The 115,343-nt window shown below is 36.6% G+C and carries 105 protein-coding genes, 3 tRNA genes and 2 pseudogenes (2 of these 110 running past the window's edge); 50 read left to right on the top strand and 60 right to left on the bottom strand.

The features are described 5' to 3' along the window. On the bottom strand, nucleotides 1–1,065 hold the 5' end (the start) of the coding sequence (locus G7Y56_RS04380; protein WP_165041405.1) for a heavy metal translocating P-type ATPase. 1,140 nt of this gene lie to the left of the window's left edge; 1,065 of the gene's 2,205 nt are visible here — the first part of the coding sequence; its start codon is at nucleotides 1,063–1,065; its stop codon lies beyond the left edge, outside the window. A gap of 88 nt (nucleotides 1,066–1,153) precedes the next feature. Further along, complete coding sequence (locus G7Y56_RS04375) at nucleotides 1,154–1,714, bottom strand: AraC family transcriptional regulator (RefSeq protein ID WP_165041403.1); 561 nt, start codon at nucleotides 1,712–1,714, stop codon at nucleotides 1,154–1,156. 299 nt (nucleotides 1,715–2,013) lie between these two features. Between G7Y56_RS04375 and G7Y56_RS04370 the strand changes: the two genes are divergently transcribed. The 10 genes from G7Y56_RS04370 to G7Y56_RS04325 all read left to right on the top strand — a co-directional run bounded on the left by G7Y56_RS04370 (nucleotide 2,014) and on the right by G7Y56_RS04325 (nucleotide 10,557). After that, nucleotides 2,014–2,751, top strand: coding sequence for a GlxA family transcriptional regulator (locus tag G7Y56_RS04370; protein WP_165041401.1), 738 nt, complete (start codon nucleotides 2,014–2,016; stop codon nucleotides 2,749–2,751). Then, complete coding sequence (locus G7Y56_RS18830) at nucleotides 2,681–2,905, top strand: helix-turn-helix domain-containing protein (RefSeq protein WP_165041399.1); 225 nt, start codon at nucleotides 2,681–2,683, stop codon at nucleotides 2,903–2,905. Before G7Y56_RS04370 ends, G7Y56_RS18830 begins: the two co-directional genes overlap by 71 nt. 288 nt (nucleotides 2,906–3,193) lie before the next feature. Further along, nucleotides 3,194–4,099, top strand: coding sequence for an AraC family transcriptional regulator (locus tag G7Y56_RS04360; RefSeq protein ID WP_165041397.1), 906 nt, complete (start codon nucleotides 3,194–3,196; stop codon nucleotides 4,097–4,099). An 82-nt stretch (nucleotides 4,100–4,181) separates the two neighbouring features. After that, nucleotides 4,182–5,165, top strand: coding sequence for an aldo/keto reductase (locus tag G7Y56_RS04355; protein WP_165041395.1), 984 nt, complete (start codon nucleotides 4,182–4,184; stop codon nucleotides 5,163–5,165). A 2-nt stretch (nucleotides 5,166–5,167) separates the two neighbouring features. After that, nucleotides 5,168–5,455, top strand: coding sequence for a putative quinol monooxygenase (locus tag G7Y56_RS04350; protein ID WP_165041393.1), 288 nt, complete (start codon nucleotides 5,168–5,170; stop codon nucleotides 5,453–5,455). A 341-nt stretch (nucleotides 5,456–5,796) separates the two neighbouring features. Continuing rightward, nucleotides 5,797–6,372: a Crp/Fnr family transcriptional regulator gene (locus G7Y56_RS04345; protein WP_165041391.1), complete on the top strand. Its 576-nt coding sequence runs from the start codon at nucleotides 5,797–5,799 to the stop codon at nucleotides 6,370–6,372. 67 nt (nucleotides 6,373–6,439) lie between these two features. Next, nucleotides 6,440–7,456: an NAD-dependent epimerase/dehydratase family protein gene (locus G7Y56_RS04340; RefSeq protein WP_165041389.1), complete on the top strand. Its 1,017-nt coding sequence runs from the start codon at nucleotides 6,440–6,442 to the stop codon at nucleotides 7,454–7,456. A 600-nt stretch (nucleotides 7,457–8,056) separates the two neighbouring features. Then, the gene (locus tag G7Y56_RS04335) at nucleotides 8,057–8,479 is read left to right on the top strand and encodes an Arm DNA-binding domain-containing protein (protein ID WP_165041387.1); all 423 of its coding nucleotides are present in this window, start codon (nucleotides 8,057–8,059) and stop codon (nucleotides 8,477–8,479) included. After that, complete coding sequence (locus G7Y56_RS04330) at nucleotides 8,449–9,336, top strand: site-specific integrase (RefSeq protein WP_165041385.1); 888 nt, start codon at nucleotides 8,449–8,451, stop codon at nucleotides 9,334–9,336. The genes G7Y56_RS04335 and G7Y56_RS04330 overlap by 31 nt, the downstream gene beginning before the upstream one ends. A 288-nt stretch (nucleotides 9,337–9,624) precedes the next feature. Continuing rightward, nucleotides 9,625–10,557: a hypothetical protein gene (locus G7Y56_RS04325; RefSeq protein WP_165041384.1), complete on the top strand. Its 933-nt coding sequence runs from the start codon at nucleotides 9,625–9,627 to the stop codon at nucleotides 10,555–10,557. A gap of 67 nt (nucleotides 10,558–10,624) precedes the next feature. On the opposite strand, the gene G7Y56_RS04320 is transcribed toward G7Y56_RS04325, so the two are convergent. Beyond that, nucleotides 10,625–11,644: a YafY family protein gene (locus G7Y56_RS04320; protein ID WP_165041383.1), complete on the bottom strand. Its 1,020-nt coding sequence runs from the start codon at nucleotides 11,642–11,644 to the stop codon at nucleotides 10,625–10,627. 21 nt (nucleotides 11,645–11,665) lie between these two features. Then, nucleotides 11,666–12,523 (bottom strand): nitroreductase family protein, encoded by an 858-nt coding sequence (locus G7Y56_RS04315; RefSeq protein ID WP_165041429.1) that lies wholly within the window; start codon nucleotides 12,521–12,523, stop codon nucleotides 11,666–11,668. 349 nt (nucleotides 12,524–12,872) lie between these two features. On the opposite strand from G7Y56_RS04315, the gene G7Y56_RS04310 reads away from it, so the two are divergent. The 4 genes and pseudogenes from G7Y56_RS04310 (at nucleotide 12,873) to G7Y56_RS04295 (ending at nucleotide 17,087) form a co-directional block, all read left to right on the top strand. Next, entirely contained in the window at nucleotides 12,873–13,622 is a 750-nt protein-coding gene (locus tag G7Y56_RS04310; RefSeq protein ID WP_165041382.1) for a nucleotidyltransferase domain-containing protein, read from the top strand. After that, on the top strand, nucleotides 13,619–14,677 hold the full coding sequence (locus tag G7Y56_RS04305) for a DNA polymerase beta superfamily protein (protein WP_165041381.1): 1,059 nt from the start codon (nucleotides 13,619–13,621) through the stop codon (nucleotides 14,675–14,677). Before G7Y56_RS04310 ends, G7Y56_RS04305 begins: the two co-directional genes overlap by 4 nt. A gap of 367 nt (nucleotides 14,678–15,044) precedes the next feature. After that, nucleotides 15,045–15,767, top strand: coding sequence for a slipin family protein (locus G7Y56_RS04300; RefSeq protein ID WP_165041380.1), 723 nt, complete (start codon nucleotides 15,045–15,047; stop codon nucleotides 15,765–15,767). Nucleotides 15,768–15,773: 6 nt separating this feature from the next. Continuing rightward, nucleotides 15,774–17,087: pseudogene (locus G7Y56_RS04295) on the top strand (RtcB family protein). 83 nt (nucleotides 17,088–17,170) lie between these two features. On the opposite strand, the pseudogene G7Y56_RS04290 reads toward G7Y56_RS04295, so the two are convergent. Then, a pseudogene (locus G7Y56_RS04290) lies at nucleotides 17,171–17,350 on the bottom strand (tyrosine-type recombinase/integrase); the annotation flags it as partial. A 309-nt stretch (nucleotides 17,351–17,659) separates the two neighbouring features. Between G7Y56_RS04290 and G7Y56_RS04285 the strand changes: the two are divergent. The 4 genes from G7Y56_RS04285 (at nucleotide 17,660) to G7Y56_RS04270 (ending at nucleotide 21,408) form a co-directional block, all read left to right on the top strand. Continuing rightward, on the top strand, nucleotides 17,660–18,886 hold the full coding sequence (locus tag G7Y56_RS04285; protein WP_165041379.1) for a site-specific integrase: 1,227 nt from the start codon (nucleotides 17,660–17,662) through the stop codon (nucleotides 18,884–18,886). 26 nt (nucleotides 18,887–18,912) lie between these two features. Next, on the top strand, nucleotides 18,913–20,130 hold the full coding sequence (locus G7Y56_RS04280) for a site-specific integrase (protein WP_165041378.1): 1,218 nt from the start codon (nucleotides 18,913–18,915) through the stop codon (nucleotides 20,128–20,130). Continuing rightward, complete coding sequence (locus G7Y56_RS04275; RefSeq protein ID WP_165041377.1) at nucleotides 20,127–20,483, top strand: virulence RhuM family protein; 357 nt, start codon at nucleotides 20,127–20,129, stop codon at nucleotides 20,481–20,483. Before G7Y56_RS04280 ends, G7Y56_RS04275 begins: the two co-directional genes overlap by 4 nt. A gap of 118 nt (nucleotides 20,484–20,601) precedes the next feature. Then, nucleotides 20,602–21,408 carry a KilA-N domain-containing protein gene (locus G7Y56_RS04270; protein WP_165041375.1) on the top strand — a complete coding sequence of 269 codons (807 nt, stop codon included), beginning with the start codon at nucleotides 20,602–20,604 and terminating at the stop codon, nucleotides 21,406–21,408. A 248-nt stretch (nucleotides 21,409–21,656) separates the two neighbouring features. Here the strand turns inward: G7Y56_RS04270 and G7Y56_RS04265 are convergent, their stop codons facing one another. Beyond that, nucleotides 21,657–21,938, bottom strand: a complete 282-nt coding sequence (locus G7Y56_RS04265) for a hypothetical protein (RefSeq protein WP_165041373.1) — start codon at nucleotides 21,936–21,938, stop codon at nucleotides 21,657–21,659. A 482-nt stretch (nucleotides 21,939–22,420) separates the two neighbouring features. On the opposite strand from G7Y56_RS04265, the gene G7Y56_RS04260 reads away from it, so the two are divergent. Beyond that, nucleotides 22,421–22,810, top strand: a complete 390-nt coding sequence (locus tag G7Y56_RS04260; RefSeq protein WP_110312742.1) for a helix-turn-helix domain-containing protein — start codon at nucleotides 22,421–22,423, stop codon at nucleotides 22,808–22,810. Nucleotides 22,811–23,082: 272 nt separating this feature from the next. Here G7Y56_RS04260 and G7Y56_RS04255 read toward each other — a convergent pair whose 3' ends face one another. From G7Y56_RS04255 to G7Y56_RS04235, 5 genes are all read right to left on the bottom strand, one after another. Beyond that, on the bottom strand, nucleotides 23,083–23,385 hold the full coding sequence (locus tag G7Y56_RS04255) for a helix-turn-helix domain-containing protein (RefSeq protein WP_165041371.1): 303 nt from the start codon (nucleotides 23,383–23,385) through the stop codon (nucleotides 23,083–23,085). A 7-nt stretch (nucleotides 23,386–23,392) separates the two neighbouring features. Next, on the bottom strand, nucleotides 23,393–23,680 hold the full coding sequence (locus G7Y56_RS04250) for a helix-turn-helix domain-containing protein (protein WP_165041369.1): 288 nt from the start codon (nucleotides 23,678–23,680) through the stop codon (nucleotides 23,393–23,395). Nucleotides 23,681–23,892: 212 nt separating this feature from the next. Continuing rightward, nucleotides 23,893–24,726, bottom strand: coding sequence for a hypothetical protein (locus tag G7Y56_RS04245; protein ID WP_165041366.1), 834 nt, complete (start codon nucleotides 24,724–24,726; stop codon nucleotides 23,893–23,895). Nucleotides 24,727–24,745: 19 nt separating this feature from the next. Then, nucleotides 24,746–25,528: a ParA family protein gene (locus G7Y56_RS04240; protein WP_165041364.1), complete on the bottom strand. Its 783-nt coding sequence runs from the start codon at nucleotides 25,526–25,528 to the stop codon at nucleotides 24,746–24,748. Nucleotides 25,529–25,632: 104 nt separating this feature from the next. Beyond that, on the bottom strand, nucleotides 25,633–26,127 hold the full coding sequence (locus G7Y56_RS04235) for a DUF3408 domain-containing protein (protein ID WP_165041362.1): 495 nt from the start codon (nucleotides 26,125–26,127) through the stop codon (nucleotides 25,633–25,635). A 684-nt stretch (nucleotides 26,128–26,811) separates the two neighbouring features. On the opposite strand from G7Y56_RS04235, the gene G7Y56_RS04230 reads away from it, so the two are divergent. From G7Y56_RS04230 to G7Y56_RS04190, 9 genes are all read left to right on the top strand, one after another. Further along, the gene (locus tag G7Y56_RS04230) at nucleotides 26,812–27,183 is read left to right on the top strand and encodes a hypothetical protein (protein WP_165041360.1); all 372 of its coding nucleotides are present in this window, start codon (nucleotides 26,812–26,814) and stop codon (nucleotides 27,181–27,183) included. Then, nucleotides 27,170–27,523: a plasmid mobilization relaxosome protein MobC gene (mobC, locus tag G7Y56_RS04225; RefSeq protein WP_165041358.1), complete on the top strand. Its 354-nt coding sequence runs from the start codon at nucleotides 27,170–27,172 to the stop codon at nucleotides 27,521–27,523. Before G7Y56_RS04230 ends, mobC begins: the two co-directional genes overlap by 14 nt. Beyond that, nucleotides 27,513–28,961: a relaxase/mobilization nuclease domain-containing protein gene (locus tag G7Y56_RS04220; RefSeq protein WP_165041356.1), complete on the top strand. Its 1,449-nt coding sequence runs from the start codon at nucleotides 27,513–27,515 to the stop codon at nucleotides 28,959–28,961. Before mobC ends, G7Y56_RS04220 begins: the two co-directional genes overlap by 11 nt. Nucleotides 28,962–29,167: 206 nt before the next feature. Further along, a complete protein-coding gene (locus tag G7Y56_RS04215; protein ID WP_165041354.1) occupies nucleotides 29,168–31,771 on the top strand; it encodes an AAA family ATPase in 2,604 nt (867 codons plus the stop codon). A gap of 3 nt (nucleotides 31,772–31,774) precedes the next feature. After that, on the top strand, nucleotides 31,775–32,959 hold the full coding sequence (locus G7Y56_RS04210; RefSeq protein ID WP_165041352.1) for an exonuclease SbcCD subunit D C-terminal domain-containing protein: 1,185 nt from the start codon (nucleotides 31,775–31,777) through the stop codon (nucleotides 32,957–32,959). After that, nucleotides 32,956–36,036 carry an AAA family ATPase gene (locus G7Y56_RS04205; RefSeq protein ID WP_165041350.1) on the top strand — a complete coding sequence of 1,027 codons (3,081 nt, stop codon included), beginning with the start codon at nucleotides 32,956–32,958 and terminating at the stop codon, nucleotides 36,034–36,036. The genes G7Y56_RS04210 and G7Y56_RS04205 overlap by 4 nt, the downstream gene beginning before the upstream one ends. A 63-nt stretch (nucleotides 36,037–36,099) precedes the next feature. Then, on the top strand, nucleotides 36,100–37,086 hold the full coding sequence (locus G7Y56_RS04200; protein WP_165041348.1) for a DUF3644 domain-containing protein: 987 nt from the start codon (nucleotides 36,100–36,102) through the stop codon (nucleotides 37,084–37,086). A 1-nt stretch (nucleotide 37,087) separates the two neighbouring features. After that, the gene (locus G7Y56_RS04195) at nucleotides 37,088–39,154 is read left to right on the top strand and encodes a GNAT family N-acetyltransferase (RefSeq protein WP_165041346.1); all 2,067 of its coding nucleotides are present in this window, start codon (nucleotides 37,088–37,090) and stop codon (nucleotides 39,152–39,154) included. Further along, nucleotides 39,142–39,591 carry an ASCH domain-containing protein gene (locus tag G7Y56_RS04190; RefSeq protein WP_165041344.1) on the top strand — a complete coding sequence of 150 codons (450 nt, stop codon included), beginning with the start codon at nucleotides 39,142–39,144 and terminating at the stop codon, nucleotides 39,589–39,591. The genes G7Y56_RS04195 and G7Y56_RS04190 overlap by 13 nt, the downstream gene beginning before the upstream one ends. A 363-nt stretch (nucleotides 39,592–39,954) precedes the next feature. Here G7Y56_RS04190 and G7Y56_RS04185 read toward each other — a convergent pair whose 3' ends face one another. Further along, nucleotides 39,955–41,058 carry a site-specific integrase gene (locus G7Y56_RS04185; RefSeq protein ID WP_165041342.1) on the bottom strand — a complete coding sequence of 368 codons (1,104 nt, stop codon included), beginning with the start codon at nucleotides 41,056–41,058 and terminating at the stop codon, nucleotides 39,955–39,957. Between the two features lie 543 nt (nucleotides 41,059–41,601). Between G7Y56_RS04185 and G7Y56_RS04180 the strand changes: the two genes are divergently transcribed. Beyond that, on the top strand, nucleotides 41,602–42,861 hold the full coding sequence (locus G7Y56_RS04180; protein WP_255498631.1) for a site-specific integrase: 1,260 nt from the start codon (nucleotides 41,602–41,604) through the stop codon (nucleotides 42,859–42,861). 91 nt (nucleotides 42,862–42,952) lie between these two features. Then, nucleotides 42,953–44,221 carry an ATP-binding protein gene (locus G7Y56_RS04175; RefSeq protein ID WP_165041338.1) on the top strand — a complete coding sequence of 423 codons (1,269 nt, stop codon included), beginning with the start codon at nucleotides 42,953–42,955 and terminating at the stop codon, nucleotides 44,219–44,221. A gap of 176 nt (nucleotides 44,222–44,397) precedes the next feature. On the opposite strand, the gene G7Y56_RS04170 is transcribed toward G7Y56_RS04175, so the two are convergent. After that, nucleotides 44,398–45,840 (bottom strand): M48 family metallopeptidase, encoded by a 1,443-nt coding sequence (locus G7Y56_RS04170; protein ID WP_165041336.1) that lies wholly within the window; start codon nucleotides 45,838–45,840, stop codon nucleotides 44,398–44,400. Between the two features lie 44 nt (nucleotides 45,841–45,884). Next, on the bottom strand, nucleotides 45,885–46,772 hold the full coding sequence (locus G7Y56_RS04165) for a HEPN domain-containing protein (protein WP_165041334.1): 888 nt from the start codon (nucleotides 46,770–46,772) through the stop codon (nucleotides 45,885–45,887). 224 nt (nucleotides 46,773–46,996) lie between these two features. Between G7Y56_RS04165 and G7Y56_RS04160 the strand changes: the two genes are divergently transcribed. Next, complete coding sequence (locus tag G7Y56_RS04160; RefSeq protein WP_165041332.1) at nucleotides 46,997–47,389, top strand: hypothetical protein; 393 nt, start codon at nucleotides 46,997–46,999, stop codon at nucleotides 47,387–47,389. 199 nt (nucleotides 47,390–47,588) lie between these two features. On the opposite strand, the gene G7Y56_RS04155 is transcribed toward G7Y56_RS04160, so the two are convergent. The 9 genes from G7Y56_RS04155 to G7Y56_RS04115 form a co-directional block, all read right to left on the bottom strand. Beyond that, entirely contained in the window at nucleotides 47,589–48,560 is a 972-nt protein-coding gene (locus G7Y56_RS04155; protein WP_165041330.1) for a DUF6624 domain-containing protein, read from the bottom strand. 61 nt (nucleotides 48,561–48,621) lie between these two features. Next, the gene (mobV, locus tag G7Y56_RS04150; RefSeq protein WP_165041328.1) at nucleotides 48,622–50,019 is read right to left on the bottom strand and encodes a MobV family relaxase; all 1,398 of its coding nucleotides are present in this window, start codon (nucleotides 50,017–50,019) and stop codon (nucleotides 48,622–48,624) included. 260 nt (nucleotides 50,020–50,279) lie between these two features. Next, nucleotides 50,280–51,254: a toprim domain-containing protein gene (locus G7Y56_RS04145; protein WP_165041326.1), complete on the bottom strand. Its 975-nt coding sequence runs from the start codon at nucleotides 51,252–51,254 to the stop codon at nucleotides 50,280–50,282. A 256-nt stretch (nucleotides 51,255–51,510) separates the two neighbouring features. Then, nucleotides 51,511–52,725: a VapE domain-containing protein gene (locus tag G7Y56_RS04140; protein WP_165041324.1), complete on the bottom strand. Its 1,215-nt coding sequence runs from the start codon at nucleotides 52,723–52,725 to the stop codon at nucleotides 51,511–51,513. Between the two features lie 5 nt (nucleotides 52,726–52,730). Continuing rightward, the gene (locus G7Y56_RS04135) at nucleotides 52,731–53,015 is read right to left on the bottom strand and encodes a hypothetical protein (RefSeq protein WP_165041322.1); all 285 of its coding nucleotides are present in this window, start codon (nucleotides 53,013–53,015) and stop codon (nucleotides 52,731–52,733) included. Nucleotides 53,016–53,216: 201 nt separating this feature from the next. Further along, nucleotides 53,217–54,092, bottom strand: a complete 876-nt coding sequence (locus G7Y56_RS04130; RefSeq protein WP_165041320.1) for a restriction endonuclease — start codon at nucleotides 54,090–54,092, stop codon at nucleotides 53,217–53,219. A gap of 11 nt (nucleotides 54,093–54,103) precedes the next feature. Continuing rightward, the gene (locus tag G7Y56_RS04125) at nucleotides 54,104–54,868 is read right to left on the bottom strand and encodes a hypothetical protein (protein WP_165041318.1); all 765 of its coding nucleotides are present in this window, start codon (nucleotides 54,866–54,868) and stop codon (nucleotides 54,104–54,106) included. A gap of 295 nt (nucleotides 54,869–55,163) precedes the next feature. Further along, nucleotides 55,164–55,237 (bottom strand) — tRNA-Asp (locus G7Y56_RS04120). 428 nt (nucleotides 55,238–55,665) lie between these two features. Continuing rightward, complete coding sequence (locus G7Y56_RS04115; protein ID WP_165041316.1) at nucleotides 55,666–57,762, bottom strand: S9 family peptidase; 2,097 nt, start codon at nucleotides 57,760–57,762, stop codon at nucleotides 55,666–55,668. Between the two features lie 554 nt (nucleotides 57,763–58,316). Here G7Y56_RS04115 and G7Y56_RS04110 point away from each other — a divergent pair. Beyond that, nucleotides 58,317–58,583, top strand: a complete 267-nt coding sequence (locus G7Y56_RS04110) for a hypothetical protein (RefSeq protein WP_165041314.1) — start codon at nucleotides 58,317–58,319, stop codon at nucleotides 58,581–58,583. A 193-nt stretch (nucleotides 58,584–58,776) separates the two neighbouring features. Here G7Y56_RS04110 and rbr read toward each other — a convergent pair whose 3' ends face one another. Further along, a complete protein-coding gene (rbr, locus tag G7Y56_RS04105) occupies nucleotides 58,777–59,355 on the bottom strand; it encodes a rubrerythrin (RefSeq protein WP_165026036.1) in 579 nt (192 codons plus the stop codon). 259 nt (nucleotides 59,356–59,614) lie between these two features. On the opposite strand from rbr, the gene G7Y56_RS04100 reads away from it, so the two are divergent. Further along, nucleotides 59,615–61,318: a SulP family inorganic anion transporter gene (locus G7Y56_RS04100; protein WP_165041312.1), complete on the top strand. Its 1,704-nt coding sequence runs from the start codon at nucleotides 59,615–59,617 to the stop codon at nucleotides 61,316–61,318. 29 nt (nucleotides 61,319–61,347) lie between these two features. On the opposite strand, the gene G7Y56_RS04095 is transcribed toward G7Y56_RS04100, so the two are convergent. The 9 genes from G7Y56_RS04095 to G7Y56_RS04055 form a co-directional block, all read right to left on the bottom strand. Next, nucleotides 61,348–62,379 (bottom strand): galactofuranosyltransferase, encoded by a 1,032-nt coding sequence (locus G7Y56_RS04095; protein WP_165041310.1) that lies wholly within the window; start codon nucleotides 62,377–62,379, stop codon nucleotides 61,348–61,350. Nucleotides 62,380–62,383: 4 nt separating this feature from the next. Next, nucleotides 62,384–63,511 (bottom strand): UDP-galactopyranose mutase, encoded by a 1,128-nt coding sequence (glf, locus tag G7Y56_RS04090; RefSeq protein ID WP_165026028.1) that lies wholly within the window; start codon nucleotides 63,509–63,511, stop codon nucleotides 62,384–62,386. Between the two features lie 161 nt (nucleotides 63,512–63,672). Continuing rightward, nucleotides 63,673–65,082 carry an efflux transporter outer membrane subunit gene (locus tag G7Y56_RS04085; protein ID WP_165041307.1) on the bottom strand — a complete coding sequence of 470 codons (1,410 nt, stop codon included), beginning with the start codon at nucleotides 65,080–65,082 and terminating at the stop codon, nucleotides 63,673–63,675. A 7-nt stretch (nucleotides 65,083–65,089) separates the two neighbouring features. Further along, entirely contained in the window at nucleotides 65,090–68,263 is a 3,174-nt protein-coding gene (locus G7Y56_RS04080) for an efflux RND transporter permease subunit (RefSeq protein WP_165041305.1), read from the bottom strand. Nucleotides 68,264–68,317: 54 nt separating this feature from the next. Next, nucleotides 68,318–69,424, bottom strand: a complete 1,107-nt coding sequence (locus tag G7Y56_RS04075; RefSeq protein ID WP_165041303.1) for an efflux RND transporter periplasmic adaptor subunit — start codon at nucleotides 69,422–69,424, stop codon at nucleotides 68,318–68,320. Nucleotides 69,425–69,438: 14 nt separating this feature from the next. Further along, nucleotides 69,439–69,903, bottom strand: a complete 465-nt coding sequence (locus G7Y56_RS04070; protein WP_165026017.1) for a MarR family winged helix-turn-helix transcriptional regulator — start codon at nucleotides 69,901–69,903, stop codon at nucleotides 69,439–69,441. Nucleotides 69,904–70,143: 240 nt separating this feature from the next. Beyond that, nucleotides 70,144–71,889 (bottom strand): phospho-sugar mutase, encoded by a 1,746-nt coding sequence (locus tag G7Y56_RS04065; RefSeq protein ID WP_165041301.1) that lies wholly within the window; start codon nucleotides 71,887–71,889, stop codon nucleotides 70,144–70,146. Between the two features lie 94 nt (nucleotides 71,890–71,983). Next, nucleotides 71,984–74,197, bottom strand: a complete 2,214-nt coding sequence (locus tag G7Y56_RS04060) for a lipopolysaccharide assembly protein LapB (RefSeq protein WP_165041298.1) — start codon at nucleotides 74,195–74,197, stop codon at nucleotides 71,984–71,986. A gap of 20 nt (nucleotides 74,198–74,217) precedes the next feature. Then, nucleotides 74,218–76,500, bottom strand: coding sequence for a cation:proton antiporter (locus tag G7Y56_RS04055; protein WP_165041296.1), 2,283 nt, complete (start codon nucleotides 76,498–76,500; stop codon nucleotides 74,218–74,220). 152 nt (nucleotides 76,501–76,652) lie between these two features. Between G7Y56_RS04055 and G7Y56_RS04050 the strand changes: the two genes are divergently transcribed. Both G7Y56_RS04050 and G7Y56_RS04045 read left to right on the top strand, forming a co-directional pair. After that, nucleotides 76,653–77,798 (top strand): AAA family ATPase, encoded by a 1,146-nt coding sequence (locus tag G7Y56_RS04050; RefSeq protein ID WP_165041294.1) that lies wholly within the window; start codon nucleotides 76,653–76,655, stop codon nucleotides 77,796–77,798. Between the two features lie 6 nt (nucleotides 77,799–77,804). Next, nucleotides 77,805–78,518, top strand: a complete 714-nt coding sequence (locus G7Y56_RS04045) for a DUF4276 family protein (protein WP_165041292.1) — start codon at nucleotides 77,805–77,807, stop codon at nucleotides 78,516–78,518. Between the two features lie 75 nt (nucleotides 78,519–78,593). On the opposite strand, the gene G7Y56_RS04040 is transcribed toward G7Y56_RS04045, so the two are convergent. Then, nucleotides 78,594–78,854, bottom strand: coding sequence for a type B 50S ribosomal protein L31 (locus tag G7Y56_RS04040; protein ID WP_165026002.1), 261 nt, complete (start codon nucleotides 78,852–78,854; stop codon nucleotides 78,594–78,596). 164 nt (nucleotides 78,855–79,018) lie between these two features. On the opposite strand from G7Y56_RS04040, the gene G7Y56_RS04035 reads away from it, so the two are divergent. The 10 genes from G7Y56_RS04035 to aroC all read left to right on the top strand — a co-directional run bounded on the left by G7Y56_RS04035 (nucleotide 79,019) and on the right by aroC (nucleotide 87,507). Then, complete coding sequence (locus G7Y56_RS04035; protein WP_165026000.1) at nucleotides 79,019–80,212, top strand: lactonase family protein; 1,194 nt, start codon at nucleotides 79,019–79,021, stop codon at nucleotides 80,210–80,212. Nucleotides 80,213–80,311: 99 nt separating this feature from the next. Next, nucleotides 80,312–81,928, top strand: a complete 1,617-nt coding sequence (locus G7Y56_RS04030; protein ID WP_165041290.1) for an ABC-F family ATP-binding cassette domain-containing protein — start codon at nucleotides 80,312–80,314, stop codon at nucleotides 81,926–81,928. A gap of 182 nt (nucleotides 81,929–82,110) precedes the next feature. After that, nucleotides 82,111–82,947: a hypothetical protein gene (locus G7Y56_RS04025; RefSeq protein WP_165041288.1), complete on the top strand. Its 837-nt coding sequence runs from the start codon at nucleotides 82,111–82,113 to the stop codon at nucleotides 82,945–82,947. Nucleotides 82,948–83,134: 187 nt separating this feature from the next. Next, a complete protein-coding gene (locus G7Y56_RS04020; protein ID WP_165041286.1) occupies nucleotides 83,135–83,620 on the top strand; it encodes a hypothetical protein in 486 nt (161 codons plus the stop codon). A gap of 111 nt (nucleotides 83,621–83,731) precedes the next feature. After that, nucleotides 83,732–84,355 (top strand): recombination mediator RecR, encoded by a 624-nt coding sequence (gene recR, locus G7Y56_RS04015; protein WP_165041284.1) that lies wholly within the window; start codon nucleotides 83,732–83,734, stop codon nucleotides 84,353–84,355. 8 nt (nucleotides 84,356–84,363) lie between these two features. Next, the gene (locus tag G7Y56_RS04010; RefSeq protein WP_165041282.1) at nucleotides 84,364–84,837 is read left to right on the top strand and encodes a hypothetical protein; all 474 of its coding nucleotides are present in this window, start codon (nucleotides 84,364–84,366) and stop codon (nucleotides 84,835–84,837) included. Between the two features lie 3 nt (nucleotides 84,838–84,840). After that, nucleotides 84,841–85,296, top strand: a complete 456-nt coding sequence (locus G7Y56_RS04005) for a BT0820 family HAD-type phosphatase (RefSeq protein WP_165041280.1) — start codon at nucleotides 84,841–84,843, stop codon at nucleotides 85,294–85,296. Nucleotides 85,297–85,299: 3 nt separating this feature from the next. Then, nucleotides 85,300–85,839: a GNAT family N-acetyltransferase gene (locus G7Y56_RS04000; protein WP_165041277.1), complete on the top strand. Its 540-nt coding sequence runs from the start codon at nucleotides 85,300–85,302 to the stop codon at nucleotides 85,837–85,839. Then, nucleotides 85,832–86,395 carry an L-threonylcarbamoyladenylate synthase gene (locus G7Y56_RS03995; RefSeq protein WP_165041275.1) on the top strand — a complete coding sequence of 188 codons (564 nt, stop codon included), beginning with the start codon at nucleotides 85,832–85,834 and terminating at the stop codon, nucleotides 86,393–86,395. Before G7Y56_RS04000 ends, G7Y56_RS03995 begins: the two co-directional genes overlap by 8 nt. Nucleotides 86,396–86,430: 35 nt before the next feature. Next, nucleotides 86,431–87,507 carry a chorismate synthase gene (gene aroC, locus G7Y56_RS03990; protein WP_165041273.1) on the top strand — a complete coding sequence of 359 codons (1,077 nt, stop codon included), beginning with the start codon at nucleotides 86,431–86,433 and terminating at the stop codon, nucleotides 87,505–87,507. Here aroC and G7Y56_RS03985 read toward each other — a convergent pair. From G7Y56_RS03985 to G7Y56_RS03975, 3 genes are read right to left on the bottom strand one after another with little or no spacing between them, the layout of a single operon-like run. Further along, nucleotides 87,500–87,724 carry a nitrous oxide-stimulated promoter family protein gene (locus G7Y56_RS03985; protein ID WP_165041271.1) on the bottom strand — a complete coding sequence of 75 codons (225 nt, stop codon included), beginning with the start codon at nucleotides 87,722–87,724 and terminating at the stop codon, nucleotides 87,500–87,502. The genes aroC and G7Y56_RS03985 overlap by 8 nt on opposite strands. A gap of 57 nt (nucleotides 87,725–87,781) precedes the next feature. Continuing rightward, nucleotides 87,782–88,207: a GNAT family N-acetyltransferase gene (locus G7Y56_RS03980; protein WP_165041269.1), complete on the bottom strand. Its 426-nt coding sequence runs from the start codon at nucleotides 88,205–88,207 to the stop codon at nucleotides 87,782–87,784. A gap of 14 nt (nucleotides 88,208–88,221) precedes the next feature. Beyond that, the gene (locus tag G7Y56_RS03975) at nucleotides 88,222–88,875 is read right to left on the bottom strand and encodes a porin family protein (protein ID WP_165041427.1); all 654 of its coding nucleotides are present in this window, start codon (nucleotides 88,873–88,875) and stop codon (nucleotides 88,222–88,224) included. 338 nt (nucleotides 88,876–89,213) lie between these two features. On the opposite strand from G7Y56_RS03975, the gene G7Y56_RS03970 reads away from it, so the two are divergent. Then, on the top strand, nucleotides 89,214–89,381 hold the full coding sequence (locus tag G7Y56_RS03970) for a DUF362 domain-containing protein (protein ID WP_165025964.1): 168 nt from the start codon (nucleotides 89,214–89,216) through the stop codon (nucleotides 89,379–89,381). Between the two features lie 383 nt (nucleotides 89,382–89,764). Here G7Y56_RS03970 and G7Y56_RS03965 read toward each other — a convergent pair. The 9 genes from G7Y56_RS03965 to ilvD all read right to left on the bottom strand — a co-directional run bounded on the left by G7Y56_RS03965 (nucleotide 89,765) and on the right by ilvD (nucleotide 97,985). Beyond that, nucleotides 89,765–89,840, bottom strand: a tRNA-His gene (locus G7Y56_RS03965). Between the two features lie 139 nt (nucleotides 89,841–89,979). Continuing rightward, complete coding sequence (locus G7Y56_RS03960; protein WP_165041267.1) at nucleotides 89,980–90,591, bottom strand: 30S ribosomal protein S16; 612 nt, start codon at nucleotides 90,589–90,591, stop codon at nucleotides 89,980–89,982. Between the two features lie 173 nt (nucleotides 90,592–90,764). Beyond that, nucleotides 90,765–91,397 carry a hypothetical protein gene (locus tag G7Y56_RS03955; RefSeq protein ID WP_165041265.1) on the bottom strand — a complete coding sequence of 211 codons (633 nt, stop codon included), beginning with the start codon at nucleotides 91,395–91,397 and terminating at the stop codon, nucleotides 90,765–90,767. Between the two features lie 127 nt (nucleotides 91,398–91,524). Continuing rightward, the gene (gene ilvC, locus G7Y56_RS03950) at nucleotides 91,525–92,571 is read right to left on the bottom strand and encodes a ketol-acid reductoisomerase (protein ID WP_165025961.1); all 1,047 of its coding nucleotides are present in this window, start codon (nucleotides 92,569–92,571) and stop codon (nucleotides 91,525–91,527) included. 41 nt (nucleotides 92,572–92,612) lie between these two features. After that, nucleotides 92,613–93,350, bottom strand: a complete 738-nt coding sequence (locus G7Y56_RS03945) for an acyl-[acyl-carrier-protein] thioesterase (RefSeq protein WP_165041263.1) — start codon at nucleotides 93,348–93,350, stop codon at nucleotides 92,613–92,615. Nucleotides 93,351–93,362: 12 nt separating this feature from the next. Further along, nucleotides 93,363–93,911 carry an acetolactate synthase small subunit gene (ilvN, locus tag G7Y56_RS03940; RefSeq protein ID WP_165025958.1) on the bottom strand — a complete coding sequence of 183 codons (549 nt, stop codon included), beginning with the start codon at nucleotides 93,909–93,911 and terminating at the stop codon, nucleotides 93,363–93,365. A 9-nt stretch (nucleotides 93,912–93,920) separates the two neighbouring features. Next, entirely contained in the window at nucleotides 93,921–94,313 is a 393-nt protein-coding gene (locus G7Y56_RS03935) for a VOC family protein (protein ID WP_165041261.1), read from the bottom strand. Then, nucleotides 94,306–96,006: a biosynthetic-type acetolactate synthase large subunit gene (gene ilvB / locus G7Y56_RS03930; protein ID WP_165041259.1), complete on the bottom strand. Its 1,701-nt coding sequence runs from the start codon at nucleotides 96,004–96,006 to the stop codon at nucleotides 94,306–94,308. Before ilvB ends, G7Y56_RS03935 begins: the two co-directional genes overlap by 8 nt. Nucleotides 96,007–96,155: 149 nt before the next feature. Beyond that, nucleotides 96,156–97,985, bottom strand: a complete 1,830-nt coding sequence (gene ilvD, locus G7Y56_RS03925) for a dihydroxy-acid dehydratase (protein WP_165041256.1) — start codon at nucleotides 97,983–97,985, stop codon at nucleotides 96,156–96,158. A gap of 576 nt (nucleotides 97,986–98,561) precedes the next feature. On the opposite strand from ilvD, the gene G7Y56_RS03920 reads away from it, so the two are divergent. Continuing rightward, the gene (locus G7Y56_RS03920) at nucleotides 98,562–99,653 is read left to right on the top strand and encodes an FISUMP domain-containing protein (RefSeq protein WP_165041254.1); all 1,092 of its coding nucleotides are present in this window, start codon (nucleotides 98,562–98,564) and stop codon (nucleotides 99,651–99,653) included. Nucleotides 99,654–99,666: 13 nt separating this feature from the next. Here G7Y56_RS03920 and G7Y56_RS03915 read toward each other — a convergent pair whose 3' ends face one another. Both G7Y56_RS03915 and pheS read right to left on the bottom strand, forming a co-directional pair. Then, nucleotides 99,667–100,377, bottom strand: coding sequence for a DNA alkylation repair protein (locus G7Y56_RS03915; protein WP_165041252.1), 711 nt, complete (start codon nucleotides 100,375–100,377; stop codon nucleotides 99,667–99,669). Between the two features lie 86 nt (nucleotides 100,378–100,463). Then, nucleotides 100,464–101,483, bottom strand: a complete 1,020-nt coding sequence (gene pheS, locus G7Y56_RS03910; protein ID WP_165041250.1) for a phenylalanine--tRNA ligase subunit alpha — start codon at nucleotides 101,481–101,483, stop codon at nucleotides 100,464–100,466. A 175-nt stretch (nucleotides 101,484–101,658) separates the two neighbouring features. On the opposite strand from pheS, the gene G7Y56_RS03905 reads away from it, so the two are divergent. Then, nucleotides 101,659–101,988, top strand: a complete 330-nt coding sequence (locus G7Y56_RS03905) for a hypothetical protein (protein ID WP_165041248.1) — start codon at nucleotides 101,659–101,661, stop codon at nucleotides 101,986–101,988. A 7-nt stretch (nucleotides 101,989–101,995) separates the two neighbouring features. On the opposite strand, the gene G7Y56_RS03900 is transcribed toward G7Y56_RS03905, so the two are convergent. The 6 genes from G7Y56_RS03900 to G7Y56_RS03875 all read right to left on the bottom strand — a co-directional run bounded on the left by G7Y56_RS03900 (nucleotide 101,996) and on the right by G7Y56_RS03875 (nucleotide 106,005). Beyond that, the gene (locus tag G7Y56_RS03900) at nucleotides 101,996–102,421 is read right to left on the bottom strand and encodes a hypothetical protein (protein WP_165041246.1); all 426 of its coding nucleotides are present in this window, start codon (nucleotides 102,419–102,421) and stop codon (nucleotides 101,996–101,998) included. Next, nucleotides 102,376–102,789, bottom strand: coding sequence for a hypothetical protein (locus tag G7Y56_RS03895; protein ID WP_165041244.1), 414 nt, complete (start codon nucleotides 102,787–102,789; stop codon nucleotides 102,376–102,378). The genes G7Y56_RS03900 and G7Y56_RS03895 overlap by 46 nt, the downstream gene beginning before the upstream one ends. Nucleotides 102,790–102,815: 26 nt before the next feature. Next, nucleotides 102,816–103,451 carry a viroplasmin family protein gene (locus G7Y56_RS03890; RefSeq protein WP_165041242.1) on the bottom strand — a complete coding sequence of 212 codons (636 nt, stop codon included), beginning with the start codon at nucleotides 103,449–103,451 and terminating at the stop codon, nucleotides 102,816–102,818. Between the two features lie 203 nt (nucleotides 103,452–103,654). Next, nucleotides 103,655–104,425 carry an N-acetyltransferase gene (locus tag G7Y56_RS03885; RefSeq protein WP_165041240.1) on the bottom strand — a complete coding sequence of 257 codons (771 nt, stop codon included), beginning with the start codon at nucleotides 104,423–104,425 and terminating at the stop codon, nucleotides 103,655–103,657. A gap of 114 nt (nucleotides 104,426–104,539) precedes the next feature. Continuing rightward, nucleotides 104,540–105,853, bottom strand: coding sequence for an alpha-L-fucosidase (locus G7Y56_RS03880; RefSeq protein ID WP_165041238.1), 1,314 nt, complete (start codon nucleotides 105,851–105,853; stop codon nucleotides 104,540–104,542). A 78-nt stretch (nucleotides 105,854–105,931) separates the two neighbouring features. Continuing rightward, nucleotides 105,932–106,005, bottom strand: a tRNA-Thr gene (locus tag G7Y56_RS03875). A gap of 248 nt (nucleotides 106,006–106,253) precedes the next feature. On the opposite strand from G7Y56_RS03875, the gene pepT reads away from it, so the two are divergent. Further along, nucleotides 106,254–107,474 carry a peptidase T gene (gene pepT, locus G7Y56_RS03870; RefSeq protein WP_165041236.1) on the top strand — a complete coding sequence of 407 codons (1,221 nt, stop codon included), beginning with the start codon at nucleotides 106,254–106,256 and terminating at the stop codon, nucleotides 107,472–107,474. Nucleotides 107,475–107,688: 214 nt separating this feature from the next. Continuing rightward, nucleotides 107,689–108,783 carry a glycine cleavage system aminomethyltransferase GcvT gene (gcvT, locus tag G7Y56_RS03865; protein ID WP_165041234.1) on the top strand — a complete coding sequence of 365 codons (1,095 nt, stop codon included), beginning with the start codon at nucleotides 107,689–107,691 and terminating at the stop codon, nucleotides 108,781–108,783. A gap of 72 nt (nucleotides 108,784–108,855) precedes the next feature. Here the strand turns inward: gcvT and G7Y56_RS03860 are convergent, their stop codons facing one another. The 6 genes from G7Y56_RS03860 to gyrA form a co-directional block, all read right to left on the bottom strand. Then, the gene (locus G7Y56_RS03860) at nucleotides 108,856–109,038 is read right to left on the bottom strand and encodes a hypothetical protein (RefSeq protein ID WP_165024805.1); all 183 of its coding nucleotides are present in this window, start codon (nucleotides 109,036–109,038) and stop codon (nucleotides 108,856–108,858) included. Nucleotides 109,039–109,174: 136 nt separating this feature from the next. Then, complete coding sequence (locus G7Y56_RS03855) at nucleotides 109,175–110,341, bottom strand: AIR synthase related protein (RefSeq protein WP_165041232.1); 1,167 nt, start codon at nucleotides 110,339–110,341, stop codon at nucleotides 109,175–109,177. 149 nt (nucleotides 110,342–110,490) lie between these two features. Next, nucleotides 110,491–111,453 (bottom strand): ROK family protein, encoded by a 963-nt coding sequence (locus G7Y56_RS03850; protein ID WP_165024800.1) that lies wholly within the window; start codon nucleotides 111,451–111,453, stop codon nucleotides 110,491–110,493. A gap of 117 nt (nucleotides 111,454–111,570) precedes the next feature. Continuing rightward, entirely contained in the window at nucleotides 111,571–112,665 is a 1,095-nt protein-coding gene (meaB, locus tag G7Y56_RS03845; protein ID WP_165041229.1) for a methylmalonyl Co-A mutase-associated GTPase MeaB, read from the bottom strand. A 230-nt stretch (nucleotides 112,666–112,895) separates the two neighbouring features. Further along, nucleotides 112,896–114,179 (bottom strand): lipopolysaccharide assembly protein LapB, encoded by a 1,284-nt coding sequence (locus tag G7Y56_RS03840; protein WP_165041227.1) that lies wholly within the window; start codon nucleotides 114,177–114,179, stop codon nucleotides 112,896–112,898. Between the two features lie 21 nt (nucleotides 114,180–114,200). Further along, nucleotides 114,201–115,343, bottom strand: the final stretch of a protein-coding gene (gyrA, locus tag G7Y56_RS03835; RefSeq protein WP_165041225.1) for a DNA gyrase subunit A. It continues 1,416 nt past the right edge of the window; only the last 1,143 of its 2,559 coding nucleotides appear in the window; its start codon lies off the right edge, out of view; it ends in the stop codon at nucleotides 114,201–114,203.

The raw sequence follows: 115,343 nt of genomic DNA, 5'->3' as shown, positions 1-115,343 counted from the left end.
AAACGACAGCAGAGCAATACCTATTACTATGGGTACAAATATTCCGGCTATTTTATCCACTAATTTTTGTACGGGAGCTTTGCTGCCTTGTGCATCTTGCACCATCTTGATGATCTGTGAAAGCATAGTTTCGGAGCCTACTTTTTCTGCCTCAAACTGAAAACTTCCTTTTTGGTTGATAGTTCCGGCAAATACTTTGGTACCTTTCTCTTTGAGAACGGCAATAGGCTCGCCGCTAAGCATACTTTCGTCGATATAGGATGTGCCGTTGATAACAACTCCATCGACTGCAATTTTTTCTCCGGGTTTCACAAGTATGATATCTCCCTTATTTACTTTTTCGATTGGCATTTGTATCTCAATGCCGTCTTTTTGTATGATGGTAACTGTTTTGGGTTGTAAACCCATCAGTTTTTTGATGGCTGACGATGTATTGCCTTTTGCTTTTTCTTCCAATAATTTACCTATTGATATGAATGCAATAATGACTGCCGCTGCTTCAAAATAGACATGTGCATGAAGCCCTCTTTCGTGCCAGAAATGAGGCAGCAATGTATTAAATACGCTGAACAGATAGGCTACACCGGTACTGAGTGCTACCAGTGTGTCCATATTAGCCGAACCGTGCCGTGCCTGTTTGAAGGCGTTGATAAAAAAATCTTTTCCGAACCAAAAGAGTACAGGAGTTGAAAGTGCCCACATGATGTAATTTGCATAGGGCATATCCATAAATACCATGCCTATCGCCACTATGGGTAGCGATAGAATGACCGCCCAAAGGGTTTTCTTTTTAAGCTCTTTGAATCTGGCATTACGAAGTTTTTCCAGCTGATCGGGATCACTTTCATTTTCATCTGTGATAATATCATACCCTGCATTTTGAACAGCTTTACGAAGTTCTTCTGCATTAGTCTCTGAGCCAAATTCTATAGTTGCATTTGTAGTAGCGAAATTGACGGAAGCATTTACTACGCCACTTTGATTTTTCAATGTATTTTCGATATGTGCAGCACAGGATGCACACGTCATTTTCAACACCGGAAAGGTTTTCTTTGTTGTTTCCATTACAATTGATAATTTATTAATTACAGTGCAAAGTTGACTATAAACAGCCTTTCCTATGTTATATTATTTACTGAATGGTTTATACGATTTATAGCCTGTCCAAGGGTTTACGTTTTTCTGTTCTGATATTTTTAAAGTGGGAAGGGGTCAGGCCGGTTATTTTTTTGAATTGTCCGCTTAAATGTGCTACGCTTGAGTAATTAAGCCTGAAAGCTATTTCACTTAATGTAAGTTCGTCGTATACCAATAGTTCTTTTACCCGTTCTATCTTTTGTGATATGAAGTAATTTTCTATAGTTCGACCTTCTACTTCTGAAAATAAATTGCTGATGTAATTGTAATCGAAAGGGAGTCGGGTGGTGAGATAGTCCGAAAGATTCACTTTCAGTTCGCTATTGTTATGATGAACCAGTTCTATGATAATCCCTTTGATTTGTTCTATCAGGCGGCTTCTTTTGTCATCAATTAAAGAAAAGCCAAGAGACTGAAGTTTACTGTCCAACTGTTTCTTTTGTATCGGGCTTAGTTCTTCTTGCAGTTCGATCTCACCAAGGTCAACAGACAATGGTTGTAGTCTCAGTTTCTCTAATTCTGATTTAACGACCATATTGCAACGCTCACAAACCATGTTCTTTATATAATACTTCATTTTTTTAAGGTTTATATTTTATTTATTTGATCATACAAATCAGTAGTTGGTACTCCAATTTTGTTTAGACTTTAAATTTAATAAACAAGTTTACAGATTTGTCCAAATATATAACATTTATTCATGGCAATCTGTTGTCGGGACTACAAACTCAAATTTCTATGTGGAGTAAGTATTGATATATGTACTGATTATTAACTTCAAGGGCTATTTCGTCCTGTGGTCTACAAACTATCTGTCTTATATATTATATCATTGGAATATCAGCGACTGGTTTGATTTCTTTTTCCAGATTATTGATGTCCCCAATTAGCATTAAACCCGATTTTTGCTATCAACTTCATGTTGTATCTCTTGATGATGATACACACGTATCTACCTCATCGAATCTACCGATTGTTACTGAGGAAATTTATAAATCAATAGACTATCCGATCGATACTCTCATTGTTTCGGGGATATCTTATCTTCCTGATTTTCGGGTTTCTCCTGAGGCTTTACAATGGATTAATGATCAGTCTAAAGTTGTACGCAGAATATGCTCGGTTTGTACGGGGGCATTCCTTCTGGCCGAAGCAGGTATTCTTAATGGAAAGAACGCTACTACACATTGGCAGCTCTGTGAAAAGTTAGCAGAATTATATCCTGAAATAGACGTAGAGATAGCTCCGTATTTCGTCAAAAGCAGTAATATATACACATCAGCAGGGATAAGCTCCGGAATGGATTTGAACCTTGCTTTAATTGAGGAAGATATGGGTAAATCGTTTGCTCTGCAAATTGCAAAATGTATGGTCTTATTTCTAAAACGTTCGGGCAATCAATTACAATATAGTAACTTGTTAGAATATCAAGAGATAACTAATCTGTCTATTCGCAAAGCATGTGAATGGTTGCAGAATCACTTTGACGAATATTTACTAATTGAAAGATTGGCTGAACAAGTTTCTATGAGTCCCCGAAATTTTGCACGGGTATTTTCTTCGCGAATTAAAAATTACTCCTGCAAAATATATCGACCATTTAAGGATAGATAATGCTTGCCGGTATTTAATAGAAACACAGCTATCATTAGATGAAATAGGTGAACGTTGCGGTACCAGAAATGCGGAAAATCTGCGTCGATTGTTTCTCAAAGTACTAGAAACTACGCCTACTCAATATAGAAAGAGTTTTAGCTCCTCTTTTTAAGTAAAAAGGATTTATTGATATTACAATCCATGACCGTGGGCGGTACTATTGCTAAATTACTAAAGGTCGATTGATGTAAGCTTCAATATTATTCTTTGGTCAGCAATTTACCCCAATCGCATAATTCGTTCAGAATAGGGAAATTATAATTTATTTCATTCAGTGATCTAACCTTTTAGAGAATAAGTCTTTTCATCTCGTCAACTTTAAGAGTCGATACTTTCATTTTATCATAGGTCAAATACAATTCAGTTGGATTATTTCATTTGAAATATATAATTTTGTCACATGAAACAGATAGAAACGATACAAGAATTTTATAGTTCACTACCCAAAGACAGGCGACTACTTGCAGCCGCCGAAAATAATGGAGTTGGTCATTTCAATATTTTTCCCCGTTGGCGCTGTTCCGGGATATACCAGCGTCGTGATTTTTACAAAATAGTACTTGTTGTTGGTACAGGTATACTTTATTATGCCGACAAGAAGTTTACAATAGACCGCCCGGCTCTATTTTTTACTAATCCGGCTGTTCCATATTCATGGCAACCCATATCGGAAAAACAAGAAGGTTGGTTATGTCTATTTACCGAAGAATTTATTCAGTCTGCTAACCGTTCTGCTATCGAACAAGACTATCCGATACTGCATCTGAATGAAAACCCTGTAACCTTTTTAGATGAGACTCTGTTTAAAGAAATATCTTCTCTCTTTGAAAAGATGGCAGAAGAAATGTCGTCCGGTTACTTATATAAATACAGCGTGTTAAGCAATTATCTGCAATTGCTTATTCATCAGGTACAAAAACTAAACCCCAGAAGAGAATTAAACAACCAATACCCCAGTGCTGCCCACCGCACTACATTTCAGTTTCTTGAATTGCTTGAACAGCAATTCCCGGTCAACTCGCCCGACACACCTTTAGCGATGAGGACTCCTCAAGATTATGCACAAAGGCTTGCAGTACATGTTAACCACCTGAATCATTCGGTAAAAGAAGCAACAACCAGAACTTCCACAGAAATCATAACCGACAGAATCGTAAGAGAAGCTAAAGCCTTATTGAAAAATACGGACTGGAATATTTCAGAGATAGCCTATGCCCTCGGATTTGAATACCCATCGCACTTCACCAATTTTTTTCACAAAAACTCGGGATTATCACCCAGAGAACAGCGAAATCACAATCTTTGATTTTTATAAGTATTGATTTGAATTGTATAATTCAACAACAACGCCCTGTTCCTACCTTTGTAATATTAAAAAAAGTATGAAAATGAAGTATCGGAAATTAGGGACAACAGGCAAAAACCTATCTGCAATAGGATTAGGTTGCATGGGCATGTCACATGCCTATGGCGAAAGAAATAACGAAGAAAGTATAGCAACATTGCACAAAGCTCTTGACCTGGGAATAAATTTTTGGGACACAGCCGATTTTTATGGAGGTGGAGCAAATGAAGAATTACTGTCGAAAGTTTTGAAAGAAAACAGGGATAAGATATTCCTTGCTACTAAGTTTGGGCTACGTTATAATGAAAGCAATCTTTTGGCAAGTGAAGTAGACGGTTCTCCCCGATGGATGAAACAGGCTGTCGAACTAAGTCTCAAACGCTTGAATGTAGAATATATCGATTTGTATTACCTACATCGGGTAGACCCGAATGTGTCTATTGAAGAAACTGTAGGAGCCATGGCTGAATTGGTGAAAGAAGGGAAGGTGCGTTATTTAGGACTGTCTGAAGCATCAGCCCAGACACTCAAAAAAGCGAATTCCGTACATCCGATCTCAGCTTTACAAAGCGAATATTCACTATTGACAAGAGATGTAGAACAGGGAATTTTGTCAACGGTAAATGAACTGGGTATGTCACTTATTCCTTATTCACCACTAGGTAGAGGTATGTTTACCGAGAGCTTTATAACCAGGCCAGGAGAAAATGATGCCAGACAGTTTCTGCCTCGTTTTCAGGGCGAACATCTTATCAATAATCAAAATTTAATGAAGGAATTGAGTGAATTTGCGCATGGAAAGAATATCAATACTGCTCAACTAGCATTGGCTTGGATTTTAGCAAAAGGTTCAAATATTATCCCCATTCCGGGAACCAAGAAAAGGAAATATCTGGAACTGAATGCACAGGCTGTTGACGTAGAATTAACGGCTGATGAAATCATAGAAGTAGAAAAGATTATAGCAAAATATCCAAATACGGGTGATCGTTATCCGGCATCAGCCTTGAAATTAATAAACAAATAATTATGAGTAATAAAATAGAATCTACAGTCATTCTTAAATGTGCGCCAAACAAAATAGAAGAGTTTAAAATTGCAGTTGCCGAGCTTATCAAAGAGACTGTAAAAGAACCGGGTTGTGAATTATTCAGGATATTTCAAAATAATGAAAAACCGGATGAATTTATCCTTTGGGAAATCTTTACAAATGAGTGGGCAATGCAAGAACATATGAAAAAAGAGCATGAAAAAAAATACTTCGCTCTGGGGCTTTTTGAGCCTTTATCAGCCATTCATCATTCAGAAATAAACTGATAAATAATCTCGAAATGTAAAAAAAGAAATGTATCCTTATGGTGCGATAACTATAGTCTGTTGAGCACAGGGAGTTCCTATATAAACCGGATTCGGATGTTGGAGCATAAGAGTATTCGTACAATTCAGATTTATGCCAAGGTTCTTGATTTGAAAGTGAGTAGTTTTTCTGCTCACTTTTATTCTTAAATTATTCTCGACTTTTAGCCATAGAGTCACATGGGAGTATCCAATGACCGATATATTCTTATATCACAATTTGAGGAAAACAGAATCATAATCATCAAATCTGCTCCTTAAACAGTATCTTTGTTTATAAGCCACTTTCACCAATTAATCGTATGCACCACCAACTACTAAAAGACATATGCACACAAAGCCAGTTATCGGAACTGGACATTGAACTCTGTGAAAAATACTTCGAACCAATTTTGTATCCGAAGAACAAAGTTATCGAAGAAGCAGGCAAAGTACCCCAATACCTCTATTACATAGTATCAGGCTTTATGCGTTTATTTTACTACGATGACAATGGAGATGAAGTTACCATACACATCAACTGCCCTCATGGATTTTTCACCTCCTTTTCCAATTTCTCCAATCAAACACAATCTAATGTCAATACAGAATGTATAACAGACTGTGAACTGCTCAGAATAAACAAGCCCGATTTTGATGCACTTATGCAACAAAGCATTACCTGGAAAAACTATTCCGTCTTTGTATTAGCAGACTCCATGACCTACAACGAAAACAGAGCTAAAGATTTAGCAACCCTTACAGCTGAGCAACGTTACCTCAAACTCATGGAATCACACCCAGAAATAATACAGAATGTACCATTGCAATACATTGCTTCCTTTTTGGGCATGAAACCCGAAAGTTTGAGCCGGATCAGACGCAAAATAATTACTTAACTTTTGTCAAGTGTAGACAAATAACCATTCCCGACCTTTGTTCCATAATTATAAATAAATATTGATTATGACACAAAATAATTTAGTTTTAGTTACAGGTGCAAACGGTCACTTAGGAAATAATCTGGTTCGTCTACTTATTCGTAAAGGCTACAATGTGAGAGCCTCTGTACGTAATATTAAGAACAAAGAACCATTTAGAGATGTAGCCTGCGAAGTGGTACAGGCTGATATGACAGACAAAGCTTCCCTTATAAAAGCCTTGCAGGGAGTAGAAATATTTTATGCGGTAGGTGCTATTTTTAAGCTCTGGGCAAAAGACCCTCAAAAAGAAATCTACGATGCCAATATGGAGGGTTGTAGAAATATGATTGAAGCAGCCTCAGAAGCAGGAGTTAAGCGTATTGTTTATGTAAGCTCGATAGCAGCACTCAATTACTCCAAAGAAGTTATCAATGAAAACTCGGGATACAATCCCGATCGCAGGGATATGTACTACAACTCGAAGAATGATGGCGAAAAGCTGGCATTCGAACTTGCAAAGAAACACAAGATAGAACTGGTCGTTGTGATGCCGAGTGCTATGATAGGAAGTATCATTGCTGACAGACTGAGTAACTCGAATGAAATATTGAGATCGATCTTGAAAAACCAATTGCCTATCGAGACAAAAATTATGCTCAACTGGATAGATGTAAAAGATGTTGCAGAAGGTTGTTATCTTGCTGCTACAAAAGGACGTAATGGTGAACGTTATATTCTGGCAAATGAAAAGGGGATTTCGATTACAGAATCGATTGCAGTTGCGAACGAACTGTTACCTCAACTTAAATTGAAGAAGCCAACGCCTGTACCCAAATTTGTATTATATATGTTTGGTGCGTTATTGGGCTTGAGTGCTAAGATAACAGGTAAAGCTCCGGCTATGATTACAAAGGAGGTGGCTATGTTCTCTGGATTGAAGCAAGACTTTGATATCAGCAAAGCAAGGGTTGAGCTTGGATTTAATCCTAAACCGACCAGACAGGCACTCGAAGAAGCTTTGCTGTATATCTGGGAGAATAAGGAGCGTATCTTGAAGTAAAAAAATGCAATATTACATTCCTTGAAGGATGGGAGATGAAATCTGACGGAGATATAATATAGTTGCAGTTGCTTTCCCTTAACCTCGTGTATACTGCACTGATACAATTAATTACCCTCAATAAGTTAGGACTATACCACATAGCACTGCCTGGGACTATAATATTCGGGGTAAAACAGCCTCAAATATGTCATTTATCTGCTATTTACATAACATATTTATACATTTCTGTTATTCTGATAGCAATATGGTGAAAAACACAGCAAAAGTTAAGTAGCTAAATCGTGAGTCATTTTTTTAAGGTGTGAGATTCACGCTTTCTCGTCGTTTCTCAAACGTGCCTGAATGCATCATATCAATGAATCTGCAACATCAGCGATTTATTGTTTTTTTAGTTTACACTTCGTATTAGTAAATAGCGGAATACCTAAGTCGTACCTATTTGAAAGGATTTTTCAGGTACGATCCGTATAGGGTTTATAACAATGAGGCTTTAGGTTACTTGTTTTCCTGCTACATCGTAAGAATGATTTATAGGTAAACAAATATATTCGAGTTAACTGTAGTGTTTTTAATTACATACCAGATAATAGAATACATATGGCAGTAAACACATTCTGCATCCTGTTTTTTATCAAGAAGAACGAAACTAAGAAATCAGGATTATCTACCATTATGGTCCGGCTGACTATTAACGGTCAGCAGGTCCAGTTCAGCAGCGGGTTGAGTATCGATCCGCTGTTGTGGGATCAAAAGACCAAGCAGACTGTAGGGAATAGTGTAGACAACGTATATTGTAAGGAAATCAACAAGCAACTGGAAGCCCTCAGGAGAAATATAGAAGACCACTATACCCGTTTATCCCAAAACCTCGATTATGTATCCGTACACCGTTTAAAACAAAGCTTCTTAGCTGTAGAAGAAGAAACCTTGCTGACCTATCAGTTTAAAGAGCAGGTAAAGATCTACCGTTCGAAAAGCGGAAGGAATATATGCCCGGCTCCGCTGATATGTATAAACTAACCTTAGAGCGTTTAATTGAGTTTATGAAGCTTACCTATAAAGTACCCGATATACACATCTATCAGATAGGCTTATGGTTTTTAGAGAAGTTCTATCAGTTTCTCCATAAGAAATACAAATGCAGCACCAATACCACCATCAAATACATGAAGCGTTTTGCTTCCATTATGAACTTTGCACAAAAGACAGGATTGATACAAGTAACCCCGTTTAATATCTTCCGCTTTCATACCGAGAAAAAAGAACCTGTCTACCTGACAGAAGAAGAACTCAAGAGAATTATGGACAAAGAGTTTGTTACTGAAAGACTCGCAGTAGTCAGGGATGCTTTTGTGTTCAGCTGCTATACAGGCTTGTCATTCTCCGATATAGCTAACCTGAAGTTCTCTGATATTCAGGAAAGGAATTCGTTATACCGTATTCGGACAGGCAGGAGAAAGACGGATAGTGTATCGTATATTCCGTTGCTGGATATACCGATGAAAATACTGGATAGGTATAGGAGGAAATATAGTGATAAGTGTAAAGAAATAAATAAAATAGAAGTAGAAACAGAAATTAAGCAAGCAGATCGGATAGCAGATGATCGGGTGTTTCCGATACGTAGTAATCAGGTTACGAATGAGTTTTTGAAGGAGATTGCTGATGTGTGTGGTATAGGTAAGAAGGTTTCTTATCATACGGCCAGGCATACGTTCGCAACGCTGGCTCTGAGTAATGGTGTTTCGCTGGAGTCGGTCAGCAAGATGATGGGCCATACGTCGATCCGAACAACGCAGGTGTATGCTCAGATTACTAATCTGAAGGTGAAGGAGGAGATGGAAGTCATGGCGGATAGGTTGAAAGGCAATAAATAGTATTATTTATAGTATTCATTGGTAGATTCAAGATATTAAATTATTGAATCTGATAGTATGAATGATAGTATCAATCATACTATTTTGATAAAGAACATATACCGACATCGGTACTGATATCGGTATAAGGATTGTAATTCATATTTGCATTTAAATAGCATTAAGGACAGCATATTTACTATGATACAGGATAAAATTTTGTTGTATAATCTGATGAAAATACATTATTATATATCTTGTTATCTGGTAATTGTTTATATTTGATGCTATAACTGATAGCATAATAGTATGGAGACAGAATACCAATTAACGACAGCTGATATTGCCTATATAGCATCGATATCGGAAAAAGTGGGTATATTAAAGGGTAAATATGAGATTTATCCCCAGATTGATTTTAAGAAGAATAATCTGATAAAAACACTTCAGGTGATGCTGGAAGATAATAGCCTGCGTCTAAACCCTGATCAAATCGCGGAAGTTATTTTGGATAATAAGAAACTCCAAAACTATATCAGCAAAGATTCTTTGGAGTATAGTATGGTTCAGGGGCTGGTTAATGCTTATTCTTATATGGAGAAATATAAGTTGTACAAACCTGAATCCTTATATAAAGCGTTGAGTTTATTGGATGGAAAAAAAGTGGAAAATATGAACGAGTCAGTATTGACTGTCTTTGAAACTACGTTGAAAAACAGTAACGGGTTTTACCTGCTGCGTCTGACTGAATTTTGCTTTCATCTTTTCAAATCTTTTCCATTGGGTATGTGGAAGGAGGAAATAGCAGAGATATGGTTGATGCTTATGTTTTATGATCAGCATAAGTTGTTACTGTTTATGCCTTTTCAGAAACTCGGATACAAATATTTACATGATCCTAAAACTGAAAATAGTTTGGCAGTATATCTGGAGAGCTATAATCATGACTTTTCTGTTTTTAAGCCGCTCTTTCTTGGTATTGTTGATGAGTGTTTGACTGAATGCCTGGCTTTTCATGATCAGTTATTGAATCCGGGTGACAGGGTTTCGTTTTTCAGAGGGGTAATCAAGGGTAGTGGGTTTACCCGGAAGGTTTATATGGAGTATAATAGAGATATTTCAACTGCTACGGCTAGCAGGGATCTGAGGGTGGCTAGTGAGATGGGAGTATTGAAAAAGTATGGGGATGGCAGGAGGACGTATTATCAGTTTGAGAAGAAGGATAGTATAGGTATAGATTGAGGATATTGTTTAATCTATTCCCAACATTGGTAACAGGGTTGGAGTGGGCAGGAAGTCGTTACTGAATTCAGTCATTATTATACCTTTCTCTCGCCAATCTAAACTTTCGCATCATAAATTCTACCAAAGATTGGGGAGACAGCACTCTGATCGTATCTACAAAACCAAAAAGCTCACGTTGCAGCTCCTGATTGATCACAACTTCTATTTCAAATAACATCGACCCGTCATCTTGTGTCTCTATCAATTGCTGGCTCTTATGAAAAGGCTTTGTAAGCACATAAGGTGCATTCTGCCTATCTACCAGAAAACGAACAATCTCCCCTTTTTGATTTAATGCCTTGGTAACTCCTATTACATCTTCAAAAAACGTTTGAGGATCGAATAACTTATTTTCCCGATAGGGTTCTTTTTCCGCTATCTCAAGACTGTGAATGCGATCCAATGCCAGATTCATTAACATCGGAGTCCCTCGTTTTACTCCGAAAACAAACCATCGGTTACGATATTCTTTGAGCAAATATGGGTAAAATATAAAAGTGGATGCTGAACGAGCCTTGAAGGAACGGTATTTTATTTCCAGTGTCTGTTTATTTACAATAGCATTATAAATGGTATCAAGATAGCTAAGTCCTTTTAAACTCTCATTCTTCTCAAAATCAATTACAGGGATTGTCTTTTGCTTGGCAGAGGTTACATGGTCTTCCAGCCGACTCACAATATCACCCATCTCTGAAAAATAAGAAAAGCCTTTAAATTGGCGAAGCACTTCAACAGCTTCCGACATTACTTTCAAATCACCTTCACTCAGTGGAGTGGCTGTTATGCTATAATCTTCATCTTCGTACTTATAGTATTTATTGTCATAAACTACAATGGGTGCATTATAGCCCAGTTTTTCACTGCGCATCATCTGAATATCCATTTGGACACTACGTTTGCTGATACCTTTATCTATACCTTCATATTCATATAAGGCATCAGAACAGGCATCTATCAGGTCTTCAAGTGTCCATTGTCTATACTTATTTCTCAAACATGTATCTATCGTCTTATAGCGGATGAGAGCGTTACGGTTTACCGGCATAGTTTACTTGGATTTGTATATTTAAAATATTGTAAGGTTTAGTTCTTTGCGGTCTATATATTTAGGGAATTTAAAAGCTGGCATCGACAAAGCCATTCCTGCATGTATGGCACCTTCAATATTTAATAGTCTGGACAATTGCTTTTTCTTATCCAAATCAAATGCAATACATACATATCCCGTATAAAACTGAGATACTCCTAAACTTTCAGCCATAAGAGAAGCATTCTGATATGCGAGATTTGCATCTTGCCTTCCAAAGTTACTGGAGGTTGGTGTATGTATGAATAAAACAGCTTTTGCGTCCCGTAATATAGCATCAGTACCGCTTCTTTGTTTTGCAATAACAGCACTTAATTTTGGGATAGCATCCTTTGCCCCGGGTGATATCAGATTCAAAAAAGGCTTTATCAGAGGATTTGATATTTTTTTCACAGTGGTTTCAAATGTCTCTATTGTAATATCTGATATCTGTTTTAGTAAATCGGGGTTTGTAACAAGGGTAAAACTCACCTCCTGTCCATTGCTGGCTGTAGGTGCCAGATGTGCAGCATTTACAATCTGGCGGAGATATTCTTCCGGAACAGCCGATGATAAGAATGCTCTGTTAGATCTTCTGGATCTACACAACTCCATTACTTGTTCCGGCGTAGGTAGGATATCTCTATTAAGTGTATGTACTTTTTGTTGAGGAAATTCGGAGTGAATAACTGAATCGGTAGGACATACGGCAACACAATGACCACAGGCTATACATGTCTGGATATTTCTTAAGCCTATTTCAGCTTTAGGATTTTCTTGTGTCAAAATGTATGCCGGACATACTTTTACGCATTTACCGCATTTTATACAACTTTCGTTTTCAATGTCTATTGTTATCATTTTCTGCTGCTAGTATTAAGTTGACCTTCTATTATCTATCAAAAATAATAAAAATAAATTCATCTACGCAAAAAAGCTGCGTATCCACGCTTTTACTTTGTATCCTCAAATAAAGAGATCATTAACTTAATGCCCTTGTAGCTTAAAAGGAAAAGCTGCGGAAAAAGATTAGACTGAGCCGTGGAGTGTGCGGATATTCCCGTTTCTGACCATGCGTTGTTGCGGGTAGATTTTGCAGAAGCACCGAAAATATTAATTTATAAGTAGGGAAGCGCATTTAGAGCCGTACTGCTTCGAAAGAAGAATGTGAGTTCTAATCTCATCAGGGGTACAAAAAAGAAAAATTATGAAAACAATCATACAAGATAAACTAAAAGAGATAGAGAAGCAATATGATATAAAAATATTATTTGCTTGCGAATCGGGTAGCCGTGCATGGGGATTTCCTTCACCTGATAGTGATTACGATGTACGATTTATATATGTTCGCCCATTAGAACATTATCTGTCTATACAAAAGAAAGTGGATCACCTGAGTTTTCGAATCGATGAAACATGGGATATATACGGATGGGATCTATCGAAAACATTACAGTTGATAGGCAAATCAAATACAACTCCTTTCGAATGGTTACAATCACCAATGGTATATATGGAAAACGAATCTTTCAGAAAAGAATTATGGAATCTTTGCCAACATTATTTTTGTGCAAGAAGCAATGCACATCATTACTTAGGAATAGCTAAAGGAGCGACGGAAAGTATAGAGAATAAGAATCTAAAAATAAAAAAACTGTTTTATATACTTCGACCTCTGTTATCAGCCCTGTGGTGTGTTGAGAGAAAGAGCATAGCCCCGATGAGCATATTTCCTCTTCTGGATGTGACACCTACTTGTTTAAGGCTGAATATCCTATCTTTAATAGAGAAAAAGCAGACTGTAAATGAAAGCTTTATAATACAAATAGAAGATTCTATGAAATTATGGATAGATGAAACTTTTGAGTATTACATAAAGAAATCAAACGGATTAGACAAAGAGAAATTTGATTCAGACTTACTAGATTCGTTTTTTAGAAAAACAATAATGAAATGACAATACAAGAGATAAAAGATAAAGGCTTGTTACTATTCGAATGTATAAGTGGAAGCAAGGCATATGGGTTAAATACTCCCCAATCAGACACCGATCTGAAGGGGGTATTCTATCTGCCAAAAGATATGTTCTATGGGTTGGAATACATACCTCAAATAAGTAATGAAACGAATGATGAAGTGTATTACGAACTCGGTCGATTTGTAGAACTACTTTGCAAGAATAACCCTAACATATTGGAAATACTAGCTTCACCTGCCGATTGCATATTATATAAACATCCATTAATGGATGAACTGCATATAGATATGTTTCTTTCAAAGCTGTGTAAGGATACTTTTGCAGGATATGCTCATTCTCAGATAAAGAAAGCCAGAGGCTACAAGAAAAAAGTAGTAAATTCAATGGATAAAGAACGGAAAGGTGTGTTGGATTTTTGTTACATTCTTGAAGGATATTCTTCTGTTCCTGTAAAAGAATGGCTGGATAAGGAAAGGTATAAGCAAGAACTATGTGGACTTAGTTCAATAGCCCACAGCAAAGGAATGTATGCATTATTTTATGATAAAGAAGAAAAGTTCAGTTATCATGGTATAGTGAATAGTCTACCAGCGAATGAGGTTTCTCTATCATCCATAATAAAAGGGGAAAAGGAAATAGCTTATCTGAGTTTCAATATAGAGGCTTATTCGATGTATTGCAAAGAATACAAGGAATATTGGGACTGGGTGGCAGAGCGAAATGACAATCGTTATCAGACTAATTTGAGTCATAGCAAAAATTATGATTCTAAGAATATGATGCATACGATACGTTTATTACAAGTAGCGGAGGAGATAATACGGGATGGAACTCTTACTGTAAAACGTCCAAACCGAAAACAATTACTTGATATAAAATCAGGAGATATGAAATATAATGATTTATTGGTTATGGCTGACGAGTTAATGGAAAGCATAGAGAAATATACTAATTTAAGTAGTTTACAAGAGAAGCCTGATATTGTAATGGCTGAAAGGATTTTGGTGAAAATGAGAGAGGAATTGTATAAATAAAATTATCAATTTATAAATCATTTTTTATCTACGCAAAAATACTGCGTATCAATTTATTTCCTTTGTAAGAGAATTAAAAAAAGATAAAACTGCTCTTGTTTTAAGTTAGGAGTTTGTATATAAACAAGGTCTTGCAGACAAACTCCGAGAGGTTCGAATCCTCGATGCTATTGGTAAGCATTACCTTTTGGTTGGCATCAGATTGTAACTCTGACAAAAATAGAAAAACAGAACCTATAGTTCGAATCAGGTTAAAGCCTGAAAATCTAAGGATATCGTAAAGAAAGAGATGACTTACTTAATTAGATTTCCCTTTAACCTGGTGTTTTTCTTTAAAACTAACAACAAGATTATAACAATTATAATTATGAAAAAAACATTTCAAATAAAAGCGAATACTGAAGGATATTTATTCCGGAAAAATGTATTTGAGAAAAAACTTGAAGCGGGAATACACAAATTTTGGGACTGGAAAAACGAGATAGATGTTATAACTCTCCCTTTGATCAGTAAATTATTGAATATTACTAATCAAGAAGTACTTAGTAAAGACAATATTGCTTTTCGTTTTTCATTCTATCTTATTTATAAGATTATTGACGGAGACAAATTTCTGAAACATTTTACTCTCGACCGTGCTACAAGTTTTATTATTTATGAAGCCGAACAACGTATTGGGATAATATCTCAAATACATGTTAAGAATATTATTACAAACTATGATAGTGAGGAATTGAATGATAAACGAGCAGAGTTAAGCGGACTCAAAAAAGAAATACTTAACGAACAGTTATCTGAATACGGAATAGAGATTGAAGAATTGGATGTGAGAGATATGACTTTTCCTAAATCAATACAAGATTTATTCTCGAAACATCTAGAAGCTAAGATTCGAGCTAAATCCGATTTAGAAAATGCACGAACAGCCGTTGCTACCGCCCGTACATTAAAGAATGCTTCGGAACTGATGAAGGATGACGACAATATTCGCTTCTTTCAGATGTTGGAGACAATATCAAAAATTGCCGAAAAGGGAAAACATACTTTCACTATTGGAGATTTGAATCAAATTACGCAAACAAAAAAATAACTAACAATGATAGAATTAAAAGGAAAATATAATCAGAATTGCAAAATATTTCTGGACGAAGCAGAAGATGGTGCAATAGATATGATAGAAAACATCTTGAATCATGAAGTTTCAAAAGGAGTGCAAGTACGTATCATGCCCGATACCCATGTAGGTAAAGGTATTGTTATCGGTTTTACGATGCCAATCACTACGATGGTCAATCCTAATTATATTGGGGTAGATATAGGATGCTCAGTAACCAGCCATAAATTAAATAAGCAAATAGATACAAGTCTGTTCAAAGATATTGATAAGTGAATCAGACGTTCTGTCCCAATGGGAAAAGGCACGTTGAACAAAAAATCATTTAATGATTGGTGGGTGGAATTATATTTCAACGATGTGAATACTAAAATATCAGCGTTTCAGAATGCCTGGGAAGTAAAATTCGGTGAGAATAAAGAGCCTATCGTTATCAATAAAGAAGGAATAGCATCTCTATGTAAAAAATTGGATATGAAAGAAGAATCTTTCTATCATTCAGTTGGTTCATTAGGAGGAGGCAACCACTTCATTGAATTAGGAGAATCTTCAAAAGACGGTTCTCATTACCTCACTATACATTCAGGTTCCAGAAACTTTGGAAATAGAGTTTGCAGATACCATGCAAATAAATTGAAACCAAATAAGGAACTCCCTGAAGTATATCATACTGAATTTAGGTATATCATTGAAAATACATTGCCTACATCTGAAATTCCGAACAAACTAAAAGAGTTGGGAGCAAAGTATATGGTAGGTGTGGATGAGATTCTGCTTCAAGGCGATGAGATGTACGCATATTTAATAGATATGATTATTGCTCAGACTTATGCTGAGTATAACCATAAAGCAATGTCAAAAGCTATTTTTCGTGCTTTGGGTGATGATTATGAAGCTCAGGAATCAATCTATTCTATGCATAACTTTATTGATACTTCTGACTGGATTATCCGAAAAGGAGCAATCAGATCGTATAAGGGTGAAAAAATGATTATTCCATTCAATATGCGTGACGGTATTCTTATCTGTGAAGGAAAGAGTAATGCGGACTGGAATTGTTTAGCTCCACATGGAGCAGGACGAATATTAGCTCGAAATCAGGCTTTCAAGACATTGGATATGGATGAATTCGAGAAGGAAATGGAGGGTATTTATTCCTCATCTATTTGCAAGGCTACGCTTGACGAATCACCGATGGCTTACAAGGATAAGGATATGATTATAGGCGCCATTGCAGATACTGCAACTATTTTGGATTCTGTGAAACCAATTTTAAATATTAAGTCGGTAAATTAAATGAAAGCAATCATATTTCTTTTTTTGAAATATGATTGCTTTGTTTCTTGCTGATTATCAAAACTAAAGAGCAAATATTTATTTTATTTTTCAAACCTAGCTTCCACACTCCCCATATCTCTGAGAATAGAACTATCCAGTACCTTAGCATAATGCTGTGTCATTTTTGTGTTGGAGTGCCCTAAAATCTTGGCTACATTTTCTAAAGAGACATTGTTGGCGAGCATAACAACGGTTGCGCAAGTATGACGGGCTACGTGGATAATTCCACCCAAGCAAGTAAAAACAGAATACAGAAGACAAACAGGTAATATATTTAAAATGAGTTTATTTTCATTAAATAGCAGTTTTATAAAAATCAAATTCCTGTGAAATTATGCAGTATATCCGTTACCAAACCGTTAACCGACAAGTTACCGGATACCGATAGGTAACCAAAAGCATAGTAAAGAACTTAGAACATGCTTTTTATTCACTGATTCACAAAGTTTTGCATACCAAAGAGCACTTATATAACAGGTAACTTTACAGTCGTATTTGCGACTGCAATAAGCCACAAAAAATATAGGTGAATGAAAAAAGAAAAATTCAAGGTATTGCTCTACCTCAAAAAGAGCAGTTTGGACAAATCAGGCAAGGCTCCGATTATGGGACGCATCACGCTTGGTCGGTCTATGGCACAGTTCAGTTGCAAACTCTCCTGCACCCCCTCGCTGTGGAATCCCCGAGAAAGCCGTTTGAACGGCAAGAGCCGGGAGGCGGTAACGACCAACACTAAGTTGGACAAGCTACTGCTTGCTGTTAATGGTGCATACGATGTACTTATTGAACGCAAGCAGTCATTTGATGCTTTGGCTATCAAGGATTTGTTTCAGGGAAGTGTCGATACCCAAATGACTTTGCTCAAACTATTCGACCGCCATATCGAAGAAATAAAAGCACGAATAGGCATCGATGTATCTCATCGCACCCTTCCCAACTACCTCTACACCCGAAAAAGATTAGTCCTGTTTATCAAAAAAAATTCCAACACATCCGACCTTGCATTCAGCCAGCTTAACGAGCAGTTTATCCGTGAGTTTCAGGATTTTCTTGTGCTTGATCAGAGATTGGGTGTAGAGACAGTCAGACACTATTTGGCGATATTGAAAAAGATATGTCGAATAGCCTTTAAGGAGGGACATTCCGATAGACACTACTTTGTCAACTATCCCCTGCTAAAGCAGAAAGAAAATCCCCCAAGAGCCCTTAGTCGTGAAGACTTTGAGAAGATACGAGATTTAGAGATTGAAGAACACCGATGGTCTCATATTACGACTCGTGATATGTTTTTGTTTGCCTGTTACACCGGGACAGCCTATGTGGATGTGGTAGCCATAACAAACGATAATCTGTCTAAAGATGATACAGGCGATTTATGGCTCAAATACCAACGAGGTAAAAACGGCAAACTTTGTAGAGTAAAGTTGTTGCCCGAAGCCATTGACTTAATCGAGAAGTACAAGAACAAGTCAAGGGAAACCTTATTTCCCAAAATGGAATACAATACGCTGAAATGGAACCTTCAAAGCCTACGCCAAATTCTTGGTATTCCCGTGCTAACCTATCATACAGCACGGCACTCATTTTCAAGTTTGATCACACTCGAAGGTGGAGTTCCTATCGAAACCGTTTCTAAGATGCTCGGTCACGCAGATATTAAAACCACACAGATATATGCTCGTGTTACCCCGAAAAAACTATTTGAAGATATGGACAAGTATATTGAAGTGACCAAAGATTTAAAATTAGTTCTGTAATACTAACCCGATTAAACAATACAATTATGCGAAGTACATTCAAGATATTATTCTATATCAACCGAAATAAAGTAAAAGCGGACGGCACAACAGCCGTTTTATGTCGTATCTCTATCGACGGAAAACAAACAGTCCTAACGACAAGCATCTATTGCAATCCTGACGATTGGAACAGTAACAAAGGAGAAATTAAGGAAGAGAGAGCCAATAAAAAACTCATCTCATTTCGCCAACGGATTGAACAAACCTACGAAAAGATCCTCAAAGAACAAGGCGTTATCAGTGCGGAGCTACTCAAAAATACTATTACCGAAGTAAATTCCGTTCCGATGCTATTGTTGGAAGCAGGCGAAGCAGAGAGGGAGCGACTAAGAATACGTGCGTTACAGATTAATTCAACCTCCACCTATCGGCAATCGAAGGTATCTCAAAGTAATTTACATGGGTATCTGCTCACACTGAAGATGAAAGACATTGCATTTACCGCTATTACAGAAGAGTTTGGCGAAGGCTACAAACTTTATTTAAAAAGTAAGGATTATAGTTCCGGACATATTAACCATTGTATGACTTGGTTGAACCGACTTATTTACATTGCAGTTGATCGAGAACTGCTCCGATTTAACCCGATTGCCGATGTTGCATACGAAAAGAAAGCACCGCCTAAGTTACAACACATAAGCAGAAACGAATTGAAACTGATTATGGAGAGACCCATGCCCGACAAACTGCAAGAGCTGACACGCAGAGCCTTTATCTTTTCCGCATTTACTTCTCTAGCTTATGTTGATGTAAAAGGATTATATCCTCGTCACATCAGACGGACAGCCGATGGACAGCGTTATATAAAAATCCATCGGAAAAAGACAGATGTGGAAGCCTTTATTCCTTTGCATCCGATTGCCGAACAAATTTTGTCGTTCTACAACACGACAGATGATACGAAGCCTGTCTTTCCACTACCTAATCGTGATCGGATATGGTATTGCATTAATGAGATAGGCTTTCTTGCCGGAGTCAAGGACAATCTGAGCTATCATCAAAGTCGGCATACTTTCGGAACCCTTTTGTTATCAGCGGGTATTCCGATTGAAAGTATCAGTAAAATGATGGGGCATACAAATATTTCCACAACGCAGGTATATGCCAAAGTAACGGACGACAAAATATCTCAGGATATGGACAGACTGATAGAACGAAGAAAAACAATGAAGAATAGCGCAAATCAAACCGTACAACCATGAAAAGAGAGATAATTACAATTAGTGATAGCGGAATGGTTAGTGTTCCGCAAGAGGTCAGCATGAATATTAATGAGATTGCCAACCTATTGGGTGTATTCTATCAAACGGCAAAGAGTGCTATCCGAAGCATTGAGAAATCGGGTGTTGCTGGTGGCGACTACTCGATGAGTGGCACAGTCGAGGGTTTGAAAGTCTACCCAGACTATTACGGGTTGGAGATGATTATTGCTGTTGTATTTAGGGTGAAGTCGGAAAAGGCGGAGGTATTCCGCAATTGGGTAATGAAGAAGGTAATCAGGCACGACATAACGGAAGTGTTTGTATTGCCTTTACAAAATGCGATGCTGAACTGAAAGTTAGATGGATTTATTTCCATCGAATTCGATGGAAATAAAAGAATACCACTATTTTGAATTAAATTTGCAGAATCTAATTATGGCGAATTCGCTATAATTAAAAACAGAAATAAATATGGCTAAAATAAGGGTACAGGAAACAGACGTAACAGTTGTTCGAATAAAGGATAACGATTATATTTCTTTGACTGATATCGCCAAATACAAGTCAGAAGAACCATCTATCGTAGTGGCAAACTGGATGCGCAATCGCAATACAATCGAATACCTCGGTATTTGGGAAAGTCTTTACAATCCCGATTTTAAACCTATCGAATTCGATAGGTTTAAAAAAGAGGCGGGCTTAAACGCATTTACATTATCCCCTTCAAAATGGATAGATGCAACTAGTGCAATTGGTATTATCACTAAATCAGGAAGATATGGCGGGACATTCGCCCATAAAGATATAGCTTTCAAATTTGCAAGTTGGATTTCGGTTGAATTTGAGCTGTATATTGTTAAAGAATTCCAACGCCTCAAAGAACAGGAACAGGATCAACTTGGTTGGTCTGCAAAACGGGAATTGTCTAAAATCAATTACCATATCCATACCGATGCCGTAAAACACAACCTTATACCTGATGAACTAACACCACAGCAAATATCCATCGTATATGCCAATGAAGCTGACGTATTAAACGTAGCATTGTTTGGTGTAACTGCCAGGCAGTGGCGTGATGCAAATTCCGATTTGAAAGGCAATATCCGGGACTACGCAACTATCAATGAACTGATATGCCTCTCCAATATGGAGAATATCAATGCTGTTTTTATCAATGAGGGTATGATTCAAAAAGACAGATTGTTGAAACTGAATCAGATTGCTATTCAACAGATGAGGATATTACAGGAGGTGGAGAACCGCAAGTTATTGAAATAAGGCTGTCTTGTCTGAGCAAAGGGCTTTATATAAAACTGTCAAGAGCAGCAAGTACATAAACAAAGGGTGTCCCCGTAGTGTGAGGGACACCCTTATAAATCTTACCTGTCGGTTGTTTAACTTTAGCTCTCCTTCTTATAGAACAGGCAAGATTTTGGCTTGGAGCAAATTGATTGAATGAATTGCTTAACTATAAGCAGCCTACTTAGGCTTGGTAAAGAATAAGGTGCTTTTAATAGTATCAGATATTAATTACTTGTATCTTCTATATCATCAGTCTGCAAATAGGCTTCCGTACAAATATCATTCTGAATACGGCATACAAGTGTAGCTTCCGATAAACGCATTTCTATAGTCACATCCTTAGGTTTCTTTTTTTCGGGTTTTACAACATGATGTTTTACATAAAGCTTTAATAATTCATCGAGGGATAATCCGACACATTCTGATATGGTAAATGGAAGAGCTACAGCACGGAAGTAATCTGCTGCTTCGTTCGTCATATTGTGTTTTTCGTTCTTTGTAGACATAGGTATTTCTTTTGTAGCCTGTCTCCCTCGTTTCAGGCATTGTCAGCAAATAAAAAAGCGGAGGAACATTAACATATCCGTAACTTTGGGAGTCCAAGCCCATGCAAACAAAATAGAAAACGTCCTCCACTTGTGGGTGGAGTGACGTTTACACTGATCTTGATTGTTGCAGTTGACTTCTTTTGGACTTTTAAGTTACACCGAAACAGCTAAACGCTCTTTGTATTATTCTGAATAATAAGGATGGTATGCCTTCGCAAACCATCTGATTGATAGCGAGTATCAACATGACAAAGTTACTTGACTGTTTTAAAAAACGGAACTTTTTCCTTCTATAAACAATAGGAATTTTTATTGGTTGGAAATCAATAAAATCAACCTTAAAATAAAGAATCTTGCTATAAGTTATACTGTACATTGAATAATTTATAGTAATTTAGGCGGAACAAAGATTAACGAATAAATGTTTTAGAAACTAAATTATGACAAATACTAACAATGAAACTGGGAATCAAATACATCATGGAGAGAATGTAAGATTTTTTCGTGATGTTATGTTGGGCTGGTCGCAAGAATATTTTGCAACTCAAATGAATATACATCAAAGCGATGTTTCTAAATTAGAAAACCAGGAAGTTATCAGTGAGGATAAGCTAAAACAAATTGCCAAGATATTTGGTATCGATGCAAATGCTTTGCAATACCGCAATCTAAAGAATGAGGCGAAAACATATATTTTCGAGATACAAGGGGATTACAATGTTAGTAAAACATCAGTTATTAATCCGTTAGAAAAAGTGTCAGAATTATATGAGCGGATCGTAAAACTAGAAGTTGAAAATGAACAATTGAAAAATCAACTGAAGAAATAACATTATCTTAGTTACCGTATAATATATTAGTCCTCTTGATTTTTCAAGGGGATTTTTGTTTTAGCTGTTTTTCTTTTTTCATCTGAATACAAAGAAATAGGAAGCCAATAAAACGGCAAGGTCAAAGCCCTTGAGGATTTTATCGGAAATCTGCGTTCTGACGAACAGTATTTCCAGAGAAAAACCTTGCCTTATTTATTCTCTTCATAGAAAGGGTGTTTATCAGCTGTAAAAAGATAAATAATATTCATTGGGGTGTGAGTTGGAGGGGCTTACTGTACCCACGACTTGTTATAATTATCCTCCAACATCTTATACACATCCGATTCTGCAAACAGGATCTTCCCTTCCAACTTGTAAAAGGCAATCCGCCCCTTATCTCTGTAATCCTGAAGACTGCGGGGGCTGATATGCAGTATATCGCAAACCTGTTTATTGTTCAGGTAACGTTCGCCATTCAAACTCGGCTTATTGATTTTGATACTCTGCTCCATATTCTCGGAAATTTCATCTGCCAATATCAGTATTTCTTTGATTTCGGGAGAATTATCTCTCAATACATCTTCATTATCCATAATCGTATTATTTTTTAATTGGTTTTGCGTCTACTCTGGATTTTTGCATTAGTTTTTCCACATCGGACTTTTTGTAGTAACATTTATGACCTGTTTGCGAGTATGCAAGTATGCCTCTGTCCCGATGCGATTGTAATGTTCTGGGCGATATATCCAACAACATACATACCTGCTGATTATCCAGCCACTCACTTTTGGATGATACAGGTATCAGTTGCCTGCTCTTCTCACGCACATCCTTTACCAGTTGTTTTAATTTTTCGAATGCTCTTTCGTCAATAATTCGTATACCCATAGCTGTACTTTTTTAATTTATATTTGGTTCTTTTTTTAGCTTGTTGTTATTCGTTTATACAAATAAAATAAGAATATTCAGTTGTATCAATACTTCTTAAACTCGTGGCGCTAGTTGGCGTTAGTTGGCGTTTATCCTATGTGTCTTTAACAAAAGAAACGGAGCAGATTATTCATCTGCTCCGTTTGTATCATTTCTATTTTCTCATTCCTTCATGCACTTCTATCAGGTAAGAAATCTCTTATACTAAAACCTGTATTCTCATAAAAATATTCCTCCACACCTTCTTTATAATATTTCTTGTTTTGGATTTTCTGATCGACACGATCAATCAATAAACTTAAATGTTGCTTTGCTCCTTTGATCTGCTCTTGTAATTTGTCGAATAAAACTGTATCTTTCATTTTAGCCACAACAATAGCCGAATCCAGATCTGAGGTAGTGCTTTTGCCTTGCATGATGTCTTTCAGGTCAGCTATTTCTTCAACGGTCACACCTTTTGCCTGTATAATTCCATCGGGTTCGACTTCGAGTTCCAGAAAATATTCTCCTTGTCCATGAGATGCCGATAATTCAAACAGATCAGCCTTTTCTTCTTTGGATTGAGATACGATGGCTTGGGCTTGTATTCTATTGTTTACTTTCTTATATGTTTCGATCCTTTTATGGGCTTTACTAAGTTTACAATTCAAGTCAAAGGCTCTTTCTTCGAGCCTGATAGAATTGCTTATCATCTCTGCCCGAAGTTCGGAATATAAATCCAGCTCTCTTCGTAAGGCTTCATTCTCAGCTGTAAGGCGCTTATTTTCTTGCTTCACCTCCTGATGATTGTTTATAAGCATAGTATGTATTCGAGCCTTTTTCAGCTCTTCTGCTTTGTGTTGCCGTTGCTGCCTTATTTCTTTTAGTCTTTTTTTCTTTCGTTGTTGGTAGTGTTTATACCAGCTGGAAAAAACAGTCTGAGTTATCATAGCTGCCAATAATGAAAGTGTGGTAATAAGTATCAATGTGGAGAATATTTCCATAAAAGTAGCTGTTGTTATCATATCGGTGATTATTTAATATTTATTCTGGCTTTTGATTATTTGTGATTTTTGAGCAAAGCTCATCTATCAGTTCATTGATACGGCTACCCTTCTGCAATTGTTTATCGACAGGAAAGATCGTTGAACGGAAGATCGCCTTTTTAGAAGCTGACATCTCTCTCCTGAACCGTTTGGTGTCAGGCAGTCGTGTATTGAGGATGTTTAAGCCAATGCGTTCAATCAGGGCAGTATATTCGTCATAGAGTTCTGTACTCTCACGCAGGTCTACCAGATTCCATAACAAGTAAAGTGCTTTGGTATTGACTTGCCTTGGTTTGATATACATATCGTTGAATGCCTGGGCAAACGATAAGGTACTTTCCAATACCAACCTGTCGGCACTGATGGGTGAAAAGATATAATCCATTTCAGAAATGGTTTCGATAAAGCCCGGTGTATTTAATGTACCCGGCATATCAAAGAAGATAATATCAAAATCGGTATCGTAGCTGTTTATCATAGAATGTGCTGTCGTGATTGCATCTGATACGGTAGCTGTCTCTATGGGATAGATATTCTTGTCTAATTCCGAAAATTGGTTCTCTGCCAGTTTTCCGTAGTAGGGATTGTCTTCTACCTGTTTGATATCCCGTTCCCGCATTTCCTGTACGCTGTATTGGGGATAGTCGCAGTCGATGATTCCTACATTATAATCTCTCAAATAGTGTAAATAGCTTGCAGTGATAACAGTCAATGCTGTTTTGCCGACTCCGCCCTTTTGGGTAGAGAAGGCGATAAATAAGGGTTGGTTATTCTTTTTCATTGGGTTAATTAAATTAAGTCGTGAATAAAATTTATTGCTGTGTTTTACGGATATAACAGTCTTTGGTTGTTATACTTAGTGAAAAATCATAAGGGTCTGAGACCTTAATCAATTGGTTTTCTTAATTTCCCTTCAAAGAGGCTATTGATTTCCTCTTTGTAAATTTCAAAGTGGTGTTTCAAGACGTTTTCGACAAACCCGCTGACTGTCAGACGCGGATCACCGATACTATGAACAATGCGTTTGATGGTGGCGATGGTTTCTTTTTCTACGTGTAATCCCTGACGTGAGTCCAGTTCATAGCGACCCAAAAATAGTTCCGAATAATCGACGGCTGTTGTTCGCTTTTTTCGGCTTGCATCTTTGGTCTTGCTTTCCGAAACTTGTGATACAGGAATAGTTGATGCCGAATTTATCTTTTCTTGTTTTTCGGCATCAGTATTATTGGGGACAGAAGCTCCATTTATTACATCGGTATTGATTGGTACTTCCTCTATCGTTTGCTTTTTAGGTGTCATAAAACTATGGACAGCTTTTCCTCTGGTCGGGGTAGAACTGTCATTGGTTTGATTTGTTGCTCCATTTATATTTTCATTCATATGTAGATGTTAAATTGGATTGATAACTATTTCTGTTTGTATATCTCTCAATAGGTTATTGAACGATTATCTGATTGTGTCTAATAATCCAGACTATTGTATACAGCTACACAGCTCTACACTTCTGTGTACGTGTCTACGGGTGAACGGATCAGTGGATATTTCTTTTTATCTCTCATTTTAGATAGCATTTGATGGATGAATCTATTTTCAACAACCTAAAAATAGGTCTCTATGATTAGAGCTGTTTTCAGCTGTCTCGATACAAAGAAATAGCAATAAATCCATAGATTAATCAGAAAGGTAATTAGCTGTATGACTTTGCTTTATTGTGCATTATTATGATAAAAGAAGGCTTGCCTACCGAAATAAATTACCATAATATTGTAGTCGGGTAAGCCAATAATAATTCAACGGATAATGAATCAGGCTGATCCTGATTTTTTTTGCCAATTCTCGATAAACATGAATCTCATGCCTGAGATTATTCACGACCCTCATTCGGGGCGGATTTTTATTAGCGATTCTCAGACTGGCAAATCCCGGCAATTCAAACCTGACTTTTCGTCCCGGAAATGGCAATATTCAGCAACTCTCAGCATAAGATTCCTGTATGTTTATTATATTGATATTCAACGAATATTATTATTTTATTCGTAGTCTGGATCATTAAAATTACAGACTATGAACAAAGAAAAAATATTACTTACGACGGCTCTGTTAAACCGTATCTTTCATCCCATTTCTCGATTTTCAGTTTTCATGTCTCAAAAAAGCGAATTGCTTCCGCATTCGTTTTTTTTCGATTGCTTTCGGAGCAAGGTAATCTTTCGGGTAACCCAAAATTCGCCTGTCGGCTTTTTTGCGTCCCCTCGAAAACCTTGCTCTGCGAGGCTGTCGACCACACCACTTGCTCCCGATGGTTGCAGTTGGCGGGGTCTCCAACAAGCCTTCCGTTCTGCTTCCGATGGTCGCAGATCTGTCGGCTTGTCCTGTACTTGGAGGTACAGGGAATTATTCCATAACTTGAAATGTATATGTTATGGGAAAAGATAAATTGGAGGCGGAGGCTCTCCGCGGTCGTCCGAAAAAGGATAAGGACAAGTTATCGAAGTCGATAAACCTCAAATTGGCTCCCGAAGATTATACAATCGTACAGCGGAAAGCGTTGAAAGTGGGACTGACTGCTACCCAATATGCGAGAGAAATGACTTTAAACGGAGGTGTAAAATCACGTTTTACACTAGAGGAATTAGACCTGATACGTAAACTTTCGGGCATAGCAAACAATCTGAATCAACTTGCAAAACGAGCAAATCAGGCAGGGTTTTATGAGATAGAAAATGAAGTTATACCTATGTTAAATTGGATAAAGACTATACTCAATGATCGCTAGGAATATAAAGGGGAAAGGTTTCGGTGGCTGTGTTCGCTATGTGTTGAACGATTCACACGAGTTATTGGAAGCAGAGGGCGTATTTGCGGATAATGCCAAGAGTATTATCCGCAGCTTTACTGTACAGCGTTCAGGTAGGAAGGAGATAAAACAGCCTGTCGGACATATTCCGATATCCTTCTCGCCCGAAGACAAAGCAAGAATGACGAATGATTTTATGCTGCAACTGGCAAAAGAGTATATGGAGGAAATGGGGATAAGAAATACACAGTATATTGTAGTTCGGCATCACAATACGGAGAATGAGCATTTGCATATTGTATACAACCGTATTGATGATGACCTGCAACTAATATCTGTCAACAATGATTTTAAGCGGAATATCAAGGTTTGCAAGAAACTAAAGGATAAACACGGTCTCACTTATGGTGAAGGAAAGGAGAAGGTTAAACGAGAGAAACTAAGGAATCCCGATAAGGCGAAATATTATATTTATGATTCCATAAAGGCGGTTTTGCCAGGTTGTAAGAATCCGGCAGACCTGCGGTTTGCTCTTCAGAAATTCGGGATTGATATTGAATATAAGCACAAACGGACAACGAACGGAATTGAAGGGGTATCATTCCGGTATAAGAATATTGCTTTCAAAGGCTCTCAAGTGGATAGAAAATATAGCTTTGGGAATCTGAAAAAGGAATTTCAAAAGAATATCATAGAAGAGAATAAACAAACAGTAAGGGAAGTACAGCAGCAGAAAGTGGTTAAAGAAGTTGAACAATCAACTCCGAATATACCTAAAGAAATGCCTCAGCCAACGATAGATTCTCCAAAAAGAGATGGTTTGCCAACTATCGGAGGGATAAAAATAACGCCTGAGCAGGCAACTATTTTGAAAGAGGGAGGGTATATTTATTTGGAGAATATGACTAACAGCAAGGGGCTGCTGTATTCGGCGTATGTTATTACGGACGACAAGCAACAAAAGGTGTTTATGTTCAAGAATCGCCCTGATGAGTTTGTGAGGTATGGAAAATACGAGATGCGTGCGATGGATAAGCGGTTGATTGAGGCGGGGTGTGTTGTAAAAGCGAAAGTCAAGTGGTGGGGAGGAATAGATTATCAATATCCGTACTTGTGGAAAGAAAATCCAACTGATACTGATTACACGGAATCGTGGAATGATCCACGAGTACCCGAAACTACTTCTATGCAGAAAGCGACAAGCTCTATTGCCGAAGTAGTCTCTAGCACCATTAAAGAAACTGCGTCCAATAATACTATTTCCCCAATTATAACCACCGCAGGCGAAGTAGTTTCTGCAATAGGGGGCTTCTCCGATCTATCAAACTCTAGTGGTAATTCTGCCGAAAGTAATTTCCAATATCAATTGAAGAAAGATGATGTAAGACACAAGAAGAAACGAGGAAGAAGTATATAATTTAGGCATCGCAGTTCGAGAAATGTAAATATTACAAAGTCGTTGTTATTGTTGAGGTTATTCGAGCTATTTTATTACTTTTGTTAACAAATCATTAAGCGTTAAGTATGAGCATCTTTCAGAGCATTATCGCAAAGAGTTATACAAATTGTTAGAGGACGAAATAATGATTGTTGAAAAGTAACCTTAAAATAAAATTATAAAATATGGCTGTTTACAATGAAATAATTAGTTGGTCACAAAGCAGACCAATGTTTATAAGAGATGCAATTAGAAGACTTCTTGCTAATATTACGCTAACCGAAGCAGATATTAGTGAGTTGATATTGATATTAAAAAAAGAAATAGGCTTTCCCGCTATAACGATATCTGGAATTCCGGTAACCGATACTCATATCCCCACATCACCAACTCAAATTAATCCTGTAGCCAAATTAATTTCCATAAAAAAACCAATAAATATTTGTGCTTTATATAATGATGCTGAATTAAATTTTGATACAAACGGTTTAACATTGATTTACGGGAATAACGGTTCAGGAAAATCAAGCTACTCAAAATTACTCAAAAAATTATGTTGGAGTAGAGATAATAATATTCAATTAAAGAAAAATGTAAATACTCAAGATACTACTAATCAATCAGTCACGTTAACTTTTGAAGATCAAGGCGCAGTGGTGCCATTTGACTGGAAGGAAAATAATGCGACTCATTCTGCGTTAAACTCGATTTTTGTTTTTGACAGCAATTGTGCATCAATATATGTTAACGATGAGAACCCATCCGAATACAAACCAATTGGTATTGACATTTTAGATAAGTTAATTGAGCTATGTAAGAATATTGACAACCAGATAAATGCCGAAATTAATCTGCTTACAGCATCAAAACCTAGCTTGGATCAGAAATACGCTCAAACCGATTTATTTCAATGGTATAGCAGTATTGAGACCATCACGCCACTAGATATAAATACAAAACTTGTTTTTCCAGAAAGCATCATCTCCCGTAAAAAAGAACTATCTACATTATTAAACTCTACCAACCCCATTGAGATAAAGCAAATGCTATCTCAAAAAAGGAGCCGATATATAACCTTTGCGGAAAAATTAACTGCAATTGAATACCGATTCTCAGAGGAAAGTATCTGTAAGATTATAGAGTTAAAAAGAGATTATGATGCAAAAAGTAATGCTTACGAAATTGCTAAGGGTAAGTTATCTGGTAATGATCCTCTAAAAGGTGTTGGCTCTCAAACTTGGAGGCAATTATGGAATGCTGCAAAATTATTTGCAATAACCGAAGTACATCCTCAATCTCATAATTACCCAGATTATATTAGTTCCGATATTTGTGAATTATGCCAGCAACCTTTAAGCGATGATGCAAAGAGAAGATTAGAACGTTTTGATTTATTTATTCAAGATCAAACGAGTAAAGACTTTTCCGCTGTTAACGAACGTATTTCTATTGAAATTAATAGAATAGACGAGATTGTGATTGAAAGAACTGATACATGCGATGAACTAGGTGCGGAAATATCATCATTTGATAATGATTTTAAGACTTTCATAGAACAGATAACCGCTGCAAAACAGATAATTATTGATTTTCTTAAATCCAATATAAAAGAAATACCTTTACCCAAGATAATTGAATTATCCTCAACAATCAAATCTCGAATACTTAAGATAGACAGTGAAATTATTCAAAAGGAAGAGTTAATAAAAAACAGAACTTCATTTGAGAGAGAATTTCTTGACATCGAAGTATTAGAAATTTTGACTAGAAATAAGAATGGCATTTTACAATATATTACGGAGTATAAGTCAAAGAATCTTCTAATTCAGTGTAAATCAAAAACTGTTACAACTTCTATCTCAAAGAAAATAGGTGATATTTTAGAATCGGAAGCTATCCAAATTCAACATAATGAATTTATTTCCCATCTTACCTCATTAAGCGGGAATATCTCAAGTAAGGTACAAATAAAGAAAAGTCGTACATCAAGCGGTGTTACTTATCAGAAATGCGGATTTATTTCTATTGGAGACTCATTAAATAGCGTTCTAAGTGAAGGAGAGCAAAAAGTTGTTGCATTGGCAAATTTCCTTTCTGAATGCACTATCGATGGGGCGAAAAATTCCATAATATTTGACGATCCTGTCAATTCTCTTGATCAGGATTTCAGGGAAGCTATAGCAAAGAAGATCGTTGAATTGTCATCTGATAGACAAGTAATTGTTTTGACTCATGATTTGTATTTCTTACGACTATTAATGGATACGAATAAGCAAGTAAAGTTGTCTGACTGTGATATTATTGGATTATCGCAGATTAATGGGATATCGGGTATTCCTTCAGATGAAATTCCATATTTGGTAAAGAACGTACAGCAAAGAATTGATACAATTGACAAGGGATTAAAAGATGTTCAAACGATTTCCATTGAAGACATAAGAAGACGAGAGTCTGAAATAGAAAGTCTACGTCAAAGAATGAGAAAGTTATTAGAGAGAACAATAGAAGATATAATAGTAAACAAAACAATTGAGCGCTTTAGTAAAAACATCAACTTAAAAGCAGGCAACCTCTCGAATGTAGTCGTTACTGAAAAAAATGATGTTGATTTTTTACTTGGTTTATTTGGAAAATATTCCATAAGTGAACATGACGGAGGAATCGAAACTATTCCTCTTATGCCAAATGAAAACGACATAAAGCTAGACTTGGCAGATTACAAAATATGGAAAGATAATTTTAAGGAAAAAGTAAGAGAGTATAAGGTAACTCATAATATACAAAAATAATTTATGATCCTCCTCCACACCGCCGATTGGCACATAGGACAAACCTTTTATGAATATGACCGCTGTGGCGAGCATCTTCAATTCTTGGCATGGTTGAAAAGCCAGCTACAAGAGTTGCAGGTGGATGTCCTGTTAATTGCAGGCGATGTTTTCGATAGCCCCAATCCGTCCGCAGAGTCTCAAAAGATGTATTATCGGTTTTTGCGAGAGATTACGACAGCTAATCCCAATTTACAAGTAATAATTATTGCAGGCAATCACGATTCAGCGGCACGGCTCGAAGCTCCCAACCCACTGTTGGAAGATATGAATATCACCGTTCGTGGTGTGGTTAAACGCACTGCCGATGGCACAATCGATTTCAATCATTTAGTAATTCCACTTAACAAAGGTGGTTATTGTTTGGCTGTGCCCTATCTCCGACAAGGCGATTACCCCAACTCTGATACCTATGCACAAGGCGTTAAAGCAATGTATGAAGCCATATACGAGTGCGTAGGAGACCAAAGTCAACCCATAATTGCAATGGGACACTTACAGGCAACAGGTTCCGAGATTTCGGAAAACGACCGCTCGGAACGTACCGTTATCGGTGGGTTGGAATGTGTGTCGCCCGATTCGTTCGCCAAAGAGATTACCTACACCGCACTCGGACACCTCCATCGTGCACAGCGGGTTTCAGGACGGGAAAATGTACGTTATGCCGGTTCTCCCCTACCTATGTCGTTTGCCGAAAAAAACAACAAGCAAGGTGTTACACTTATCGATATAAAAGAAACCACAACGATAGAACGCATTTTATTTGATGCCCCCATTAAGCTATTGAGCATACCGGCTCAGCCGATGCCGCTTAGTGATGTGTTGGCTGAAATTGCAGCTTTGCCCGATGCTGAAAATACAAATACCGCTCCTTACCTTGAAGTAAAAGTATTGATAACAGAGCCTGAGCCCTCGTTGCGGCATCAAATAGAAGAAGCGTTGAAGACAAAGTCGGTACGCTTGGCTCGTATTGTAGCCATTACACCTAAGCGTGAAACCGATACCAAAACAATCACTTACGAAGAATTGCAAACCATCAACCCGCTGGATATGGCAAGCGATATTTTTAAACGCAGGTATGGAGGTGAAGATATGCCGGAGACGATGAAGAGTTTGTTGCAAGGCGTAATACAGGAGGTGGAACGATGAAGATACTAGCAATAAGAGGAAAGAATCTAGCCTCCTTGGAGGGCGAGTTTGAAGTAGATTTTACTACTGAACCATTGAAGTCGGCAGGAATATTTGCCATAACAGGAAGTACGGGTTCAGGCAAATCGACGTTGCTTGATGCTTTGTGCTTGGCACTGTTTGATGATACACCACGTAATAACAGAACGTCGGAAAACATCTCCATAATTGATGTAAAGGATAAAACCATCAACCAAAAAGACAGTCGCAATATCTTAAGGCGTGGCACCAGTGATGGGTATGCAGAAGTTGATTTTGTATCGCTTGGCGGTGAAACATTCCGCTCTCGCTGGAGTGTTCGCAGGTCACGGGATAAGATTGACGGCTCATTGCAGAACACCGAATTTAGACTTACAAAGCTAAACACAAACAGTGAGGTGCAAGGACGTAAGACGGAATTGTTAGCCAAAGTAGTGGAGCTTATCGGTCTTACTTTCGACCAATTCACACGTGCCGTATTGCTTGCTCAGGGCGATTTTGCTACTTTCCTCAAAGCCACTCAAAAAGAAAAAGCCGAATTGCTGGAAAAGCTGACAGGCACAGATATTTATTCTCGAATTTCTAAAACAGTATTCGAGAAATCGAGAAGTGCAGAACAAGATTTGACCTTTTTACAGGAACGTATTAAAGGCATCGAACTTCTTTCGGATGAAGAATTGGAATCGCTATCTGTTGAAAAGCAAGCAATATTGTTAGAACTCGAATCGTTGAGAATCGAAGTATCACAACTGACTGCAAAAATTAAATGGATTACAGATGAAGAGCTTCTAAACAAGGGTGTAAAGCAAGCAGAACAAATGTTGGCGGATTCCAAAAAAGCAATTGAGGAAGCAAAGCAAAGGTATGACTATCTTACTCAAATCGACAGCGTTCAAGAAATACGAGATAATTACAATGCTCTAAAAAACGCACAGAAACAACTTGTCGACAATCGGTTAAACCTCTCCAAACAAGAGTCCGAACGTAATGCCAATGCCTTATTGTTGAAGCAGGCTAACGAACAACTTACAGCTTGCGAAGAGGAGCAGACACAGCATACTGAAACGATTGCTCAAATAGAGCCACAAATAAAGAAAGCTCGTGAATTGGACGTTCGCCTTGTTGGAGCCAAAACCAATGCTGAAAGTTCAGCGAAGGAGTATCAACAAGTCATTGAATCAAAGGCAAAAATAGAGAAATCCATTTCGTCTACCCAATCGGCGATTGAAACCGCTGAGAAAACAATCGGGAAAATAAATGTTTGGTTTAGCGAACATATACAATATGCGGAGATTGTTTCGAGAGTTGATTTAATAGTCAACCTGCTCAACGATGTTGAAACAGCCAACAAACAAGGAGCGAATAATGCGAAGACATTAGCCGAGTCCAAAGAGATTCTTGTCATTGACGAACAAAAACTAGATGAACTAAAAACGGAAGCTGAAAGATTGAATAACCTGCTTCCTGCCGAGATAGCCATATTAAGAGCAAAGTTACAGAACGGAAACCCTTGCCCGGTATGCGGTAGCTTGCATCATCCGATGGCTGAGGTTCAGGGCGAAAGTTTAGAAGAGGCGAAGCTGAATAAATCAAAAAAAGAGGTAAGTGATAAAATAACATTACTTACCGTTAATATAGAAAAGCGTAGGAGTGAGCATATTCGATTACAATCGGTGATTGACAGTTATGCCACTCAATCCAAAGAAGCAGTTGATAAATTGGATACCTATCTGAACACATTGCCCCTGTGGCAACAACAATTTGAGCAAGGGAAGCTCCAAAATACGCTGATAGAAATTGCCACAGTTTGGAAAAGCTATACTTCGGAGCAGACAACAACCAATGAGCAAATCGGTCAATTCAATATCTCTTTAGAACACGAGAAAAAAAATCTATCAGTAGCCAATGAGGTATTATTGAGCAAAGAAGAGAGACACAAAAACAGTAGTGTTGAATTAGAAAAACTGCAAAGCGAAAGGTTTAAAGTTCTTGACGGAAAATCGGCTGACGATGTTGAAAAAGTATATGTAGACAAGACCAAAAATATTGCCGACAGACTCAAAAAGCTAACTGCTACTAAAGGAGAAGTCGCAGCCAAAAACGAGACATTTGCAGGTATTATCACTCAAATACTAACTGATATTTCTACTCTATCGACACGTTGCGAAGAATTACAAAAAATAGTTGATGCTTGGCTTACTGCCCAAAATGGAGAAATAACAGCAGAACAACTGGCGGAGCTATTATCTAAAAATAGCAATTGGCTTGCCACGGAACGAGAGACATTGAATCGACTGCGGGAGAATAAAACATCGGCTCAGGCAACTCTTACCGAACGAAGAAAAACCTTCGATAAACATTATGAGGCAGAGATAAAACCTGCTGAAGGAGAAGAGAAGGAGTCACTACAAACCGTTTTTACGGAAAGAAGTTCTTATATTGAGCAAAAGACCAAGCGGAATGCCGAAATAGATATGTTGGTTGTCAATCACGAAAAGGGCAAAATCAAAATAAAGGCATTCGAAAACGAGCTTGCCGAAAAGAATGCTTTATCCGAAAACTGGAAAAAGCTAAATGAAATGTTCGGCTCTGCCGATGGGGCTAAATTCAAGGTGTTGGCACAAGGCTACACGCTGGAAGCCTTGCTGACTTATGCTAATAAACATCTGCAAGAGCTATCCAAACGCTATGAATTGCAACGTATTCCTGATACATTGGGTTTGCAAGTCGTCGATTTAGATATGTTGGGCGAGATACGAACAGTACATTCTCTTTCGGGAGGTGAATCATTCCTTATTTCATTAGCTTTGGCGTTAGGCTTATCGTCCTTGTCATCTAACCGTATGAAAGTTGAGTCGCTGTTTATTGACGAAGGTTTTGGTTCGCTCGACATCGATACATTACGTGTTGCCATGGATGCACTGGAGAGCTTACAAACACAAGGACGAAAAATAGGTGTCATATCGCATGTTGCCGAAATGACCGAACGGATTACAACCCAAGTCAGAGTTGTAAAAACCTCAAATGGTAAAAGTAGGATAGAGGTGAGCGGGAGTTGATTGATATGGTGGCAATAGCATGGGGTGATAGAGGAAATAATAACAATTGAGTAATAAGGATAGATGAGTAGAATTAATCAAACATATCGTAGTTTATTAGACAAATCAATAGCATCTATATTATCAGCCATTGAAATATATAATAAACCCAATTTTGGATATAGAGAAGAGTCATTTGCTATCTTGGCTGTTAATGCTTGGGAGTTATTACTTAAAGCATACTTACTACGTCTCAATAATTACAAAATGAATGCAGTTTATGTTCTTGAACCGGTTCTAAAAAAGAATGGTCAGCCATCATCGACTCGTAAACAACCAAAACTTAATAGATGTAATAATCCAAAGTCAATATCTATTTTTGAAACTATCGCTAGGCTCAAAGAGAAACTAGTAGTTTCAAAAAATCTAATAGAGAGTATAGAGTCGTTAATCGAACTCCGGGATAATGCTATACATTTCATAAATTCTAAACCCATCACAAAACAAGTTCAAGAACTAGGGTTTGCCAACATAAAAAATTATATTTCAACCATAAAGAAATGGGAATTAGAGATAGATTTAAGTGAATACAATTTTTATTTGATGCCATTGGCTTATGTCGATGCACGAGTAGACGCTGGCTCTATATTGACTGATGAGACAAAAAACTATCTAAATCTAATTAAATCAAAAATACAAAATCAAGATATTGCTGATCAGGAATTTGATATCGCAATTTCTATTGATATTGATTTCAAGAAAGGAAATTCTTTTGATGAAAAGGCTTTGGGTTTCAAATATGACCCTGATGGTATTGGTATCGCACTATCAGAAGAAGATATTCGAAAAAAATTCCCTTGGACTCATGCAGACTTAATCGACAAATGCAAAGAGCGTTACTCTAACTTCAAGCAAGGTGTTGATTTTAATACGAAAATGAAAGTCATAAAGGCTAATGAAAAATTACATCACAACAGAAAGCTCGATCCAGCGAATAAGAAGTCCCAAGGAAAACCATTTTATAGCAGTAATATATTTAAGGAATTAGACAAACACTTCATAAAAAAATAGAATGCAACTACAATTCATTAATCAGAGTAATAAATTCTTCCAAGATGTTATAACTCTCGGTAAGAGGCATTCTGCTACCTTGGGCTTTATGCCCGACGGTGGATTTGAAGACCATGCCAAGAAAGAGTGCATTATAATTGCTTATGATGATTCTGAATTGTGTGGCTATTTGATGTATCGTGTAGTGAACAGTTCTTCGAGAATAAGCATCGTGCATTTGTGTGTGAATGAAACTCACAGAGGGAAAAATATATCGACCCAACTTCTCGATAAATTGCGTTCAAAATATGAAAAAACATTTGCCGGAATTGCGTTGAGTTGCAGACAGGATTATAAGCAAGCCTCAGCTCTATGGGAGCGATATGGTTTTCATTGTAGACATCAAAAGAGAAGTAGAAGCCTTGCTGAAAATTACCTGAATATTTGGTGGTATGATTTCAATAAACTGGATTTATTCTCGGTAGCTGCTAACTCATCGTTTAAAATTAAAGCTATATTGGACGCTAATATAATTGTTAAGCTAAGAGATATTGATTTGCAATATGATGCACATGAAGACCCTCGAGGGCTTGTAGCTGACTGGTTAGCTGATGAAGTGGATTACTATTTTGCACCTGAAATGTTGAATGAGATCAACAGAGATGCTAACAAGGATCGAGCGAATAAAACAAGGCTGTTCTTGAATAATTTTATAGAAGCAAAACATGATGTTGAAGAGCGTAAAACAGTAGCCGTGCAACTAAAACAGATTATTAAAGGGCAAACAGACAATGATAATTCAGATAGAATTCAATTGGCTACATGTATTGTCTCTAATGTGTCGTATTTTATAACACAAGACATCGGTATATTAGATTGTCGGGATAAAATAGAAGATCAATTCGATATTCAGATATTCTCGCCTCAGGAGTTTATTATTGAGGTAGATCAGCTTCTTAACAAAGAAGAATATTCCCCTATTCGTTTGGCTGGTGTAACCTTTCATACTATATCCAAAGTGTCTACCAATGAGTTAGATGCTTGCATTGATAAATTCCTTGTAAAAGAATCATCGGAGAAAAAAAACTCATTCAAGAGTATTGTATATACTGAAGCATCAAATACAGATGTGGCAAAAATCAAGGTTATTAAATCAAATAATAATCCTATCGCATTTTTCGCATATTCAAATGCTAATTCAGAATTGAATATTCCATTTATTCGCTTGATTGACAGTGAATATAAACAGACTCTATTTATGCAAATCATATCCGATTTAATAAATAAAGCTATAAAGAAAAATATCAATGTTATCATTCTTAAAGAAGATTATTTATCCGATAGTCAGGTTTTGGTTTTATCAAAATTAGGATTTGAACACACAGAAGGTGTATGGCGAAAACATGTTTATAATGAAATAATAGATAGTTCAAATTTAGCGAACCTACAAAATCTATCGGATGGTAAAATTCGAAATATCATATCAGATATAGCGAGTAATAACAAAACAGAACTTATACTATTGGATATTGAGCGAAAGTTATTCCCTCTAAAGATTTCAGACTTAGATATTCCTTGCTATATAATACCTATAAAAGCATTGTGGGCAGGTCAATTATTTGATGCACATATATCTGGAGCAACTCTTTTTGGAGCAATGCCTGATAAATTGTGGAATGTTGAAAATGTATATTACAGACATACCAAACCGATCACAGAAATTGCTCCTGCACGGATACTTTGGTATGTTAGCAATAATAAATATACTGAACGAAGTAAATCTATAGTGGCAACATCCTACCTTGACGAAGTCATCACGGGGAAGCCTAAGGACTTATTTGCGAAAAATAAACATTACGGAGTATATGAGTGGAAACATATATATGAACTATGTGAACAAAATATTAATAGTGATATAAGAGCATTACGATTTAGTGGAACAGAAGTATTTCAACAACCTGTAGCTTTCTCTTCAATAACAAAGGTATTTGAAGAGAATGGGAGAAAACGGAACTCCTTTGCATCACCGGTAAGGGTAGATTTTAATATATTCAATCGAATTTATCAATTAGGAAAGTGGAAAATATAAATAGCATAAAAAAATACTTGTTTATTTCTGTAAAACCAGAATTTGCAAGAAAGATAATTGAGCGAGAAAAGAGCATTGAATTACGGAAAATCAAACCACATGTAAAAGTGGGAGATTATGTAATTATATATGCATCTTCACCAGTCATGTGTGTGATAGGCTTTGGCATCATAAAAAATATTATTGACACATCTCCCCAAGAAATGTGGTCTCAGTATTCTTCATTCTTAGGAATTGACAAAGTTAGATTTGATGATTATTACCAAGGTAAGACGAAGGCGATAGGCATTGAAATTGAATCAATAAAGCAGGTTACTCCTATCAGCCTAAAAAGTTTGAGAATTATAGATCCTAATTTTCATCCACCACAAATATATCGTTATGTCACAAATGAGCAGATTTGTAAGACAATTGCGGAGTTCCTTACGAATCGATAAGTTGGCTGTAAATAAGTATTTAAGAAAAATTGTTGAGTAAAAAGACATTGTATGATGATCATGAAGATATTGATGGTACACAGAAAAACGAAAACTAGAGTCTAAGTAAACGGTGCCAAAACCAAAGACTATTCCAGCTTTCTCTAATAATGCAAAGTATAGGTTCTAATTAGCTTATTAAGCTGAGCATAATCTTCAATAACTTACTTGAACTCGGACAGTAAATATATTGGGAAAATTTGGCAACACTGAGATTATTATGTATTTTTATCCCAAGATAAGTCGCTCTTTATTTTGTGTGAGATGAAGTGAATCAAAGCAGTTCTCTCGTTTCTAAATCATTACCTGTTGATAGAAATCATTTTATAAGTTGCTTGTTTGCAGCGAGAAAGAACGTTTACTGTGTCTTGCAACATGCATTGTCAATCGTTTTGTAATACCACATAAATCAGCAATCTCCTTCAGGTAAGAATTTAGTTTTTGGTTACTCATAACCGGTAATAAGACATGCTTACGTACACACTCGGGATGACCGGCATATTTATCTATTAATCCCTGAGCCGGTTTAATAACAGGTATATTGCACATATTTCCTGTCTTCTGACGGCTCTTGCGAATCCAGAGTACTTCGTTGCTATCTTTTATCAAATGGTCTGGTGTTAATTGCTGTACATCTATAAATGAAAGTCCGGTCATGCAGCAAAATACAAATACATCCCTGACTATTTCCAGCCTCGGTATTGAGAATGCTTTGTTTCTGATAGTCTCCAGTTCTTCATAGGAAAGAAACTCCACATTCGATTCTTCGTGCTTGAATTGGATATTGGCAAAGGGGTCTTTCTTTATCCAGTCATTGGTTAGTGCAATACGGATGACTTTCTTCAGGTTTTTCAGATGCTTGATTGTTGAATTATGCTGCAAGTTTCGTTCTGTCTTCAGGTAAAACTCATAGTTTGTAACAAACTGGTGGTTAATATCGGATAGTAATATATCGTCTTTGTGATATTGATGAATGATATATTCTTTTAAGCCCTTGATGGATGTTTCAAATTTTTCAACCGTTGATTCGGTGTAGTCTTTACCTATAAGTGCATGGCATTTATCATTATGTTCTTTATATACCTCCAGAATGCTTTTATGGTCTTCATCGCGTCCATGGTATATATCCCTTATAAGATCGGAGGTTATATGCTTTCCATCGATTTCCAGTTCCCTGTGAATTTGCAATATCCGTGCTTTGACTGTTTCCAGGTAATGATTTAACTCGAGTGCGATGCGTCCTTTGCTATTACAGGATTCTTTAGCCTGATTCCAATACGCTACAGGAACACTTCTCTTTATTCCGATTTCGGCAATCTGTTTGTTTATTGTTACACGCAGATAGATGGGTGCTTCACCGTTTTTCAACAGTTTAGCCTTCTTGATGATAAACAATAAACTGAATGTATTTCTTTTGTCTGTACTCATAATAAGAATTTTTATAAAATTATTAATTAGAGTTCAGTTGAGACAATGACAAAATCTGACAATTGGATGACAAAATCTGACAGCAAAAAGATAATTTGCTATGGCACTAAATTCGCAAGGATATTTCTGAGATATTTTAGTCCCACGATTTAGGTTTACAGTCCTTAAAAGAAGGAAGCAACTTAAAGCCAATCTCAGGATAATAATACCATTGATTATCAATAGCATATATTCTTATCCGTGGGACTAAATCCGGGTAATAAAAAGTCCCACGAATAAGCCTGTGAAAGATACCTGAAACGGCACCTTTTTGCTTATGTGGGATAAAAGAAAAAGCCCCAAAAGTATTAACTTTCAGGACTTTGCGATGTTTTGCATCTTACTTTGGCGGTATGGACGGGACTAATACATATTTCCTATACTTTTCTTTATTTTTTAATAATTACTGATTATCAAATATTTGCAAAATATTATTTTCCCTAATTTATTGTGTTTTTCAATAGTTTTTATAAATTTGCAACACAAATGCAACACAACTTTTTTATGGCTAAATACTTTGTATACATTAAGAAAGACTATGATTCAAAATCAGGTTTGACTCCACTTTATGTTCGTTATAACTATGATCGGACAAAGCGGACTTTAATATCAACTGGATTCTCTATAAAATATGAGCATTGGGATGATAAAAAGAAGTGTGTGAAAAGGGCTTGTCCCGAGTATGACGAAATAGAAGTAGTCTTGAATAAGATATATATGCGTCTGTCAAATATTTTAGCATTTGCTAATGAGAATGATTTAGACCCCACTATAGATTTCATACTTAAGGAATTGGCTGTAGAGCGAGAGTACGAACAAAAACAAGCTAGAATCAACCTGTTTGACTTACTTGAAAAGTATATTGTAGAAAAAACACCTATGGTATCTGTCGATCAAGTGAAAGACTACAAGACCTTAAGGAAACATTTGACTAACTTTAAAGAATACTCCTCGCAACCCGTTACATTTCGTAACCTGAATATGAAGTTCTATAATGAGTTTATGGACTATCTTTCTAATAAAGCCGTAAAACGTGATGGAACAGTGGGATTATTAACCAACTCGGCAGGAAAGGTTGTTCGATTACTAAAAGGCTTTGTGAACTATCAAGTTGCAAAAAAAGTGATTCCACCTGTTGATCTAAAAGTATTCAAAGTCGTAGAAGAAGAAACGGATGCTATTGCTTTAAATGAAAAAGAACTAGGAACGATATATAATTTAGATTTAAGAGAAGATAAAGAATTGGAAGAAATACGGGATGTATTTATTGTAGGATGCTACACAGGGCTTCGATATAGTGATCTTTCCACTCTCACATCTGATCATATTGATTTGAATATGGAAGTAATCAGCCTTAAGCAACGCAAGGTGCATAAAGCCGTTATTATTCCAATGATTGACTATGTACCCGATATTCTCAAAAAATACAATTATGAACTCCCTCAGATAAGCAGTTATAAATTTAATGAACGGATTAAAGAAATAGGGCAGAAAGCTAAATTGAAGCAAAAAGTAGAAATTGTTCGTAAAAAAGGGAATACTCGTGTAAGTAATATTTATGAAAAATGGCAATTAATATCTTCTCATACGTGCCGCCGTTCGTTTTGTACAAATATGTACCTCTCGGGATTCCCTGCCGAAGAGCTAATGAAAATATCAGGACATAAAAGTCCTGCTGCATTTATGCGATATATCAAGGTCGATAATTTTCAGGCTGCCAATAGACTTAAAGCGTTGAGAAATGGCTTGAATAAGGTAAAATAATCTATTATATAGAATATAATTTTGTTTTAATGCACTGCAATATCTTCGAGTATAAAAGAATATTTGTATATTTGAGCAAATAAATTCAGCCATGGACGATAAATTTGCATCTTTAGAGAAATATAACTTCTGGAACGGAAATGTTCCTGAATTGGGATTTACACGTAAGGATTATACCGATAAGATTTTTGATTATACCGGAAATAAGTTAATCAAGGTATTGGTTGGGCAACGCCGTGCAGGAAAAAGCTATATCCTTCGCCAAATAGCACACAGACTTATTAGTGAAGGTGTTAATCCTAAGAATATTTTTTATATCAATAAAGAGTTCACAGATTTTGATTTTATTGGAAATTATAAAGATCTCGGGACTTTACTCAATCTATACAAAGATAAGTTACAACCTTCGGGTAAGGTATATCTTTTCATTGACGAGATTCAAAATGTAGAGGGATGGGAACATTTTGTCAATTCTCATTCTCAGGATTATGTAGATAGCTATGAAATATTCATAAGTGGGTCTAACTCTAAAATGTTATCGGGAGAACTGGCAACATTATTATCAGGGCGATATGTAAATTTTGAAATATTACCGTTCAGCTTCAATGAATACGTAGGTATAACGAATACAACTGTTTCAAAGCAAAGCTATATTGATTATATGGAAAGTGGAGCTTTGCCGGAATTATTCGTTTTGCCTAATACTGAGACAAAACGCAATTATATATCCGCAATCAAAGACACTGTGCTTTTGCGAGACATTATACAACGTCATAATATCAAAGATCCCAAATTGTTGGAAGATATTTTTGTCTATTTGGTAAACAATGCCGCTAATCTGGTATCAATAACCAATATCGTTAATTTCTTTAAAAGTAATAAACGAAAGACGACTTACGATACGCTTTCTAACTACATAGGTTTCATCGAAGATACATTTTTGGTTCATAAGGTCGAACGATATGACATTAGAGGAAAGGATACCATTTCGGGGAACTGTAAATATTACATTAATGACTTGTCTTTCAAGAATTATCTGTATCCGGGATTTGGCTATGGCATAGGCTATAAATTAGAGAACCTCGTTTATCTGGAACTCCGCCGAGCAGGGTATGAGGTTTATGTTGGTGCAATGAGAGATAAAGAGGTTGATTTTGTTGCTAAAAAAGGAGACCGTGTTATTTATCTTCAAAGTACGTATCTAATGGCTGACGAACAAACCGCCAAACGTGAATATGCACCATTGGAAGCTATACAGGATAATTACGAAAAGTTTGTCGTTTCTTTGGATGATATTTCTCTGCCTTCTAATGAGGGTATAAAGCATATTCAGGCGTGGAACTTGAGTAAGATTTTATAGAGCAGATAAAAAACTTCAGATAGTGGACAGTTCAAATTAGCAGATTTTTCTTCTTTTTAATTTAACATACCATCACATAAAGAATAAACAAATCAATACTTAGAAGATTTTTATCTAAACCGTAAAGGCTTGGTCTTGATGGTTTCTTCTTTGTACAGAAGATGAAAAAGAAAATATTACTCGAGAGCTGTAATTAGGTCTCTTATATATTTTTTTTGAGCATCTGTCAAATGTTTAGTTTTACTGCTACTTCTAATCCATATACTAATTTCAGTATATGACCATTTGCTATATCCCCAATCTTTTGTATTTTTTAATTCCTTTATGTCAGATGGTAAATCTCTATTGTGTCCATCAATAATTGAAAGTAATATTTTTAAAAACTTATTTGCAAAAATATTCTCGACTGTTATTCTCTCTGATAAAGCTAGATAGTTTTTTGCATCATTAGTTTTATTATCCATTATGAGCATTTCTACCATATTTTGTAACGCTACATATGCATCACAATCCAAAGCTAATCTTTCTTCATAATTTCTAAAAGCCTCACTATAGTTTTCCATTTTAATGTAAGTCTCAGCAATACAATCCAATGTAGGTGGATTATTAGGATTAATCGATAATGATTTCTTTAGAAATTTCAATGCCTTTTCATATTCTTCCTGAGCAAAATAAATCTGACCAATAAATCGATGAATTCTTGAAGAAGATTTGTATTGTAAAGACTTCTTAGCTAACTCCAGACTTTTGTCATACCTCTTTAAGAGAAACCATTCAATAGCCTGATTAAATAGCTGTTCCGCTTTACTAATTTCATCACCATAAAACAGCTCATTAAAAACTATTTTTTGAAGAGGGCGAACTATATTTACTAATTTCCAATCATGATATTCAATTTTCTTATTTAATTCGTTTATTTCGTTTTCATGTTGAAGAATAAGATCTTCTGTATTTTCAATCTTATTATTGGCAATAATATACTCCCTTAGATCTGACCAAGTCTTAAATAAATTGTTATAAAAAGTTAGATCATTAGTGTATTGTAAATGATCTTGTATCATATCTTTAGAGATCAGCTCTCGATTACATTCAATTAATGAAGACAGAGCAACGCCAGACTTCTGGATATTGATCAAATCTATAGGTATAAGACTAATATCTCTTCTGTCATCCTCTAGCCGTTTTATGAGATCGGGCATAGTAAGAGGTTTTCCTAAAATGGTCTTTTTGTCAATAAACTCTTTTATTAAAGCCAATTTTTCTCTTTGTATTATAATTGGCTTAACCATTTCATTCTTGATGAATATATAATGTATATAGAATTCTTCCACAAATTTTCGCCTATAATTTAATAGAAGCTCTTTTCTATTCGACTCTCTTTGTATCTCTGATGATTCTTTTATTTGCCACCTTGCGACTAAATATGCTATAACACCTGCCCCTAGAGTTCCGATAAATGATGAGATTAGTGGTGCATTTGAATTATCATCGGGTGTAGGTTGCCAATACATCCAAATCCATAAAATCATACATCCTATTGTAACCGTTAATAGAAAAATAGTAATATTTTGTTTGTGCTTTATAAAAAATATAGATAAAGATTGTAAGTATTTTTTCATAATAAATAGATAATTATAAATAAACAGCAAAATTTTAGTCGAACTCACCCTCTCTCCCCATGCTCCCCAATCTTCACCTCACAGATACGTTTAGTAATATCCCTCAATAACTCCACTTTCGGAATAAGAGCATCAATATCCTCCTTTGTCACTAAAAAGTCAGGATTATAACGCCCTTCAACATAAGCAGCTTTAATCAGATTGAAAAGTCGTTTTTCCTCCACAGTGTCGCACGGAAATACCTTAAAAAAATCATCTGAATATTTTTTTACCGAATTTAAAAGTTTCGATAGATTGTGTTGCTTTGGATTCTGTAATGTAAAAACCAAACGGATAGCATAAAAATAATTCTCACAGGCTTGATGCAAATTAAAAATAGAATCTTTATACCAACCCTTCTCAAGGGTATATTTTGCGACTTCAAGCTTTCTTTCTGCATTTTCATATTTCTCATCAAAATACTCTTGAGCCTGCTGTCTAATCTCGTCAAAATTAAGCTTACGCCTACGAGCCAATTTGTGTTTTCCGCTATCATATAGAATAACACCTTCCTGTTTGATTTGGGTATAAAAATAACGCCCTTCATTCAGGTTCTTGTTCAGATGCTTTATATCCTCATTAATAAACTGTACAGGAGGTTGCCTGTCCGGGTCTTTAGCTAGCCTGTAATAAGCATCTTCCACATTGTCGGTAGCTTTTCCTGCAATACCGTCAGATATACCACTTGTAACAACCAGTATATCATAATCGCTCACATAGAATTGTACTTTACCGAATTCGTATTTCTCATCGTAAACCACAAAGTCATTACGAGCATAGCTACCGAAAAGAATTATCATTTCGGTTTGCTTTAGGCGTTTAAGTAGGGTTTCAACAATAAAGTTCAAATCTTGCTGATTGGCAGGCGGTAAATAGGCTATTGACTTTTTCATCTGTTTTAATTCTTAAACCTCAAAGTTACGAACATAAAGATATGGAAAAAAGAAAAATAGCAGTTAACATTTCATCCTAAATTGTATATTTGTATTCATGTCCTGTTATTGTGGGTTTAGTCATCCCGTTCAAACCGACAAAATATAACGCAGCGATATAAACTATTCATTTTAGTATTTATATCGGCTTGATTCTCTAATCAGGCTTAAAAGCGGATGTATGTATGGCAACACAAGAAAAAATCTCAATTGAATATTGTGCAATACTGATAAATTGTTCTTCTCTGGTATTAAAGCTCTCCCATGATGAAATCAAAGAAAGCTACTCAGACAATCCCATGTATGTAGCCGAGTACATTGAAAATGGAGTCAAAGAGAATATGATAGACCTTCTCTTCGAAGACCAGAAAGCAACCCTGTCATGCACCTTTGACAAGAACAATAGCTGCAATGCTTCCCATATATTCTTTGATGACTTAGATGAGCTGAACAACTATATCAGTTATCTCAATAAGACTTACGCTTATGACTATATTCGAAGCTATTGGATATTACCCAATTCATTCATATCAATAGAAAAGACGAAAGACGATATTTATTTTAAGTCTTTCTATTGATAATCGGGTTTTCTACTATAATTCAGGCAAGATATAAAAATCTTGCCTGAAATATGCTTTCTGAGTCTTGATACTTTGATTTAATATATATGCTATTGCTTCTGAAAGTCTGCAAATAATGCTTGGAAGATATACTCCCTATAATGTAAAAGTTAGGTGTTTTATTTTTAATACAATTGTTTGTGAATGGAAGAAAGTGCTATTTTTTAAATTCACCATTCTTCAATGTTTCATAACGTTCTCTATACATTTTTTCTATTGTTGGCAGATTTTTCTTATATTCTTCTAAATCCCAATGCATTCCCTCTTCTTCCAAATCCTTTGCCAATGGTGGTAAGCCCACCTCTTTTCTCAATTCGTCTACATTATTCGGATCTTCCAAAGGAATGATATATGACCTGGCAGGATCTTTTGATATTATTTTTTGTGTCCCATAAATTTGCTTTCTCCCTTGATTCATTAATATTCGATCGGTAAGAAAGGCAAGTTGCCACCCTTCCGCTTTTCCCGACTTAACGGCATCTTTAAGCATAGGGAGATATTTTTCCTGCACTTTAAGATCATCGACATGCTGTACAGCCAAAAATAATGTTCCATTTGCTTCACTACCGATTTCGTCTGTCCCTACCCACCCATATTTATCCAGAATAGGACAAATTTTTGCTGAGCAATCATTATCAACAATTGTTTTCATGTAATCATGTACAGCAGTTTTTAACGAATCATTTTCAATGTGTAAATAAAGAATCCTTATTCCCTGATCTCTATTCTGAACTTCTTTAAGTTCAGATCGTAACCCTTCGTTATAGCTACTCTTTATAGTTTTAATTTTTTGGAGCAGAATACTCCATGCTCCTTTTTGGTGAAGTACTTTAAAGTCTTCATCGTGTTCTATTTCATCCAAAAACAAATCTTCATCAATCAGTTCGTTTATATTGGAAAACGCAAGCTCAATATTCCCACTATTTGCAGCATTGATAGCTTCCTGATATGATGGTATATTTGTTTTTAAATACTCCAGATATAATTTAGGATAAGTTTCTTCAAATTTCCGAAATTCATTTTGTTTAAAATAACTCAGGCTTTGATTTACCAATTCGTTAAATTCCTGACAAGAACCCGATAAGGAACACAACAACCCCAAGAAACTGAATAAAAATATCTTTCTCATAATATTGAATGCTATAAGTTTTTGTTTTCAAAATTACCGAATATTTAAGAAATAATCTAAATTATATTTTAAAACCTTTACTCTTATTAATCACCATATCCTGTTTCTGTTTAATATTAATCCCGATTGCCCTTTGAAACTCCTGATACTTCTGCCTGAACCAGTTGACATGACTCATGCTATCAATAGTAAACTCAAGTTTACCCTCTTCAGTCGGATGCGGTTTAACCTCAGCTACCGAATGATCCGTTTCAAAACTCCGCTCATATTCCGCAGAATAAATTTTGCCTTTGAACCCGACAGGCTTCATTTCCAGAATCTTTTTGATTAAGCTTTCGGAGAACCTTAAATGGTTGCACAGATTCTCAATGCGTAGTAGTTCCTTGATATTGGGGAACAGGTCATAAATCTTTTTAAGCTCTTGCTTTAATTTGTCTAAAGTCGTTTCATGCTCTTTTTGTATGTTTTTTATATCCTGCTTTAGCTCCTTAACCTCTTTAGCAAGGGTTTCCTTATCAGCTTTCAGATTATCTATCTCATGCTGTTGTTTTTTGACCTTAGATGTCCCCATTACCGATCCTATGCCGTCCATAATAGTAGAGCCTACATCCGCTGCTTTATTTACAAATTTTTCGGTCTTTAGTTGTCCTTTGCTCTGCTTGAGGGCTTCATCCGTATTTTTCAATTCGGTTTCTTTTTGTTGTTTGAGTATATTAGCTTGTTCATAACGGATATATGCTTCTTTTTCCTGTTGTTCCAGTGCTTCAATACGTTGGTGCATAACCTCATTTTTAATTGATAGCTCCCTGTAATACTCATAGGTCTCGGTATGCTTCGCCTTCGAACCATCAATGCCTCTTTCTAATCCATAGGGTTTCATCCATTCTGCATACGAGTTCTGATACTCCTTTAGTTTGTTCCTTGCCATCACATCATCCGCACAAAGTCTGGATATGCTTCTATCTTTCTTTCGGTATTGCTTTTTATTTGGTTTATCAGGCTTATCTTGTTTCTGAGTTTTTTCTTTTCTTCTTTCACCAGTAACAATAGGAACAACCGTTGCATGAATATGAGGTGTTTTTTCGTCCATATGTAAAACGGCAGATACAAGGTTCTTTTCTCCGTAGGTTTGTTTTAACCAGTCGATATTATCAGTACACCAGTTATCGAGATTTCCTGATTCTTCGATGTCTTTCATATCTTCATGTGTTCCTGAGAGCATAATACGAATGGCACGTACCTGATCTTTGGATATCTTGCGTTTAATATCTGCATCCTCTATTCTATGTTGTATGGCTTCTGTCCGGCTATTCACTCCTTCGGGAAAGTGTATTAATTCCTTATTGAGGTGTGTACGGGTTTTATCGACATTATGGGGATCGATTGTCCGTTCGATATGTGCCGACATAGGGGCATCGTTCCCCTTGGCTTTCTGTAAATGAAGTACTACATATCCCATATCTTAAATAATTATCGGTTTGTATTAATATAATTACTGATTATGCTTCTATAAATCGGGAATCTTCCCGATCTTTATTTCTACCTTTAGCCTTCTTCAAGTCGCTAAGGCGACTGCGGTTACCAGACCGCCGAGGGGATTTCAAAGGGGGAACCCCTTGACTCAGGAGGGCTTTTTTAGTGTAGTGCAACGGAGCGTTAAGAAAATGCCCTAATGAGCTATGGCTTTTCTTTAAAAGCCCGTTGGGTAGCTGACGAAAATTACCGCTTGAAACCTCTCGAAGGTTTGCGTATCTGCTCTTGTTTTTGTACTTGCTGTTCTTTCTCTTTTAGCTTGGTTTTACAGTGCCACTCGTTTAAGTCTTTGTAGTTGGCATAGTCTGTTGACTTGTCTATGTGTATACAGTTGTGCGTACTGCTATACTTGTTGATCTGTAGGGTTGCGTTTCTTCCTGCCTCGTCATTATCTAAATAGGTATATATTTTTTGATGGGATGTTATAAAGTCGATGGCTTTGGAGAGATTGGATATGGAGTTTAAGACGACAACATCTACTTTTGAGTGTTGGATGTTTTTCATGGTCAGGTAAGAGAGGTAGTCCATAAAGCCTTCAAAGACTAAACAGGCTTCATTGTTGGTGTCGGATTTTTGGTGGGTGGTTATATCGTTTACGGTACATACTTTTGCATATTTATTTCTGAGGGTATAGCCGTCTGCATCGTTTTTAAAGCCGATGGCAAAATAGGATTTGTTGTTGGCTGAGTAATAGACTTCTTTGCAATGTTGCATAACTATATCGATATTGATTTTTCGTTCTGTGAGATAATCGAGTAATGCCTGGTTGGTAATGGGTACTATCTTTTGGATGGATATTCCTGATTGTTGATTGTTTTCGACTTTTTCCAAATGGTTATTACCGTGAAAAGAAAAGGACTCGGGCTGATTATCGGTATTGCTGCCTGTTTGCATATTTGCGTATCTGCATTCAAGCTTGTTTATGGCTTCTTTTAGGGTGCAGTTATCCAATCGCATAACAAGGTCAATCATTGTGCCTCCTTCATTGCTGCCAAAGTCTATCCATAGGTTCTTTTGATAGTCTACTTTGAGACTGGCGTTGTTATCTGTCCTGAATGGTGAGTGGTACATGCCGTAGTATCCTCTGTCTTTGACGGGATGGATGTTTAGTTCGGATAGATACTGTTTAATGGAGAGGTTGTTTAATTCTATTGTGGTCATGATGTTGTTGTTTTTGATTTTGTTTTTTACAGATATATTCTTACTACATACTACAGTCACTTTAACTCGCTTATTGATAGCATAAAAAGTGTATTTTTTATAAGTAATAGTAGTAACTACATATCTTAAAATGTAGTAAGTAGTAATAAGAGAGTAAGACGGTACTTTCTCCACTTACTACAACTAATCTTTTTTCTTTCAATGGATTAGCTTGTTATGTAGTAAGGTAGTAATGTGAGAAAATAATGTCTATTAATTACAGTTCATAATCAATAAAGGGATTGGGTTTAATCTTCTTTATCCGATAACCATATACAGGAGATGGATTGTTGTTAATTCGCTTTTGCAACCGTTTGAATCCTGCTTTTCGAATCGCTTCACCCATCCGTTTTTCAGACAATGGTACATTGGTGAACATCCGCAGATAATTTAGTATTTGGGCGGTAGTCATAAAATGTTCGTTTTCATTCTCTACGGTTGGTTTTTCAAATCCCTGCATTAGCATTTCAAATTCTACGGTCTGCACATGGAAACCTGAACTTAAACGGTGTAGCTCTTCTATCTCCGAATCATCGAACCAATAACGAACTCCCTGTTTGTATAAATACATAATTTCGGAGAATACATGATCCATATTGATAGAGAGGGCTTTGTCAATATCAATGCGGACAACCTCAAAAGGCAGAAAGCGTCTGCTGCCTGTCGGGTCTGTCAAGAAGTCATTTCCGTTTACAGATGCCATAAAACTGGCTAAGTGTGGATATTCTTCAATATACGTATCATATGGTCTACGATATTTTACTGCCGGAGTGGTTATCAGGTTCTTCAGTTCGTTTTCGTCCCGTTTATTCAATGCCCTTAACTGATCGTCAATGTTGATAAACAAATATTCGGCTATCAAGGTCAGTACATCTTTGCATTGTGGGTCAATCTTACCTGTAAAGAGATAGCTTTTTAATGATGTAGGACAAAGGTGATCGAGCCATGTAGTTTTAAATTTGCCCTGTTCGCCTGTCAGAACCAAACAAGTATGGTTCTGGCAACCGACATCGCTCATCGCATTGGCGACAACACCTATCAGCCATTTAATCAGATATTCTTCCCATTTGTCAGGATTGGACACAATAACTGTCTGTAGAAGCTGTTCCGTATAGCAAGATTCCCGTGGATTCAGCATTGGCAGTCGAGAAAGATATTCCCTGATAGGATGTGTCTTCTCCGCAAAATTACTTTCGAGGATAGTCCGAATGTTATCGGCAGAGGTTGTAATACCCACCTTGACATCAATCTCCCTGCGAAGGGAGTTCAAAAAATATTTGGTCACTGGCTTGAACTCCCCTTGTACATGGATTTCCCTATACTCCGTACGGCTCTTTACGCTATTGTAACGAAAGCTATACAGCGTACGTAGTTGCTGCTCGATCCGTTCGTTTTTCGATTGACGGGCGGAAGTAGTTTCTTTTCCTTTCATGGGAGTTAACTATCTTCTGCGGTTTTGAATCTCTTAAGGATAAAGTTCAATATTTCCTCTTTATTATAGAAGACAAGTTTCTCCCCGAATCGGTATTCTTTATAATAACCGAGCCGAGCATATTTACGGACAGTAGGGGCAGAGGCTTTGAGAAGTTTGGTCGCCTCTTTCATTTTGATTAGGTTACTCATCGCTATATCTATAAGCGACATTTTTTCGGTAGAAGAATTATCCTTGATAGTTTCTTCTTTTTCCGGCTTTTGCCAACGTGAATAGTTTTTGTTTCGCATAAAAATAAGAATTTAGTTTTCTGAATTTTTATGCAATATAGCACTGAAAATCAACCTTCTAAAGTTTGCGATGTTTAATGATAATATATGACATTTTTGTGCTATTTCCCTTATTTTAGTCATAGGGAAATAGAGTGAAATTTTAGAAAATAGGCATAAAAAAGCAGGCGAAGAGCCTGCTAAATTATTATTTGTTTTATTTTACAGATTACTGAACCAATCATTTCGTATTTCCACTATCTCTTTTTGGTGAGTGTCAATACCTAATTTTAATTCTTTCAATTTATCGCAAAGAAGTTCTCCATCGATTAAATCAATAGGAGGAGCCCCATCCCTAGTTGCTTCTTTAATTGCCTCTCTGGTAAATGTTCCTGTTGTTATGAAAAGTCCTTTGTCTGCACGTCCTTGCATCGCACCTCTAAAATCTCGAATTTGGCTGGGTGATACAGTACCTTTATAACGTTTACATTGAAATATAACATGAAAGCTTAGTAACCCGCTCATTCTTACGATACCTTTCCCATCAATCCCTCCATCACCAACCTTACCAGTTACATCAACCTGAAAAAATCCACTCTCTCTTAACAACCTTTGTGTAAGCCGCTCAAAAGCAGATGGTGAAATAGTATATAAAACATTAAGTAATTTTTCTCTCCATTCTTCTGTTTCGTAAAGCTCTATAGTAACCTCTTCTTCAATTTCTTCTATTATATCTTTTTTTGCCTGCGTAGGTTTATCCAATTCTCTCACTTTTTTGACTATTTTAGTATAATCAAGTTTATCTGGATCAATGTCAGATTTTAATAAAGCCCATACGCTTCTCGACGAATTTTCAAGTAATCCAAATTTCTTAAGATATGTTCGACTCCAAGCAAGCCTATAATCAACTTCATTGATAGTTCCATTTTCGCCATGTGGAATTTGTAAAACCTCATCTGTTAATTCTGCTATTTCATAAACTTTTGCGTTTATTTCTTTTATACTCCCTGACCCTCCAAGTTCAATTAAAGCTTTAAGAGTTGGTATTATTAGTTCATCAAATGAAGGTAAGTTATTTATTCGTTTTTTTCGAGCCATACTTTATAATATTACTTTTTGATGTTTTTCTTCTGATAATCAATAGAAACATCTAATCCCACTAAATAGAAAAAGTCTTCAATTTGTTTGAGCTGCTTATTGATTTTATCTGTTTCGTTCTTATTGTAGTCAGGATCTCTTAAATAACTCATTTCTGGTTTAGTCTCTAATCCTGTGAATTTCTGCCAAGCTTCATAGCGTTGCTCATCATTATATGCACTGAAGTAGTTAGCTTTAAGTAAATAACCGAACATTCGCTGTCCTATATGCTTAGGTTGTTTTTCTCCTGATTCATATTTTAGTATTTCTGCTCGCACTTTAGCAAGTTGCTCTTCTTTGTCTAATATTGGAGATTGTGCAACGATTGGATTTGGTTCAGCTAATTCAATATGAGTAGTGTCTGGTATGTCAACTTGGCTAGGAATAAATTCTGAAGTATCATATTCCTTTATCAACTGTTTGTATAATCTGAAATCAAAATCTTCATCAAAATATTGTTGTATAAGGTCGGGGCGAAGAGTAAATATATCTACTACTTTGGAATGAATACGTGTTTTTTCGGCTAGTTCTCTCGGGTTTTTATAGCTGAAGTTGTATATTTCAGCCAAATAATCCTTTACATATATTTCGAATGTCTTACCCTTCTTCAAGACCTCATGCCGATATAATGAATACCCTCGTTTTAAAAGCCTGTATTCAAGGTGGAGTGATTGATGGAGGTTATCTATCAAAAACAGGTATATAGATTTGAATATAGACTTAGCTTTGTATAGCATATTTATTCATTTATCTTTGGTCAATTAATTCACTCATATATTTTCCCAACGATACAGATTCCTCATTTCATAGATACTGGAAATCCATATCAGAGTCTAAAAGATTCCTTGATAATTTGATATTAGTAAAAGTAGTAAGTTTTTTTGTTTTTTTCGTAATTTCCATCAATTACTAATAGCTTCCTAGGAGGGGTAAAAAGGGTAATATTTTTCCAATTTGCAACACAAATGCAACACAACTGTATAAATGCAAAAAGCAATCTATTGATTATCAATAGATTGCTTTTTTAAGAGGCGGTATGGACGGGACTCGAACCCGCGACCCCCTGCGTGACAGGCAGGTATTCTAACCAACTGAACTACCACACCATTTTTGTTTTTTACTTCTTATTAGAAGTGTCATTTCCTCTGAAATGCGATGCAAAGATATGATAAGAATTTGATTCCTGCAATAGGTTTGAGGATATTTTTTTAATAAAAATGACAAGGTGTTGCTTTTCAAAGAGTTAAAAATGAAAGAATTTTATTGAGAATAAGACATGGTATGTGTAAGTAATATTCATATCTATAAAATAATGAATTTTTCTATTGAATCTTTGAACTATAGAATCCTCAAATAGCGAGGCTTTGTTAGAATTTGAGCTTTACAAGAAGCTATAAATGCTATTGTTATTTATCCCACGATCTCAAACATTCAGAATCTCACATTAAAAAAGCAACTGGATATGTTTCAGTTGCTTTTTTAATGTATATAATTAGTATTTCTACATTCAGTATCAGTTTCGTCAAAAGATTTTTTATTTCAGATAAGTATCAAACCATCTGAAAAATTCTCTTTGAAATAATATCCCATTTTGAGGTTGAGATATCCAGTGGTTCTCATTTGGATAAATAAGCATGCGAGCAGGAATACCTCTCAATTTGGCGGCATTAAAAGCCTGCATACCTTGCGATGCTAAGATCCTGAAATCTAATTCACCATGAGTAATCATAATTGGGGTATCCCATTTTTCAACAAAAAGGTGTGGTGAATTAGCATAGCTACGTTGTGCAATACTATTATTACGATCCCAGTATGAGCCACCTAAATCCCAGTTGGCGAACCACATTTCTTCAGTCTCCAAATACTGAGCCTCTAAATTAAATATTCCGGCATGTGCTAAAAATGCCTTGAAACGTTTGTTGTGGTTGCCAGCTAACCAATAAACTGAAAAGCCACCATAGCTAGCACCAGTGCAACCCAATTTATTAGCATCAACATAAGGCTCTTTCGATACAGCATCAATCGCTGATAAATAATCTTTCATATTTTGGCCACCGTAATCACCGCTTATTTGCTCCAGCCATTCCTGCCCAAATCCGGGTAATCCTCGACGATTAGGAGCAACAATGATATAATCATTTGCAGCCATCATCTGCAAGTTCCAACGGTAAGACCAGAATTGGCTTACAGTACTTTGGGGACCGCCTTGGCAATAGAGTAGGGTAGGGTACTTCTTATTTGGGTCGAAGTTTGGCGGATAAACAACCCATGTAAGCATCTTCTTTCCATCTGTGGTTGTTATCCATCGTTCTTCAACTTTACCCATCTGTAATTGATCTAAAATCTCTTTATTTTCAAAACTCAATTCAGTAGCCTCGCCCGAAGATATGTTGACAGAGTATATCTCATTCGGTTTAGACATAGAGTGTCTGACAGCGATTAGCTTATCTCCTGCAATAGCACACGACTCATAGTCATGAATACCCGTTGTTATAGATTTGATCTCTTTAGTGTGGATAAAAACTTTATATAATTGGGTTTTAGCTTCTACACAAGAGACAATATACAGACTCTGATTATCATCGTTCCAAATAGCATTATCGGTATTGTAATCAAAATTTTCGGTTACATATATTTTCTCTTTAGTCTCCAAGCTCATTACAAATAGGCGATTCTTGTCTGATTCGTAACCTTCACGCTCCATACTCTGCCAAGCGATATATTTACCATCAGGCGAGAAGATCGGATTTATGTCATATCCCATCATGCCTTCGGTCATATTACTTGTTTCTTTAGTATCGACATTATATAGATATATGTCAGAATTTGTAGAAAGGGCATAGTCAAGGCCTTTTTTCTTACGACAAGTATAAGCTATGGTTTTACTATCGGGACTCCACGCCAGTTGTTCAGTTCCACCAAAGGGAAGCATAGGGCATTCGTAAGGTTCTCCATTTAATATGTCAGTATCATTAGATAATTTTTCACCATCAAAATCGGCTACAAAACTATGTGGAATTTCGTCTATCCATTCGGACCAGTGTTTGTACATCAAGTCATCTATAATACGTCCGGATGCATTTGGCAGATCAGGGTATTTATCAACAGTGCGTTCACCCGATTTTACATTCTTTATGTATAATATTTTTTTACCATCAGGCGAATAGATAAAGCCATTTACTCCACCTTCTATATCACTAATTTGCTTCCGGCTAGACCCATCGGTATCCATTTCCCATATCTGAGAAGAACCACTCTCTACGCTTAAAAAAGCTATTTTAGAGCCATCTTTTACCCATACTGCATTGTTTTCGCTTTTTGCGGTTTTAGTTATTTGATTCTTGTCAGAACCATCTACATTCATTACAAATAATTCCTTATTTGTTTTGTTTTGCTCTATACCAACATAGGTGACACCATATAAAATTTTTGATTTATCAGGTGAGATTTGCACATCTGATAGACGACCAAAACTATAAAGTACTTCTGGAGTCATGATGCCATTTTCTACTTTAATAGTAGATTTCTCGATGATAGGAGCTTCTGCCTCCTTTTCATTCTTTTGAGTAGTCGAATTACAAGCAAGCATAGTTGCACTTAAAGCTAGTGCCATAATTGATCCGTATTTCATATTATTTATTAATTTTATGGTTTCAAAGTTATTCCTTTTTTACAATAACTACAAGTTTATTATTTCAGGTGAGAAAATCTATATTATTTGTGTTTGTCTTCATTGCTATTATATTGTTATATAGTAGCTTTGGATGTGTTCGTACAAACAATTCTAATTCAAATATATTTGCTACGATATTTACTCAGGATTCGGGGTATATCTCAATCCAAGATACCCGTCTATTGCTGAAGGAAGCCAAGGTTTTAGATACCTTATACCTAAAAGAAAATAGTGATAGCGTTGTTTATTCTGGAAAATACTATAAAGATTTATCGAAAAATAATTTTATAGCCTATGTTTATAACTCCCAATTAAATAGATATCAACTGCTGAAGGTGAATATAGTTGATAGAACTATTCTAGTCGGTGATTATTCATTTAGTACTGATTATGAGAAGGATTTTTCAACAAGATTTCTTAAAAGAGGTGATTATTACTATTTAACAATGGTCTGCGATAAAGGACCAGCGTATGATTCTGAGTGTTTTTATTTGTTTAAAGATATTAATAACATGGGAAATCCCATAATAGAATCGTTATGGAATGCGACACTTGGTGAACAGTGCCATGCATTTACATCTGAATTTGAAATAATTAATGATACATTAAAAATGCATTATTTCTTAGAAGATGGTATCATCGTACAACTGGACGATGGTTTTTTTGATTTCAAGGTGGAATCAAAGACTGAAGTTACTATTCCTTATATATTCACTAATAACGAATGGTCTGTGAGTGATACTTCGGCATTACACAAATATAGTTCTTTATACTGGTGAAGAATATGATAAAATTGATTCTTTCTTTGTTCGTATTAACTGGTTTCTCATGCTCCTTTGTTGTACTAAAAGTTTAGTTGTTACAGTTGACGATCGGTGAAGCGACACATTAGAAACTGATTATTGGTAAGTATTTTAAAACGAAAAAAGGTCGCAAATTTTGCGACCTTTTATGTATTTCAAACATTTCTTTTTAGAAATTCCATTTAAGCGGCTCGAAGTATGCTTGAGAATGAAGACAGGCAGGACATGTTTTAGGAGCGCTTTTGCTCTTTATTACCCATCCACAATTGCGACATTGCCAGTCGATAGCCTCTTCGCGAGAGAATACACCATTGCTGGTAACTCTTGCTAGAAGAGCTCTGTAACGATCTTCGTGCATGTTTTCTACTTTAGCAACCATGCGATACATTACAGCGATTTCTTTAAATCCTTCTTTTTCTGCAATTTCTGCAAAAGCAGGATAATCTAGTGCCCACTCTTCGTGTTCTCCTGCGGCAGCTTCTTCTAAGTTTTCAGCAGTAGTTCCGATTTTACCGGCAGGATAAGAGGCTGTAATTTCAACCATTCCACCCTCCAGAAATTTAAACATACGTTTAGCATGTTCTTTTTCTTGGTCTGCAGTTTCTAAGAAAATTGCAGCAATTTGTTCAAAACCTTCTTTTTTAGCAGCACTTGCGAACATAGTGTAGCGCATTCTTGCTTGTGATTCACCAGCAAAAGATTTTAATAGACACTTTTCAGTTTCGGTGCCTTTAATACTTTTTTCCATAATTATGATATTTTAATGATAGTTTTTAGCTTTAGATAATACAAAAGTAATATTTATTGTGCTATGATCAAATGATTTCATACCTTTGCAATGCTTAAAAATATTAAATAAAATGTGCTTAAAACAAGTTACTTAGACTCATTCTAAACAAAGAGATTTGTTAAGCAAACAAACCATTCTTTAATAGATAATTATCCATCCATGTGTTAAGTTTCAATAAGTGTTAATAGTTAAAATCTATTTGCTATCAATTTTTAACATGAAAAAAGATATTTTCCAAGACTTCACTCCTCAATTAATAAAATCACTTAGAACTTATAATAAGGAGAAATTCTTAAATGACCTCATGGCAGGTCTTATTGTTGGTATTGTAGCTTTACCTCTTGCTTTGGCTTTTGGTATCGCGTCAGGCGTTAGTCCCGAAAAAGGGCTGATGACGTCTATTATTGCCGGATTTATAGTATCGATGCTTGGCGGAAGTTCTGTCCAAATTGCAGGACCTACGGGAGCTTTTATTGTTGTCGTATATAATACAATCGAGAACTATGGATTTGAAGGGCTTATCGTAACAACGGTAATGTCGGGGTTGATGCTTATACTGATGGGTGTTTTAAAATTAGGTGCTGTTATCCGGTTTATCCCTTATCCTATTATTGTAGGGTATATGAGTGGTATTGCCGTCATTATATTCTCGACTCAAATGAAAGATTTCTTTGGTATGACTATCACAGAAGCTATACCTCCTGATTTTATTGGTAAATGGTCGGTGTATATTAACCATTTTAGTACAACTGATATATATACTTTGATAATAGGGGTCTTAAGTGTCTTGATTATAGTGTTTTCTCATAAAATATCAAAAAAGATTCCCGGCTCATTACTTGCAGTAGTAGTTGTTACCGTTCTTGTATACCTACTTAGAAATTATTTAGATATTACATCTATTTCTACAATTGGAGACAAATTTAATATTAGCAGTGATCTGCCGACTGTTACAGATGGTTTTTCCATTAACATAGGTCTGATTAATGACCTGTTTCCTACAGCTTTTACCCTTGCCATGTTAGGATCGATTGAATCTCTCATATCTGCCAGTGTTGCAGATGGTGTAACAGGTGAAAAACATAATTCGAATGTTGAATTAATAGCACAAGGGGTTGCAAATATAGTGACACCTCTCTTCGGTGGAATACCGGCTACTGGTGCACTGGCACGTACTATGACCAATGTAAACAATGGAGGTCGTAGTCCTGTTGCAGGAATCATTCATTCTATTTTTCTAATGATGATTGTATTGTTTCTGGGCAGTCTTACTAAACATATCCCGATGGCATGTCTTGCCGCAATATTGATTATTGTATCTTATAACATGAGCGAGTGGAGGTCGTTTGTAGATCTTTTAAGAAACTCTAAGGCAGATGTTGCCGTATTGCTCACCACATTCTCTTTGACGCTTATATTCGATCTGACGATTGCTATTGAGATAGGTATACTTTTAGCTGTGTTCTTATTCTTAAAACGGATGAACGAAGTGACTCATGTGTCCGTTATCAAAGATGAATTGGATTTGACTGATGAAAATGAGTTTGGGCATGACGATGATATATTTACTTTACCCAAAGGAGTTGAGATTTACGAGATAGACGGGCCATTCTTTTTTGGAATAGCTAATAAATTTGATGAAAGTATGCGCGAGATAGGGGATAAGTCTAAAATCCGGATTATTCGTATGCGAAAGGTTCCGTTTATAGATTCTACCGGTTTGCACAATCTCGAAAGCCTGTGCGAAAAATCTATAAATGATGGAATACATATTATCTTATCGGGCGTAAAACCTAAAGTTCATAAGATGATCGAAAAATCGATAATTCCTTCGATGATAGGAGAGGAGAATATCTGCAATAATATCAAAGTTGCGATTGACAGGGCTGAAGTTGTCTTAACAGAAATAAATGCCAAATAATTATAGCGTATCTTTCTGTTTTAACCACTCTATTTCTTAAAATACTGATATGCCTCGTCTACAGCATGTGTGAGATAATATCCTGTGGATAATCGGTCACTGATTGTAACGATATTTTTCTTCATTGTTTCATATTCTTCTTGACTAACAGATGAAAGAACTTCGTCGAGATTTTCAAGAGAGTCGATACAGATACCAATATTATTCTCTTTTATAAATGGTGCTAATGCCGCCTTTTTCCAGATAATAACAGGTAGTAGGCAACGTATATAAAGTGATGTTTTGTGCGGATTATTATATTGTAAGTATTCTCCATAAGTACCGCTGCATGTAGATGTTGAGTCTCCATCCCAAACTAACCCGAAATGTCCGCAAGCACTTGTTATAAGCTCATCCGAAGGAATAAAGCCTTTGTAAGTAAATAACTCTTCATTTTTTGCAGACGAGGCATCGAAACCACCGCCATAAAGATTGAATCGATAAGAATGCATATAGTTACCTAACTCGTACAGAAATGCATTCTTTTTGCTGCTCAATGCACCTGCATATACTACTGAATACGGAGTGGGAGCAGTCTCTTTAAATTGAGCCTTATCTTTAGAGAGATAATCGAATATTTGAAGACAGCCTATCTGCGCTGTGGTCTTATGCTGTTGGAGCCATTGAGCCATTGCTTCATTGTGAGCAATGATGTAGTCGGAATGATTCAGGCGCTCGATCTCTTGTTCGATAGTTAGGCGTCCACGGCGAAATGAGCCCAGATCGTGAATAATGGTAACAACTTTACATCCTTTCATGTGAGCAATATTACATACAAGTTCGTAATATTTTTTCAACGGATATTGCAATACCAATATGTCACCTTTGCGTAAACTAAAGGGAGTTTTGAGTACGCCCAACAGAGTAACAAGGAAGCCGATTATTTTATTGTCATGAGAACTTTGTTTAAGTCCTACATTTCTATACCCAATTTCTTTAAGGATAGCTTCTATATCGGTTTTAGCTTTATTACCGGCACTACCGAGACCTTTGTAATTTTTAGAAAGGTAACGTTTATTCATAATCTTATTTTAATTCTTTTTTGGCGAGGTTCATCGCTGCTTCTACCGAATCGTCCATATCAAAGTAAGCGTACTGCCCTAGGCGCCCACCAATATATAGATGTGGAATCTGATCGGCTTTTTCTTTGTACTTTTTATAAATTACAGTATTTCTCTCGTCATTTATAGGATAATAAGGTTCATTATCTTTTGCGAATTCTCCCGGATATTCGTGTGTGATAACTGTTGTTGGCTGAGTTCCAAATTCAAAGTGCTTATGTTCTATAATTCTTGTATAAGGAACTTTACGCTCATTGTAGTTGACTACGGCATTTCCTTGATAGTTATCTGTTTCAAGGCATTTGTGTTCGAAGTGCAACCCTCTATATTCGAGTTCACCATATTCAAACCCAAAGAATTCATCGATGCGTCCTGTGAAAATAACTTTCTCTGCTAAAGAATCAAAGTAATCTCTATCGTAAAAATAATTTGTATCGAGTCTGACTTCTATTCCTTCAAGCAAACCGTCAGTCAATTTATTGTAGCCACCTTTGGGAATACCCTGGTAAGGATCGTTAAAATAATTATTATCGAATGTGAACCGAAAAGGAATGCGTTTGATAATAAAGGCAGGCAGTTCGAGTGCAGACCGTCCCCATTGCTTTTCCGTGTATCCTTTTATAAATATGTTGTATATATCTTCTCCACATAGTTTTAATGCTTGTTCTTCTAGATTTGCAGGCTCCACTATGTCCGCATAATTTTTACGTTGCTCTTCGAGCTTTATCATGGCTTCGGCCGGAGTATTTACTCCCCATAATTTGCAGAATGTATTCATATTGAAAGGAAGGTTATAAAGCTTTCCTTCATAGTTGGCCAAAGGGGAGTTGATATAATGGTTAAATTCAACAAAAGAGTTTACAAAATCCCAAACCTCTTTGTTTGCTGTATGAAATATATGTGCACCATATTTATGCACATTGATCGAATTAATGCTATCGCAATATATGTTCCCTCCGGTATGTGGGCGTTTGTCTATCAGTAAACAAGTTTTTCCTTTTTGCTTAGCCATATAGGCGAATACGGCACCGAAAATTCCAGTTCCTACAACGAGATAATCGTACGGTTTCTTACCCTTCTTACTTTTCTCCATATGATCGCAAATGTAATAAAAAATGTTGAACGATTGTTGCTTATAAAATAAAGCATATTAATTTTCACCGATTGTCGGAGAACAAGTTTTTCGCGAAAAAAAATAAGGCTGTTCTCTCTAAAGAAAACAGCCTTAAATGCTTTTTATATATCAATTATAGATTACTCAATACCTCCACCTAAAGCTCTGTATAGAGATACACTATATTGAAGTTGCTCCAATTTATCACTTACTTGTCCTAATTGCGCATTCAGTGAATTTTGTTCGGCGTTCAATACCTCTATGTAGTTAGCCTCGCCTGCTTTTAGTAGCTCTTGAGTAAATTCGACAGATGTACTTAATGCTTGTACTTGTTTCTCACGGATTTCGTTTTTGCTTAACGATGCTTTATAAGAGAAAACGATATTCGATACTTCTGCACTTGCTGATAGGACAGATTCCTCGAATGTATATAATGCTTCTTGTTGTTGAGCCTTAGCTATTCTCAGATTACCGATCAATTGTTTTCTTGCAAATATTGGTTGAGTAAGTCCACCGATAATATTTGCTAACAGATTTTCTGGTCTGAAGAATCCGGCTAATGCCGAACTGCTATATCCGATCATAGAACCTGTACCTAATGTAATAGAAGGATAGAAGCTTGCTTGTGCAGCATTTGTTAATTCAAATGCTGATCTGAATGCTAACTCGGCTTGTTGAACATCAGGTCGTTTTGCTAGCATTTGAACAGGAATACCATGCTCAAGTTCAGCAGGAACAGTTTGAGTATCAATGCTTGTTCTAGCTACATATCCGGGCTTTCTGCCTAATAGTACACAGATATTATTCTCTAATTGATTGATTTGCATTTCAAGATCAGGAATAGTTACTTGAGTACTGTAAAGTAATGCTCTCGTTTGCTCCACAGCAGCGCCGTTAAGAAGACCGGCTTCTTTCATAGCCTCTGTAGTTTCAGTATTCACTTTCAGTAATTCTACAGTTTCTTTGGTAATCTTCAATTGCTCGTCAAGAGCCATCAAAGAATAATAAGAAGTAGCAATGTTCGAAATCAGAGACGTTTGTACCAAGTTACGATAAGCATGAGTTCCTAAAAATTGAGCATAAGCTGCTCTCGATTTTCTGTTCAACTTACCCCAGATATCGGCTTCCCATGTAGCAGCAATACCTAGTTGTATATTAGTAGAATGATAACCAAATATATCTTGATTCTTACCTTTATCCGAACTAGTTCTTGTTTGCTGCACTTGACCAACCAAAGCTACATCAGGAAAGTAGGCTGCTCTAGCCATGCTAAGTCCTGCTTCGGCTTGTTGAATACGCGTTGAAGCAATTAGTAAATCATAATTTTTATCTAAACCTTCTTCTATCAAACTTTGTAGAATAGGATCTTTGAAGTACTCATTCCAAGGAATATTTGCAATAGTAGTTGTATCCGTAGAGTTTTCTTCTCTGAATAAATCCTGACTATCGACTTCAGGCGATTTGTATTTATTAACAACCTGGCAGGATGTAAATCCTATTGAGAGTGTAACTCCCAATAGAACTGCTCCTTTAATATATTTTCTGTTCATCTTGTTATTAATCTTTTTTCTTAGTTACAACTTCGTCAGTGGAGTTTATCATACCCGACTTACTTACTTTATCCTGTATAGTTTGGAATATGATGTATAATGATGGTATAACCAATACTCCAATCATTGTTCCAATGAACATACCTCCAATAGCACTGATACCGATCGATCTGTTACCGATAGCACCTGCACCCGAAGCGAAAGCAAGAGGCATTAGACCAAATATAAATGCAAATGATGTCATCAAGATCGGACGTAAACGGGCTACCGCACCATTTACCGCAGCGTCTACAATACTCATACCTTGTTGACGACGCTGAATCGCATATTCCACAATTAGGATAGCATTTTTAGCCAAGAGTCCGATTAGCATGATTAGCGATATCTGTACATAGATATTATTTACAATACCGGTACCTGACATCATACTAATAAATATGAAGATAAATACGCCCGCCAGACCTACAGGTAAAGAGAACAATACGGCAAGTGGCAATATATAACTTTCGTATAGAGCTGCTAATAGTAAGTAAACGAAGATCAAACATAAAGCAAAGATCAATACCGTTTCACTACCACTGCTTGCTTCTTCTCTGGTCATACCCGAATAGTCATAACCATAACCGGCAGGGAGTGTGCTTGCGCCAACTTCTTCAACCGCCTTGATAACGTCACCCGAACTATATCCTTTAAAGAAATTAGGTATAATGGTAAGACTCATAGACGAGAACATATTGAAACGATTCAATGTTTGTGGGCCAGTAACATCTGTAATAGTTAAAAATTCAGTTATCGGAGCCATTTCACCATCTGCTGTTCTAATAAACATACCATTCAAGTCATCCAGTTTTGATCTATATTCAGGTGGTGCTTGTACCATAACCCTAAATTGCTTACCGTATAGATTGAAGTTCGAGATATACATACTACCTACATAGGCTTGCATTGTGGTCATAACTTCATTAAGAGTAAGGCCTGCTGCTTTTATTTTAGGTATATCGGCATCAATTTGTTTTTGAGGGAAGTTTGGATTAAATGTGGTCATTGCCATCATTACATCGTCACGAGCCTTCATCTTATCCAAGAAATTATTGGTTATATCATAAAATTCATGAATATCTCCACCGGTTTTATCTTGTAATTGTAATTCAACCCCTGTACTTAAACCGAACCCTTGGATTGTAGGCATACCGAAGAACATAAAAGTAGCATCCTTTATAGAATCTGTTTTCTCTTTTAATATTGCAGATAGTTGGTCTGCAGTAATATCTCGTTCATCCCACGGAACCATTTTTATAATGAGAGAGGCGTATGAACTACCCATACCGCTCATGAAGCTCATCCCGGTAATATTAGTCACATATTCTACACCTTCTATGTCTTGTGCTATCTTAATAATGTCTTGTACAAGCGAATCAGATCTTTCTAGTGATGCTCCCGGTGGTAATGTAACCATACCCATAACACCTCCACCATCTTCTTGAGGAACAAATCCTTTTGGAATCATTCCCATCAAGCCGAATAATATACCACCACTAACTAATATAATAGCTACTGTAATCCAACGATGGCCTTTTTTTCCTAAGAATTGTAGCGAAGACTTGTATTTTTGAGTAGCAGAACTAAATCCAACATTGAAAGCATAATAGAAGCGTTTTAAGAAACTTTTCTTTTCATGTTCACCTTCTTTGTGCGGTTTTAGGAATAAAGCACATAGAGCCGGACTTAATGTCAATGCATTTACTGCCGAAATCAAAATTGCTATAGCGAGTGTTAAACCGAATTGCTTGTAAAATATCCCGCTAGTTCCTCCAATAAAACTAACCGGAACGAATACAGCTGACATAACAAGGGTGATAGATACAATTGCCGGAGCAATTTCCTTCATCGCTTTCATTGTTGCTGCTCTCGGGTCGGTTTCTCCTGCATCGAGTTGTGCATGGACTGCCTCGACGACGACTATCGCATCATCGACCACGATACCGATTGCGAGAACCAAAGCAAACAACGTAAGTAAGTTAATCGAAAACCCAAATACCTGAAGGAAGAAGAATGTACCAATAATTGCTACCGGTACTGCAATAGCAGGAATTAATGTAGACCTGAAATCTTGAAGGAATACAAATACTACTATAAATACAAGAATGAAAGCTTCTATCAGTGTATGTATAACTTTATTAATGGATGCGCTTAAGAATTCATTGGCATTCATTAAGTAAACTACTTTCATTCCTGGAGGAAATGATTCTGCAGTTTTATTTATTTCAGCCTGAACATTGTTAATAACCTCTTGTGCATTAGAACCGGCAGTTTGGCTAATAGCAATAACGACAGACTCAGCTCCATTAGTTTGAGATATTATGGTATAGTTAAGCGAAGCTAATTCTACGTTAGCTACGTCCTTCACTCTCAGTACCTGACCTTCATTAGAACGAATGACAATGTCACCAAATTGCTCTGCTGTTTGAAGGCGACCAGTGTATTTAAGTGTATACTGAAATGTTTGATTGCTATTTTGTCCTAATTCACCCGGTGCAGCCTCTATATTTTGATCTTGTAATGCTGCTATAACTTCTGTAGGTGTAATTTTATATGTAGACATAACATCAGGTTTCAACCAGATACGCATAGAGTAGTCTTCTGCTCCATATACATTAGCATCACCAACACCATATACACGCTTGATTTGGGGTAAAATGTTGATGTTCGCATAGTTCTGAATGAATCGTCTGTTATAGTCCGGATTTTCACTAGACAAGGCTATAAACAGGATTGTACTACTTTGTTGTTTCCTTACTGTTACTCCTGTATTCAACACCTCTTGAGGTAGCAAAGGATTCGCTCTGGCTACGAGATTTTGAACGTTTACAGCGGCAATATCAGGATTTATACCCTGCTTGAAATAAACAGTGATATTTGCCTGACCATTATTTGTTGCCGAAGAGGTCATGTATGTCATACCTTCCACACCATTGACTTGCTCCTCAATTGGGATTACAACACTTTTCATCACCACATCAGCATTCGCACCACTATAAAAGGCTTGAATTTGTATTGTGGGCGGTGCAATATTTGGATATTGCTCAATAGGCAGCGTGAATAGGCCTATGATACCCAATACAACTATAATAATGGATATTACAGTTGATAATACGGGTCTATCTATAAATGTTTTTAACATCGATTTTTTATTTTAAATTAAAAGAATAATAGTGCTAACTACTTTTACAAATAATTATTTCACTTTTATTTTCATATTATTTCTAAGAGTAGCAACATTGTCTGATACTATTCTTTCACCTTCATTTAGACCAGCGGTTACTGCATAATTTTTACCTTCTGGCATTCCAATTGCAGAAATGATAGTTTGAACCACAGAATCTCCTTGAACTTTATATACTAGAATTTTATCTTGTTGCGCAAAAGTTGCTTTTTGTGGAATAACAAATACATCCTTCAATGTTCTTGGGATAGATATTTTACCACTAGACCCGCTGCGCAATAATCCGTGAGAGTTAGGAAATTCTGCTCTGAAATTTGCAGAACCGGTACTTACACTGATCACACCCGATATTGTTTCTATTTTTCCTTTTTCAGGATATATTGTACCATCAGCTAGAACTAGTGTTACGGGTGGCAAGTTTTTGATTTTCTCAACTTGAGTCTTACCTTCTGTATTACCTAAGAATGCCATCAGGTCTTTTTCATTTAAAGAGAAATATGCAAAAACATTTCCTGTATTTGCAACAGTAGTCAATGCATTGGTACTATTTACTAAACTTCCTTGACGGAAAGGTATTGTACCAACTACGCCATCCACAGGACTAGTAACATTTGTCCAACTCATAGTAGCCTGAGCATTTTCTAACGAAGCTTGTGCTTGAGCCATACTAGCAAGAGCTGTTTGATAGGCATTTTCGTAAGTATCTAATTGTACTTTACTTACAATTCCTTTATCCGCTAACGGACGTATTCTGTCAACATTTAGTTTAGCCGTATTAACGGATGCTTGAGAGCTTGTAATAGCTGCTTTCGCCGATTTTAACGCTTGTTCAGCTTGTGGAGAATTAATTCTGAACAATGCCTGTCCTTTTCTCACAACAGAACCTTCATCGACATAAATAGCATCGATAAAACCATCTATACGTGGTCTGATTTCGATATCTTCTGCACCTTTGATTGTAACGGGATAAACCGATTCTAATGTTGCCTCCTCTTTGCTCAGAACCATAGTGGGATATTCAGTAGCCTCAGCCTGCTGCCCCATGTTTGCCTGCTTATTACCGCAAGAAACCATAACCATAAGGGCCGTTGCCCCAAAAACAATCTTCTTAAATTTCATACCTAATACCTATTTTAATTGTTTACCTTTTTTTGTTTATCTAATACATTTAATAATATCACTAATTGCGTCTTCAACGCATCTTTATCAATATCTTCGAATAATACTTCCTGAATTTCTCTAACCTTCGTTATTGCTCTCTGAAATAATTGTTCACCAGCATCTGTTATTCCTACAATACGTGCGCGAGTATCTGTTTTGCTTTCTCGCCTACTTATTAGTCCTTTTTTTTGAAGATTCCTAATAATTGTAGAGGTGGTCATTGGATCTATATCGGTTTCTTGTGACAGAATTATCTGGGTAATTTCTATTTTACACATTGTCATATGATATATAGCACCAAGTATTTCCAGTTGTGGTCCAGTAAGGCCAAATTCCTCTAATACCCGATGTTTTCCCCTTTGCCAAAATTTAGAAACTCGCCATATTAAGTATCCAACATCGTCTGTTGGATTTCCAAATTTGCAATTTGCTTCCATTATGTTATACCTTCTTTTCTATTTCCATTTCTATTTTTAGTTTATTTTGGATGCAAATATAGTAAGTATGCTTATAATAAGTGTGCGTTGACATTGCTAAAATATGTTCTTTAACATTAATTTAACATTAAATTCACACTTGTTTTAACTAATATATTGGTAGGTAGTTGTTTGTCTAAATACGAAAATAGGCTGAATAGTTAATCCTATTCAGCCTATTTTATATTCTGATTTATTTAATTATATTCCCAAGTCGGCGCAGATTTGTTTTACTTTTTCCTCCATAGCTTCATCTACAGTATCGAACTCTTCTCTAGACTTTAATTTGCAATGAACTTCTATGTAGAATTTAATCTTCGGCTCCGTTCCTGATGGACGAATGGATATCTTTGTATTATCCTGAGTTAAATATTGTAATACATTAGAGGTTGTCGGCATTTCGAGGGTAAATGTCTCGTTAAGATCTAAATCTTGAGCTTTCAGAGTTGCAAAATCTTTTATAAGCACTATTTTAGAGCCTGCTATTTCTTTAATAGGGTTTTCTCTGAATGTTTTCATCATCGCCTCTATCTCTTCAGCTCCGCTACGCCCTTCTTTGGTAACAGATATACCTATCTCTTTCGAGAAGCCGTACTCTACATATATATCTTGTAGCATTTCGTAAAGAGTTTTACCGTTATCTTTAGCCCACGCGGCAATTTCGCCAAACAAGATTGCTGCCGATACAGAGTCCTTGTCTCTGACGAAGTCCTGAGCAAGGAAGCCATAGCTTTCTTCACCACCACCTATATATTTACGTTTACCTTCGAGTTCTCTGATTACAGCTGCGATCCATTTAAATCCGGTATAGCATTCAAACATTTCTACACCATTTTTTTCTGATACTGTTTGAGTTAACATGCTCGTAACGATTGTACGCACTGTATATTCATTTCCTGTCAACAGTCCTAATTCTTTTCTGCGAGTAATGATGTAGTAGATAAGAATTAGCATGGTTTGGTTACCATTCAATAGAATGAATTCTCCTTTGCTATTACGAATACCTGCGCCAAAGCGATCGGCATCAGGATCGGTTGCAAACACAAGATCAGCATTTGTTTCCACAGCTTTTTTAACTGCAAGAGCCATTGCTGCAGGATCTTCGGGGTTTGGAGAAACCACTGTTGGGAAATCACCACTTAATACATCTTGTTCGGGCACATTTATTATATTGGTAAATCCGCAAGCTTTCATTGCTTTAGGGATAATTGTAAACCCTGTTCCATGTAGCGGAGTATATACAATACCAAGATCGCCATGACGTTTAATGGAGTCGGGAGACAAAAGGATTGTTTTAAGATCTTTGATATATTTATCATCCATCTCTTTACCCATTATTTCTATCAGGGCTTTATTGCCTTTAAATTTAATATCATCGACAGTAACGCGGTTTACTTGAGCTATAATGTTCTTGTCGTGAGGAGGGATTACTTGTGCTCCATCATCCCAATAAACTTTATATCCGTTATACTTTTTAGGATTATGCGAAGCAGTGATCATAATACCACTTTGGCAACCTAGATGGCGAATGGCATAAGATACCTCGGGAGTAGGGCGTAAATCTTCGAAAAGATACGCCTTGATTCCGTTAGCTGAAAATATGTTAGCCGATATTTCTGCATATTTGCGGCTGTTATTACGACAGTCGTGTCCGATAACGACCTTTATTTGTTCTATGGCAGCAAATTCTTTTAGTAAATAGTTTGCTAGTCCTTGTGTTGCACCACCAATTGTATAAATATTTACCCGGTTTGTACCCACTCCCATAACACCACGAAGACCGCCCGTGCCGAATTCAAGATCTTTGTAAAAAGATTCTATCAGTTCAGTTTTATCTTCATTATCTAATAATGTTTGTACTTCTTTTTTGGTTTCAGCATCATACTTATCTGAAAGCCATGTTTGTGCTTTGGCTGTTACTTGTGCGATCAAATCCTTGTTGTCCATTTTATGGTGATTTAAGAGTTTCTATATATAACAAAAGTAATAAACTATTTAAAATTCGCATCAAAATACGAATGAAAAGTACGATTCTTTTAATTTAATCTAATTCGTACTTTATTTGGTCGAAAAGAAATGGAAATAATTGTTCCTCAACTCCACTATTGATCAAAACATCTCTATCAGCTTCGAATAAATTTATAAATTGTTCAAAACTGCCTTCCATTACGGCTGCTTCTTTATAAAAGGCAATTGCCGCCTTTTTGTTCCCTATACATAATTCAACATGTCCTGCATTGAGGTAGTCATGTACATTAGGTTTGCTGGTTATTATCTTTTGATAATATTTCTGCGATAAGTCAAATTTATGGAGCAAGAATGCGGTCCATGCTATCGGGCGTAATGTCTTGGTACTTTTCGCGTCCAGTAATTCAACCTTGAAGTAGCTGTTTAATGCGCTGTCATAATCTTTTAGTTCTAAATAACAATGTCCTATATTTAGTTCTATGCCTAGATTGTCAGGTGTTAATTGAGCAGCTTTTTTGTAATAATCCAGTGCTAGTTCCGGTTTTTTTAATGTACGATATAGCTGTGCAATATGCTTGATAATCCATGAATTGCTGGGCGTAATAAGATCCGCTTGTAAATATGCATCTAATGCTCCTTGCAGATCATTGAGCATTTGCTTGCAGTAAGCTATTTTTTGCCAAATATTATCACTCATTTCATCAGTTTCTACCAAACGGGTAAATACATCTAATGCTTCTTTGAAATTATTTTTTTCGAAGTAGTAGAGTGCAATCTTCTTCATGCTATCAGTATCAGATATCAATGGAGATATTGATTTCTTTTCGTAGAAATTGAGACTCAAATTGAATATATCGAAAAAACTGTTACGATGAGGATTTAGTTTGAAAAAACGATAAAGATCTTGTATGTATTGATTTGAAATAACTTCGTCGTCAATAGTAGGGTTTAAATCTTTCGCATCTTTTTGAAGTTGCTTTATTTCTTCCGATTCTGCATTCAGACGCCCCATCATCATTTCACGTTGTGTTGATGATATTTGCAATAAGCTAAGGCAAAAAGAATATTTATCTGAATTACACATATGTCCTGAATCGACAATGGCAGCGTGCAATAGATTATTCTTATGATCGTTGGTAAATAGTGGTGTCAATTCGGAGTAGGAGGGATCGAATGGCAGAAACCAGTTACACATATCTGAAAAGAAAGGAAAGCTTTTCAATCCCGAAAATGTGGAATGAAACACATCGGCTCCTTCCATTTGTAAGTTCGAGTACTCCTGCAATTTTTTGCTTAAGCCTGATTCTTCAAGTTCTTTTTGCCATTCGGGATTTTTATCGGCAAAGTCGGTTTCACCCATCAGATCTTCCATGTTTAGCTTTTTGCCGGCTAAATTATTGAATTTCATCATTTCAGGAATGATTTCCTCTGTCAATCGTTTACTTATTTTTTCTGTTTCGCGAGAGCGAATCAGTTGTATAATAACGCTTAATATTCCTTTTCTAAATTCCGGTCTTTCGGATAAAGTATCTAACCGATGCTGCAATTCGGGATACAGCGACCAACGAATGTCGTACATTTGCATCACAATAACCAGAGCTACAATGGCTCTAACGCGCAAACCTACATTCTCTGATCCGCATGCATGCATTAATGCTTGTACTTTACGGGCATCGAAGCGGTGAAAAACACTCAGACTTAATGCTGATATAAATAAACATTTCTCTCTGCTTGGTAAATCCAAACTATCTATAATGGAATAATAATCTTGTAATGCTTTTTCATCTGCACGTGGCGAAACAAATACACAATTGAACATATCGGATGCTATACGTTCTCTTTTGATAGATAAATCTCTTTTTCTGGCTTCCTGTTCAGGGCCATTAGCTACTAAGTCGGTTAAGGAAATAGAGTCTGATATATCTTTTAGTAAATTAGGATAATCGAGTAATGTGGTTGTTTTTAAATCATTAATACGTTGTTTCTCGTAAAATACATTAGATGATGTTATTTTTAATAATTCATCGGCAGAATCGTCAGTCAGTTCATATAACGAGCGAAGCAGATTACGGTATACATCTTCACGTAGAGGGTCTTCAATACCTTCAATAAGATAGTGAAGCATGTATTTATAATTGGTCTCAAGTTCGCTCAAATGCTCTGATATTTGCCAGTCTTGTGTGTTAACTGTCAACTTAATAAGTGATTCGAACGCATCTTTTAACTGCCTTTTTGACAGAAAATGCAGTATGTCTTTCTTTAACGATATTATATCTCGATTCTCCATTTATCAACTTATTTTGGTTATCAGTTAGTCAAAACAAAAGTAGATGGTGCATCTTTAATCCATCGAGTTCCTTTATCTTCCAGTTTTTTCCAGCTGTTTAAACTTATCATCATCAGATCTTGTTTCTTCAGAATATCACTATCGATAGGGATATTATTATTCCATAATTGGAATAGATATGGATTGACTGCTTTAATGGCTCTGACCGATTTTATAAATTCTATGGAGCTATCAGTCAGTCCAATAGGGTCCCATAAAGTTATTCTCACATATGAATTTTCAGCCAATCGTTCCATGAACTCTCCAACAAAAATGTCACCTTCATCTAATATAGGTACAAATACTGTTCTTATACCTACTATTCCCTTATCAATAAATATGCCAACCGGCATATCTGTTTTGGAAACAATGGTACGTGTACCTTCATCCATGATCGGAGCTGTGATGGTCTTACGCCATCTTTTATAGTTGGCTAATCTCGAAAGCAGGTAGTTGGGGATGTGTATCAGTTGATTAGAGAATCCTAGAAAACGTCCGAGCATATTTTTTGAGAAAACAGATTCTTTAAGCCCGATGATTAAAAAATCATAATCACCTTTATTGGCAATCTTTGCCACATTGGCATGAGGATCACTGCCAATCTTAAACATCGGAACAATAGTCTGACTTAAAGAATTAGCTTCATCTATAACAGGTTGAAACATTTCTTCTTCCTCTTCGTCCAGCGTATTTTGATATAATAAACTACCTTCTGATAGATGAAGCATCGTTAGTTCGGAATGAGCTTGCCTTTTTCTGATAAAGCAATTGGCTAAGAACAGAAGTTTACGTCCCATATCGGAATTGTCGAATGAAACAAGTATCTTGTATTTCTTTTGCTCGACTTCTTCTGTTTCTGTTTGCCTCTTCTTAAATATCTTGTCTATCAGTGTTAATAGAGGTGATGTCATAAATGTTGTGGTTAGAGCCATAACAACCATCATTGCAAATACTTCGGGGGTAAGTATGCCTAAGTCGAGCCCTATGTTGAGTACAACCAGCTCCATCAATCCGCGTGTGTTCATCAAAGCACCTATGGTAAGGCTGTCTTTCCATGTGTTGCCTACGAAGCGTGCAGCTAAGGCGCTCCCCATAGATTTTCCGGCAACGGCAAGGAATATAATACCTCCACACATTATCCACAAATGCGGCTCGTTGAGCAGTCCGATGTGTGTTCTTAATCCGGTATATACGAAGAACATCGGTAGCAGTAATACAAGGGCTACATCTTCTATCTTGTCTGTAAATAAGCTTCTGAACCCCATATTGGATGGCATAATTACTCCGGCAAGGAAAGCGCCGAATAAGGCATGAATGCCAATTACCTCGGTAGCATAGGCCGATAGGAAGAGAACGAGGAAGAATACAGCTATTACGGATTTATTTATTACTCTTTTTGATGTTTGAAGATCTGCTATACGTTTCAGGAATGGACGTACTACCTTAAACATAACGATGACATATAAAATAGCAGATAGAATTACAAAGAATGAACTACTGAACGAGCCCGCGTTTACAATCGCAATTACCGCGGCTAATAGACACCATGCAGTAATGTCGTCTATGGCTGCACATGTAATTATTACAGGGCCTAGCGGGGTTTTGTTTATACCTCTTTCGTGCACAATACGAGCCATGACAGGAAAGGCGGCAATACTCATTGCTATTCCCATGAATAGAGCAAAGGGTAAGAATTGTGTATCTTTATTTGTGAATTCCCCATACAATATATAGGAAAGGAATACACCCAATGTGAAAGGAAGAACAATGCTCGTATGACTTATAATAACGGCATTGTGAGCTTTATTTCTTATAGTCTTCAAGTCCAATTCCATACCTACGATAAACATGAAAAGAACTAGCCCTATTTGGCTTAGAAACTTGATGTTATCGAGTGATGAAACCGGAAATAACATATCTGAAATTTCGGGGAAGTATGCACCTAGAAGGGAAGGACCCAATACTACACCGGCAAATATCTCACCTACAACAGTGGGTTGTCCTATTTTTTGACATATCCATCCAAAAATACGAACAGCAAGAAGAATAACGACTATCTGGAGAAGTAGAATCGATAAGGGGCTCAATAAATTCGAGGCCATATTTCGTATGAAATTAAACCATGCACTCCGTTCAGAAACAATGTCTTGCGGGGCATGTGTAATTTCGAGGTTTTCTGATCCAAGGTTAATAATAATATATACCAGAATAGAAAAAATGCTTACTACTGAAGCATAAAAAATGAGGTTTTTATAATTTTTCATAAACGAAAAACATGTTTATGATTATTTGATAATCTATTTGGTACAAAGATACAATTAAATATGACAATACGTTATATAGATTTATACTCATGTTATAGTAAATTATGTGTATATTTGGGGGATATAATATGTATTAGCTTAACTATTTTCCTATGATTTTAAGAGCTTTAAAATACACACGTTACACCAAAGATGCCCGGGAATGGAGTATTGTCGGCAATGGAGATGATTTTGCATATTTTGGCAATATTAATCTGTTGGTGGGTAAAAATGCATCGGGTAAAAGCCGTACATTGAATGTTATCAGGGAGATTGCCGGATTATTATCAGGTAAAATTTCGTTGAGTAAAGCAAATACAGCAACGCAGCGATTTGAACTTATATTCGAAGGGGATAAGAAAGAATATAATTATTTTCTTGACTTTAAAGATAGAATTGTTGTCTCCGAAATATTGCTTGTCGATGGGAAAGAATATATGAATAGAGCAAAAGGTTTATTTATAGAACTGGCAGAAAGCAAGAATGTTTCTATTTCAGTAGATGACACTCATCTGGCTATTACAGCTACAGATGTGAATGGTAACATTTATTATAAACCGTTCGTGCAGTGGGGTAAGTCACTAAAGAATTATTTTTTTTCCAATCAGATCGAAAAAGCTCATTTGGTTAAGGATTATAGAGTGATTGAAGAAAAAGATCAGGATGTAGAGGACACAAGTATTTTGGTTTATACTCTCTATATGGGTAAAAAAACATTCGGTGATAAATTTATTTCCGAAATAAAGTCTTGTATGCATGAATTGGGATATTCTCAAATATCTGATATCGATATACAGGAAGCCAAAGGAGGATACGGTATTTGTGTCGAGGAGGATGGTCGTTATATTGTTTCTCAGCGTGATATGTCGCAAGGCATGTTTCGGGCGTTAGCTTTATTTATATTCCTTACTTACGCTCATATGAGTAATATGTCTGTTTGCATATTAGTAGACGATATGGGTGAAGGACTTGATTTTGAACGCTCGAAAGGATTGATTGATATTGTTACAAATAAAATACATAACTCAAATATTCAATATTTTATGACGACTAATGATCGTCATATAATGAATCATATTCCTTTACGGTTTTGGTCTGTTATTGAAAGAGAAAAAAATAAGTCAATATTTTATGACATTGTAAATTCGACAGAAAAATTTGACGATTTCAAATATACAGGATTGAATAATTTCGACTTTCTGACAACTGACTTTTATAAAAAAGGATTTGGTAACATAGAAGAAGAGGAGAACGGATAAATATTAATGAATAGAATTGCTTTTTTTGTTGAAGGGCAAACGGAACAAATTTTCGTTAATCGCTTAGTCAGAGAAATTTTAGGCCCACAAGACACCAATATAATACAGAAACAATTTCGCGGAGGTACAAATATTCCTAAGCAGGAGATTGTTAGAAGTTTATCATTGTCGCGTACCCCGCTATATGAAGTTCTGATATTCGATTGCGGTTCGGATAACCGTGTTAAATCTGAAATATTGGAGAATATACAGAATCTACGCGAGAGAGGGTACAGTAAGATAGTGGGACTAAGAGATCTTTATCCAATCCCGTTTGCCGAATTGGGTAAATTGGAGATGGGTTTGAGATTCTTGCCTAACAGGTTTAAGCATGAAGCACCGTATTTTGACGTTATTGTAGCAGTACACGAAATAGAAGCATGGTTCTTAGCTGAAGTAAATCATTTTAAGAAAATTGACAGGCGCTTAGATGGTAATTTTATAAAGAAACATTTAGGTATCGATCCTTATGTGATGAATCCCGAAGCAAGAGTACATCCGGCTAAAGACTTAGATAATATCTATCAATTGGTGGGGAGGTCGTATACAAAACGTTATGGACAAACAGAAAAAATAGTAAGTAAGCTGGATTTCAATAACATAATGAAAAATATTCGTTACGAGATCACTCCCTTAAACAGGCTGATAAAAGTTCTCGAGAAGACAAAGAATAGAAAATAATAAACACTATCAGATATAAAAAAGCCCTAATGTTTGAACATTAGGGCTTTTTTATTATTCGTGTGAAATAAAATATTATTTCTTAGGTTGCGTACGTTTAGCGTAGCGATTCATAAACTTATCAACACGTCCTGCTGTATCCACAAGTGTTTGTTTACCTGTATAGAATGGATGAGAAGAACTAGTGATTTCAAGTTTTACAAGAGGATAAGTTACACCATCAACTTCAATTGTTTCTTTTGCATTTACAGTTGAGCGAGTGATGAAAATCTCTTCGTTTGACATATCTTTGAAAACAACTGCGCGGTAATTTTCAGGATGAATATCTTTCTTCATTTTATAGTGTATTTTAAATTATTTCTTCTTTTTCGGACGACAAAGATAGACTATTTATCTAATTAAACAAAAATATTCTATTTGATTTTGTTCGCAAATAGTCTTTAAATTGATATTTTTTCGTTTCTTTTGTTTATTGAATAAATTAAAACTGAATAATAAGTATGTTGAAACAATATTTTATAGCACCTATTATTGCTTTGTCAATGATTGCATGTACCAATAAAGGGACGACAAATACTACTGAAAATAAAGCTTTAACCGAAGCTGACTCAATTAAACTGGCTATGGAATCAATTTCTGACGACACAAGTATGTATCTTCTGGTAGGCACGTATACATCGGGCGAAAGTGATGGTATATATGTTTATCAATTCGACACAATTTCCGGATACTCTAAATATGTAAGTATGGCGAAGGTAGACAATCCGTCTTATCTAGCTATAAGTAAAGATGAGAAGTTTGTGTATGCAGTAACAGAGAACGATGATAATACTTCTGCTGCCAATGCTCTATCTTTCGATAAAAAGGATGGTAAACTCAAATTGTTAAATACCCAGCTGACGGGTGGGGGAGCCCCTTGCTATATTACTGTAGACAGAGCGGGAAAGCATGTGGTAACAGCGAATTATCTTGGAGCAAGCATTACTTTGTTTAATACAAATGAAGATGGAACATTAGCGCCTGCGTCGAGTGTTATAAGCTTTATGGGTAAAGGTGTTGATGAGCGCCAGAGTCAACCTCACTTGCATTGTGTAGTATTTTCACCAGACGAAAAGTATTTATTTGCGAGCGATCTAGGAACAGATAAAATACATAAATTTGAAGTTAACGATAATAGTACCGAAGACTTTTTGAAGATCAGTACACCTCCCGCTTTTAAAATAAAAGACGGATCGGGACCTCGTCATTTAGAGTTTCATCCCAATGGAAAGTACGCATACCTCATAACTGAATTATCAGGTTCTGTTATTGCTTTCGAATATAATAACGGAGATTTGAAAGAATTCCAATCAATACAAGCAGATACACTTAATGCAAAAGGAAGTGGCGATATACATATATCACCCGATGGGCGGTTCTTATACGCATCTAATCGTTTGAAAGGTGATGGATTGGCAATATATTCAATCAATCAAACTGATGGAAAGCTTACTAAAGTCGGTTATCAGGATACGGGCATCCACCCTCGTAATTTTGCAATTACACCAAATGGTAAATATTTGCTTGTAGCTAGTCGTGATAACGATATTATTCAAATTTTCGAGATCGATAAAAAAACAGGTTTATTAGAAAATGTATATAAAGATATCAAACTCGATATGCCTGTTTGTTTGAAGTTCGCTTCATTTAAATAAAATACTAAATATAAAAAGTAAGCCGTGCGAGTGATTCTAAATTCGTACGGCTTACTTTTTTAATTACCTTTGCACCTTCAAAATAAAATACGACATAGAATGCTAATAATAGATAGCTTAAAAGTAGAATTAGGGGATAGAACTCTATTCGATAATATCAGTTTTATAATTAACGATAAAGATAAAATTGCATTGGTTGGAAAAAATGGAGCAGGTAAGAGTACCATGCTTAAAATTCTGGCCGGTGTAAATACGCATTATAAAGGAACAGTAACCGGACCCGATGGAGTAACAGTCGGGTATCTTCCTCAGGTAATGAAGATAACGGATGAGCGAACCGTAAGAGAAGAAGCTTCATTGGCTTTTTCACATATCTCCGATTTGCAGATACAGATTGAGGATATGAACAAACAATTGGAAACTCGTACCGATTACGAATCTGACGATTATGCCAAGTTAATAGACGATTTCACACATGCTCACGAGCGTCTAGGGATGGTCGAAGGTATCAACTTCGAGGGAGAGGTTGAGAAAGCATTGCTTGGATTAGGTTTCAAGCGAGAAGACCTTGATCGTTCTACCAGCGAATTTAGCGGAGGGTGGCGTATGCGTATCGAATTGGCTAAACTCTTATTACGTAATCCTGATGTGATGTTACTCGACGAGCCGACTAATCACCTTGATATCGAGTCTATAGGCTGGTTAGAGGATTTCATTATGACACAAGCCAAAGCCGTAGTGTTGATATCGCATGACCGTGCTTTTATCGATGCTGTTACTACCCGTACTATCGAGTTGACTATGGGGCGTATTTATGATTATAAAGTAAATTACACTAAATATGTAGAACTTCGTCAGGAACGACGTTTACAGCAAATTCATGCTTGGGAGTCGCAGCAAAAGCAAATTGCCGAGATAGAGGAGTTTGTGGAGCGATTCAGGGCACAGGCAGCAAAAGCTGTTCTTGTACAAAGTCGTGTTCGCCAGTTAGAAAAAATGGAACGTGTAGAAATTGATGAAGAAGACAAATCGCAGATTCGTATTCGTTTTCAACCTGCTACCCGTTCGGGCGATTATCCGTTGACAGTAGATAGTGTTACTAAGAAATATGATGACTATTTGGTTTTTGAAAATGCTAATCTGATGATCGAGCGTGGAGAAAAAATAGCATTAGCCGGAAAAAATGGCGAAGGTAAATCGACATTCGTAAAATGTGTAATGGGAGAGACCTCTTACGATGGAACTATGATGCTTGGACATAATGTTCAGGTGGGTTATTTTGCGCAGAATCAAGCAGAATTGTTAGATGAAGATCTTACTGTTTTCGAAACGATAGATCGTGTAGCAGAAGGAGATATACGTACACAGATACGTAGTATATTAGGAGCCTTTATGTTTAACAGAGATGATTCAGAGAAAAAAGTAAAAGTGTTGTCGGGAGGAGAGAAGACTCGTCTGGCGATGATTAAACTATTACTTGAACCTGTTAATCTGCTTATTCTCGATGAGCCGACCAACCATTTAGATTTGAAGACAAAAGAGGTTTTGAAAAATGCATTGTTAGACTATGCGGGTACAGTTATACTTGTATCGCATGACAGGGACTTTTTGGATGGCCTTGTAACTAAAGTGTTCGAGTTTTCAGATAAAAAGGTAAGAGAGCATATTGGTGGAATAAAAGAATTCTTGGCAAAGAAACGTGTTTTGTCTTCGTGATCTACTGATGTTTGTTTGATAGATATAAAGAGTAAGTAATATATATATATATATATATATATATATAGAAAGAGACCATGTACTGCATAGTCTCTTTTTTTATTTAAGAAAATATATATTATATCTTTGCAGGCATCAGCCATAAATAAGAATAATATAAGATACACAAGCATATGAACTACATGAGATTAATACTCCTTTTATCTGTAATTTGCCTATTATCTTGCAAGCAAAAAGAAACAATACAGGAAAACAGATTATACTCCTTATTGTCGGATACAGCCTCTGCCATAGTAAATGATGAAATTGAGGTTAAGCCGGATACCCTTCTATTGCCAATTTTTGTAAACATAGGGATCGATTTTCTGGAACCTGCCGGATATCGTGGTACAGAACCATCCGATTATGCTCATATGTTTGCAGAAGAATGGTATGATTTTTATCAGGATAGTATTTCCGGAAAATACTACATGGAACGTGCGGAGATAGAAACAGGAAAGTTTTATGATGACTGTCTTGACGATTCAACTACTTATGTAGGTTCAAAAAGAAAAAGCTTGTTTTTAATAAAGGGTTTACGCCCTGCTAACAAAAATATCGCAAGTATTCAGGTACCTGAACGAAAAAGTCATATTTGGGTAGGTGAAAAATATCTGTTCGACTTTAATAATCACAGCTACGTGTTACGCGGCGATGGTATTACCACTAAGGGTGGTATGGCTTCTATGGGCGATGATGAAGATCCGGCAAGGTGGGACGAGGTTGTAAACTATCGACTCTATTTATCTGAGAAGGGAGTGGAAGGTGAGCAGCTTATTATTGCCATTCCTTCATTTAATTATACTTTTGCCCAATTACTATGGTTGGGAGATATGGATGAAGATGGTAAGCTTGATTTTATATTCAGTGTGTCACGGGATTATGAATCGAGGCATGTGGTGCTATTCTTGTCATCTAAAGCACAGAAGGGTGAAATTGTACATTGCGCCGGTGAATCAACATATGAGTTTGATTGTTGATCATCAATATGTTAATTGCTAAAGTTAATTCCAAAATTTGGATTGTGTAATATACAGGAAATAGTGATATACCCCATGTAGAAGCAAAGCGATAATTATTTAATATTTTTTATTTATCTTTGCAGCTCATTCTAAAAAACTTTTACAAAACTTATTTTATTTATTTAAAACATCAAATTTTCAAAACATGAAAAAAGTATTATTCTCTCTAGTTGTAGCAGTAGCTGCCTTCACATCTTGTAGTAATGGACCGAGTGCAATTGAATTTAACGATGCAATTGTTAATGCTAATGCAAAAATTGCACAGCAACAAATAGAGTACGATTCAAAACTAACTAATGCTATTGAGTCAGATTCGTATTCTGCTCTTAAGGTAGAAAACGATAGTGCATTGGCTAGAGTTGATAGAGAAATTGCGATAATTAAAGAAATGGGAATCGCTAAAGGTGGCGAAGCATTCAAAGAATCAGCACTTACTACATTCGATGCTGTTAGAAAGTTAATCGAAGTAGGTGGTAAATTTTCAACTCTTACAGAAAATTCAACAGAGGAAGATTTTAATAAACTTATAGAAGAGTATAACGCCCAAATGAATGACTACTCGACTAAAGTGGATGCAATGGGTGGTATTCAAGCTGCTTTTGCTAAAGATCAGAATTATGATCTTCGCTAAAATATATTAATATGTATTGAGGAAAGAGGCTGTGTGATGCACAGTCTCTTTTTTTATGTATAGAGAAAAACTAAATTATTACTATCTTTGTACCTATAGAAATAGCTGTTTATGAATCCAAAATACCCATCTTTATTACTTGAAAATGCTGTTAATGAATTTGCCAAACTTCCGGGGATTGGTCGAAAGACAGCCTTACGCCTTATCTTGCATTTGCTTCGGCAAGATAATAGTACTGTAGATGGATTTGCTCAGGCACTAACCGAACTAAAGCACACTGTAAAATATTGTAAATCATGTCATAATATCTGCGATAATGATATTTGCCCTATATGTCTCGATAAATCAAGAGACTCGTCGACTATATGTGTTGTAGAAAATATTAAGGAAGTAATGGCTGTTGAAAACACGATGCAATTCAAAGGCTTATATCATGTACTAGGGGGGATTATCTCACCGATAGACGGAATAGGTCCCGCCGATCTCGAAATAAATAGTTTGATAGAGCGCGTGGCAGATGGTAGTATAAAAGAAATTATATTGGCTTTGAGTACTACAATGGAAGGAGATACGACTAATTTTTACATATATAAAAAGCTTGCTCCTTACGATGTTAAAGTTTCTATGATAGCCCGTGGAATTTCCATTGGGGATGAAATTGAATATGCAGATGAAATCACATTAGGGCGTTCCATCTTAAACAGAACCCTTTTTAACGAATCATACAGAATGTAACCTGAACTATGGAAAATTCACAGAAAAAAATACAATTACGTCTCATGACATTCTTTTGGATAAATATCCTGTCTGCCGTCTTCATCTTTTTGGCATTACTATACTCTAAAGGTGCTAATATTGGAGAGAGTGTAGGAACGAATGTTACTTTCGAGCGTTACGCTATTGTGTTCACAATGATCGGAATACCAGTGGCTTTGAAATTTTTTCATTCGCAACATGAGAAGATTCAACTATTGTCTTTAGAGCAATATCTAGGTAAGTATATGTTAATATACTCGATCCGTATGGCTATATTAGACGCGGTAATTGTATTAAATATGATTGGTCTTTATTTATTCGAATCGCAAAACTGCATCTATATGACTGTTATTACTATATTTGCACTTATGTTCTGCTATCCGAATAAGAACTCTTTATCGATTAAAGAATCAGAGCAAGAACCATTAATAGAAACAGAAGAAAATAAAAATAACGAATAAACTATGATTATAGCAGTAGATTTTGACGGAACTGTCGTTGAGCATGAATACCCAAAGATTGGACGAGCAATACCTTTTGCAATAGAAACATTACTTCAGCTTCAAAAAGAAGGACATACACTTCTTATGTGGTCGGTACGTAGTGGAAGTTTACTTCAAGAAGCAGTCGATTACTGTCAGAGCAAAGGTCTGAGGTTTTATGCAGCTAATAAGAATCATCCAGAGGAAGATCCTACTCAAGCATCGAGGAAATTAGACGCAGATTTGTTTATTGACGATCGTAATTTAGGTGGCTTGCCCGATTGGGGAGTTATTTACCATGCTATCAAAGCAATGGAAAAAGGAGAGACATCGTATGAGAAAATAATGATGGCATCGGGCGAGAATCAGAGAATGCGCCGCAGAAAGAAGAACTTCTTTATCCGCTTAGGAGAAATGTTCGAAAAAGACGGTTATTAATTTATGCTTCTTGAAAATTCGCAGATAAGGCTGCGTGCATTAGAGCCGGAAGATTTAGAATTACTTTATCAATGGGAGAATAATTCCGAATTGTGGATATACGGCAGCACCGTTTCGCCATATTCGAAGTTAGCATTGCGTCAGTATATTAACGATTCTCTCGAAATGGATATTTATCAGAGTAAACAATTGCGGCTGATGATAGATATTGTCGGGGAAAATACAACGATAGGTACAGTCGATCTGTACGATATAAATATGCGTAACAAAAATGCCGGTATAGGTATTCTTATAGATGAAGCATACCGAAATAGGAAGTATGCATCGCAAGCTTTAGAGTTGATGCGTGAATATGCTTTCAATTTTTTGAAGCTGCATCAGTTGTATGCATATATAGGGGTGAATAATAAACCGAGTTTAAAACTTTTCGAAAATATAGGTTATAGTCCTGTTGGCATTCTGAAAGATTGGATACAATTGATGGATGACAACTATGAAGATGTTTTGGTAATACAACTGATTAATAGTCAAATAAATGAATGAAGAGATAAAAAAAGCATTTGACGTATTGGTTGCCGGAGGATTGATTCTATATCCTACCGACACTATTTGGGGCATTGGTTGTGATGCTACTAACGAAGATGCAGTAAGAAGAGTATATGAATTAAAGAAACGCACAGATAGCAAAGCTTTAATTGTGCTTGTTGATAATTCGGTTAAGCTTGATTTTTATGTGGACGGTGTACCGTCTATTGCATGGGATTTGATAGAAGTTGCTGATAAGCCGCTCACTATAATATATGATGATGCACGAAATCTTGCACCTAATCTTATAGCTGATGATGGAAGTATCGCTATTCGTGTTACTCAGGAGAAATTCTCTCAGGAATTGTGTAAACGTTTCCGCAAGGCGATTGTTTCCACTTCTGCCAATATAAGTGGAGAGCCTGCGCCATCACGTTTCGATGAGATAAGCGATGAGATCAAAAATGGCGTTGATTACATTGTTAATTTTCGTCAGGAAGAAACCAGTAGACCCAAGCCATCGGGGATTATTAAATTAGGAAAAGGTGGCGAGATAAAGATTATTCGTGAATAGAATAATCTTTTTTACAAACGGTTAGAATTATAGGAATGAATACATTTGGAAATATATTTAGATTGACATCATACGGTGAATCGCATGGTATTGCTATTGGTGGAGTTATTGACGGTTGCCCGTCGGGGATAGAAGTAGACATGGCATTTGTTCAGGAAGAACTGAATCGTCGTCGTCCCGGACAGTCTAAGATAACAACTCCACGTAAAGAATCTGATGAGGTTGAGTTTTTGTCAGGGATATACGAAGGTATGACTACGGGTACACCGATTGGTTTTGTTATTCGGAATAATAATCAGCATTCGTCGGACTATGACAATCTGAAAGATATATACCGACCTTCGCATGCCGATTATACCTATGCGCAGAAATATGGTGTTCGTGACCATAGGGGAGGAGGACGCTCTTCTGCACGCGAGACTATAGCTCGCTGTGTAGGTGGGGCATTAGCCAAGCTAGCACTTAAGCAGCTAGGGATCGATGTGACAGGTTACACATCGCAAGTGGGTCATATCAAACTAGAAAATGATTACTCATTATATGATCTATCTCAGATAGAATCGACACCCGTTCGTTGTCCTGATATGGATAAAGCAAATGAAATGATTACACTGATCGAAGAAGTGAAATCGAAGGGTGATACTATCGGAGGTGTAATTACCTGTGTTATCAAAGGGACACCAGTAGGTCTTGGAGAGCCTGTATTCGGCAAACTACATGCAGCCCTAGGGTTTGCTATGCTTGGAATTAATGCTGTAAAAGGCTTCGAATATGGCGATGGTTTCGATGTAAATCATAGGGGTTCTGAAATAAATGATGTTTTCTATAACGATAATGGAAAGATAAATACTCGTACCAACCATTCAGGTGGTGTTCAGGGCGGTATATCGAATGGACAGGATATTTATTTTCGAGTAGCATTCAAACCCGTAGCAACAGTCTTAATGCTTCAGGATACTGTCGATACGAAAGGTGAAGATACGAACCTGAAAGCCCGTGGACGTCATGATGCTTGTGTATTACCACGTGCAGTGCCGATTGTTGAGGCAATGGCAGCAATGACAATATTAGATTATTATTTATTGAGTAAATTAAACAAAGCACTTATTTAAAGCTCTTAAGTAAGTGCTTTATAGCTAATATCGGATTTCGATAAATCATTCGAGGTCCCGAAAATCGCACAATCTCCTGCATTTTAGTTTTCATTTCGGAAGCATAGCAATGTGTCGGGCATTTCTTGCAGGTGGGTTTTTGCTCTCCATATTTACAGTGCGTAAGACGTTTCTGAGCGTATTTATTCAGTTCAGAACATTCTATGTGATGTACCATGCATTGCAGCACAGTAAATATAGATCATTTTTCCGACCGTTTTTTTCTCTGTAGTATTCATTCTTCTATAAATCCACCATCTACCATCCTTTGCGGATTAGAGAAGAGTGCCATTCCTGTTTTCATTTTCTTGAAGTTCAATTTCTTGTAGAATCCTTCTTTGCCTGGAGATGCATATAATATAAAATTACAATCGGGAGTTGTTGCAATAAGTTTTTCGACTATTTCTAGTCCAATCTTCTTCCCCTGATAGGATGGGTCAACAGCAATATCGTATACAGCTGATTGACGAACTCCATCTGAGAGAATTCTGCCGAATCCAATAAGTTCATTCTCATCGAAAACAAAAATGACCGAATAGCTGGATTCAAAGGATATTCGATGTTTATCTGCATCAGTAAATGCCATGCCTACTTTATTGAGCAGAATAGGTACTCTTTGCCATGGTATATTTTGGCAATTATCTTGATATCGTAAATTCATGATTTAATGTTATTTTATTCAAAGTTGAAGATCAGTGAAATCATACGTGTCTTACCCGACGACATAGAATCCCTGAATTTTAATAGATCTTTATCCGTTAGGTCAGAATTATCTTTGCTGATTATATCTGTTAATCCAAATGAAAATCTTAATTCGGGACACAACTTGAACATTGCTAAATAGAAATTACATCCTACACCGAATTCTAAACCATAATCAACCCTCTTAAAGCGTAAAGCCTGATCCTTTTTCGAACTCATATCCATGTTGGCATATCCCCCTGCCAAGAGATAAGGACGATAGTCTTGTATACGATTAGCGCTAAACTTGAGATTAAGAGGGATTGAAAAATAATTAGTTTTAAATGTATTTTTATACTCTTCACCTGTTTTCTGCTCTCTGAATACAAAACCTTTTTCACCAAAGTGTAAACTAGGACTTACCCTTAAATTAAAATGCTCGCTGATATACCTATCTGCGATAATTCCTACACTAAATCCGACAGAATATGATGGGATTTCGGCAAACCAGGCTTCTCCGGTAGGCGATGTGTAACCCGTGTGCGACAATATCATATCCTGAGTGTGTATACCTACCAAAAAGCCAAAATGATATAATTTCTGGTCAGCAAAAGGTTGTTTTTTAGGCTTCTGTATCTGGGCTTCCATACTTATGGCTAATAAGCTGAATACGATTATTAGTAGTACGTATATTTTGTTTTGTTTCACTGCTGTTTGCTTTTAATTGTAACGTTATTTCTGTCTGCTTATTATATTATTTTATTACTTAGAAAGATTAAAAATAAGCATTTAATGTTCTTCCCACTTAAAAAACAAATTTAATTGTAATATGTTAATAAACAGTGGGTTGATATTTTATATTTATGTCTTATAGATGAAAGTTATATCTATATTAATAATATCTAACACTATCCATTTTGGATGAACGAAAAAACTCTATATATTTGTCCCATCAAAGTTAGTAATAATATTAAAAATTAAAAATCATGGCTTACGTAATTAATGAAGATTGTATTGCTTGTGGTACTTGTATCGATGAGTGCCCGGTAAATGCTATATCAGAAGGAGATATTTATACAATTGATCCGGATGCTTGTACAGATTGTGGTACTTGTGCCGATGCTTGTCCAACTGAAGCAATTCATCCGGCTTAATATCGCGTTGGTAATAGAAATAAAAGAAGGGAACTATCCGAAAGGTTAGTTCCTTTTTTTTGTCTTGAATTTTACTTGTGCATTATTTAAATACTGAGTTCCTTAAGGAAATTTCTCTTTAGCAAAAATTTAAATAAAAACTATAATAATAAAGTACTATTTATTTCCATATCGCTCAGGTTAGACTCATTGCTATCGCCATGTAGTACAATTGAATCATTAAAGCGGATAGCAAACTTGTAGTGAGATATTGAGTAACGTGTATGGGTAGAGAATAGCTTTTACAAGTGAAGAACCAATGGTGGTAGTCTCTTTCTTTATACTCTAAAGTTGAATTTATATAAATAAAAAGAGCACCCTTGAATTACCAAAGATGCCCTCTAGGGTGAAAGACGGGTCTCGAACCCGCGACCTTCGGAACCACAATCCGACGCTCTAACCAACTGAGCTACAATCACCGTGTTGCAATAACTATTATTGCGCTGCAAAGATATGCATTTTTATTGTATTTGCAAGCCTTACGGAAGAAAAAATGCCACTTTAAAACAAAAAAATGCTCTATTTGATAGAGCATTTTTCATTATGCGGTAAATTTAAATTACTCAGCACTTTTTTCTTCTTCTGTAGCAGCCGGTGCTTCTTCTGCAACAACTGGAGCCTCTGCCGGAGCAGCTTCTACTTCTGTTGTTTCAGCAACCACTTCTACTGCCGGAGCAGCTTCAGCTTCTGCCTCTGCTTGTGCAGCATTCTCTTCAGCTTTCTTTTGAGCTACAGTTTCTGCTTTAGCTTTGTTGGCAGCTACTTCAGCTTCGTGACGAGCTTTTTCTTCTGCTTTAGCTTTAGCATCATTTTTGTTGATTTGAGCTAGTGTACCTTTGTCTTTGTTAGATTTCCATGCTTCGAATTTCTTGTCAGCATCAGCCTCTGTGAAAGCACCTTTGGTAACACCACCTAAAAGATGTTTTTTGTACAATACTCCTTCGTCAGAAAGAATGTTGCGTGTTGTGTCAGTTGGTTGAGCACCAACTTGTAGCCAATACAAAGCCCTGTCGAAATCTAAAGTTATTGTAGCAGGATTAGTGTTCGGGTTGTACGAACCAACTTTTTCAATAAATTTTCCATCACGTGGAGCTCTGCTATCTGCAATGACGATGTGATAAAAAGGATAACCTTTGCGTCCTCGTCTTTGTAAACGGATCTTTGTAGCCATTTTTTTGTTAATTTTTAATTAATACATAATTGTTATTAGCGGGTGCGAAGATAAGAATAACTTTTTGAATTATAATATGATATTATCCTTTAATTGCCTTTTGATGATAGAAAAAGCGACTATTCTCTAATTATTGAAGAACAGCCGCTAATATAATTGGTATTTTAAGTCTGTTATTTTTTCTTTGTAACCGTTATTTTTACTTCTTTAATATCCTTGAAATCGGCAGCTTCCTGTGCATTCAAAGCGAAACTAACAAGTGTATATTTACGTTCAATTTCTTTTGTTTTATCAGCCTCTATATCTTTTGACAAGAATAGCTTATTGTTAGAATCGTAACATTCGAACTTAGATTTATATACTCCTTTTTCGAGAATAATAAAATATGCATCTACTACTGCAATTGTTTTATATTTAGCAAAATAATCTAATGAAACGCCTGAACAAAAAGCTTCGGTGTGGGGTATAACATCATAGTGTTTTTCTACTTCTTCATTAAATCCTTGTGTGAATCCATCAACACTTTGAACAAATGTTTTACCTGTAGCTGAAGCTACAGTAGCAACATGTTCATTCAATTGGCGATCAAGGCTACGTCCAACACCTTCGGCTAAGGTTCCTGCTGCATCTGTTGCTTTTTTCGCAACTTTGGCACCATGTTCATCGACAGCTTCAGCAACACCTTCAACGGCATCAAGACCTAATTCTGTAACTGATTTAGAAACCTTTTTTACACAACCTGAACAAGAGGAAAACCCTAATAGTATAATACAAATTAGAGATAAAAAGGCAAGGGATTTTTTCATTTATTATATGTAGTTTGAGATTTGTGAATAAATGCAAAGATAGTAATAAAATAAAAAAAGCAAAATTTTAACAAAAAAGGCTACTCGATTTCTCAAGTAGCCTTCCTTATATAGTGCAGATTAACTATTAGTTATTCTCTGGTCTTAATTGTCTAACAACTGCACCTGTACGCCACATTTCACTTTCGCGAAGAGCTTTAAGTTCTTCTTCTAGTTTTTCGCGGTAATCAGGTTTTGAATTTGTATCGATAGAACGTTGAGCTTCGTTTCCGTTAGCCACTTCCGAGTATAATTTAGCAAATACAGGTTTAGTTGCATCGTGGAAAGGAGTCATCCAGTCTAGTGCGCCACGTTGAGCTGTAGTAGAGCAGTTTGCATACATCCAGTCCATACCTTTTTCAGCGAAAAGAGGCATCAACGATTGAGTCAATTCTTCTACTGTTTCATTAAATGCTTCTGATGGAGAATGACCGTTTTCACGTAATACTTCGTATTGAGCAAGAAGGATACCTTGTATAGCACCCATCAATGTTCCACGCTCACCTGTAAGGTCAGAATATACTTCACGTTTGAAATCTGTTTCGAACAAATATCCTGAACCTACACCGATACCAAGAGCGATAACACGTTCTTTAGCACGTCCTGTAGCATCTTGGAAAATAGCATAGCTAGAATTCAATCCACGTCCTTCAAGGAACATACGACGAAGGCTTGTTCCCGATCCTTTAGGAGCAACAAGGATTACGTCAATATCAGCAGGAGGAATAATGTTTGTACGTTCTTTGTATGTGATACCAAAGCCATGAGAGAAGTAAAGAGCTTTACCCGCAGTCAGATACGGTTTAAGTCTTGGCCATACTTCTATTTGAGCAGCATCAGACAATAGGTATTGAATGATTGTACCTTTTTCGGCAGCTTCTTCTATATCAAATAATGTTTCTCCCGGAACCCATCCGTCAGCAATAGCTTTATCCCAAGTTTTGCCACCTTTGCGTTGGCCAATGATTACATTGAATCCGTTATCGCGTAGGTTAAGTGCTTGACCGGGACCTTGTACGCCATAGCCAATAACTGCAATAGTTTCGTCTTTTAGTACTTCTCTTGCTTTTTCCAAAGGGAATTCATCACGGGTAGCAACTTGTTCTAATGTGCCACCAAAATTCATTTCTGCCATAATTGATTAATTGTTTAATAAAATATTATTTAGTCTGAAAATTATTTCCAAATCACTCTTGATGAGCACACATCGGTGTCACCTTCTTTCATCTCTAAAATAAATTTAGAATCAGCTTCTTCTCTTTCGAGTATATCTAATTTTGCTCCATAGCGGCCCTCTGATACATAATTTATCTCGAAGCGTTCTATTTCTTTTTCTCTGAACATATCAATATCAAATATATCTACAAAATGCTCAATATATTTCATACTGTTCAAATGTTTATTAATATCTACATCACTATACCTAACAACGAAATCGCCTGTTTTAGTATAATTTTCTTTTAGTACAGGGATTTTAGTCATGCCTTCTATCGGGCAACTTTTATTATTATCTATATAGCTCGTGAGTCCATCAAGTTCCAGTACATTAGTCGGTTTACGGCTCACAAGGTCTATCGAGGCCCATAGTGATTTAGCAAAACCGATTTCTTTACCTTCGCTGTTTTCAAATGAAAAATAACGCTCTGTAAATAGCCTGTTTACGACAGCGACCCAGGTTTTGATAATAAATATACTATCATTTTTGGGATATTCGAATATCTCTATCGCCATTCGTGACAGTACCCATGCTCTTTTCTTTGCTGTCATAAACGAATAGCCAAACCCACGTTCTTCGGCATGTTTTGTTGCAGCTTGTAGCATAAAGCCTCCGATCATCGGTAGAGTTGCTTTACCTCTAAAATCTGTAAGATATGCGTCTATTCTAAATTCGTATATTCCTATAGGAGCTTGCATTAATCTAATAAATTACTGATTTAATGTTTTTTTATCTAATTCTGAAAGCATGTCACTCAATCGTTCAATTTTCGATTTTGTTATAGCTACACGTCCCGAACGGATAAATTGTAGCACACCGATCTTTTCACTCAAATCCTTAAACAAGGCTTGAGTTTCGGCATGATGACCGGTTTTTTCGATAACCACGCATACTTCGTTAATCTCAAGAATGCGTGCATTGTATGTACGGATAAGTGCTTCTGCCGAGTCTATTTTTAAGAAATCGGGAGTAGAAAGCTTGTAAAGTGCTATCTCCTGATGTATTAGTTCATCATCAGTGTTATAATACGATTTCAGTACATCCACACGTTTGTCTATTTGGAGAACAACCTTTTTGATCATTTCTTCATCACAAAAGATTGTTATTGTAAACTTGTGTATGCCCGGTATTGCAGAGGGGGATACTGAAAGTGTTTCAATATTCAATTGTCGACGAGTAAACACACTTGTTACCTGGCTTAGTAAGCCAACGGTGTTTTCTGAAAATATAGTTACTGTATATAATGTTTTATTTTCCATAACAGACATTTATTTTGTTTCATACAACTCTAATGGTAAACCATCGGGATCACTAAAAAAAGCAAATCTACAGTTTGTTAATTCATCTATTCTTATCGGCTCAACACTAATTCCTTTTGCTTCCAGATCAGCTATTTCTTTTTCTATATCACTAGTCGCAAAAGCCAGATGTCTTAATCCTCGTGCTTCGGGAAAACTAGGTCGGGGTGGGGGATTATCGAACGAAAATAGTTCTATTTGTCCACACTCGCCAACAGCCAAATCCAGTTTATACGAATTTCGTTCGGTACGATAAGTTTCTAATATAATCTTTAATCCTAATTTGTTGACATAGAAATCTTTCGATTGCTCATAATCCGAGCAAATAATAGCAATATGATGGATTCTAGATAGATTACTCATTTCCCAGCAATATATTTGTTACAGAAGTTCCGGCAGGTACCATCGGGTATACCATTCCTTTTGTTTCAACCTGTACATCCAATAAGTAAGGTCCTTTATGGCTAAGCATTTCAGCTATTGCCAGATCAAGTTCCTCACGTGTTTCTACCTTTTTGGCAGGGATGCTATATGCTTCGGATATCTTTACAAAGTCCGGATTCTTCATTACAGTTTCGGAATATCTTTCGTCGAAAAATAATTCCTGCCATTGGCGTACCATGCCTAAGAAGTGATTATTGAGAATAATTATCTTTACATCGACATCGTATTGCATGATTGTGCCTAGTTCCTGTATTGTCATCTGTATACCGCCATCACCGACAAAGAGGCATACTGTGCGATCGGGAGTTCCGTATTTAGCACCAATAGCGGCTGGAAGCCCGAATCCCATTGTACCTAGTCCGCCTGATGTAACTACACTGCGTGTCTGGTTATATTTGAAGTAACGAACACCCATCATCTGATGTTGGCCTACATCAGTTACCATAACTGCGTCGTTGCCTGTGGCTTCAGATACTTTATTGATTACCTCGCCCATCTTGAGCTGACCCGAAGTAGGATGGAGTTCGTTATTGATAACAACATCGTATTCTTTTTTGTAACATGCTTTAAAACCTTCTAGCCATTCGCTATGACTATTGTCTTGAAGCAACTCTGTAACTCTGGGTAATGTTTCTTTCACGTCGCCCAATACACGAGCTGTTACAGCTACGTTCTTATTGATCTCGGCTTTGTCTATATCGAAATGTATTACTTTAGCTTGTTTGGCATAAGTTTTTAGATCGCCTGTTACACGGTCGTCGAAACGCATACCGATAGCAATAAGCACATCACATTCGTTTGTCATTTTATTGGGTCCGATGTTACCGTGCATTCCTAGCATTCCCACATTCAACGGATGATTTGTTGGGATAGCCGAAAGTCCTAATACTGTAGATGCGGCAGGGATACCCGATTTGTTGAGAAGAGCAAGCAATTCTTTTTCTGCACTGCCAAGTATTACGCCTTGCCCTACCAATGCCAAGGGTTTCTTGGCTTGATTTATAATCTGTGCAGCTGTCTCTATTTCTGAATCGCGAACTTCCGGTTTAGGCTGATAGCTACGTATGAAAGTTTCTTTCTTGTATTCATAACTTGGCATTTTACCAAATTGGGCATCTTTGGTTATATCAAGAATAACCGGACCGGGACGACCTGTGGAGGCAATATAAAATGCTCTGGCTACTGCCCATGGTATATCTTCGGGGCGGCGTATCTGATATGCCCACTTGGTTATTGGTTGCGTAATACCAACTACATCAGCCTCCTGAAAAGCATCGCTACCCAATAGTGACGAAGCTACCTGTCCCGATATCACGATCAGTGGAGTGCTGTCTATCATAGCATCTGCGATGCCTGTTACGGCATTTGTAGCACCGGGACCCGATGTCACTAATGCTATACCGACTTTACCCGAAGTGCGTGCATAGCCTTGTGCGGCATGAGTTGCTCCCTGTTCGTGACGAACGAGGATATGATTTATCTTATCTTTATAATCATATAAACAATCGAATACGGGCATGATAGCACCACCCGGGTACCCGAATATGGTATCTGCCCCTTCGTTTACCAACGATTGCAAAAGAGCTTCACTTCCTGTTATTTCTTTATTCATGGTTATATTTTTCTTCTTATGAAACTTTGATTAAATATTTCACTTTCTGTATTCAAACTCTGCTTTTGTACTTTCTACTGTATATATTGTTTTTTTTATTATATACATAGTTAGCCCAAGTTAAAAAACAGTGGAATAGTAATATTCATTTATTCTATAATACGTATAGCACCCAAATCTGCTGAACTAACCATGCTTGCATAAGCTCTCAATGCTTTCGATACATACCGTTCTCTGTTTGGCTTAAATGCATTCTGACCCTTCGCTTCTTCCTCTTGGCGGCGTGCTTGCAATTCGGTATCAGTCAACTTCACATTTATAGAGCGGTTCGGTATATCTATTTCGATAATGTCGCCATTACGAACTAGCCCGATTGCTCCTCCTGATGCTGCTTCGGGCGAAACATGGCCGATAGATAGCCCTGATGTACCACCTGAGAACCGACCATCGGTAATCAAAGCACATTCTTTACCTAAATGTTTTGATTTTATATATGAAGTCGGATATAGCATTTCCTGCATACCAGGGCCACCTTTCGGTCCTTCGTATGTAATAACTACAACATCACCTGCTACTACCTCGTCTCTTAGGATTCCTTCGCATGCAGCATCCTGAGAATGAAATACTTTGGCTGTACCTGAAAATTTGAATATGCTCTCGTCTACACCTGCAGTTTTAACTACACAGCCATCAAGTGCTATATTTCCTTTAAGGATAGCTAAGCCGCCATCTTTAGTATAGGCATGTTCTGCGTCGCGAATACACCCTTCGGCTCTATCAGTATCGAGTTCTTTATAATAATTGTCTTGTGAACCCATCACCAAGTTAAATTTATTGCCCGGTGCAGATTTATATAATTTTATAGCCTCTTCCGATGGATTAGCTTTTGTTATATCGTATTTGTCGATAGCCTGTGCCAGTGTAAGTCCGTCGGCACGACAGGTAGATGTATCTATCAGATTAGCTTTTGCCAATTCGTTCATTATACTGAGTATGCCGCCTGCACGGTTTACATCTTGTATATGATATTTTTGAGTATTGGGTGCAACTTTACACAAGCAAGGAGTTTTACGTGACAATCTGTCGATATCATCCATCGTAAAATCTGTTTCAGCCTCTTGTGCTATTGCCAGTAAGTGAAGTATTGTATTGGTAGAGCCACCCATTGCTATATCAAGTGTCATAGCATTAAGGAAGGCTTGTTTAGTGGCTATTTTGCGTGGAAGAACCGATTCGTCTCCATCGCGATAGTAACGGTATGCGCTTTCTACTATTTGTTTTGCTGCATCATGAAACAGTTTTAGTCTGTTGGCATGTGTCGCAAGGATTGTTCCATTACCCGGTAGTGCCAAACCTATTGCTTCGTTAAGACAGTTCATCGAATTGGCAGTAAACATACCAGAGCATGAACCGCAAGTAGGGCATGCAGCTCGTTCTATTGCGTTTACTTCTTTGTCCGATACACTATCATCGGCTGCCTTTATCATGGCATCTATCAAGTCGAGGTGTTTATTATCTAACTCACCGGCTTCCATCGGTCCACCCGAAACGAATATAGTAGGGATGTTTAATCTCATCGAGGCCATTAACATGCCTGGAGTGATTTTATCGCAATTGCTGATGCATACCATTGCATCGGCTTTGTGTGCGTTTACCATATATTCTATGCTATCGGCTATCAGGTCGCGAGAGGGTAGGGAATATAACATACCATCGTGTCCCATAGCGATACCATCGTCGATAGCTATTGTATTAAATTCGGCTGCAAAGCAACCTAATGCCTCTATCTCAGCTTTTACTTTTTGCCCTATCTCGTGCAGATGTACGTGTCCCGGAACAAATTGTGTGAAAGAGTTTACTATTGCGATCAGTGGTTTGCCCATCTGTTCTTCTTTCATGCCATTGGCTCTCCATAGGGCTCTAGCCCCTGCCATGCGGCGTCCTTGTGTACTTGTAGAACTTCTTAGTTGGAATCCCATAATTTTATTCTATTATATCTCTTGATAGTTGCTAAAAAAAAACCTTTCTCACGCAAATGAGAAAGGTCTATGTTGTTATTTCCTTATATTTATACATTATCATATGTACATACCTTTCTCAATTGCTCTGATCGACGAGGAGAACATTGAGGACGAGGACATGTAGAATACAATTTGTCATTATTATCATCTAAAAGTATTACACAAAGTTATAGATTCTTTTTTTATAAACAAGGATTATCAGTTATTTTTTAGTTATTAAGCTAAAATGTGTGTGTAATATCTCTAATATCTATCCATTATTATGGAGAGACAGCTTATTTGTGGATTAGTAATACTCTACTCTTTTCTAATAGTTTTGTTGTTTCTAAATAATGGAAGATATGAAGATGCTGGTCCCGACGATTGGTATTATATATCAGGATGTTGCATTGAAAATTAATTGGCAGAAAATAATGTAAATCTATGGTGGTGAAATAACTAAAATAAAATATCTTTGTTATGGCAAAAAAGTAAGTTAGATGACAAATGTTTGATTTTGAGTGTTATTGTTTACATAAATTACACATTCCCACTATGAAGCAATTTTTATTTTTAATTCTTTCGATTATTGTTTTTTGCAATATGTCGGTTAAAGCACAGGTTACAATTGGTTCTGGAAAGGAGCCGGTTAGAGGTTCTTTGCTTGATCTCGAACAGGATGGCACATTTACCGGTAATGCTAATTCTGAAAAAGGATTGGGTTTACCTCGGGTAGCACTGCAAAGTCGTACTGCTTTATATCCGATGTTATCGGTGGCAGATACAATAAGCAAAGCTCTCAATGCGGATCACACAGGGCTTGTTGTTTACAATATAAATGAAAATCTGTGTAAGAATTTATTCAAAGGTCTTCATGTTTGGGATGGAAATGAATGGGATGCCATTGGTAATGGCTTTCCGGCAGAAGTAGATGTATTAGTAGATAAAAGAGATCCAGCCAATCCAATAACTTATCACATTGGGAAATTCGGTGATAATTGGTGGATGCTTGAGAATCTGCGTGCAACACAATATGATACAGGGATTGTTTCTCCTCCTACACTAAAGGGCCCTTGGGCGATGAGAACCACAACACCTTATTGGTGTTATCCAGCTCTTAATCCGAATCCTTATGGCACAGGGTTGATAGATGGTGCGGATCCTTATTATTTCAATCAAATGAAGGAAATGGGATTTCTTTATAACTGGTTTGCAGCAACTGGCACAATAGATATTTCATCATCTGTAGAAGGTGTTAAATACCAAGGTATTTGTCCTAATGGTTGGCATATACCCAATGTTGTAGAGCAAGCGGCATTGATTGCTTCTGTAACCAATAATCCTTGTTTACATGGCAATAGTGCTAGTACAGCGGATTATGTGAGAAATATGAAGTCTCCGACTAAAGTACCGCTAAGTGCAACAGCTACTCAAGGAGCTAGCCGTTCTTATGCAGAAGGTGGTTTTAATGCATTACTAGCAGGTTATGCATCAGGAAATGTAGGTAGTTATGGTGCAACAGGCTATTTTTGGAGTAGTATTGCTGTTAACGGTTTTGCAAACTATTTTGCTTTGAATGTTATAGGAATGGCTCAAGGAACTAATAATACATTCAATTATTTTTCTGTTCGCTGCGTGAAGAACTAACGAATAAAATATTCTATTCTTTTTTCATTGCTTCAGCCCGCATGCTTTGCGGCATTTTTTCTATAGCATATCTAAGTGATGTTCGTGGCATTATTGCTTTCTTAGATATTACATAGCCAAATACTTCTTTCTGGTGCGCTTCGCTTGTAGCTTTAAGCATCCAGCCATAGCCTTTTTGAACAAGGTCATCTTCGTCAAGTAATAAAGTGTTTGCAATATCAAATATATCATTAAGAAATAGGCCTTTCCTAGCGGGGATGATAAGGGTTACGGCAGATGCCCGCCTCATCCAACGATTATGAGATTTAGCCCACTCCTTCAAAATAGATATATGTTGGGGAAACATCTCGATAAATGTTCCTATCGTATGGTTACATAAGGTATCGCATGATGCCCAGTTGGTTACATATTGGTTTACCCATTTTTCGAATACTTCGATGTCTCCAGACTCATACCTTTCATGTATATAGTAGGATAGATTACAGGCAATGAACGATTCTTCGATATATCCTGATTGCCATAATTCATCACAAAGGATGTATATCTCTTTTTTAGATTTTTCTTTAATCAGACCATAAACATCTTTACTGATCTTGGTAACAAGTGTCACTCTTACTCCATAAAACTTTATTTGTTCTTTAAAGTAATTCTGACTGGTCTTCTGTGTATTTTCGTCAATACTATCAATGAGTGTCTGGCGGATATCGGCTAATATGTTTTTCATATGCTGTTGAATAATAAATTCCTTTCCTAAAAAAGAAAAGGTCACCCATCCGGATAACCTTTTCAATATTTTTTATTCGGCAAATATCAATGTGCGCTTTCAAATTGCTCTAAGAAGCGTTTGTCGTTCTCCGAGAACATGCGCAAGTCTTTTACCCTATATTTTAGATTAGTAATACGCTCAATACCCATTCCTAGGGCATAACCCGAATATACCTTGCTGTCTATACCACAATTTTCAAGAACATTAGGATCTACCATGCCACAACCAAGTATTTCTACCCAACCTGTGTGTTTACAGAACGGGCATCCTTTCCCTCCACAGATATTACATGAAATATCCATTTCGGCACTAGGCTCTGTAAATGGGAAGTAAGACGGACGAAGGCGTATTTTAGTATCTGCACCAAACATTTCTTTGGCAAAGAACATCAATACTTGCTTAAGATCGGCAAACGATACGTTTTTGTCTATATAAAGTGCCTCTACCTGATGGAAGAAACAATGTGCTCGGTAAGAAATGGCTTCGTTACGGTATACTCGTCCGGGGCAAATAATACGGATAGGAGGTTGTTGTTTCTCCATAACACGTGTTTGTACAGAAGAAGTATGTGTACGTAATACTATTTCGGGATCGCGGGCGATAAAGAACGTATCTTGCATATCGCGAGCAGGATGATCTTCGGCAAAGTTCAACGAAGAGAACACATGCCAGTCGTCTTCTATTTCGGGACCTTCGGCTATAGAAAACCCAAGGCGTTTAAATATATCACAGATTTCTTTTTTTACGATTGATAAAGGGTGGCGAGTGCCTAGTGCTACGGGAGCAGCAGTACGTGTAAGGTCAATACTATCGTCACCTGCTTGTCCGCTTTCAAGTGCATCTTTCAGTTCGTTGATACGCTCTTGAGCTTTTTCTTTCAGTTCGTTAAGCATCATACCTACTTCGCGCTTTTGCTCTGCTGCAACATTGCGAAAATCGTTCATCAATGTCGATATTTCGCCTTTTTTGCTGAGGTATTTGATACGTATGTTCTCAATTTCGTCTGCTTTATCTGCCTTGATCGTGTCAATTTCGGCAAGTAGCTTGTTAATTTTGTCAATCATATTTTTTCAGTTAACAGTCAACTGTAATAAGTTGACGGCTGTTTTTGTAATTTTCTAATGGAATACAAAAATACATTTTTCTTTTCTATTGGCGATGGATGTAAGGGAAATTTGTTAAGTGTAGAATGTTTTTCATTCTTCTTTTATCTTAACTTTACGCAAAAAGAACACATCCATGGACTATATTCTTCTTCTGGTTTTCTTCGCTCTAATTGCTGTTGTATGGATACAAGCATTAAGAGCGTATCTGTCAGATGTACCTTTCGATCCTTTACGAATGCGTCCTCGCGAAACCGATGACATTGTAGATGCTAAACGGTTCAATCACAGATTGGGAATTTTTTGGTTCAGTCTTGGAGCAATCGGATTGATTCCATCTTTTATGATTGCATCGGAAGTCGAGTCTCTTATTCCAATAGGCAGAGGCATATTTATATCAATGGTTATACTAAATGCTGTTGTTGTATTAGTCTTATTTCATATCCATAGGAATAAGAAAAAATAAATACTTGTTATCTATTTATGATATTCTTTATCTGTTTGCAAATATCTTCTATCGGATCGTTTTGTGGATAAAGAGAGTTTCTAGGTATTTGATGGAAGCCATCGCCCCAAAAGGATGGGTTGTTTGGTATTTCAAATTTTGCAACAAGTCTATTGTTAAAATCCAATTCCCCTTTTGTATCATAACTATTTGATATACCATCTGTCCCAATGAGATATCCTTCTTGAAAGTAAGGACGTAAAGCTGTTGGAGGACAGATGCTCAGTAAACGTACATTAATAGTATCATGTTCCGAATTGACGCTTATGCGATTCGTAAGATAGGGTAATCCAAAGGCCGATATATAAGCCTTATCAGTGTTGTTGTCAATCATGGCGAACGAGCATGCTACACGGAGCGAGTGGGTAAAGTCAAGTAATGGAGTATGCTCCATTGAATGGATTTTCTGCGTTTTACATCCTTATAACCTTCTATTTTTTGTGTTTCGAATAATTCGACAAGTGTTTTACTTGCCGTCTTTAAAGTATTGAATCGTTTATTTAGGTCTTTTTGTGGGAGATAGTCTCCACGATATATGGTTGGATAAAAAGATGATACTCCAGCTTTATTTTTATAGTCGGTATTTTGTCCGCGATAGAAAAGCAGATGGTCTTTATTTTTGAACGATAGTTTTGCTATACATTCTACAAGTTCTCTGAAGGTCGCTATTTTGCACGCTTCACCTGCCCCTACACGTACTTGTTGAGGATTGCCAAAATGGTTGAACAACTCGGCTGTAAGTTCGGGTGTTATGCGTCTCATAATATAGCTTTTATGTTTATGGAATTCTATTTTCGTCCAAAATCGGCGGGGATCTCACCCCACTTAGCCGTTTCCCATTTAATAATACGGGTAGTATATGAGTTTTCTTTCAGCCATTTTTCGGCACGTTCAATCATATAAAAGAGAGATACATTTTCGGGCAGGCGCTCCAATTTGGTCTTGCATTTTTTATCTTTCACCCATTTTATAGCGTTTGCACTATCAGAATAGAGAGGTATCGTTGCCTTTTTTTGCTTTAAGAGAGCTAAGCCATGTACCAATGCTAAAAACTCGCCGACATTGTTGGTTCCCATTTCGAATGGTCCTTGTTTGAAAACCTCTTCGCCTGTTTTTACATATACTCCACGATATTCCATCAGTCCGGGATTACCACTACACGCAGCATCTACAGACAAACTGTCTTTAATAATCTCCGGATTGTTCTGTATAGAGGCTGATGAGGAAGATTTCTTCTTTTCGGCATTTTTCCCTACATAACTCCATGGTGTGTCATTATAGGCTCTTTCGGCATCTTCGAGTGTGGGGAATGATTTATAGATAGCCCCATCGTAGCCATCAATCTGGTTTTTACATTCTTTCCAATCGCTGTATACACCGGGTTTGATACCGTTCCATACCGTATAAAATTTTTTCTTTGCCACAGGGGAATGAGAGTTATAAGTTATAGTTACAAATTAACGAATAAAGTAGGAGAGTAGAAAATGATAAGATACATACTCTTCCAAATTATAAAGTAATAAGCTAAAATATAGCATTGGCATATAGATATGAGAAATTCCGATTCAGAGCAGGTATCATTAATGGAGGTTTATATAAGTCTATTTTATGGTCGCTGCACATTTTATCAAAAAAACGAAATCGTATTTTCATTTTTGAGTATTCTCTTTAAGTAGGTGATATCTAGCAAATTTACGGTCTCAAAATTTCCTTTATAAAACACACCCCAGTTATTGAAAACACAAGGCAGTTCCTTTGCTTTTTGTAGCGTATCCACTTGAATTAGAGATAGAGGAACATCATTCATTTCACAATACTGCTTTATCATCTCTATGTTTTGATAGACGTAGGGGCATTGCATATCATAATAAATTGTTAGATCTTTACTTTCAATTTCTTGTTTTTTAGTATTTAGAGCAAACTTTGGCGTTGTTCCGTCAAAAGAAAGTGCAAGCAATTCATATCCATTATCGGTTGTATCGACCACCTCAAAGCCGAACTTCTTCGCAAATGATTGGTCAGAAAGCCAAGATTTTTGTTTTTTTGCTCCAAGCATACAAATGCCGGATTTACCCTTTTCTTTGGCATCAGCCAAGCAATACTCCATCAGCGATCTAGCATATCCTTTTCCTTTGTGATCACCTAAAACCCATAGGCAATACACGTAATAATAGTTGTCACCAGTTATGGGAACCCAAGCTGTTTCAAGAGGAGCATATTCAATAAAAACCGTAGCTCTTGCATTTAACTTTCTAAAGACATGACCTTCATTTAGTCGGTCTGAAAGCCATTGTCGCTTTGCGTCAATACCTTGATGGGTTTTTTTACTGCGGATAATGCAACATAAATGCTCATTAGCAAGATTTTCTGTTGTTAAATTTACAAAATCAATATCCATATACACCCTCGCTTCAAATTAATATAAAGTTTATAATAAATTAAATACTCCTTACCTTTCTAAACTTGTGTTCTTGTCTTTTGCCTTATACGTCAAAGGCGAAAAAAGCACTTTTTATTTCATTTCTACTTCAATGATCGTGTCAATATCATCAAGATTTCCATTAAAACTGAAAATTACATTATTACTTTTTTTATCTTTTTTCCAGACAAGCTTAGCATCGGTATTAAGTAATTTTGCCGATTTAATATTGGGTATATTAATAATAATCTTATCAAGATCTTTGTCCAAAACATGGATATATGTTATTTTACCTTTTGCAGTAGAAACGCCCCATTTTTCAGGTTTTAAGAAACCGGCCGTTGTTCCGTATATTGTATGACCATATTTACTAAGCCAATCACCCATCACTTGTAGACGATCTACACATTCAGTTTGTATTTTTCCATTAGGCATAGGGCCAACATTGAGCAAAAGGTTTGCACCATAGCCCGAAGCTTTGATTAAATAGTGGATAAGTTCTTTCTCTGATTTGAAATTGTTGTCAGTAATATTATATCCCCAAGTAGCATTCATTGTTTCGCAAGTTTCTAAAGGTAGGTGCCCAGCAGCCACTTGCCCATCACTATATCCACTCTTATTTTCTCCTGGTAGGTCACGCTCAAAAGCTTGGTAATCCTCTCCATCTATGGGTTCTTTATGATGGTTATTCGATATCATACAGTTTGGTTGCAACTTATGTATTAAGCCGTATATTTCATCATAATGCCAGTCGACACGAGAATTTACGTGCGATTTACTATCGCTTGGATGCTGATCCCAATCACCATCGAACCATATACCTGCAATATCTCCATAATTAGTCAATAATTCTGTGAGTTGTGCTTTCATAAAATTAATGTAGTCTGCCCATTCCCCACGTTCGGTACGTCCGCATCCGCTGCCGGTTTGTCCTGTCCAGTACTGATAGTCTGTTCTCGACCAATCTATGAGAGAGTAATATAGTATTAGCTTGATATTTTCTTTATGACACTCATCAGCAAGCTCTTTTATTATATCTCGACCAAAATGTGGTGTATTCATTATATTCCAATCGGACTGTTTGGTATTCCAATTGCTAAAACCATCGTGATGTCGGGAAGTGAATGTTATATATTTCATTCCGGCATCTTTTGCTATTTTGACCCATTCTTTTGCATCAAAATCCTGCGGATTGAAAAATTGTTGGAGATTTTTGTAGTTTTTTACTTTTATAGGCCTATTCTGCATAACCCATTCACCATCACCTAGTACACTGTAAGGGCCAAAGTGTACAAACAGGCCTAAGCGTGCTTCATCGAACCAGCGGGTATCGGGTTTTGACGATTGGCTGTATGTGCTGATAGAGATAAATAAGATTAGGGAGAGGCTTAAAAATCGTTGTTTCATGGTAATGTAGAATTGGTTAACAGATTACCAAAGATAGTAAAATAAAAAAACTACCTGATAAAATCAGATAGTTTTTTGAGCCTCTTGTCGGATTCGAACCAACGACCCCGAGATTACAAATCACGTGCTCTGGCCAACTGAGCTAAAGAGGCAGGTGGGTAAGCTACCTATATCGCGTCGCTCAACCGACGGCCCTTGCTGCGATCAAACCCTGGGGGATTAATCAGGAGCTGACCGTATAGGACTTACCCGGGCACAAAAGTATGCTAATTTTTTCGATTTGCAAAATGTTGCATCATATTTTTCCTTTGCTTATATTTGTATGAAAGTCGCATTAGCAAAAAACAATTTAGTTATCAGCGACTTATATTTTTAATTATTATCATAAAAAAAACAAATAATGACAGTTGTTGATCGTTTTCTTAAATATGTGAAGTACGATACTGAATCGAGTACCGAAACGGGAGTAACTCCAAGTACACCGGGACAGTTAATTTTAGCTCGTGAAATAGAAAAAGAACTCCGCCAAATGGGATTGGAAGATATTTCACTGGACGAAAGAGGATATATAATGGCTACATTGCCTGCAAATACAGATAAGAAAGTACCTACTATTGGATTTGTAGCACATATGGATACGAGCCCTGATCTGACAGGTAAGAATGTTAATCCACGCATAGTAACCAAGTACAATGGTGGAGATATTATTTTGAATGAAAAAGCGAATGTTGTGCTGTCTCCAAGAGATTTCCCTGAAATGCTTGATTACGAAGGGCAGGATTTGATTGTAACTGATGGAACTACATTGCTTGGTGCTGATGATAAAGCTGGTATCGCAGAGATATTGACAGCTATTCAATATCTGAAAGACCATCCTGAGATTAAGCATGGTGAAATACGCATCGGCTTTACTCCGGATGAGGAAATAGGCGCAGGTGCAGATCACTTTGATGTAGCAAAATTTGGTTGTGAATGGGCTTATACTATCGATGGTGGACCAATAGGTGAGTTAGAATATGAGAATTTTAATGCTGCCGGGGCTAAAATTTCGATACAAGGGCGTAGTGTGCATCCCGGATCAGCAAAGAATAAAATGAAAAATGCCTTGGTGATTGCCAATAAGCTAATATCATTATTACCCGCAGACGAAAGACCTGAACATACTACCGAATATGAAGGTTTTTTCCATCTGATGAATATCACAGGAACGGTTGATAGTGCTTCTTTGAGCTATATAATACGCGATCATGACAGAATTTTATATAAGAAACGTAAGCAATTGCTAATAGATGCAGTTGATTTTATTAATAAGCTGTATCCCGATAGTACAACTTTAGAAATAAAAGATCAATATTTTAATATGCGCGAAAAAGTAGAGCCTGTGATGCATATTGTAGATCTTGCCTTCGAAGCAATGACCTCTGTAGGTGTTACTCCACTCGTGAAACCGATAAGAGGTGGAACAGACGGCGCTCGTCTCTCGTATATGGGGTTACCTTGTCCTAATATTTTTGCAGGTGGTCATAATTTCCATGGAAGATATGAATTTGTGCCTATCCAATCGATGCAAAAAGCAGTAGAGGTGATTGTGAGGATAGCCGAACTTGTTGCTTCTAAGTAGTTGCTGATGTAAACAGGACGGAGAAAGAGATATTTTTCTCATTAATATAGTAAAATAATAAGATCAGAGTAGCACTAGTGGCTACTCTATCTTTGCTTATAAACAAGATTATTTTAAAGAATCCAAACATAAAGTAGATGTTGAAGTATTATTATTTATTATATTTATAGCAAATACGAAATCTATAAAAAATATACATATAAATAACCTTATTATGAAGAAAACGCCATTTACAGATATACATATTGCACTGGGTGCTAAAATGCACGAGTTTGCAGGATATAATATGCCCATCGAATATTCAGGAATCATTGACGAACATATGGCTGTTTGCAATGGAGTAGGAGTGTTTGATGTTTCTCATATGGGCGAAATATGGGTAAAAGGTCCCAGAGCCTTGGCTTTCTTGCAGCGAGTAACCAGTAATGATGTTGCTATATTGCCTATAGGAAAAGCTCAATATTCATGTTTTATAAATAAGGAGGGTGGTATAATAGACGATATTATCATCTATCACTACGAGCCTGAAAAATATATGCTTGTTGTAAATGCTTCGAATATAGAGAAAGACTGGAATTGGTGTGTCGAGAATAATGAAGAGTTTGCTGATCTGGAGAATGCTTCTGATAAAATAGGTCAATTAGCTATACAAGGGCCAAAAGCTTTGGAAACATTACAAAAACTAACGAAGATAGACCTTACTACTATTCCTTACTACTCTTTTACGATAGGTAGTATGAAAGGGTCGGGCCTGGAAAATGTTATTATCTCTAATACAGGTTATACCGGAGCAGGAGGCTTTGAAATTTATTTCTATCCTGAGTATGGTATCGATATTTGGAATGCTATATTTGAAGCAGGAGAAGAATTTGGCATCAAACCAATTGGTTTAGGGGCTCGTGATACGCTTCGCCTCGAAATGGGTTATTGTCTTTACGGGAACGATTTGGATGATACTACAACGCCTCTAGAGGCTGGTTTGGGTTGGATTACTAAATTTATTGAAGATAAAAACTTTATAGGTCGCTCTGTATTAGAAAAACAAAAGGTTGATGGTGTGACCAGAAAACTCTGTGGATTTCAATTGGAGGAGAGGGGTATTCCTCGCCATGGCTATGATATTGTAAATGCTGCCAATGAGAAAATAGGTGTTGTAACTTCGGGAACAATGGCTCCCACAACTAAAGCTGGCATAGGTCTAGGCTACGTGAAACCTGAATATGCTAAGCCGGGCTCTGTGATTTATATAAAAATAAGAGATAAAAATTTGCAAGCTCAGGTTGTAAAACCTCCTTTTAGAAAATTGTAATTTAGTTAGCAATACAAAATAGAAAAGGGATTCAATTTTGAATCCCTTTTTTTATCATCTTAGTAAGATATATTATTTTTTGTCTTTAGTTTCTTTAGAGCAGCAAGACTTTTTCTCTGTATCTTTTTTCTCTTTTGTGCAAGTTGATTTTTCTGTTTTAGCCTTAGGTGCATCTTTTTTCGCATCTTGAGCCATTACAGCAGTAGAAGCAAGAAGGGCAATGGCCATGATAGCTGACATAAATCCTTTTTTCATATTGTATATGTTTTTTTATTTGAGTTAAACAATCATTTGTTCACTTGCAAATATAAACGGTATTTTCACACAACAAAGTTAATGGACGTTAAATAAAAAGTTGGTAACTATAAGGTTTGTAAATGAGTATATTTGCTTAATACTTGAAGGTACCAAATTCACTTTCGATTACTAATTCAGTTTTATCAGATTTTTCTACAAATCCGACGATTTGAGCGTCTATTCCAAATGATTTAGATATATCGATTACTTCTTGTGCATATTCCGGAGCCAAATATATCTCCATGCGATGCCCCATATTGAATACTTTGTACATTTCTTTCCAATCTGTACCCGATTGTTCATGTATCAGCTTGAATAAAGGTGGTACAGGGAACATGTTGTTCTTCGTGATTTTTACATTCTCTACAAAGTGAAGTACTTTTGTTTGTGCTCCGCCCGAGCAATGTACCATTCCATGTACTTCCGGGCGTAATTTTTCCAGTATTTGTTTGATAACGGGGGCATAGGTGCGGGTAGGGGATAACACCAGTTTACCGGCATCTATATCTAACCCATCTATAGTATCGGTCAGTTTCATATTACCCGAATAAACTAAGTCAGCAGGAATGCTGGAATCGTAACTTTCCGGATATTTGGTTGCCAGATAATTAGCGAATACATCGTGACGTGCAGATGTAAGTCCGTTGCTTCCCATTCCGCCATTGTATTCCTTTTCATAAGTAGATTGCCCCGATGATGAAAGCCCCACAATTACGTCACCACCCTGTATCTTGTCGTTCGATATGACATCGCTACGCTTCATTCTACATGTAACAGTACTATCTACTATAATTGTGCGCACAAGATCACCAACGTCAGCCGTTTCGCCACCAGTAGGATAGATATTTACTCCCAAAGCCGATAACTCTTCACATAAGTCATTTGTTCCATTTATTATAACAGAGATAACCTCACCTGGTATTAACATTTTATTTCGACCGATGGTTGACGAGAGTAGAATATTGTCTGTAGCACCTATACACAATAAGTCATCGATGTTCATTATCAGAGCATCTTGTGCAATGCCTTTCCATATAGATATATCGCCTGTTTCGCGCCAATACATATATGCCAGTGACGATTTAGTCCCTGCACCATCAGCATGCATAATATTGCAATATTCGGGATCTCCACCTAATATGTCAGGTATTATTTTACAAAATGCTTGAGGAAAAATGCCTTTATCAATGTTTTTTATTGCATTATGCACATCTTCTTTTGATGCTGAAACACCGCGCTGGTTGTATCTTTGATCGCTCATTTGGGAGATATATAAATGGTTATAAATTGAGAAAACAAAGGTAGATAATTTTAGGCAATATGGCAATGCTTATCACTAGCTAATAAAAGAAAACAGCCTGCAAAATGAATTGCAGACTGTTCCTGTATTTTGTATCAATTATATCTAAATCAATAGTCTTTCACTTCCCATCCCAATGCACTTGCACCAAGCACGGCAGCATCGCTTTCTTTAAGCTCCGACATTAGAAGTTTGATCTTGTTTCTGTAAATAGGAAGCATGTTTTCTTCCATATGTTTGCGTACCGGATCAAAGATCAATTTACCGGCTTTAGTAAGACCTCCGAATAAAATTATTGCTTCAGGGCTAGAGAATGCCACAAAATCAGCAAAAGACTCGCCAAGAAGTTGTCCTGTCAGTTCAAAAATTTCTTTAGCCAGTTTATCACCCTTTACTGCTGCATCGTATACATCTTTCGATGTGATCTCTTCAGGTTTAAGTTCTCTAAGAAGACTTGGATCTTTTTTTGTTTCAAGATATTCTCTTGCTGTACGCGCAACACCTGTAGCAGAACTGTATGTTTCGAGGCATCCTTTTCTACCACAACCACATATGCGTCCATCACGACGGATAGTAGTATGTCCTAATTCTCCGGCGAAACCATCGTGTCCATAAACAAGTTGTCCATTAACAACAATACCACTACCAACACCTGTACCTAATGTGATTACAATGAAGTCTTTCATACCACGAGCCGCTCCGTATGTCATTTCACCGATAGCAGCAGCGTTAGCATCATTTGTAAGAGCAACAGGAACATTAAGTTTGTCTGTTAGCATTTGAGCCAATGGAATAACACCTTTCCATGGTAAGTTTGGTGCAAATTCTATACATCCTGTAAAGAAGTTTCCGTTAGGAGCACCAACTCCAATTCCTTTGATATTAGCAGCACCACCAACCTGATCCATAATTTCTTGGACTCCGGCAGCAAGATTTGCAACATAGTCATTAATTTCTTTATATGTACTAGTTTTGATAGAGCCTTGATTTATGATATGCCCCCTTTTATCAACAACACCAAAAACGGAATTAGTACCACCAATGTCAATTCCAATAGCGTATGGTTTCTCCATGATTTTATATTTATGTTAATTCAACAATGAAAATTTATATTTTTATTTTATGGTCTACAAATATAATTATTCTGTGATAAAAATTAGCTCGAAAGCAGGAATAATGTAGAATTTTGATCAAGATTGTTTCAAATATGTGTCAAGTACCTTGTTTGCAGCAATGAAAGAACTCATTCTGGAACTCAAAACTTGCTGTTCACAATCTTTTAGTTCGGCTTGTATTGTCGGATTGTTATAGAAATTTGATTTTAGTTTCTCGTTAATCGTCTCGTACATCCAGAATTTAGACTGTTCATTCCTTCTGTGACGAAAATATTCATTTTTTTTGACGAAAGCTACGTATTCATCGATCATATCCCATACTTCCGATATTCCAATGCCATAATATCCTGAGTAAGTTAATACTTTCGGCTGCCAGCCAGATTCGGGTAGGGGAAACAAGTGGAGCGCATTCTTAAAATGCGATTGAGCAAGCTTAGCTTTTTCTATATTGCTTCCATCAGCTTTATTGATTACTATGCCGTCTGCCATTTCCATAATACCTCGCTTGATTCCTTGTAATTCATCGCCAGTACCAGCTAATTGGATAAGCAGAAAGAAATCTACCATTGAATGTACTGCTGTTTCAGATTGTCCGACACCAACTGTTTCTACAATAATGCGATCGAATCCTGCAGCTTCGCACAAAACAATTGTTTCGCGCGTTTTACGAGCTACTCCGCCCAAAGATCCGGCAGAAGGAGAAGGGCGAATAAATGCATTTTTTTGTACAGCAAGCTGTTCCATCCGTGTTTTGTCACCAAGAATACTTCCTTTAGTAACCTCACTTGATGGGTCTATAGCCAGAACTGCAAGTTTACAATTATCCTTTAGGATGTGCATACCAAAAGCATCTATTGATGTGCTTTTTCCTGCACCGGGAACTCCGGTTATACCAACTCGTACAGAATTACCTGAGTAAGGCAAGCATTTTTCGATAACTTGCTGTGCAATAATCTGATGTTCTGGTTTTGAACTTTCGATTAGAGTCACTGCTTGGCTTAGAATAGATATATTTCCTTTTAATATTCCATCAACATATTCTGTTACAGTATATGATTTACGTTTGAATCGTTTGAAATTATTTAAATATGGATTTACAGTAGGCTGCTCACCGATGCCTTTGTTTACTCGTAACCCTTGAAATTGATTGTCATTTTCTATATGTTCCATATATTCTTATTGCTATATGATTTTAAAAGTAAATGTACTAAAAATTACTAGGAAAGGAAAGGGTTATAATTAATCAAATCAATAATTAAACATAATAGTAATTATATAACTTTTATCTAGCAGAATTTAATATAACTTCATGCAAATATAGCACTGTAGAGAGTTTAAAAGAAAAAAGCATCTGAGTATTTAATCTCAGATGCTTTTATGTTATTATTTGCTAGAATCAATTATTGAGCAAGTTCTTTGTCAATAAGATCTAGTTCTTTCGATTTGTCTACATTTAACAAACTAAGATTGTAATAAACATTTTGCAATTTCATCAAAGCTTGTTTGATATCTAATTTGTCCGGTTCAGCTTTACCTTTTAGTATATCACGATATTTTTCAAGATAAGGTAATGCTTTTTGGTACATGTCAGCTGTTTGTTTATCTAATTCAGATTGTTCTTTTCTGTTTGTTGTTTGGCCAGCTTTCTCTTTAAGGTCTTGAGCCTGTAGTACATATAGTACCCCTAATCCTTCAAGAGCTCTTTCGCAGTTTGGATCAGCTTTGATAGCAGCATCATATACTTCACCTGCTTTTACATAATCCTTCTTTTCAGCATATAATGAAGCTTTCACACTGTATAAATCACATGAAGTTGTTGGAGCATTGGCAATAGCTTGATCCAAGTAGTCCATAGCTTCGTTAGTTTTTCCAGCTTTAATGAATTCATTAATCAAATTTGGCGTGAAATATTGATTTGTAGGAAATTTTTGAGCACCTTCGCGCAATATTGCTACGAAAGCAATACTGTCTCCAACAGTTTGATATTCACTAGCTAATAGCTCGTATGTGTCGCTTTCTTTGTATGTGCTATTTGCTACATATGGTTCTGCGTTGATCTTCTTTAGCAATCTGATAGAACGAGGATGATCCTGCGCCTGAATTGCACTAATAATAGCATAATATTTAATTGTTTGGAAGATGCTATCACTTGTATTGAAGCCACTAGGGTCTTCTTTAAATATTTCAAGGCCAGGAAGTTCCCAGTATCTTTCGAAGAAGTCAGCTGCTTTGGCGAAGTCTTTCTTATCATTGTAATAAACACCACCATTTATGTAAAATGGATGTGCATCTTTCAATGTTCTGATGATATCTTTTCGTACTTTATTTTTTACTTTGCCTTTTTCATCAGGTACTTGTCCTAACTCATCAGCTTTTATATATGGATCATACATATTAAATAGACCAACATACATTGCTTCTTCGTCACCACCTTTACCTGTAACTTCTTTCAGTTGTTCTTTCGAGCGTTCATCATCAAAAGCTTTGTATTCGATATCTCCGGCTAATTTCCATGCGTCCGGATCATTCATCGTTTCAGCATCCGTTAGTGCAGGTTTTATCAATTCTCTAGCTTCTGCTACATTGCTTTTCATTGCTGCTTTAGCTTCCTTTACTGCCTTTTTTTGAGCAAAAGAGAAGCCGGCAACCAAGCATAGTGATACTACTAAAAGGGTACGCTTCATAAATTATTGTTTTTTAGTTATTTAATTATTTTCTTCGCTGTTATTATCTGTTGTTTCTGTATCTACATCAATAATATCCACTCCATCTATGTCAACTATCTCTTCTTCGTCGGTTTCAGACATAACTTTACATATTGATGCGATTTCATCGTTTCTCTTTTCAAGATTGATTAGTCTAACACCTTGTGTAGCACGTCCCATTACACGAAGATCAGATACTTTCATACGAATAGCAATACCCGATTTGTTAATGATCATCAAGTCATTTTCGTCAGTAACGCTATTTATGGATACAAGTTTACCAGTTTTTTCTGTAATATTCAAAGTTTTTACACCTTTTCCTCCACGACTAGTGATACGATATACCGGTTCGCCATCCACATCATTGAGCTGAGTACGTTTTCCATAGCCGAGTTCAGAGACTACCATGATGGTTTCAATTTGTTGCGCTTCTTTCGACATGGCAAGCATTCCTATAACTTCGTCTTGTCCGTCTTCATCGATACGCATACCACGTACACCTGTCGCAGTACGTCCCATTTCGCGTACACCTGCTTCATGGAAACGTATGGCGCGACCATTGCGGTTCGCTATTAATATTTCGCTGTCTCCGTCAGTCATTAAAACTTCTATTACTCTATCATCTTCACGGATAGTAATCGCATTAACTCCATTTTGACGTGGACGAGAATAAGCTTCAAGTCTTGTTTTCTTGATAACTCCTTGTTTTGTACAGAATACAAGGAAGTGATTATTGACAAATTCTGAATCATTCAGTCCTTTAACGCGAATAAATGCAGTAACCTTGTCATCTGCTTCTATATTAAGGAGGTTTTGAATAGCTCTTCCTTTAGAATTCTTAGTTCCTTCAGGAATGTCATATACACGTAACCAATAGCATCTTCCTTTTTGAGTGAAAAGTAAGATATAGTTATGCATTGATGCCGGATATATATGCTCAATAAAATCTTCGTCGCGTGTAACAGAACCTTTAGCTCCCACTCCACCTCTGTTTTGAGCCTTAAATTCTGTAAGAGGAGTACGTTTTATATAGCCTAAATGAGAAATCGTGATAATCATCTCATCATCAGAATAGAAGTCTTCCGGATTCAGTTCTTCCGAAGCATACACAATCTCTGAACGGCGTTTGTCACCATACTTATC

The sequence above is a fragment of the Dysgonomonas sp. ZJ709 genome (genome assembly GCF_011039195.1).
Classification (GTDB): Bacteria; Bacteroidota; Bacteroidia; order Bacteroidales; family Dysgonomonadaceae; genus Dysgonomonas.
This window is presented reverse-complemented; position numbering and strand designations above follow the sequence as displayed.

Bases quoted from the DNA above. Each gene is read 5' to 3' on its own strand.
- G7Y56_RS04375 (WP_165041403.1), bottom strand. From the start codon at position 1,714: ATGAAGTATTATATAAAGAACATGGTTTGTGAGCGTTGCAATATGGTC.
- G7Y56_RS04370 (WP_165041401.1), top strand. From the start codon at position 2,014: ATGTCCCCAATTAGCATTAAACCCGATTTTTGCTATCAACTTCATGTT.
- G7Y56_RS04360 (WP_165041397.1), top strand. From the start codon at position 3,194: ATGAAACAGATAGAAACGATACAAGAATTTTATAGTTCACTACCCAAA.
- G7Y56_RS04355 (WP_165041395.1), top strand. From the start codon at position 4,182: ATGAAGTATCGGAAATTAGGGACAACAGGCAAAAACCTATCTGCAATA.
- G7Y56_RS04350 (WP_165041393.1), top strand. From the start codon at position 5,168: ATGAGTAATAAAATAGAATCTACAGTCATTCTTAAATGTGCGCCAAAC.
- G7Y56_RS04345 (WP_165041391.1), top strand. From the start codon at position 5,797: ATGCACCACCAACTACTAAAAGACATATGCACACAAAGCCAGTTATCG.
- G7Y56_RS04340 (WP_165041389.1), top strand. From the start codon at position 6,440: ATGACACAAAATAATTTAGTTTTAGTTACAGGTGCAAACGGTCACTTA.
- G7Y56_RS04335 (WP_165041387.1), top strand. From the start codon at position 8,057: ATGGCAGTAAACACATTCTGCATCCTGTTTTTTATCAAGAAGAACGAA.
- G7Y56_RS04330 (WP_165041385.1), top strand. From the start codon at position 8,449: ATGCCCGGCTCCGCTGATATGTATAAACTAACCTTAGAGCGTTTAATT.
- G7Y56_RS04325 (WP_165041384.1), top strand. From the start codon at position 9,625: ATGGAGACAGAATACCAATTAACGACAGCTGATATTGCCTATATAGCA.
- G7Y56_RS04320 (WP_165041383.1), bottom strand. From the start codon at position 11,644: ATGCCGGTAAACCGTAACGCTCTCATCCGCTATAAGACGATAGATACA.
- G7Y56_RS04310 (WP_165041382.1), top strand. From the start codon at position 12,873: ATGAAAACAATCATACAAGATAAACTAAAAGAGATAGAGAAGCAATAT.
- G7Y56_RS04305 (WP_165041381.1), top strand. From the start codon at position 13,619: ATGACAATACAAGAGATAAAAGATAAAGGCTTGTTACTATTCGAATGT.
- G7Y56_RS04300 (WP_165041380.1), top strand. From the start codon at position 15,045: ATGAAAAAAACATTTCAAATAAAAGCGAATACTGAAGGATATTTATTC.
- G7Y56_RS04285 (WP_165041379.1), top strand. From the start codon at position 17,660: ATGAAAAAAGAAAAATTCAAGGTATTGCTCTACCTCAAAAAGAGCAGT.
- G7Y56_RS04280 (WP_165041378.1), top strand. From the start codon at position 18,913: ATGCGAAGTACATTCAAGATATTATTCTATATCAACCGAAATAAAGTA.
- G7Y56_RS04275 (WP_165041377.1), top strand. From the start codon at position 20,127: ATGAAAAGAGAGATAATTACAATTAGTGATAGCGGAATGGTTAGTGTT.
- G7Y56_RS04270 (WP_165041375.1), top strand. From the start codon at position 20,602: ATGGCTAAAATAAGGGTACAGGAAACAGACGTAACAGTTGTTCGAATA.
- G7Y56_RS04265 (WP_165041373.1), bottom strand. From the start codon at position 21,938: ATGTCTACAAAGAACGAAAAACACAATATGACGAACGAAGCAGCAGAT.
- G7Y56_RS04260 (WP_110312742.1), top strand. From the start codon at position 22,421: ATGACAAATACTAACAATGAAACTGGGAATCAAATACATCATGGAGAG.
- G7Y56_RS04255 (WP_165041371.1), bottom strand. From the start codon at position 23,385: ATGGATAATGAAGATGTATTGAGAGATAATTCTCCCGAAATCAAAGAA.
- G7Y56_RS04250 (WP_165041369.1), bottom strand. From the start codon at position 23,680: ATGGGTATACGAATTATTGACGAAAGAGCATTCGAAAAATTAAAACAA.
- G7Y56_RS04245 (WP_165041366.1), bottom strand. From the start codon at position 24,726: ATGATAACAACAGCTACTTTTATGGAAATATTCTCCACATTGATACTT.
- G7Y56_RS04240 (WP_165041364.1), bottom strand. From the start codon at position 25,528: ATGAAAAAGAATAACCAACCCTTATTTATCGCCTTCTCTACCCAAAAG.
- G7Y56_RS04235 (WP_165041362.1), bottom strand. From the start codon at position 26,127: ATGAATGAAAATATAAATGGAGCAACAAATCAAACCAATGACAGTTCT.
- G7Y56_RS04230 (WP_165041360.1), top strand. From the start codon at position 26,812: ATGAACAAAGAAAAAATATTACTTACGACGGCTCTGTTAAACCGTATC.
- mobC (WP_165041358.1), top strand. From the start codon at position 27,170: ATGGGAAAAGATAAATTGGAGGCGGAGGCTCTCCGCGGTCGTCCGAAA.
- G7Y56_RS04220 (WP_165041356.1), top strand. From the start codon at position 27,513: ATGATCGCTAGGAATATAAAGGGGAAAGGTTTCGGTGGCTGTGTTCGC.
- G7Y56_RS04215 (WP_165041354.1), top strand. From the start codon at position 29,168: ATGGCTGTTTACAATGAAATAATTAGTTGGTCACAAAGCAGACCAATG.
- G7Y56_RS04210 (WP_165041352.1), top strand. From the start codon at position 31,775: ATGATCCTCCTCCACACCGCCGATTGGCACATAGGACAAACCTTTTAT.
- G7Y56_RS04205 (WP_165041350.1), top strand. From the start codon at position 32,956: ATGAAGATACTAGCAATAAGAGGAAAGAATCTAGCCTCCTTGGAGGGC.
- G7Y56_RS04200 (WP_165041348.1), top strand. From the start codon at position 36,100: ATGAGTAGAATTAATCAAACATATCGTAGTTTATTAGACAAATCAATA.
- G7Y56_RS04195 (WP_165041346.1), top strand. From the start codon at position 37,088: ATGCAACTACAATTCATTAATCAGAGTAATAAATTCTTCCAAGATGTT.
- G7Y56_RS04185 (WP_165041342.1), bottom strand. From the start codon at position 41,058: ATGAGTACAGACAAAAGAAATACATTCAGTTTATTGTTTATCATCAAG.
- G7Y56_RS04180 (WP_255498631.1), top strand. From the start codon at position 41,602: ATGGCTAAATACTTTGTATACATTAAGAAAGACTATGATTCAAAATCA.
- G7Y56_RS04175 (WP_165041338.1), top strand. From the start codon at position 42,953: ATGGACGATAAATTTGCATCTTTAGAGAAATATAACTTCTGGAACGGA.
- G7Y56_RS04170 (WP_165041336.1), bottom strand. From the start codon at position 45,840: ATGAAAAAATACTTACAATCTTTATCTATATTTTTTATAAAGCACAAA.
- G7Y56_RS04165 (WP_165041334.1), bottom strand. From the start codon at position 46,772: ATGAAAAAGTCAATAGCCTATTTACCGCCTGCCAATCAGCAAGATTTG.
- G7Y56_RS04160 (WP_165041332.1), top strand. From the start codon at position 46,997: ATGGCAACACAAGAAAAAATCTCAATTGAATATTGTGCAATACTGATA.
- G7Y56_RS04155 (WP_165041330.1), bottom strand. From the start codon at position 48,560: ATGAGAAAGATATTTTTATTCAGTTTCTTGGGGTTGTTGTGTTCCTTA.
- mobV (WP_165041328.1), bottom strand. From the start codon at position 50,019: ATGGGATATGTAGTACTTCATTTACAGAAAGCCAAGGGGAACGATGCC.
- G7Y56_RS04145 (WP_165041326.1), bottom strand. From the start codon at position 51,254: ATGACCACAATAGAATTAAACAACCTCTCCATTAAACAGTATCTATCC.
- G7Y56_RS04140 (WP_165041324.1), bottom strand. From the start codon at position 52,725: ATGAAAGGAAAAGAAACTACTTCCGCCCGTCAATCGAAAAACGAACGG.
- G7Y56_RS04135 (WP_165041322.1), bottom strand. From the start codon at position 53,015: ATGCGAAACAAAAACTATTCACGTTGGCAAAAGCCGGAAAAAGAAGAA.
- G7Y56_RS04130 (WP_165041320.1), bottom strand. From the start codon at position 54,092: ATGGCTCGAAAAAAACGAATAAATAACTTACCTTCATTTGATGAACTA.
- G7Y56_RS04125 (WP_165041318.1), bottom strand. From the start codon at position 54,868: ATGCTATACAAAGCTAAGTCTATATTCAAATCTATATACCTGTTTTTG.
- G7Y56_RS04115 (WP_165041316.1), bottom strand. From the start codon at position 57,762: ATGAAATACGGATCAATTATGGCACTAGCTTTAAGTGCAACTATGCTT.
- G7Y56_RS04110 (WP_165041314.1), top strand. From the start codon at position 58,317: ATGGGAAATCCCATAATAGAATCGTTATGGAATGCGACACTTGGTGAA.
- rbr (WP_165026036.1), bottom strand. From the start codon at position 59,355: ATGGAAAAAAGTATTAAAGGCACCGAAACTGAAAAGTGTCTATTAAAA.
- G7Y56_RS04100 (WP_165041312.1), top strand. From the start codon at position 59,615: ATGAAAAAAGATATTTTCCAAGACTTCACTCCTCAATTAATAAAATCA.
- G7Y56_RS04095 (WP_165041310.1), bottom strand. From the start codon at position 62,379: ATGAATAAACGTTACCTTTCTAAAAATTACAAAGGTCTCGGTAGTGCC.
- glf (WP_165026028.1), bottom strand. From the start codon at position 63,511: ATGGAGAAAAGTAAGAAGGGTAAGAAACCGTACGATTATCTCGTTGTA.
- G7Y56_RS04085 (WP_165041307.1), bottom strand. From the start codon at position 65,082: ATGAACAGAAAATATATTAAAGGAGCAGTTCTATTGGGAGTTACACTC.
- G7Y56_RS04080 (WP_165041305.1), bottom strand. From the start codon at position 68,263: ATGTTAAAAACATTTATAGATAGACCCGTATTATCAACTGTAATATCC.
- G7Y56_RS04075 (WP_165041303.1), bottom strand. From the start codon at position 69,424: ATGAAATTTAAGAAGATTGTTTTTGGGGCAACGGCCCTTATGGTTATG.
- G7Y56_RS04070 (WP_165026017.1), bottom strand. From the start codon at position 69,903: ATGGAAGCAAATTGCAAATTTGGAAATCCAACAGACGATGTTGGATAC.
- G7Y56_RS04065 (WP_165041301.1), bottom strand. From the start codon at position 71,889: ATGGACAACAAGGATTTGATCGCACAAGTAACAGCCAAAGCACAAACA.
- G7Y56_RS04060 (WP_165041298.1), bottom strand. From the start codon at position 74,197: ATGGAGAATCGAGATATAATATCGTTAAAGAAAGACATACTGCATTTT.
- G7Y56_RS04055 (WP_165041296.1), bottom strand. From the start codon at position 76,500: ATGAAAAATTATAAAAACCTCATTTTTTATGCTTCAGTAGTAAGCATT.
- G7Y56_RS04050 (WP_165041294.1), top strand. From the start codon at position 76,653: ATGATTTTAAGAGCTTTAAAATACACACGTTACACCAAAGATGCCCGG.
- G7Y56_RS04045 (WP_165041292.1), top strand. From the start codon at position 77,805: ATGAATAGAATTGCTTTTTTTGTTGAAGGGCAAACGGAACAAATTTTC.
- G7Y56_RS04040 (WP_165026002.1), bottom strand. From the start codon at position 78,854: ATGAAGAAAGATATTCATCCTGAAAATTACCGCGCAGTTGTTTTCAAA.
- G7Y56_RS04035 (WP_165026000.1), top strand. From the start codon at position 79,019: ATGTTGAAACAATATTTTATAGCACCTATTATTGCTTTGTCAATGATT.
- G7Y56_RS04030 (WP_165041290.1), top strand. From the start codon at position 80,312: ATGCTAATAATAGATAGCTTAAAAGTAGAATTAGGGGATAGAACTCTA.
- G7Y56_RS04025 (WP_165041288.1), top strand. From the start codon at position 82,111: ATGAGATTAATACTCCTTTTATCTGTAATTTGCCTATTATCTTGCAAG.
- G7Y56_RS04020 (WP_165041286.1), top strand. From the start codon at position 83,135: ATGAAAAAAGTATTATTCTCTCTAGTTGTAGCAGTAGCTGCCTTCACA.
- recR (WP_165041284.1), top strand. From the start codon at position 83,732: ATGAATCCAAAATACCCATCTTTATTACTTGAAAATGCTGTTAATGAA.
- G7Y56_RS04010 (WP_165041282.1), top strand. From the start codon at position 84,364: ATGGAAAATTCACAGAAAAAAATACAATTACGTCTCATGACATTCTTT.
- G7Y56_RS04005 (WP_165041280.1), top strand. From the start codon at position 84,841: ATGATTATAGCAGTAGATTTTGACGGAACTGTCGTTGAGCATGAATAC.
- G7Y56_RS04000 (WP_165041277.1), top strand. From the start codon at position 85,300: ATGCTTCTTGAAAATTCGCAGATAAGGCTGCGTGCATTAGAGCCGGAA.
- G7Y56_RS03995 (WP_165041275.1), top strand. From the start codon at position 85,832: ATGAATGAAGAGATAAAAAAAGCATTTGACGTATTGGTTGCCGGAGGA.
- aroC (WP_165041273.1), top strand. From the start codon at position 86,431: ATGAATACATTTGGAAATATATTTAGATTGACATCATACGGTGAATCG.
- G7Y56_RS03985 (WP_165041271.1), bottom strand. From the start codon at position 87,724: ATGGTACATCACATAGAATGTTCTGAACTGAATAAATACGCTCAGAAA.
- G7Y56_RS03980 (WP_165041269.1), bottom strand. From the start codon at position 88,207: ATGAATTTACGATATCAAGATAATTGCCAAAATATACCATGGCAAAGA.
- G7Y56_RS03975 (WP_165041427.1), bottom strand. From the start codon at position 88,875: ATGGAAGCCCAGATACAGAAGCCTAAAAAACAACCTTTTGCTGACCAG.
- G7Y56_RS03970 (WP_165025964.1), top strand. From the start codon at position 89,214: ATGGCTTACGTAATTAATGAAGATTGTATTGCTTGTGGTACTTGTATC.
- G7Y56_RS03960 (WP_165041267.1), bottom strand. From the start codon at position 90,591: ATGGCTACAAAGATCCGTTTACAAAGACGAGGACGCAAAGGTTATCCT.
- G7Y56_RS03955 (WP_165041265.1), bottom strand. From the start codon at position 91,397: ATGAAAAAATCCCTTGCCTTTTTATCTCTAATTTGTATTATACTATTA.
- ilvC (WP_165025961.1), bottom strand. From the start codon at position 92,571: ATGGCAGAAATGAATTTTGGTGGCACATTAGAACAAGTTGCTACCCGT.
- G7Y56_RS03945 (WP_165041263.1), bottom strand. From the start codon at position 93,350: ATGCAAGCTCCTATAGGAATATACGAATTTAGAATAGACGCATATCTT.
- ilvN (WP_165025958.1), bottom strand. From the start codon at position 93,911: ATGGAAAATAAAACATTATATACAGTAACTATATTTTCAGAAAACACC.
- G7Y56_RS03935 (WP_165041261.1), bottom strand. From the start codon at position 94,313: ATGAGTAATCTATCTAGAATCCATCATATTGCTATTATTTGCTCGGAT.
- ilvB (WP_165041259.1), bottom strand. From the start codon at position 96,006: ATGAATAAAGAAATAACAGGAAGTGAAGCTCTTTTGCAATCGTTGGTA.
- ilvD (WP_165041256.1), bottom strand. From the start codon at position 97,985: ATGGGATTCCAACTAAGAAGTTCTACAAGTACACAAGGACGCCGCATG.
- G7Y56_RS03920 (WP_165041254.1), top strand. From the start codon at position 98,562: ATGAAGCAATTTTTATTTTTAATTCTTTCGATTATTGTTTTTTGCAAT.
- G7Y56_RS03915 (WP_165041252.1), bottom strand. From the start codon at position 100,377: ATGAAAAACATATTAGCCGATATCCGCCAGACACTCATTGATAGTATT.
- pheS (WP_165041250.1), bottom strand. From the start codon at position 101,483: ATGATTGACAAAATTAACAAGCTACTTGCCGAAATTGACACGATCAAG.
- G7Y56_RS03905 (WP_165041248.1), top strand. From the start codon at position 101,659: ATGGACTATATTCTTCTTCTGGTTTTCTTCGCTCTAATTGCTGTTGTA.
- G7Y56_RS03900 (WP_165041246.1), bottom strand. From the start codon at position 102,421: ATGGAGCATACTCCATTACTTGACTTTACCCACTCGCTCCGTGTAGCA.
- G7Y56_RS03895 (WP_165041244.1), bottom strand. From the start codon at position 102,789: ATGAGACGCATAACACCCGAACTTACAGCCGAGTTGTTCAACCATTTT.
- G7Y56_RS03885 (WP_165041240.1), bottom strand. From the start codon at position 104,425: ATGGATATTGATTTTGTAAATTTAACAACAGAAAATCTTGCTAATGAG.
- G7Y56_RS03880 (WP_165041238.1), bottom strand. From the start codon at position 105,853: ATGAAACAACGATTTTTAAGCCTCTCCCTAATCTTATTTATCTCTATC.
- pepT (WP_165041236.1), top strand. From the start codon at position 106,254: ATGACAGTTGTTGATCGTTTTCTTAAATATGTGAAGTACGATACTGAA.
- gcvT (WP_165041234.1), top strand. From the start codon at position 107,689: ATGAAGAAAACGCCATTTACAGATATACATATTGCACTGGGTGCTAAA.
- G7Y56_RS03860 (WP_165024805.1), bottom strand. From the start codon at position 109,038: ATGAAAAAAGGATTTATGTCAGCTATCATGGCCATTGCCCTTCTTGCT.
- G7Y56_RS03855 (WP_165041232.1), bottom strand. From the start codon at position 110,341: ATGAGCGATCAAAGATACAACCAGCGCGGTGTTTCAGCATCAAAAGAA.
- G7Y56_RS03850 (WP_165024800.1), bottom strand. From the start codon at position 111,453: ATGGAGAAACCATACGCTATTGGAATTGACATTGGTGGTACTAATTCC.
- meaB (WP_165041229.1), bottom strand. From the start codon at position 112,665: ATGGAACATATAGAAAATGACAATCAATTTCAAGGGTTACGAGTAAAC.
- G7Y56_RS03840 (WP_165041227.1), bottom strand. From the start codon at position 114,179: ATGAAGCGTACCCTTTTAGTAGTATCACTATGCTTGGTTGCCGGCTTC.